The organism is Photobacterium iliopiscarium, from assembly GCF_003026395.1.
Classification (GTDB): Bacteria; Pseudomonadota; Gammaproteobacteria; order Enterobacterales; family Vibrionaceae; genus Photobacterium; species Photobacterium iliopiscarium.
On record NZ_PYOO01000014.1, the window covers coordinates 1 to 85,876 of the forward strand.

The 85,876-nt window shown below is 40.8% G+C and carries 81 protein-coding genes, 15 tRNA genes and 1 other RNA gene; 41 read left to right on the forward strand and 56 right to left on the reverse strand.

The features are described 5' to 3' along the window. Nucleotides 1–47: 47 nt before the first annotated feature. From C9J51_RS16030 to pncC, 12 genes are all read right to left on the reverse strand, one after another. Nucleotides 48–124: transfer RNA gene (locus C9J51_RS16030), tRNA-Arg, on the reverse strand. A 112-nt stretch (nt 125–236) separates the two neighbouring features. Beyond that, nucleotides 237–328 (reverse strand) — tRNA-Ser (locus tag C9J51_RS16035). 57 nt (nt 329–385) lie between these two features. Continuing rightward, nucleotides 386–462, reverse strand: a tRNA-Arg gene (locus C9J51_RS16040). 64 nt (nt 463–526) lie between these two features. Beyond that, a tRNA-Ser gene (locus tag C9J51_RS16045) sits at nt 527–618 on the reverse strand. Nucleotides 619–686: 68 nt separating this feature from the next. Beyond that, nucleotides 687–763: transfer RNA gene (locus tag C9J51_RS16050), tRNA-Arg, on the reverse strand. Nucleotides 764–847: 84 nt separating this feature from the next. After that, a tRNA-Ser gene (locus tag C9J51_RS16055) sits at nt 848–939 on the reverse strand. A 270-nt stretch (nt 940–1,209) separates the two neighbouring features. After that, nucleotides 1,210–1,407 carry a carbon storage regulator CsrA gene (csrA, locus tag C9J51_RS16060; protein WP_036793345.1) on the reverse strand — a complete coding sequence of 66 codons (198 nt, stop codon included), beginning with the start codon at nt 1,405–1,407 and terminating at the stop codon, nt 1,210–1,212. A gap of 85 nt (nt 1,408–1,492) precedes the next feature. Further along, nucleotides 1,493–2,677, reverse strand: a complete 1,185-nt coding sequence (locus tag C9J51_RS16065) for an aspartate kinase (protein WP_045040217.1) — start codon at nt 2,675–2,677, stop codon at nt 1,493–1,495. Nucleotides 2,678–2,693: 16 nt separating this feature from the next. After that, on the reverse strand, nt 2,694–5,315 hold the full coding sequence (alaS, locus tag C9J51_RS16070; protein WP_045040218.1) for an alanine--tRNA ligase: 2,622 nt from the start codon (nt 5,313–5,315) through the stop codon (nt 2,694–2,696). Between the two features lie 355 nt (nt 5,316–5,670). Further along, complete coding sequence (gene kch, locus C9J51_RS16075) at nt 5,671–6,900, reverse strand: voltage-gated potassium channel protein (protein ID WP_045040219.1); 1,230 nt, start codon at nt 6,898–6,900, stop codon at nt 5,671–5,673. A 224-nt stretch (nt 6,901–7,124) separates the two neighbouring features. After that, a complete protein-coding gene (gene recA / locus C9J51_RS16080) occupies nt 7,125–8,177 on the reverse strand; it encodes a recombinase RecA (RefSeq protein WP_045038706.1) in 1,053 nt (350 codons plus the stop codon). A gap of 126 nt (nt 8,178–8,303) precedes the next feature. After that, nucleotides 8,304–8,801 (reverse strand): nicotinamide-nucleotide amidase, encoded by a 498-nt coding sequence (gene pncC / locus C9J51_RS16085; protein ID WP_045038707.1) that lies wholly within the window; start codon nt 8,799–8,801, stop codon nt 8,304–8,306. 213 nt (nt 8,802–9,014) lie between these two features. Between pncC and mutS the strand changes: the two genes are divergently transcribed. After that, nucleotides 9,015–11,597, forward strand: a complete 2,583-nt coding sequence (gene mutS, locus C9J51_RS16090) for a DNA mismatch repair protein MutS (RefSeq protein WP_045038716.1) — start codon at nt 9,015–9,017, stop codon at nt 11,595–11,597. A gap of 190 nt (nt 11,598–11,787) precedes the next feature. On the opposite strand, the gene rpoS is transcribed toward mutS, so the two are convergent. The 13 genes from rpoS to rlmD form a co-directional block, all read right to left on the reverse strand. Then, nucleotides 11,788–12,780, reverse strand: coding sequence for an RNA polymerase sigma factor RpoS (rpoS, locus tag C9J51_RS16095; protein WP_045040220.1), 993 nt, complete (start codon nt 12,778–12,780; stop codon nt 11,788–11,790). Between the two features lie 89 nt (nt 12,781–12,869). Further along, nucleotides 12,870–13,805 carry a peptidoglycan DD-metalloendopeptidase family protein gene (locus C9J51_RS16100; RefSeq protein ID WP_082064273.1) on the reverse strand — a complete coding sequence of 312 codons (936 nt, stop codon included), beginning with the start codon at nt 13,803–13,805 and terminating at the stop codon, nt 12,870–12,872. A gap of 3 nt (nt 13,806–13,808) precedes the next feature. Next, complete coding sequence (locus C9J51_RS16105) at nt 13,809–14,438, reverse strand: protein-L-isoaspartate(D-aspartate) O-methyltransferase (protein WP_045040221.1); 630 nt, start codon at nt 14,436–14,438, stop codon at nt 13,809–13,811. A gap of 2 nt (nt 14,439–14,440) precedes the next feature. Beyond that, the gene (surE, locus tag C9J51_RS16110; RefSeq protein ID WP_045040222.1) at nt 14,441–15,193 is read right to left on the reverse strand and encodes a 5'/3'-nucleotidase SurE; all 753 of its coding nucleotides are present in this window, start codon (nt 15,191–15,193) and stop codon (nt 14,441–14,443) included. Beyond that, nucleotides 15,171–16,226 carry a tRNA pseudouridine(13) synthase TruD gene (gene truD / locus C9J51_RS16115; RefSeq protein ID WP_045040242.1) on the reverse strand — a complete coding sequence of 352 codons (1,056 nt, stop codon included), beginning with the start codon at nt 16,224–16,226 and terminating at the stop codon, nt 15,171–15,173. Before truD ends, surE begins: the two co-directional genes overlap by 23 nt. Nucleotides 16,227–16,263: 37 nt before the next feature. Beyond that, nucleotides 16,264–16,737, reverse strand: coding sequence for a 2-C-methyl-D-erythritol 2,4-cyclodiphosphate synthase (gene ispF, locus C9J51_RS16120; protein WP_045040223.1), 474 nt, complete (start codon nt 16,735–16,737; stop codon nt 16,264–16,266). Then, nucleotides 16,737–17,447, reverse strand: a complete 711-nt coding sequence (gene ispD / locus C9J51_RS16125; RefSeq protein WP_181314835.1) for a 2-C-methyl-D-erythritol 4-phosphate cytidylyltransferase — start codon at nt 17,445–17,447, stop codon at nt 16,737–16,739. The genes ispF and ispD overlap by 1 nt, the downstream gene beginning before the upstream one ends. Nucleotides 17,448–17,476: 29 nt before the next feature. Next, on the reverse strand, nt 17,477–17,755 hold the full coding sequence (ftsB, locus tag C9J51_RS16130) for a cell division protein FtsB (RefSeq protein WP_045038713.1): 279 nt from the start codon (nt 17,753–17,755) through the stop codon (nt 17,477–17,479). Between the two features lie 308 nt (nt 17,756–18,063). Continuing rightward, on the reverse strand, nt 18,064–19,368 hold the full coding sequence (gene eno, locus C9J51_RS16135) for a phosphopyruvate hydratase (RefSeq protein WP_107237690.1): 1,305 nt from the start codon (nt 19,366–19,368) through the stop codon (nt 18,064–18,066). A gap of 80 nt (nt 19,369–19,448) precedes the next feature. Next, complete coding sequence (locus C9J51_RS16140; RefSeq protein ID WP_045038715.1) at nt 19,449–21,089, reverse strand: CTP synthase; 1,641 nt, start codon at nt 21,087–21,089, stop codon at nt 19,449–19,451. A gap of 223 nt (nt 21,090–21,312) precedes the next feature. Beyond that, on the reverse strand, nt 21,313–22,122 hold the full coding sequence (gene mazG / locus C9J51_RS16145; RefSeq protein ID WP_107275243.1) for a nucleoside triphosphate pyrophosphohydrolase: 810 nt from the start codon (nt 22,120–22,122) through the stop codon (nt 21,313–21,315). A 71-nt stretch (nt 22,123–22,193) separates the two neighbouring features. After that, nucleotides 22,194–24,431, reverse strand: a complete 2,238-nt coding sequence (gene relA, locus C9J51_RS16150; protein ID WP_045040224.1) for a GTP diphosphokinase — start codon at nt 24,429–24,431, stop codon at nt 22,194–22,196. 48 nt (nt 24,432–24,479) lie between these two features. Next, complete coding sequence (gene rlmD / locus C9J51_RS16155) at nt 24,480–25,820, reverse strand: 23S rRNA (uracil(1939)-C(5))-methyltransferase RlmD (protein WP_107275244.1); 1,341 nt, start codon at nt 25,818–25,820, stop codon at nt 24,480–24,482. Between the two features lie 120 nt (nt 25,821–25,940). Between rlmD and barA the strand changes: the two genes are divergently transcribed. Then, on the forward strand, nt 25,941–28,727 hold the full coding sequence (gene barA, locus C9J51_RS16160; RefSeq protein WP_045037841.1) for a two-component sensor histidine kinase BarA: 2,787 nt from the start codon (nt 25,941–25,943) through the stop codon (nt 28,725–28,727). Between the two features lie 119 nt (nt 28,728–28,846). Here the strand turns inward: barA and acpS are convergent, their stop codons facing one another. The 11 genes from acpS to rpoE all read right to left on the reverse strand — a co-directional run bounded on the left by acpS (nt 28,847) and on the right by rpoE (nt 37,937). Beyond that, on the reverse strand, nt 28,847–29,227 hold the full coding sequence (gene acpS, locus C9J51_RS16165) for a holo-ACP synthase (protein ID WP_045040225.1): 381 nt from the start codon (nt 29,225–29,227) through the stop codon (nt 28,847–28,849). Then, the gene (gene pdxJ / locus C9J51_RS16170) at nt 29,227–29,958 is read right to left on the reverse strand and encodes a pyridoxine 5'-phosphate synthase (RefSeq protein ID WP_045040226.1); all 732 of its coding nucleotides are present in this window, start codon (nt 29,956–29,958) and stop codon (nt 29,227–29,229) included. Before pdxJ ends, acpS begins: the two co-directional genes overlap by 1 nt. Beyond that, on the reverse strand, nt 29,955–30,668 hold the full coding sequence (recO, locus tag C9J51_RS16175) for a DNA repair protein RecO (protein WP_181314836.1): 714 nt from the start codon (nt 30,666–30,668) through the stop codon (nt 29,955–29,957). The genes pdxJ and recO overlap by 4 nt, the downstream gene beginning before the upstream one ends. Before the next feature lie 5 nt (nt 30,669–30,673). Then, on the reverse strand, nt 30,674–31,579 hold the full coding sequence (era, locus tag C9J51_RS16180; protein WP_045037838.1) for a GTPase Era: 906 nt from the start codon (nt 31,577–31,579) through the stop codon (nt 30,674–30,676). Next, the gene (rnc, locus tag C9J51_RS16185; protein ID WP_045037837.1) at nt 31,576–32,250 is read right to left on the reverse strand and encodes a ribonuclease III; all 675 of its coding nucleotides are present in this window, start codon (nt 32,248–32,250) and stop codon (nt 31,576–31,578) included. The genes era and rnc overlap by 4 nt, the downstream gene beginning before the upstream one ends. A gap of 15 nt (nt 32,251–32,265) precedes the next feature. Beyond that, nucleotides 32,266–33,165, reverse strand: a complete 900-nt coding sequence (lepB, locus tag C9J51_RS16190; RefSeq protein ID WP_107275245.1) for a signal peptidase I — start codon at nt 33,163–33,165, stop codon at nt 32,266–32,268. Between the two features lie 161 nt (nt 33,166–33,326). Next, on the reverse strand, nt 33,327–35,123 hold the full coding sequence (lepA, locus tag C9J51_RS16195) for a translation elongation factor 4 (protein WP_045037835.1): 1,797 nt from the start codon (nt 35,121–35,123) through the stop codon (nt 33,327–33,329). Between the two features lie 75 nt (nt 35,124–35,198). After that, nucleotides 35,199–35,696 carry a SoxR reducing system RseC family protein gene (locus C9J51_RS16200; protein WP_045037834.1) on the reverse strand — a complete coding sequence of 166 codons (498 nt, stop codon included), beginning with the start codon at nt 35,694–35,696 and terminating at the stop codon, nt 35,199–35,201. 2 nt (nt 35,697–35,698) lie between these two features. Next, the gene (gene rseB / locus C9J51_RS16205) at nt 35,699–36,685 is read right to left on the reverse strand and encodes a sigma-E factor regulatory protein RseB (protein WP_045040227.1); all 987 of its coding nucleotides are present in this window, start codon (nt 36,683–36,685) and stop codon (nt 35,699–35,701) included. After that, nucleotides 36,685–37,332: an RseA family anti-sigma factor gene (locus C9J51_RS16210; RefSeq protein WP_045040228.1), complete on the reverse strand. Its 648-nt coding sequence runs from the start codon at nt 37,330–37,332 to the stop codon at nt 36,685–36,687. The genes rseB and C9J51_RS16210 overlap by 1 nt, the downstream gene beginning before the upstream one ends. Before the next feature lie 26 nt (nt 37,333–37,358). Further along, on the reverse strand, nt 37,359–37,937 hold the full coding sequence (gene rpoE / locus C9J51_RS16215; RefSeq protein ID WP_045037831.1) for an RNA polymerase sigma factor RpoE: 579 nt from the start codon (nt 37,935–37,937) through the stop codon (nt 37,359–37,361). A 520-nt stretch (nt 37,938–38,457) separates the two neighbouring features. Between rpoE and nadB the strand changes: the two genes are divergently transcribed. Further along, nucleotides 38,458–40,074: an L-aspartate oxidase gene (gene nadB / locus C9J51_RS16220; RefSeq protein ID WP_045040229.1), complete on the forward strand. Its 1,617-nt coding sequence runs from the start codon at nt 38,458–38,460 to the stop codon at nt 40,072–40,074. Nucleotides 40,075–40,132: 58 nt separating this feature from the next. Here nadB and C9J51_RS16225 read toward each other — a convergent pair whose 3' ends face one another. Together C9J51_RS16225 and C9J51_RS16230 are read right to left on the reverse strand one after the other, a co-directional pair. Further along, complete coding sequence (locus C9J51_RS16225) at nt 40,133–40,567, reverse strand: protein YgfX (protein WP_164838169.1); 435 nt, start codon at nt 40,565–40,567, stop codon at nt 40,133–40,135. Beyond that, entirely contained in the window at nt 40,536–40,796 is a 261-nt protein-coding gene (locus tag C9J51_RS16230; protein ID WP_045040230.1) for an FAD assembly factor SdhE, read from the reverse strand. The genes C9J51_RS16225 and C9J51_RS16230 overlap by 32 nt, the downstream gene beginning before the upstream one ends. Nucleotides 40,797–41,047: 251 nt before the next feature. On the opposite strand from C9J51_RS16230, the gene ygfZ reads away from it, so the two are divergent. After that, nucleotides 41,048–42,028, forward strand: a complete 981-nt coding sequence (gene ygfZ, locus C9J51_RS16235) for a tRNA-modifying protein YgfZ (protein WP_045037827.1) — start codon at nt 41,048–41,050, stop codon at nt 42,026–42,028. Between the two features lie 78 nt (nt 42,029–42,106). After that, nucleotides 42,107–43,069: a LysR family transcriptional regulator gene (locus tag C9J51_RS16240; protein ID WP_045040231.1), complete on the forward strand. Its 963-nt coding sequence runs from the start codon at nt 42,107–42,109 to the stop codon at nt 43,067–43,069. Between the two features lie 63 nt (nt 43,070–43,132). Here the strand turns inward: C9J51_RS16240 and nqrM are convergent, their stop codons facing one another. From nqrM to C9J51_RS16255, 3 genes are read right to left on the reverse strand one after another with little or no spacing between them, the layout of a single operon-like run. Then, entirely contained in the window at nt 43,133–43,336 is a 204-nt protein-coding gene (nqrM, locus tag C9J51_RS16245) for a (Na+)-NQR maturation NqrM (RefSeq protein ID WP_045037826.1), read from the reverse strand. Further along, nucleotides 43,333–43,803: a NifB/NifX family molybdenum-iron cluster-binding protein gene (locus tag C9J51_RS16250; protein ID WP_045040232.1), complete on the reverse strand. Its 471-nt coding sequence runs from the start codon at nt 43,801–43,803 to the stop codon at nt 43,333–43,335. The genes nqrM and C9J51_RS16250 overlap by 4 nt, the downstream gene beginning before the upstream one ends. A gap of 3 nt (nt 43,804–43,806) precedes the next feature. Then, nucleotides 43,807–44,106 carry a DUF134 domain-containing protein gene (locus C9J51_RS16255; protein WP_045037824.1) on the reverse strand — a complete coding sequence of 100 codons (300 nt, stop codon included), beginning with the start codon at nt 44,104–44,106 and terminating at the stop codon, nt 43,807–43,809. A 489-nt stretch (nt 44,107–44,595) separates the two neighbouring features. On the opposite strand from C9J51_RS16255, the gene C9J51_RS16260 reads away from it, so the two are divergent. Continuing rightward, complete coding sequence (locus C9J51_RS16260) at nt 44,596–44,799, forward strand: DUF1107 domain-containing protein (protein WP_045040233.1); 204 nt, start codon at nt 44,596–44,598, stop codon at nt 44,797–44,799. A 71-nt stretch (nt 44,800–44,870) separates the two neighbouring features. Here C9J51_RS16260 and gcvH read toward each other — a convergent pair whose 3' ends face one another. From gcvH to C9J51_RS16280, 4 genes are all read right to left on the reverse strand, one after another. After that, the gene (gene gcvH, locus C9J51_RS16265; RefSeq protein ID WP_045037822.1) at nt 44,871–45,263 is read right to left on the reverse strand and encodes a glycine cleavage system protein GcvH; all 393 of its coding nucleotides are present in this window, start codon (nt 45,261–45,263) and stop codon (nt 44,871–44,873) included. Between the two features lie 159 nt (nt 45,264–45,422). After that, entirely contained in the window at nt 45,423–46,634 is a 1,212-nt protein-coding gene (locus tag C9J51_RS16270) for an FAD-dependent 2-octaprenylphenol hydroxylase (RefSeq protein WP_045040234.1), read from the reverse strand. 2 nt (nt 46,635–46,636) lie between these two features. Next, entirely contained in the window at nt 46,637–47,824 is a 1,188-nt protein-coding gene (gene ubiH, locus C9J51_RS16275; RefSeq protein WP_082301497.1) for a 2-octaprenyl-6-methoxyphenyl hydroxylase, read from the reverse strand. 27 nt (nt 47,825–47,851) lie between these two features. Then, complete coding sequence (locus C9J51_RS16280) at nt 47,852–48,433, reverse strand: YecA/YgfB family protein (RefSeq protein ID WP_107180494.1); 582 nt, start codon at nt 48,431–48,433, stop codon at nt 47,852–47,854. A 390-nt stretch (nt 48,434–48,823) separates the two neighbouring features. Between C9J51_RS16280 and C9J51_RS16285 the strand changes: the two genes are divergently transcribed. The 5 genes from C9J51_RS16285 to serA all read left to right on the forward strand — a co-directional run bounded on the left by C9J51_RS16285 (nt 48,824) and on the right by serA (nt 52,321). Next, on the forward strand, nt 48,824–49,123 hold the full coding sequence (locus C9J51_RS16285) for a cell division protein ZapA (RefSeq protein WP_045037820.1): 300 nt from the start codon (nt 48,824–48,826) through the stop codon (nt 49,121–49,123). Between the two features lie 7 nt (nt 49,124–49,130). Then, a non-coding RNA gene (ssrS, locus tag C9J51_RS16290) (6S RNA) lies at nt 49,131–49,314 on the forward strand. Between the two features lie 84 nt (nt 49,315–49,398). Beyond that, nucleotides 49,399–50,007 (forward strand): 5-formyltetrahydrofolate cyclo-ligase, encoded by a 609-nt coding sequence (locus tag C9J51_RS16295; RefSeq protein ID WP_045040245.1) that lies wholly within the window; start codon nt 49,399–49,401, stop codon nt 50,005–50,007. 183 nt (nt 50,008–50,190) lie between these two features. Continuing rightward, entirely contained in the window at nt 50,191–50,850 is a 660-nt protein-coding gene (rpiA, locus tag C9J51_RS16300) for a ribose-5-phosphate isomerase RpiA (RefSeq protein WP_045037819.1), read from the forward strand. Between the two features lie 238 nt (nt 50,851–51,088). After that, entirely contained in the window at nt 51,089–52,321 is a 1,233-nt protein-coding gene (serA, locus tag C9J51_RS16305) for a phosphoglycerate dehydrogenase (protein WP_045040235.1), read from the forward strand. Between the two features lie 92 nt (nt 52,322–52,413). Here serA and C9J51_RS16310 read toward each other — a convergent pair whose 3' ends face one another. The 5 genes from C9J51_RS16310 to epd all read right to left on the reverse strand — a co-directional run bounded on the left by C9J51_RS16310 (nt 52,414) and on the right by epd (nt 58,177). Next, nucleotides 52,414–53,136, reverse strand: coding sequence for an oxidative stress defense protein (locus C9J51_RS16310; protein WP_045037817.1), 723 nt, complete (start codon nt 53,134–53,136; stop codon nt 52,414–52,416). 277 nt (nt 53,137–53,413) lie between these two features. After that, nucleotides 53,414–54,298, reverse strand: coding sequence for a small-conductance mechanosensitive channel MscS (gene mscS / locus C9J51_RS16315; protein WP_045040236.1), 885 nt, complete (start codon nt 54,296–54,298; stop codon nt 53,414–53,416). Between the two features lie 340 nt (nt 54,299–54,638). Then, a complete protein-coding gene (gene fbaA / locus C9J51_RS16320) occupies nt 54,639–55,715 on the reverse strand; it encodes a class II fructose-bisphosphate aldolase (protein WP_045037815.1) in 1,077 nt (358 codons plus the stop codon). A gap of 160 nt (nt 55,716–55,875) precedes the next feature. Continuing rightward, nucleotides 55,876–57,039 carry a phosphoglycerate kinase gene (locus C9J51_RS16325; protein ID WP_045040237.1) on the reverse strand — a complete coding sequence of 388 codons (1,164 nt, stop codon included), beginning with the start codon at nt 57,037–57,039 and terminating at the stop codon, nt 55,876–55,878. Nucleotides 57,040–57,124: 85 nt separating this feature from the next. Continuing rightward, nucleotides 57,125–58,177, reverse strand: a complete 1,053-nt coding sequence (gene epd, locus C9J51_RS16330) for an erythrose-4-phosphate dehydrogenase (RefSeq protein ID WP_045037813.1) — start codon at nt 58,175–58,177, stop codon at nt 57,125–57,127. A gap of 715 nt (nt 58,178–58,892) precedes the next feature. Between epd and C9J51_RS16335 the strand changes: the two genes are divergently transcribed. The 7 genes from C9J51_RS16335 (at nt 58,893) to C9J51_RS16365 (ending at nt 66,871) form a co-directional block, all read left to right on the forward strand. Beyond that, entirely contained in the window at nt 58,893–59,105 is a 213-nt protein-coding gene (locus C9J51_RS16335; RefSeq protein ID WP_045037812.1) for a cold-shock protein, read from the forward strand. Nucleotides 59,106–59,435: 330 nt separating this feature from the next. Next, nucleotides 59,436–61,325, forward strand: coding sequence for an acyltransferase family protein (locus C9J51_RS16340; protein ID WP_107275246.1), 1,890 nt, complete (start codon nt 59,436–59,438; stop codon nt 61,323–61,325). A 198-nt stretch (nt 61,326–61,523) separates the two neighbouring features. Next, entirely contained in the window at nt 61,524–61,937 is a 414-nt protein-coding gene (locus C9J51_RS16345; RefSeq protein ID WP_107180493.1) for a NirD/YgiW/YdeI family stress tolerance protein, read from the forward strand. A gap of 275 nt (nt 61,938–62,212) precedes the next feature. After that, entirely contained in the window at nt 62,213–62,908 is a 696-nt protein-coding gene (locus C9J51_RS16350) for a response regulator transcription factor (RefSeq protein WP_045040239.1), read from the forward strand. Next, on the forward strand, nt 62,908–64,080 hold the full coding sequence (locus C9J51_RS16355) for a sensor histidine kinase (RefSeq protein ID WP_045037809.1): 1,173 nt from the start codon (nt 62,908–62,910) through the stop codon (nt 64,078–64,080). Before C9J51_RS16350 ends, C9J51_RS16355 begins: the two co-directional genes overlap by 1 nt. A gap of 160 nt (nt 64,081–64,240) precedes the next feature. Beyond that, complete coding sequence (locus C9J51_RS16360) at nt 64,241–65,158, forward strand: acyltransferase family protein (RefSeq protein WP_170073321.1); 918 nt, start codon at nt 64,241–64,243, stop codon at nt 65,156–65,158. Between the two features lie 360 nt (nt 65,159–65,518). Further along, nucleotides 65,519–66,871, forward strand: a complete 1,353-nt coding sequence (locus tag C9J51_RS16365; RefSeq protein WP_107275249.1) for an ISNCY family transposase — start codon at nt 65,519–65,521, stop codon at nt 66,869–66,871. A 369-nt stretch (nt 66,872–67,240) separates the two neighbouring features. Here C9J51_RS16365 and C9J51_RS16370 read toward each other — a convergent pair whose 3' ends face one another. Then, nucleotides 67,241–67,585 carry a hypothetical protein gene (locus C9J51_RS16370; RefSeq protein ID WP_045040873.1) on the reverse strand — a complete coding sequence of 115 codons (345 nt, stop codon included), beginning with the start codon at nt 67,583–67,585 and terminating at the stop codon, nt 67,241–67,243. A gap of 976 nt (nt 67,586–68,561) precedes the next feature. Between C9J51_RS16370 and metK the strand changes: the two genes are divergently transcribed. From metK to ruvX, 6 genes are all read left to right on the forward strand, one after another. Beyond that, on the forward strand, nt 68,562–69,716 hold the full coding sequence (metK, locus tag C9J51_RS16375; protein WP_045037806.1) for a methionine adenosyltransferase: 1,155 nt from the start codon (nt 68,562–68,564) through the stop codon (nt 69,714–69,716). 152 nt (nt 69,717–69,868) lie between these two features. Beyond that, a complete protein-coding gene (locus C9J51_RS16380) occupies nt 69,869–70,354 on the forward strand; it encodes a SprT family zinc-dependent metalloprotease (RefSeq protein ID WP_045040874.1) in 486 nt (161 codons plus the stop codon). 132 nt (nt 70,355–70,486) lie between these two features. Next, nucleotides 70,487–71,218, forward strand: a complete 732-nt coding sequence (gene rsmE, locus C9J51_RS16385) for a 16S rRNA (uracil(1498)-N(3))-methyltransferase (RefSeq protein WP_045037804.1) — start codon at nt 70,487–70,489, stop codon at nt 71,216–71,218. Nucleotides 71,219–71,235: 17 nt separating this feature from the next. Further along, complete coding sequence (gene gshB / locus C9J51_RS16390; RefSeq protein ID WP_107275248.1) at nt 71,236–72,186, forward strand: glutathione synthase; 951 nt, start codon at nt 71,236–71,238, stop codon at nt 72,184–72,186. Between the two features lie 120 nt (nt 72,187–72,306). Then, on the forward strand, nt 72,307–72,870 hold the full coding sequence (locus C9J51_RS16395) for a YqgE/AlgH family protein (protein ID WP_107237672.1): 564 nt from the start codon (nt 72,307–72,309) through the stop codon (nt 72,868–72,870). After that, complete coding sequence (gene ruvX / locus C9J51_RS16400) at nt 72,867–73,298, forward strand: Holliday junction resolvase RuvX (RefSeq protein WP_045040875.1); 432 nt, start codon at nt 72,867–72,869, stop codon at nt 73,296–73,298. The genes C9J51_RS16395 and ruvX overlap by 4 nt, the downstream gene beginning before the upstream one ends. A gap of 358 nt (nt 73,299–73,656) precedes the next feature. Here the strand turns inward: ruvX and C9J51_RS16405 are convergent, their stop codons facing one another. Then, nucleotides 73,657–74,760 carry a PilT/PilU family type 4a pilus ATPase gene (locus C9J51_RS16405; protein WP_045037800.1) on the reverse strand — a complete coding sequence of 368 codons (1,104 nt, stop codon included), beginning with the start codon at nt 74,758–74,760 and terminating at the stop codon, nt 73,657–73,659. A 21-nt stretch (nt 74,761–74,781) separates the two neighbouring features. Further along, nucleotides 74,782–75,819, reverse strand: coding sequence for a type IV pilus twitching motility protein PilT (locus C9J51_RS16410; RefSeq protein WP_045037799.1), 1,038 nt, complete (start codon nt 75,817–75,819; stop codon nt 74,782–74,784). A 25-nt stretch (nt 75,820–75,844) separates the two neighbouring features. On the opposite strand from C9J51_RS16410, the gene C9J51_RS16415 reads away from it, so the two are divergent. The 6 genes from C9J51_RS16415 to hemW all read left to right on the forward strand — a co-directional run bounded on the left by C9J51_RS16415 (nt 75,845) and on the right by hemW (nt 80,295). Further along, a complete protein-coding gene (locus C9J51_RS16415; RefSeq protein WP_045037798.1) occupies nt 75,845–76,555 on the forward strand; it encodes a YggS family pyridoxal phosphate-dependent enzyme in 711 nt (236 codons plus the stop codon). Nucleotides 76,556–76,648: 93 nt separating this feature from the next. Next, complete coding sequence (proC, locus tag C9J51_RS16420; RefSeq protein WP_045040876.1) at nt 76,649–77,467, forward strand: pyrroline-5-carboxylate reductase; 819 nt, start codon at nt 76,649–76,651, stop codon at nt 77,465–77,467. A gap of 9 nt (nt 77,468–77,476) precedes the next feature. Then, the gene (locus tag C9J51_RS16425; protein ID WP_045037796.1) at nt 77,477–78,034 is read left to right on the forward strand and encodes a YggT family protein; all 558 of its coding nucleotides are present in this window, start codon (nt 77,477–77,479) and stop codon (nt 78,032–78,034) included. After that, on the forward strand, nt 78,031–78,327 hold the full coding sequence (yggU, locus tag C9J51_RS16430; protein WP_045040877.1) for a DUF167 family protein YggU: 297 nt from the start codon (nt 78,031–78,033) through the stop codon (nt 78,325–78,327). The genes C9J51_RS16425 and yggU overlap by 4 nt, the downstream gene beginning before the upstream one ends. 214 nt (nt 78,328–78,541) lie before the next feature. Beyond that, nucleotides 78,542–79,135, forward strand: coding sequence for an XTP/dITP diphosphatase (locus C9J51_RS16435; protein ID WP_045040878.1), 594 nt, complete (start codon nt 78,542–78,544; stop codon nt 79,133–79,135). Beyond that, entirely contained in the window at nt 79,135–80,295 is a 1,161-nt protein-coding gene (hemW, locus tag C9J51_RS16440; RefSeq protein ID WP_045040879.1) for a radical SAM family heme chaperone HemW, read from the forward strand. Before C9J51_RS16435 ends, hemW begins: the two co-directional genes overlap by 1 nt. A 121-nt stretch (nt 80,296–80,416) precedes the next feature. On the opposite strand, the gene C9J51_RS16445 is transcribed toward hemW, so the two are convergent. From C9J51_RS16445 to trmB, 3 genes are all read right to left on the reverse strand, one after another. Further along, a complete protein-coding gene (locus C9J51_RS16445; protein ID WP_045037792.1) occupies nt 80,417–80,815 on the reverse strand; it encodes a YggN family protein in 399 nt (132 codons plus the stop codon). Between the two features lie 59 nt (nt 80,816–80,874). Next, complete coding sequence (gene glsB, locus C9J51_RS16450; protein ID WP_107250745.1) at nt 80,875–81,795, reverse strand: glutaminase B; 921 nt, start codon at nt 81,793–81,795, stop codon at nt 80,875–80,877. Nucleotides 81,796–81,899: 104 nt separating this feature from the next. Continuing rightward, the gene (gene trmB / locus C9J51_RS16455) at nt 81,900–82,637 is read right to left on the reverse strand and encodes a tRNA (guanosine(46)-N7)-methyltransferase TrmB (RefSeq protein ID WP_045037790.1); all 738 of its coding nucleotides are present in this window, start codon (nt 82,635–82,637) and stop codon (nt 81,900–81,902) included. Between the two features lie 249 nt (nt 82,638–82,886). Between trmB and mutY the strand changes: the two genes are divergently transcribed. The 11 genes from mutY (at nt 82,887) to C9J51_RS19535 (ending at nt 85,636) form a co-directional block, all read left to right on the forward strand. After that, on the forward strand, nt 82,887–83,939 hold the full coding sequence (mutY, locus tag C9J51_RS16460; RefSeq protein WP_045040880.1) for an A/G-specific adenine glycosylase: 1,053 nt from the start codon (nt 82,887–82,889) through the stop codon (nt 83,937–83,939). 119 nt (nt 83,940–84,058) lie between these two features. Continuing rightward, nucleotides 84,059–84,331, forward strand: coding sequence for an oxidative damage protection protein (locus C9J51_RS16465; protein ID WP_045040881.1), 273 nt, complete (start codon nt 84,059–84,061; stop codon nt 84,329–84,331). Nucleotides 84,332–84,499: 168 nt separating this feature from the next. Then, nucleotides 84,500–84,575 (forward strand) — tRNA-Phe (locus tag C9J51_RS16470). 45 nt (nt 84,576–84,620) lie between these two features. Further along, nucleotides 84,621–84,696 (forward strand) — tRNA-Asn (locus tag C9J51_RS16475). A 48-nt stretch (nt 84,697–84,744) separates the two neighbouring features. Continuing rightward, nucleotides 84,745–84,820 (forward strand) — tRNA-Thr (locus C9J51_RS16480). A gap of 57 nt (nt 84,821–84,877) precedes the next feature. Further along, a tRNA-Phe gene (locus tag C9J51_RS16485) sits at nt 84,878–84,953 on the forward strand. 46 nt (nt 84,954–84,999) lie between these two features. Beyond that, a tRNA-Asn gene (locus C9J51_RS16490) sits at nt 85,000–85,075 on the forward strand. A gap of 49 nt (nt 85,076–85,124) precedes the next feature. After that, nucleotides 85,125–85,200 (forward strand) — tRNA-Thr (locus C9J51_RS16495). A gap of 55 nt (nt 85,201–85,255) precedes the next feature. Further along, a tRNA-Phe gene (locus tag C9J51_RS16500) sits at nt 85,256–85,331 on the forward strand. 46 nt (nt 85,332–85,377) lie between these two features. Then, nucleotides 85,378–85,453: transfer RNA gene (locus tag C9J51_RS16505), tRNA-Asn, on the forward strand. A gap of 97 nt (nt 85,454–85,550) precedes the next feature. Then, nucleotides 85,551–85,636, forward strand: a tRNA-Ser gene (locus C9J51_RS19535). Nucleotides 85,637–85,876 lie beyond the last annotated feature (240 nt).

An 85,876-nucleotide genomic window follows, 5' to 3' on the forward strand; every position in this document is an offset into this window, starting at 1 on the left:
TAATTCTGTTGCAACAACAGACATTGAGGTCTGCTGCTTTTAAATGATGGTGCGCGCGGGAGGATTCGAACCTCCGACCGCCTGGTTCGTAGCCAAGTACTCTATCCAGCTGAGCTACGCGCGCACTGGGTTTCTTTTTTGGAAAATCATTTCCAGAAACCATTCCTTTTAGCTATAAAAGGAATTATGCAATCGCCAAATCTTACCTCGCGGTAATCTTTAACAAAAGCAAAGAATGGCGGTGAAGGAGGGATTCGAACCCTCGATACGGGATAAACCATATACTCCCTTAGCAGGGGAGCGCCTTCAGCCTCTCGGCCACCTCACCACACAAATTGGTATAAGTAACACGTTAATTTATATAATTAACCTATTGCTTAAATAATGGTGCGCGCGGGAGGATTCGAACCTCCGACCGCCTGGTTCGTAGCCAAGTACTCTATCCAGCTGAGCTACGCGCGCACTGGGTGTTTCTTGCTAAAGAAAACACCATATTGATATCAACATCGTTGCCATCAATAAAGAATGGCGGTGAAGGAGGGATTCGAACCCTCGATACGGGTTAAACCGTATACTCCCTTAGCAGGGGAGCGCCTTCAGCCTCTCGGCCACCTCACCACACAATTCGGTGCAAGTAACAAGTGATATTAACTGCTAAAGGTTAACATGACTCATTGCTTAAATAATGGTGCGCGCGGGAGGATTCGAACCTCCGACCGCCTGGTTCGTAGCCAAGTACTCTATCCAGCTGAGCTACGCGCGCACTGTGCTTTATTACCGTTGCATTATCCCAAATTAAGACAATTAAATCAATAAGAAAGCGTTCACAATATCCATTAAAAAATAATGGCGGTGAAGGAGGGATTCGAACCCTCGATACGGGTTAAACCGTATACTCCCTTAGCAGGGGAGCGCCTTCAGCCTCTCGGCCACCTCACCGTGTTGTGGAGGCACATATTACTGTTAGCCCAAAATAAGTCAAACACTTTATTGCTAAAAACCAATACTCGCCGCACGAATGAACACTTAGTAAGCAATGAGACAATTAATGCAACGTAACCACTGAAATATTCACTTTGGAAAAGTGATAACGCTTTTAAAAACTAACAAAGAATACGGCGGTTTAAGACCATTTAACCGCAACTTACAAGGTGTTACTTTTCTACAGGCACAAAAAAGGCCAGGATAATAATCCTAGCCCTCTTCGAATTAGTAGTTACCAGTACTCGGAGTACCAGCTTCTTTTTCTGCTTGAATTCGCATATATATTTCTTCACGGTGAACAGATACTTCTTTAGGTGCGTTAACACCAATACGTACCTGATTTCCTTTAACGCCAAGAACAGTAACAGTTACTTCGTCACCGATCATTAGAGTTTCACCTACACGACGTGTTAAAATTAGCATTCGAGTGCTCCTTGAGTAATCTCAGTCTTATAAGAATTTAACTTTTTTATCCAATAAAATTCACAATTTCGTAAATAGCCGTGGCTCAAGAAACAGCAAGATGCGGTAGATTACCTAGACACTGGCCATCAACCACAAATTTTTCATGGATTAAATCAACAGCTGCAAGATGATCATCTTCATTAATCAATAAAGACAAACATTTCTTATCGCCCTGATATGTATACACTGTAATGCCAGCCTCTTGCAGTACCATTTGAATCGACTCCAAATGTTGCTGGATATCCTTTCCAATCAAGGAAAGTATAGAGACCATACCAATATGGCGCATTTTGCTATCAAACACTAGCCTTAAACGTGCTAAATCATCATTAGAAATAACGATTTGTGATATCTCATCACTAGAATCAGTAGATAAATTCCAAGCAGTCAAACCATAGAGGTCCAACTGTTCATTAATAACAGTTGCTGGTAGCGTAATATTAACTAAAACCTGCTGTCTTTGGAGCGCAACGCCAATGATGTTTTGATTACTCATCACATCAAAATTCACTAACGTTCCCTGCCCTTCTTCAAATGAAGAAAGAACGCGTAATGGAACGCGATGTTGGCATGCATACTCTACAGACTGTAATTGTAGCACTTTTGCCCCTAAGCGCGCCATGCAAGTCATGTAATCAAAGTGAATAACATCCAAACGAGCCGCACTTGGTACAATTCTTGGGTCGGTAGAATACACCCCGTCAACATCAGTAAAAATCTGACATTCATCTGCATTAAGCGCACTAGCAATAGCAACCGCAGTGGTATCTGACCCGCCACGTCCCAAGGTTGTGATATTGCCATCAATATCACGTCCTTGGAAACCGGCCACGACGACGATATCGCCTTGGCCTAGTAATGTGGTCATATTCTGGGTTTCAACCTCATGGATTGTGGCATTATTAAAATTATTATCCGTATGAATAACAACTTGATCAGCCGTCAATGAGATCGCACTATAGCCTCGTTTATTTAACGCCATAGCCAATAATGCAATTGATACTTGCTCACCCGCTGCGAGTAATACATCGAGCTCTCGCGGTGTTGGAATAGTATCAATCTGCTTAGCTAAGCCCAATAACCGATTAGTTTCACCGGCCATTGCAGACAATACAACAACCACTTGGTGGCCACACTGGCGAGCTTTTATCACTCGTTCAGCAACGGCTTCTATTCGTTCAATACTACCAACTGATGTACCACCAAATTTCTGCACTAATAGTGCCACATTACCTCTCCAGTGATTACAGTTTGTCAGCTAGCCATGGTGCTACAGTTTCTAATGCCGCAGGCAATGCAGCTGCGTCAGTACCGCCAGCTTGTGCCATATCAGGACGACCGCCGCCCTTACCACCGACTTGCAATGCCACTAAATTAACTAGCTCACCCGCTTTGACTTTGCCAATTAAATCTTTAGTCACACCAGCAATTAAACCGACTTTACCTTCACTAACGTTACCTAATAACACCACACCACTGCCTAGTTGATTTTTTAATTCATCAACCATGCCACGTAGCGCTTTGTTATCTGCACCGTCAAGCTGAGCGATTAATACTTTAATGCCGTTAATTTCTTGTGCTTTATTGATCAAGCCTGCACCTTCTTGCGCGGCTAGCTTGTCTTTTAACTGTTGAATTTCTTTTTCTAGTTGTTTGCTGTGTGACACTAATGCATCGACTTTGCTAACAACAGAAGCCACGTCAGATTTCACTAAACGCGCTGTTTTCGCTAACATCATATCTTCAGTGTGCATCGCCGCAATTGCGCCAGCGCCAGTCACCGCTTCAATACGACGAATACCCGCTGCGATACCACTTTCAGATAAAATCTTAAACAGACCGATATCACCGGTACGTGTTGCGTGAACACCACCACAAAGCTCAGTTGAGAAGTCACCCATGCTCAGTACACGTACTTCATCATCGTACTTCTCACCAAACAATGCCATTGCGCCGTTTGCTTTCGCCGTATCGATATCCATGATGTTAGTATCAATACTATGGTTAGCACGAATTTGTTCATTAACCATGTTCTCAACAGCACGTAACTGTTCAGGCTTAACGGCTTCTAGGTTTGAGAAGTCAAAACGAAGGCTATCCGCTTTTACTAATGAACCTTTCTGACCAACGTGATCACCTAAAATACTACGCAGTGCAGCGTGCATTAAGTGCGTTGCTGAGTGGTTTAAGCTGATCGCTTGACGACGATCAGAATCAACCGCAGCAGTCAATTGTTGTCCAACCGTTAGTGTGCCTTCAACTAATTGACCTTTATGACCAGATGCTGCGCCAAACTTTTGCGTATCAGCAACGTTAAACACCACGCCTTCAGCTGTTAGTAAGCCGCTATCACCACATTGACCGCCTGATTCTGCATAGAAAGGTGTATTTGATAATACAACCAATGCATCTTCACCTGCATTAATGCTATCAACAGCATTACCGTCACGGTATAGCGCAACAATCACACCTTCGCCATCTGTCGTGCTGTAACCACAGAACGTCGTTTCAGCGTCAACTTTGATTGCGTCATTGTAGTCAACACCAAAGTTACCCGCATCACGTGCACGTTGACGTTGTGCCGCCATTGCTGTTTCAAAACCGTCTTCATCGATTGAGAAACCACGTTCACGAGCAACGTCGTTAGTTAAATCAGCAGGGAAACCATAGGTATCGTAAAGTTTAAATACAGTTTCACCGTCAAGCACATTACCGTCGATGTTATCTAATGCTTCATTAAGAATGGTTAGACCACGATCAAGGGTACGACTGAAGTTATCTTCTTCAATCTTTAGTACTTTCTCTACTAGTTCTTGTTGTGCTTTTAACTCAAGACCGGCAGAACCCATGATTTCAGCTAATGGACCAACAAGTTTGTAGAAGAACACACCTTGTGCACCTAGCTTGTTACCGTGACGTACTGCACGACGAATAATACGACGTAATACATAACCACGGCCTTCATTTGATGGCATTACACCGTCAGCAATTAAGAACGCACAAGAACGAATATGGTCAGCAACAACGCGTAGTGATTGATTAGACAAATCGTCATAACCAATAACAGCAGCGGCTTCTTTAATTAATGTTTGGAAAATATCGATTTCGTAGTTTGAGTGTACACCCTGCATGATTGCAGCAATACGCTCAATACCCATACCTGTATCAACAGAAGGCTTAGGTAGCGGTTCCATTGTACCGTCAGCTTGACGGTTGAACTGCATAAATACGTTATTCCAGATCTCGATGAAACGGTCACCATCTTCTTCTGGTGTACCCGGACGGCCACCCCAGATGTGATCACCGTGATCATAAAAGATTTCAGTACATGGACCACAAGGACCAGTGTCACCCATTTGCCAGAAGTTATCTGAAGCAAAAGGTGCGCCTTTATTGTCACCAATACGAACGATACGATCAGCTGGAATACCAATTTCTTTATTCCAGATTTCAAACGCTTCATCGTCACTTTCATAGATCGTAACCACAAGGCGATCTTCAGCAAGCTTAAGTTCTTTAGTTAGAAACTCCCATGCATAACCAATAGCATCATGCTTGAAGTAATCACCAAAACTAAAGTTACCTAACATTTCAAAGAAAGTATGGTGACGGGCTGTAAAGCCTACATTTTCAAGGTCGTTGTGTTTACCACCCGCACGAACACAACGCTGAGCGCTTGTCGCACGCGTATAGTTACGCTTTTCAAGACCTAGAAATGTATCTTTAAACTGGTTCATACCTGCATTAGTGAATAACAACGTTGGGTCATTCGCAGGTACAAGAGATGAGCTTTCCACGATCTGGTGGCCTTTGCTCTCGAAAAATGCAAGATACGCGCGGCGAATCTCATCAGTGCTCATGTACATTGGCAAATCCTGAATTAATGCTTGGAATAGAAAGACAGAAAAGCGCCTCGTGGCGGTTTTCTTCGATAATCGTTCAGCCCTTAAATCATAAGGTACAATGAACAACCATCATCTAATAATAAAACTAAGATAAATTTTTTGGGGGCTATTGTAAAACAACGGTAGCTATTACGGGAAATGATATGTGGTAAAATGTATCAAATAATCGCCATTAGTACGCCGTATTGACACTAAGCCTGATCGTAAGCCATCCATATAACCTATGAATTCACACCAATAATAACGATAATCTAAATATTATCGCCGTCGCAGTTCTGCGTCACAATGGTGTTTTTAAAAAGTGCAGACCTCAATATTATTTCTTGATTTCTTTTTCTGATAGCCCTTGTACTGAATGCAATAGCGATGCCACGATAGAATCACTATCGATACTTTCGCCATTTAATAACCGAGCCAGAATATCACTCGCAAACTGTTGCGGTGAAATCACAATGTCAGGATTAACGCTTTTCACTTTATTAATATTCTTACTTTCATTGACCAGCGCTACTGTACGTGCCGAACTCGCCAATTCAATCGCTGATAACACAATAAACGCATTGTCAGCATCATCATCACTAAGCGCTAGTACCGCTTTAGCATTCATTACACCCGCTTGAGTTAAGATACAGCCATCACTGTAGTCACCCACAACCACATCTAACCCTTCTAGCTGATCTTTAGCGACTTGCTGTATTCGTGGTGAAACAATAACTGTAATCGGCTGCTTACGCTCCGTTAACTGTTTAATAGTATTAACAGCCAAGCTTGATAAGCCACAAATTATAAAGTGATTAGTACGATCCATTTTTTTACTATTACCTTTAACAAGTCGTTCAAAACCACTATGAACAACAGGACCTAACACTGACGTTGCCGACGTGGCAAAGACGGTAATACCAGACACAATAACTGAAATAGTGAATAATCGTGCTGGTTCAGAAACAGGAACTATATCGCCATAGCCCACCGTAGACATGGTTTCTATCGCATAATAAAACGCGGTCAATAAACTGGTAATTTTAGGATTAAAACCATCACCAAAATACAACGCGCCATAGGTTGACGTTAGCAACAGAGTAATCACACTGATTAACGCAAAAATACTACCAGCAGCAACACTACTTTTAGAGAAGTATTTGCGCACCATAAATAATAGAACTAATGATGCTATACCATAGTGAATATTATGGGTTTGCTGAGGATGAATATGATCAGTGTAAAAAATATTGATCAGCATTAATGTAAAACTGATCATCCATGATATTCGCGCTCGAAAAAAGAGACCAATCGAACTCATAACAATAAACACACCCAACATAAAGTAAGGTGCATTAATCAAAAAGTTGGCATTAATTTGTTCATAATCTCGAACATTAAATAGCGTCAACAAATCAATCGGGAGCCCATAAATCGTATGAAAAATAAGCCCACTGTTACCTAAAACAAACAAAGCCACAAAAATATGACGAAGAGTGTAAAGCCACTCGGTAAACCGTCGAATAGTTTTTCCTATCCAACGTATTAACGACACGTGTTCATTCATTACCAATGCGCCTACCTAATAAACTCAATGACTCAATACAATTTCTAATAAATATAAAGCTAAAAGCTTAATTTGACATATTAAAGCAGAAAACACGCTAAGTTTGTCAATTAAATGAGTCTTGAGCAATACAATTATCACTCAAAATAAAGTCATAAAAAAACCCAGCGCAATGGCTGGGTTAGTATCGAAATATGCTATAAATACGCTACATAATCATTTAATTAAAAAGCGTCGCCATCTTCGGCATCAATTGCTGCAACATCTTTAGCGTCAGTTTCAGCAACAACAGGCGTTAACAGTAAGTCACGTAATTTCTTTTCAATCTCAGCGGCAATAGCTGGATTCTCAACAAGATATTTGCAAGAGTTCGCTTTACCTTGACCAATTTTATTGCCTTGGTAGCTATACCAAGCACCCGCTTTTTCAACTAATTTGTTTTTTACACCAAGGTCAATTAATTCACCGTTACGGTTAAAACCTTGGCCATATAAAATCTGTGTTTCAGCTTGCTTAAACGGTGCTGCAATTTTGTTCTTAACAACTTTAATGCGCGTTTCGTTACCCACAACTTCATCACCATCTTTAATTGCGCCAGTACGACGAATATCAAGACGAACAGAAGCGTAGAACTTCAATGCATTACCACCGGTAGTGGTTTCAGGGTTACCAAACATTACACCAATTTTCATACGAATTTGGTTAATGAAGATACACATACAGTTAGACTGTTTAAGGTTACCGGTTAATTTACGCATTGCTTGCGATAGCATACGTGCTTGCAGACCCATATGAGAGTCACCCATTTCACCTTCAATTTCAGCTTTTGGTGTTAGGGCTGCAACGGAGTCAACAACAATGACATCCACCGCACCTGAACGTGCAAGTGCGTCAACAATTTCTAAAGCCTGCTCGCCAGTATCTGGCTGAGAAACAAGTAACTCATTAATATCAACGCCTAATTTTTGAGCATAAATTGGATCAAGTGCGTGCTCGGCATCAATAAATGCACAGGTTTTGCCTTGCTTTTGAGCGGCAGAGATAACTTCAAGTGTCAGTGTTGTTTTACCTGATGATTCTGGACCGTAGATTTCTACGATACGTCCCATTGGTAAACCACCAGCACCAAGTGCGATATCAAGAGACAATGAACCTGTCGAAATAGTTTCGATATCCATTGTTTTATTATCGCCCAATTTCATAATTGAACCTTTACCGAACTGCTTCTCAATCTGGCCTAACGCTGCGGCAAGAGCCTTCTGCTTGTTGTCGTCCATTTGACTCTCCAACGGATGCTAAAATAAAGTTACTGATCTGGATATGAGACTTAGTATACTGTCTATTCATACAGTGTCTAGTTCTGGTTTGCTTTTTTTTGTTAAATACAATTTCTATCAATAAGATCACTCATTGATAACGGTGTTTACACGAGAAATTAAACCCGATAATGCTTTGGCTATTGCTTGTTGTCTAACTTGTTGGCGTGAACCATTAAATAAACAACATTGTGTCTGCTGCCACCCTGTCGCATCAGCCCAAGCAAACCATACCGTGCCTACTGGTTTATCTTCAGTGCCACCATCAGGACCTGCAATACCACTGATAGCAACACTAATATCTGCTCGCGATGCGGCTAAAGCGCCACAAGCCATTTCAAAAACAACCGCCTCACTCACCGCACCAAATTCGGTCAAAGCTTGATCGCTGACACTGAGCATTTGCTTCTTGGCTTCATTGCTATAAGTAATAAAAGCACGATTAAACCATGCTGAACTTCCCGGAATATCAGTAATAGCAAATGAAACCCCGCCACCAGTACAAGACTCGGCAGTGGTGGCGACCCACTGTTTAGCTGTTAATACTTCACCAAGTTCATAAGCCAATTGTTCAATATTTACCATTAGTGCCTCCAAGCTGATTTCTATTTATTGTCTTTAATAGATTGATGTATATCCGCTAACTTTACGCCTGTTCAATACCATTGCAAAGATGATAAAAAAAGTTCAATGGCTACTTTGACCGATCCGCTGATTCACGTATCCTTAGACTCTATTATTTTATTGGTCGAGCTATTCCAAGTAGCCGACGTTGAACCAGCAAGAGTAGGCAATATCGTGACGATAAAAGGCTTAGAAAAACATACTCCTATGATGCAGCAGTTCCTTCGGATCAAAGCTGAAAACCCTGATATTTTATTGTTCTACCGCATGGGCGACTTCTATGAGATGTTTTTTGATGATGCCAAGCGAGCTTCACAATTACTTGATATCTCACTGACAAAACGTGGCGCGACCAATGGTGAACCAATACCAATGGCGGGAGTGCCTTACCATGCAGTTGAAGGCTACTTGGCTAAATTGGTTCAACAAGGGGTTTCCGTTGCTATCTGTGAGCAGATTGGCGATCCCGCCACCAGCAAAGGTCCTGTAGAGCGTAAAGTTGTACGTATCGTCACCCCAGGCACTGTCAGTGATGAAGCATTACTGAATGAACGTCGTGATAACCTTATTGCTGCTATTTATACTGCCAATAATAAATTTGGTTACGCAACGCTTGATATTACCTCAGGCCGTTTCATGCTAACCGAGCCAACAACTGAAGAAGAAATGCAAGCCGAGCTTCAACGTACGAGTCCCGCTGAACTGCTTTATCCTGAAGATTTTACCTATTTACATTTAGTTGAGCCCTTTAAAGGTAAACGCCGTCGTCCGATTTGGGAATTTGAATTAGAAACAGCTCGTCAACAACTAACTTTGCAATTTGGAACACGTGATTTAGTAGGCTTTGGCGTCGAAAAAGCCAATCTTGGTTTATGTGCTGCGGGTTGTTTGATGCAATATGTCAAAGACACGCAACGTACCGCCCTGCCGCACATTCGTGCGATCATCCTTGATACTCAAGATCATGCGGTTATTTTAGATGCTGCAACTCGCCGTAATTTAGAATTAACCCAAAACTTAGCTGGCGGTTTTGATAATACTCTGGCTGAAGTATTAGATCATACCGCAACCCCTATGGGCAGCCGCTTACTAAAGCGCTGGTTACATCAACCGATTCGTGATCAACACCAATTAAATGGCCGCTTAAATGCCATTGAAGCATTCAAAGACAGCGGCATGTTTGTCGATGTCGCAAGTGTCTTACGTCATATGGGTGATTTAGAACGGATTGTGGCGCGATTAGCTTTACGATCTGCTCGACCACGTGATTTAGCTCGCATGCGTACTGCAATGCAGTATTTGCCAGAATTAGCGCAATTATTAGCTGACATTCCACAGCCTCGCATTGGTGAATTAGCACAATACAGTGCGCCAATGGATGATCTATGCCAACTACTTGAGCATGCGATCATTGAAAACCCACCGGTTATTATTCGTGACGGCGGAGTATTAGCCCCAGGTTATAATGCTGAATTAGATGAATGGCGTGATTTAGCCGATGGTGCTAAACAATATTTAACCGACCTTGAAACCCGTGAACGTGAGCGTCACGATATTGATAGTTTAAAAGTGGGCTTTAATCAGGTTCATGGTTTCTTTATTCAGGTCAGCCGAGGTCAAAGTCACTTAGTACCTGATCACTATATTCGCCGCCAAACCCTAAAAAATGCTGAACGCTATATTATTCCTGAATTAAAAGAGCACGAAGATAAGGTGCTAAATTCAAAATCAAAAGCATTAGCGCTTGAGAAAAAGCTGTGGGAAGAATTATTTGATCAATTGTTACCGCATTTAGAACGGTTACAGTTAGCAGCAAGTGCCTTATCTGAATTAGATGTACTAGCAAACTTGGCAGAACGTGCAGACAGCTTAAATTACTGCCGCCCACAATTGACGACGACGACAGGGATTAATATTACTGCGGGTCGTCACCCTGTGGTTGAGCAAGTCTTAAGTGAACCGTTTATCGCTAACCCAATTGCGTTACATCAAGATCGTCGTATGTTGATTATTACCGGTCCTAACATGGGCGGTAAATCAACTTACATGCGCCAAACTGCGTTGATTGCCTTACTGGCACATGTCGGATCTTTTGTGCCAGCAGAAGCGGTAACTATCGGTCCACTGGATCGTATTTTCACCCGTATTGGCGCGTCAGATGATCTTGCGTCTGGTCGTTCAACCTTTATGGTCGAAATGACAGAAACCGCGAATATTCTCCATAATGCAACCAAACACAGTTTAGTATTAATGGATGAAATTGGCCGAGGCACCAGTACCTATGATGGCTTATCTCTCGCGTGGGCAAGTGCGGAATGGTTAGCGGATAAAATTGCGGCAATGACATTATTTGCCACTCACTATTTTGAGCTAACCGAATTACCTTCACTACTTTCAGGTTTAGCCAATGTCCACCTTGATGCGATTGAGCATGGCGACAATATTGCCTTTATGCATAGCGTTCAAGATGGTGCAGCCAGTAAATCATATGGTTTAGCGGTAGCGAGTCTTGCGGGTGTACCAAAAGCTGTAATTAAACGTGCCAAAATAAAACTCAAGCAATTAGAAGCACTAGGGCATCAAAAAGCCCAACCGTCAGCGGCAATTGCGGGCCAACCACCACGTGAAGAACACCAATTGAGTTTAATTCCAGAGCCAAGCGAAGTCGAAGAAGCGTTAACCAACGTTAATCCTGACGAACTAACCCCTCGCCAAGCATTGGATGAGCTGTATCGTTTAAAGGCATTATTACGCTAATAATAAACAATAATCTATTGATAACATAACATCAAAAAAGGACGCAAAAGCGTCCTTTTTTATAATTCTAATAAGTATTTATTCGCGTAAAAATGTGTATAAAAAGACCGCCAATACGAATACCCATTACTGTATTACACTGTATCTAATGATTAGCATAATCATTAGATACCTTAATGAAACATCTTGGTTAGCCTTCCTGATTGAAAAGAGACTCAATACTTAACCCTTGGTGGGTTAACATATCACGTAAACGGCGTAAACCTTCAACCTGAATCTGACGAACTCGCTCACGGGTTAGACCAATTTCACGACCAACATCTTCTAATGTTGATGCTTCATAGCCTAATAAGCCAAATCGACGCGCCAATACTTCTCGCTGCTTAGGATTCAGATCTTTCAACCAATGAACAATTGAATTTTTAATGTCGTCATCTTGAGTGGAGGTTTCAGGACTTCCGCCTTTTTCATCGGGGATTATATCTAATAATGCTTTATCAGAATCACCACCAATAGGATTATCCACCGAACTCACTCGCTCATTAAGACGCAGCATACGGTTAACATCATCGACAGATTTTTCAAGTTGCTGTGCAATATCTTCAGCCGTTGGCTCATGATCAAGCTTTTGTGCTAATTCACGTGCAGTACGCAAATAAACATTAAGCTCTTTCACAACATGGATGGGTAAGCGAATAGTACGGGTTTGATTCATGATCGCCCGTTCAATGGTTTGACGGATCCACCATGTAGCATAAGTTGAAAAACGGAAACCTCGTTCAGGGTCAAATTTTTCAACCGCACGAATAAGCCCTAAATTTCCCTCTTCAACTAAATCAAGTAAGGCTAAACCACGGTTGCTATAACGACGTGATATTTTCACCACTAAACGAAGATTACTTTCAATCATTCGTTTACGAGAGACTTCATCACCACGTAATGCACGGCGGGCATACAACACTTCTTCTTCTGCGGTAAGCAAAGGAGAATACCCAATTTCACCTAGATAAAGTTGAGTTGCATCAAGTGCTTTAGCGCTTGTCTCATATTTGGAGATATCAGCATCTTCTGTCGATGCTGACGTATCAGAACTATTATCAGTTGGCACCACTAAACTATTAAGCTCAATGCTGTCATCTAATGTTAATGATTCAAGTTTTTTGGCTGTGCTGCTTCTACTCATAGCGCCTCCCAGATGGCGAGTTAAAGACATTACAACGTCATGATGTCATTTCTAATTTATACGTTTCTCTCTATTTTTATTATGGCGAACTATTTAGGAAGAAAGCGCATTGGATCGACAGACTTACCTTTATAGCGAATTTCAAAATGCAATCTAACACTTGATGCACCTGAACTTCCCATCGTCGCAATTTCTTGGCCAGCTTTAACTGACTGTTGCTCTTTAACTAAGATTTTATCGTTATGCGCATAAGCACTGAGGTAATCTTCACTGTGCTTAATAATAACTAAGTTACCATACCCACGTAATGCATCACCTGCATAAACAACTTTACCCGCAGCAGTTGCTCGAATTGGCGTACCACGAGCGGCAGTAATATCGATACCTTTATTGCCATTATCTGCATTTGAGAAACCAGCGATAACTTTGCCTTTCACTGGCCAAGCCCAACCAGACTTTGAAACATGCACTGTTGGTTTAGTAACAGGCTTACTCACTGCCGGCTTAATTGTTACGGGCTTGTTAACTTTTGTTTTTTCAGAGTACACTGTTGCTTTTGGCTTAGCAACTGGTTTGTTGGTTGTTTTTTGCACAACTGGTTTTGGGGTTACTGTTTTAGGAACGGTCTGGGTTACCGTTTTGGTTGCTGATGGTGTAACCAATGGTGTCACCACGACATTTTCTGTTGGCAACTTGCGTACTGGGGCCGTGCTGTAGTGACTATCTGATGTTGGAATAGCTAATTTTTGACCTGGATAAATCGTATAGGGATAAGGTAATCGATTTAATTTGACGATATCTTTAACATCACGTCCCGCCATATAAGAGATAAAATATAGCGTATCTCCTCGTTGGACGGTGTAATAGCGACCATGAAAACTACCACGTTGTAATTGTGAGTAATCTTTACCAAGATTTGAAACAGGCGCAGGCGTATGACTACTACATGCAGATAACAGCACCACACAGGTCACTGCTAGCAAAGAAGGTTGAATTACTTTTTTAATCATACGCTCAATACTCATTGTTTACGCCAAATCTCCAGCCACTAACGGCACAAATTTAACAGGTTCGATATCCGTTTCAATAAACTGATCGCCATTGCGAACAATCAATCTTAACACTTGTTCAGAATAACCTACGGGTAATATTAATCGACCGCCATCAGCAAGCTGGGTTAATAGGCTTTGGGGAACCTCACTTGGCGCAGCGGTGACAATAATAGCATCAAATGGACCTTTACTTTCCCAGCCCTGCCATCCATCACCATGTTTGGTCGATATATTATACAATTCTAATCGTTTAAAACGTCGTTTTGCTTGCCATTGCAAACCTTTAATTCGCTCAACAGAGAAAACATGGTCAGCTAATTGTGCTAACACTGACGCTTGATAGCCTGATCCAGTACCAATTTCTAACACTGAAGACTGAGGCGTCAACGCTAATAAAGACGTCATTTTTGCAACAATATAAGGCTGTGAAATTGTCTGGCCACTGCCTATTGGTAATGCATTATTCTCATACGCTTGATAAGAAAAGGCTTCATCAACAAAAAATTCTCTTGGTATTGCCGCAATAGCACCTAATACCCATTGATCAGTAATGCCTCGAGCCACTAATAATGCAATTAAGTTATCAACTTGCCTCTGATAACGCATAGTTATCGGATCTCCACCGCATGCATCCAGCTTTCTAGCCCTGCTATTGCATCATGCGCAGTCAGGTCGACCTGTAACGGAGTAATAGAGACTTCCCCGTGTTCAATCGCAAAAAAATCAGTTCCTTCTGCGGCATCTTGTGTTTCACCAGGAGGACCTAACCAATATAAAGGATTACCTCGAGGATCGGTTTCTTTTATCATGCTCACTGCACGATGACGAGCCCCTAAACGCGTTATTTTCCACCCTTTTAATTGCTCAAAAGCAACATCAGGGACGTTAACATTGATAATTTTATGTGTGCTAACCAATGGTTGTATAACCATTTTTTCAATCAATATTTTAACGACTTGAGCCGCAGTTTCAAAATGGGTTGCTCCCACTAATGATACCGCAATGGCTGGTATACCTAAAAAATAGCCGTCAGTTGCAGCGGCAACGGTACCAGAATAGAGCACATCATCACCTAAATTTGCACCATGATTGATGCCAGTGACAACGATATCAGGCTGAACATCTAACCATTCAGTAAGTGCAAAATGGACACAATCTACTGGCGTACCTTGAACCGCAACTTTATTGTCACTTTGCTGACGAATACGTAATGGGTAATCAATTGTTAATGAATTGGATGCCCCCGATCGATTACGATCAGGAGCAACTACCGTTACTTCACCAAGCTCACTTAAGACCTTGGCTAACGTATTTATACCTTCAGCAAAAATACCATCATCATTGCTGATCAGTATTCTCATCACTCAGACCTTCTGATTCTAGTGGCATGATCAACTCACGTACCACTGAAGTCGCAAAGCTACCAGCAGGTAAAGCAAAAGAAAGGATCACACCATTATCATCAAACTGCCATTGCATATCTTGTGGCAATAATAATAGTGGGCGACGATCATGGCGCATACGGTTATCACAAACCAATGCGACTAACGCAGGCTCTTGCTCAACAATCGCTAATTCAAATGCTTGTGCATCTGCTGTTGTCGGTAACGCATTATCACCCAATAGTGGGCCAGTAATAGCGACCTCACCATTAATGACTTGTTGCTGTAATTCAGGGGTAATGGTTTCAGCAATAAACGTGCGATCATCACCAGCAGCTTGTAGGCAATCACCTAGCATAATTTCACGGGTAAGATTTTGCTCAATACGCGCCGACAATACTTGGTTAAACATCCATGAACGAGCAGCAGATAGATAAAAACTACGCTTGCTCTTATCACGTACGCGGAATTCATTATTACCCCAAGCGCGTGCTTTAATGACGTTATTGCCACCATAGCCAAAACGTTGTTGGCCAAAATAGTTTGCTACGCCTTGCTGTTTAACCAACTCTAAACGTTCAGCCAATACTTGCGGTTGATCTAGATCGGTTAAGCGTAATTGAAACCAGTTACCTTGCAGATCACCTGGGCGTAATTTTTTATCATGACGCGTCGTTTCAAGTACTTCAATGCCTGGGTGTTCAGCTTCAAACTGGGTTAAATCAGGATCAGCTTTACCTGGCAAATGAACACTTATCCATTGCTCTGTGACAGCGTGGCGATCTTTAAGACCCGCCCAGCTAACATCTCGCGATTTAACACCACAAGTTTTAGCTAATTCATTTACTACATATTTAGTATTTTCGCCCGTTTTACGAATTTTAACCATTAAGTGTTCGCCAGTACCACTGAAGGTAAAACCTAACTGTTCATTAACGATAAAATCTTGGGGATTTGCCTTAATACTTCCTTGGCAAGTTGGCTGTTCATGAAGCCACTTAAAACAATCCATTACGTTTGCTGAGGTGTTATTTGTCGACATGGTGTGATTATACCTTTTTAATTAAAACAACAGCTTCACAAGCAATACCTTCTTTACGTCCAGTAAAACCTAAACGCTCAGAAGTGGTTGCTTTAACATTAACATTTGTAAGATCAGTTTCGAGATCTTCAGCAATAGCTTGGCACATCGCGGTAATATGCGGTGCCATTTTAGGTGCTTGGGCAATAATAGTGACATCCAGATTACCAAGACAATAGCCAGCAGCTTTGACTTTGCTATAGACATCACGCAGTAAAAATCGGCTATCAGCGCCAGCCCACTCAGCATCAGTATCAGGGAAGTGACGGCCAATATCGCCAGCACCAATGGCCCCTAACAACGCATCACAAACAGCATGCAAAGCAACATCACCATCAGAGTGAGCAATTAAACCTTGTTCATAAGGAACCGCAACGCCACCAATAATAACTGGGCCTGCGCCACCAAATTTATGCACATCAAACCCATGACCAATACGCATTAATGTTGTTCCTTTAATAGAAGTTGTAGATAAAATTCAGCTAATGCTAAATCTTCCGGCTGTGTCACCTTAAGGTTATCACTCCGTCCAGCAACCAGTAGTGGTGTATAACCACAAAACTCTAATGCGGATGCTTCATCGGTAATTGTCGCGCCTTGCTCTAAAGCGGTGGTTAACGATTGTCGTAACTGTTCGACGCGAAACATTTGTGGTGTTAGCGCATGCCATAAATTTTCACGATCAACCGTATGAGAGATCTGAGACTGCATTGACTGACTATGTCCACGCTTCATGGTGTCACGTACAGGAGCCGCTAAAATTGCACCACAATCGCTATTAACAGCGGCAGTAATTAATGCATGTAAATCAGTAAGGCGAACACATGGTCGTGCTGCATCATGTACCAATACCCACGCGTTATTATTGTCAATCGCCGCTAAACCAGCAAACACTGAATCTGCTCGTTCCGCCCCCCCGTTGACCACAGTGATCCGTGAATCAGTTGCTAATGGTAACTGTGGAAAATAAGGATCATCGACACTAACGGCAATAATTACCCGTGTAATCTCAGGTAAACTCAGTAAACGATCAACGGTATGCTCTAAAATCGTTTTACCTGCAATATGAAGATATTGCTTCGGACGATCAGCAGCCATTCGACTACCGACTCCAGCCGCAGGTACTACGGCAATAAATTCTTCAGTTATCATCAACGTTACTCACAACAAAAAACGCGTCTTTAGTTATTATCGCCAAGTACTCGAATAAAGGTTTCACCCGGTTTAATTAAGCCTAAGTCATTCCGCGCACGTTCTTCCACTGCTTCTTTACCGCCGTGAAGATCTTTAATTTCTGCGTACATTTGTTGGTTTCGTTGTTGTAATTCAGTATTTGCAGCCTGCTGTAAAGCAACGCTTTCTTTTACTGCGGTATATTCGTTCATACCGTTTTTACCATCCCAAAAATCGTACTGCAGCCAAGCTAAAACCACTAGCAGGATAATAATAAACAGACGCATGGTTCCCCTTCAAAATTAGCGTAGATGTTAATGCCAACAATATACATTCCAATCAGCCGCTTATTACGAGTCATTGGAATGTATGCTGCGCAAGAGTAATAATCCCATAATCAGCTTATTGTGACTACTATTATGGCTATAGAGTTGATGCAGTGCTAATTGAGTGTCAATTTTGCTGTTAAATCAAACAAAAAACCTTTATTGAATGATATTTGTAGCACACTCACTTTTTCAGCAAAAAAAACCGCCTCCTAAGAGACGGTTCGATTTAGGCTAATTGAGCAAGCTCAATTATAGGCTTAAAAGAATTAAGCTTGACCTTTAACTTCTTTAAGACCGTTGAAAGCAGCACGTTCACCTAGTGCTTCTTCGATACGGATAAGTTGGTTGTACTTAGCAACACGGTCAGAACGGCTCATAGAACCAGTTTTGATTTGACCTGCAGCTGTACCTACCGCTAGATCAGCGATAGTTGCGTCTTCTGTCTCGCCTGAACGGTGAGAGATAACAGCAGTGTAACCAGCATCTTTAGCCATTTTAATACAAGCTAGAGTTTCAGTTAGAGAACCGATTTGGTTAAGCTTGATTAGGATTGAGTTAGTAATACCTTTCTCAATACCTTCAGCGAAGATCTTAGTGTTTGTAACGAATAGATCGTCACCTACTAGTTGAATCTTGTCACCTAGTAGTTCAGTTTGGTGCTTGAAGCCAGCCCAATCTGATTCGTCTAGACCATCTTCGATAGAAACGATAGCTGGGAACTTGTCTACTAGATCTTTAAGGAAGAAGTTAAATTCTTCTGAAGTGAATTTCTTACCTTCACCTTTAAGGTCGTAGATGCCTTGTTCTTTGTTGTAGAACTCAGAAGCAGCACAGTCCATCGCTAGAGTAATATCTGTACCTAGTTCGTAACCTGCAGCTTCAACAGCTTCTTGAATTGCTTTAAGAGCAGCTTCGTTTGACTCAAGGTTTGGTGCGAAACCACCTTCGTCACCTACTGCTGTGCTCATGCCCTTAGACTTAAGAACTTTAGCTAGGCTGTGGAATACTTCAGAACCCATACGTACAGCTTCACGAAGTGACTTAGCACCTACTGGCTGAATCATGAACTCTTGAATATCAACAGTGTTATCTGCGTGCTCGCCACCATTGATGATGTTCATCATAGGTAGAGGCATAGAGAACTGACCAGCAGTACCGTTTAGCTCAGCAATGTGCTCGTATAAAGGCATGCCTTTAGATGCAGCAGCTGCTTTTGCGTTCGCAAGAGAAACAGCTAGGATTGCGTTAGCGCCAAAATTAGATTTGTTTTCAGTACCGTCAAGGTCGATCATAAGTTGGTCGATTGCAGCTTGATCAGTCGCGTCTTTACCCATTAGTACTTCAGCGATTGGACCGTTAGCAGCAGCAACTGCCTTAAGAACACCTTTACCAAGGAAACGAGATTTATCGCCATCACGAAGCTCAAGAGCTTCACGAGAACCCGTAGAAGCACCAGACGGTGCAGCAGCCATACCAACGAAACCACCTTCTAGGTGAACTTCAGCTTCAATTGTTGGGTTGCCACGTGAGTCAATGATTTCACGAGCTAGAACTTTAACGATCTTAGACATTGTGTTTCCTCTGCTTTATCTTCAAATTAAAAGCTAAATAAAATAGCTGCAGCGATAACTGCTACAGCTATCAGTAATCCTTACTTATCAGATTCACCGCGGTGATATATACCCGCAGCTTTAACAAAACCTTCAAATAATGGGTGACCATCACGAGGTGTTGAAGTGAATTCTGGGTGGAACTGTGCAGCAACGAACCAAGGATGATTCGGAATTTCAATAATCTCAACTAGCTTCTTATCAGCTGATAAACCAGACACTTTTAGGCCTGCTTTTACTAGCTTCGGTAGCAAGTTGTTATTAACTTCGTAACGATGGCGATGACGCTCATGGATTGACGCTTGAGCGTACAATTCACGTGCTTTTGAGCCTTCTTGAAGATGACATAACTGAGAACCAAGACGCATTGTGCCGCCTAGATCAGATTTTTCAGTACGCTCTTCTACGTTACCTTCGCTATCAACCCACTCAGTGATCAAGCCAACCACTGGGTGCTTAGTATCAGCGTTAAATTCAGTTGAGTGTGCATCCGCCATGTTTGCTACATTACGAGCAAAATCAATTAATGCGACTTGCATACCTAAACAAATACCTAAATAAGGGATTTTGTTTTCACGTGCATATTGCGCCGTTAGAATTTTACCTTCAATACCACGATGACCAAAGCCACCCGGTACTAAGATTGCATCAAGGTTAGCAAGCACTTCGGTGCCTTTAGACTCAACATCTTGAGAATCAATATATTTAATTTGTACTGAAATGCGATTTTTCAGACCTGCGTGTTTAAGCGCTTCGTTAACTGATTTATATGCATCAGGCAATTCAGTGTATTTACCAACCAAACCGATAGTCACTTCTGCTGTCGGGTTAGCTTCTTCATAAATAACTTGTTCCCACTCAGATAAATCAGCTTCTGGTGCAGTAATACCAAAACGCTTACATACCAAGTCATCAAGGCCTTGAGCTTTAATAAGTTGTGGGATTTTGTAGATTGAATCTACATCTTTCATTGAAATAACCGCTTTTTCCTGCACATTACAGAACAGCGCAATTTTTGCACGTTCGTTTGCAGGAATAATACGATCACTACGGCAAATCAAAATATCTGGTTGAATACCGATAGAAAGTAATTCTTTTACTGAGTGTTGAGTTGGCTTAGTTTTCACTTCACCAGCAGCAGCAAGGTAAGGAACTAACGTTAAGTGCATAAACAAAGTGTTTTCACGACCTTGTTGAATTGCAAGTTGACGAATAGCTTCCATGAACGGTAGTGATTCAATATCACCAACTGTGCCACCGACTTCAACAATCGCTATATCATGACCCGCAGAACCAGCAATAACACGCTCTTTAATTTCGTTCGTGATATGTGGAATAACCTGAATCGTTGCACCTAGGTAATCACCACGACGCTCTTTGCGTAATACGTCTGCGTACACACGACCAGCAGTAAAGTTATTACGCTTTGTCATTTTGGTACGAATAAAACGCTCGTAGTGACCTAAGTCAAGATCAGTCTCTGCACCGTCTTCCGTAACGAATACTTCACCGTGCTGAGTAGGGCTCATTGTGCCTGGATCAACGTTAATGTAAGGGTCTAATTTCATCATGGTCACATTAAGACCACGTGCTTCTAGAATGGCTGCTAATGATGCTGCAGCAATGCCTTTACCTAGAGAGGATACTACTCCGCCCGTAACAAAAATATAATTCGTTGTCATGTTAAACCTGGAAGATTGGTGTAGAGGATAAAGTGTATCTGGACGGGAAATTAGTATACCAGACACCATTTATCGCCACAACGTGAAAAACTATCACACACCCCTAAGATTTTTTTTGTCTCAAATCAAGGAAGTGATATGCGCTCTATTTTCACCCCATTTCGATACTTTTAGCCACTAAGTCACTATACCGTTATAGCATATACATTCCAAATGGGAATAGTTATTTATTGCATTCGTGTTGTTTTACTTTATCCCACTCAAAATCTAGCTCAGTTAATGAGCATTGATTTAAAGACTTACCTTGTTCTAACACATTTTTTTCAACTTGGCGAAAACGTCGTTCAAATTTTTTATTGGCTTGCTGGAGCGCATGTTCGGGTTTTACATCAAGATGACGACTTAAATTGACCACAGAAAAGAGCAGATCACCCATCTCTTCAGCTATTTTATGTTGATCTTGTGGCGTTTGAATGACCTCTGCCATCACTTCATCGAGTTCTTCGGTAACCTTATCAACCACGGGGCCTAACGTATCCCAATCAAAACCTTGACTGGCACAACGTTGTTGAATTTTATCAGCACGCGTCAATGCCGGTAATGCCAGCGGGATATTAGCGAGCAAACTGTCATCTTGTGATTTTTGTGCTCGTTCTTTGGCTTTTTCAGCTTCCCAATTTTGTTTAACCGCCGCTTCATTATCAAATTGCGTATCACTAAAGACATGCGGATGGCGACGGGTTAACTTGTCACTGATCCCCGTAACCACATCATCAAAATCAAACAGACCTTGTTCTGTAGCTAATTGACTATAAAACACCACTTGAAATAATAGATCGCCAAGTTCTTCTTTAACATCAACCCAATTTTTTTGTTCAATCGCGTCTGCAACTTCATACGCTTCTTCAATGGTATGAGGCACAATTGAATCAAAATCTTGTTTTAAATCCCACGGACACCCAGTGTGAGGGTCGCGTAACTGCGTCATAATGGTTAAAAGGTGGTTGATATCAACAGTATTCTTGTTGTTCATTATTATCTCCTTAAATAAAAAAATAGGTAGCCGAGGCTACCTATTGCTGTATTCGATATTATCTATCATGATTAACCATATAAACGCTTAGCTTGTGCAACATCTTTTACTTGTTCAATCCGATTTAACACCCGTCCTAAAACGTCTAAATCTGTTAACTCAAGTTCAAAATCCATGATCGACATTTGTTTTTTATAATCAACCCGACTCTTCATGCCTGCAACTTTAACTTTTTCGTTCATCAAGGTGTTGGTCAATTCTTTAAGTAAACCATTACGCTCTGACGCTGTTACACGAACAGTAATAGTATAATTACCAATAAAACCACCCCCCCAAACCGTATCAATGATCCGTTCAGGCGCATGATGACGCAGTTCTTCCAACTGTTCACAATCATGACGGTGAACAGAAATACCCCGACCTTGAGTAACAAAGCCTTGAATATCATCGCCAGGAATAGGCTGACAACAACGCGCTAAGTGAGTCATTAAATTATCAACCCCCTCAACCACCACTGAATCTCGACGCGGCTTCTTGGTTGTATGGGATGCTTTTTCACTTGCTTCAGATAGCTTATCAAGCAATTGCTGATCTTCTTCTTCCGCTGTTGGTTTATTAATCAACGCATTAATATGATTAATAATTTGGTTTATCCGCAGATCACCACTACCAATTCCGGCATACAACTCTTCTGGCGAATTAACATTAAAGCGTTTACTGGCGTAAGAGTGCGCATCTTTTAGCGTTGCGTGGATCTTACTCAGTTCAGCTTCAAGAATTTCTTTACCTGCAATTATATTTTTATCACGATCTTGCTTACGGAACCAAGCATGTACCTTGGCACGAGCACGACTTGAAGTGACAAAACCTTGATTTGGATTTAACCAATCACGGGAAGGGTTAGGTTCTTTTTGCGTGATAATTTCAACCTGATCCCCCATCTGTAAATGGTAAGTAAAAGGTACAATTCTACCTTCGACTTTAGCGCCAATACAACGATGCCCCACTTCTGAGTGAATATGATAAGCAAAGTCTAATGGCGTTGCATTTGATGGCAAATCAACCACGTCACCTTTTGGGGTAAACGCATAAACACGATCATCAAATACTTGGCTACGTAACTCATCGAGCATTTCACCAGAATCTGACATCTCTTCTTGCCACACCAGTAGCTTGCGTAACCAGTTTATTTTCTCATCATAAGCAGATTGAGCAACGCCAGAAGCCGCCGGACCCTCTTTGTATTTCCAGTGCGCGGCAACGCCTAATTCAGACTCTTCATGCATTTGCTTGGTACGAATCTGAATTTCAATCGTTTTGCCTTCAGGACCCAACACTACTGTATGAATCGATTGATAACCATTCGGTTTAGGATTAGCGACATAATCGTCAAACTCTTTGGGTAAATGACGATATTTAGTGTGCACTACCCCTAATGCGGCATAACAATCTTGCAATTCTTCAGCGACAATACGTACTGCACGTACATCAAACAGTTCATCAAATTCTAAGCTCTTCTTCTGCATTTTGCGCCAAATGCTGTAAATATGCTTAGGTCGACCTTGTACTTCTGCACGAATATTTGAAACCCGCATTGCGTCAGATAAATCATCGACAAAGTGGGTAATATAACCTTCACGATCAATACGGCGTTCTGAAAGCTGTTTGGCTATTTGCTTATACACTTCGGGATGCTGATAACGGAAAGCGTAATCTTCAATTTCCCATTTTAATTGCCCAATACCTAATCTATTGGCTAACGGTGCATAAATATTGGCACATTCTTGTGCTGCTATACGACGCACCGCATCAGGTTCATTTTTCACTTCACGGAGATTACAAATACGCTCAGCTAACTTGATAACAACACAACGGAAATCATCAACCATCGACAACAGCATTCGACGAATACTATCAACTTGTGCTGATTGAGCCGCTTCTTCTGCCGTCGATTTAAGTTGGCTAATAGCGCACATTTGTTCAACACCTTCTACCAAATGTAGAATAGTGCCGTTGTAATCTTCTTTTACTTGCTCATGGCTATAACAACCCGCTTCAACTAATGGATATAGCATTGCCGATATTAATGTATCGGCATCCATGCTTAACATCACCAGAATCTCAACCATTTCGCGGCCGCGCCATAACAGCAACGGACCATTATCGTGATCGATAACCAGTTCCTGACAACGTAGATAAGTTCCTTCTAAACGTCCAAACGTTTTTGCATCCAAACGTAAACTTTCGACCCATGAGGCTAGCTCAAATATCGTGTCTTGTTTTAGATGTGCTCCACGTACTGCGACCATGTCTCTGTCCTGTTTTCTATTTAATGGCAATAGCAGTCATTGCTATAACTATTTTTTCTGCTTTTTTTGAGCCTTTACAAATAATGCCATAGATTCTAAATGCCCCGTATTTGGGAACATATCTAACATACCAAGGCGTTCTAACTGATAGCCTTTTTGTAATAACACTTGGCTATCACGCGCCAATGTTGCGGGATTACATGATACATAAACCACTTTATTCGGTGCTAGCTTAACCACATGACCCATCACTCCAGCAGCACCAGTACGTGCTGGATCTAATAAAATTTTATCAAATTGCTCTTGCGCCCACACTAATTTAGTTACGTCTTGCTCTAAATTGGCTTGATAGAAAGTAGCATTATATTGTGCGTTTGCTTTAGCATTGTCTGTCGCGCGTAAAACCATATCATCAATGCCTTCAACACCAACCACCGCTTTAGCATATTTGGCTAATGGCAGGCTAAAGTTACCTAAACCACAGAAGAGATCTAACACTCGATCTTGAGGTTGAACGTCTAACCATTCGATAGCTTGTGCAACCATCTTAATGTTGACGTCACGATTAACCTGAATAAAGTCTTTCGGTGAAAACGTCAGTTTAAGACCGTCAATATCATAATAAGGTTGGTCACCAGAGCACTGAATAAGTTCATCGGTTTCTGGCGCTAAAAACAACATCACATTATGTTTAGCAGCAAATGCTTGAATAAGTGCACTGTCGTCAGCATTAAAAGGCGCTAAATGACGAATCAAAACTACACAGCCGTTATCTGCATAGGTCAATTCAAGATGCCCAATAAAACGACGTCCTTTTAAACTGTTTAATAACTCGCGTAATGGCGCTAATAAATCATTTAATGGTTGGGCTAATACTGGGCACTCGTTAACATTAACGATGTCATTACTTTGTTTTTTACGGAAACCAAATTGTAACTGACCGTTATTTTCAACACGCACTGCAAAGCGAGCACAACGACGGTAATGCAATGATTCACTGATGATCGGCGGTTGTTGAATACAATCGGCTTGATCAACAACAGCAAATTTTTCCATCAATTCACCCAGTGCTTGTTGTTTAGATGCCACTTGAGCTTGATGCGATAAATGCTGTAAATTACAACCACCACACTGGTCATAGATCGCACAATGAGGTTTAATACGGGCACTGCTGTCTGAAAGGCGTTTAATCACTTTTGCACGAGCATAATTTTTTTTATCTTCCGTTAACTGCACAACCGCAGTTTCAGTAGGAAGTAAGCCATCAACAAAGACAGATTTACCCTGTAGATGACCAATACCAGCACCGAGGTGATCTAAGCGGCTAATCGTAATTTCTTTATGTTTGGTGTCAGTTGTACGTTTTTGAGGCTTAAAAAAGCGTGCCATAGTGTTTTGCTCACTGTTCAGACATTGAGTATTTGTTGCATAACCCTAGTTTATTTAAACTAGGAATATAGATGGGTGCTAATTCTCCCACAGAATCGCTTGCTTGTAATTAAGAGAACCATGACCAAATATGGACTTCGTGCCAGGGTCTTTACCCTGACATTAGCACCAACACTGATAATCGGCCTGTTATTGAGCGCTTTTTTTACAATGAGTCGCTATCAAGATCTCGAACATCAATTAATTTCGACAGGCACCAGCATCATTGAGCCGTTAGCGATTTCGGCTGAATACGGTATGACCGAAAAAAATCGGGAGGCTATTCGACGCCTGATCGGTTACACCCACCGTAAACATTCCGATATTATTCGAAGCATTGCTGTTTTTACGGATCACAATAAAATTTTTGCGACCTCTAACTTTCACCGTAATTTTGCTTCTTTTATGTATCCAGACGACAAGCCCATTCCACGCTTACTTGATACTCAGCTCAATGATAATACCCTTATTTTACGCACCCCTATTTTAACTGAAGGCCAATTTGGTTCGAACACCAGTGCCAGCTCATTAGGAAAACCATTGGGGTATATTGCAATAGAACTCGATCTTAGTTCATTACGATTACAACAATACCAAGAAGTGTTTACCGCTCTAATGGTATTACTGCTTGGCCTTAGCCTATCGTCATTGTTTGCTTATCGATTAATGCAAGATGTCACTCGGCCTATTTCACATATGATCAGTGTTGTTGATAGAATTCGACGAGGTCATCTGGATGTTCGAATCGAAGGCCAATTATTAGGCGAACTTGATACCCTTAAAAACGGTATTAATGCGATGGCGATTTCACTGTCTGAATATCATATTGAAATGCAGCAAAGTATTGATCAGGCCACTTCTGATTTACGTGAAACATTAGAACAACTTGAAATTCAAAACGTTGAGTTAGACATAGCCAAAAAACGGGCTCAAGAGGCCGCGCGAGTTAAATCTGAATTCTTAGCCAACATGTCACACGAATTACGTACCCCACTCAATGGTGTGATTGGCTTTACTCGTCAAATGCTCAAAACCAAGCTCAATACCAACCAGCAAGATTATCTACTGACAATTGAAAATTCAGCCAATAACCTACTGACGATCATCAACGACATTTTGGACTTCTCAAAACTAGAAGCAGGTAAATTATTACTGGAAAATATTCCGTTTGATTTCACCGATGCCCTTGATGATGTGATGCGGCTACTTGCCCCAAGTGCGCATGAAAAAGGTTTAGAATTAACCCTCAAAATTGATACCCGTATACCGCCAGGCTTAATTGGTGATCCACTGCGTATACAACAAGTGGTGACTAACTTAATCGGTAATGCGGTTAAGTTTACCGAAACTGGCAATATTGATGTCTCTATAGAACTCAAATCTGAGCATGACAATAATATTGAATTGCAATTTATGGTGCGCGATACCGGTATCGGTATTTCAGAGCGTCAACAAGCACAATTATTCCAAGCCTTTAGCCAAGCCGATGCCAGTATCTCACGTCGTTATGGTGGTACCGGACTAGGACTTGTGATCACTCAGAAACTGGTCAGCCAAATGGGAGGACAGGTCAGTCTAAGCAGTCGCCTCCATCAAGGTTCAACCTTCTGGTTCAGTATTCGCATGCATAAAACGGATCTACCTGTATCACAACTGATAGATACCTCATCATTAATGGGCAAGAAATTACTGTTAATTGAACCTAATATGCAAGCCGCTTCGGTGGTGCAGCAACGGTTAATTAATGCGGGGGTACATGTCACTTACCGCTCAACGATGCCTGATGATATCGAACACCATGATTTTGCTTTACTGTGTTTATCGCCGTGTGAACAACCACCGACAGCAGTACTGTTTAACCATGTCTTTAAAGCGGAACAAATTGCCGATAAAGTTCTGGTTTGCTTACCAACAACTGAACTAGCATTGTCTGAAAAACTGACCAATACCGGGGTTGAAATCTGTCTTGGTAAGCCGATTGCATCACGTAAATTATTTGAAGCGTTGTGTGATAATAATGATGACAATAATGAACCAGAGCTGCCTGCATTAACGGCACCAGCAGAACCCGTTCAAGCGCTAACAGTAATGGCTGTTGATGATAATCCGGCCAACTTAAAGTTAATTTCCGCCCTATTAGGCGAGCGCGTTGAAACAGTGATCACCGCCACTGGTGGTAAAAAAGCCGTCGAATATGCCCACCAAAAAGCCTTTGATCTGATCTTTATGGACATTCAAATGCCAGAAATGGATGGGGTTACTGCCTGCCAAGAAATACACAAAACGAATCTTAATCATAATACGCCAATTATTGCCGTTACCGCCCATGCAATGGCTGGCGAACGCGAGCGATTAATCAATGCAGGAATGGATGATTACCTCACCAAACCCATTGAAGAGCATATTCTGCAACAAATATTAGCAAAGTGGATCACGCCAACTGATCATCATGGTGGCGGATATATTCCAGCACAATACACAACAATCAACATTGTTGAACCACAGCAAGATCCATCAACAACCATTGATAATAGTATTAATTTTGATTGGTCATTAGCACTTAAACAAGCGGCAGGTAAAGAAGATTTAGCCCGTGATATGCTACAAATGTTATTAGATTACATGCCTGAAGTAGAACTGCTAGTCAATGAAGCGCTGGATGGAAAACAAGTCGAGTTGTGGCCGTCAATTCACAAACTTCATGGTAGCTGTGCTTATAGCGGTGTTCCACGTCTAAAATACCTTTGCCATACCATTGAAACCGAATTAAAAGCCGATGCGGTAATGGCCGATATTGAACCAGAGTTATTAGAACTTATCGATGAAATGGATCATGTTGTTAAAGCCTCAAAACAATATCGACGTTAATGCTAAGTGTATTTAATCGTATGATATTGCCATAAAACAATGGTCACAAAAAAGCGCCAGCTGATAAGGCTCGCGCTTTTTTATCATCCCATCATCACGATAAGATTAATGTTTAATATTTAATGTTCAATGATCACAGTTGCGACTGCATAACGACGTTCATCGGCAATAGTCAGGTGCACGTGTTGGCCGCCCATTGCGGTCAATAATACCAATGCTTGCCCAGTAAAAGTCAGTAACGGCTTACCACGCTCATCATTGGTAACGCTAAAATCTTGAAAAGACACCCCGCAAGCAATCCCTGTTCCTAACGCTTTTGAGGCGGCTTCTTTAACCGCAAACCGTTTGGCAACAAACCGAGCGCGTAACTTTAGCCGATAGTATTGTTCAAGTTCAGAGGCTGATAACACTCGCTCGGCAAAGCCATCTCCCGTTCGAGTGAGTACCTTTTCAATCCGCTCAATTTCAACGATATCAGTCCCTAAACCTAAAATAGCCATTAGCGACGCGCTTCCTGCATCAATAAACGCATATCAGTGACTGCTTTTTCAAGGCCATCAAACATCGCCCGTCCCATAATGGAATGGCCGATATTAAGCTCATATAGCTCAGGTAATGCGGCAATAGCTTTAACGTTATGGTAGGTTAAACCGTGTCCAGCATTAACGTTAATCCCCAGACTTGCAGCATAGGTTGCTGCCACTGCTATTTTTTCAAGTTCTGCTGCTTGGATTTCTTCCGTTGCCGCATCAGCATAATGACCCGTATGCAATTCAATAAATGGTGCACCCGTTGCAAGTGCGGCATCAATCTGGCGCTTATCGGCATCAATAAACAGTGACACTTTAATTCCAGCCGCCGCTAATTTCGTCGTAGCAGCAGTGATTTTCTCACATTGCCCTGCCACATCTAAGCCGCCTTCAGTGGTTAACTCTTCACGCTTTTCAGGCACTAAGCACACATATTCTGGTTGTGTCTCTAACGCAATCGCCACCATTTCATCAGTGACTGCCATTTCTAAGTTCATCCGTGTTTGCAATGTTTCTCGTAAAATTCGAACATCACGATCTTTAATATGGCGACGATCTTCACGCAAATGTACGGTAATACCATCAGCACCAGCACGCTCTGCCACTTCTGCGGCATGCACTGGATCGGGGTAACGCGTACCACGGGCATTACGTAACGTTGCAATATGATCGATATTAATACCCAGTAGAATGTTGTTCATTTTCTGATACTCCTTGTTCGAGGGAGAAACAATTCCCGACTTTTTAATGGCTTTGAGCCAAGATACGGCTTTAAGGCCATCCTTGTAAAGCGTTTCGCCGCACGAAGTTGTTCAGGAGTTTCAAAGCATCTCGCTGCAATCGCTTTTAATTCATCACCTCGAAAAGTCAGTTGGGTTATTTTCATTGAGGCAATAAAACCACGCTGTTCGCGATAGTTATAGGTCATGCGATCATCCACCGCTAATCCACTGCCTGCGCAATGCAAAAAATCGATACCGTAACCAAGATGATGTAATAAGGCGAGTTCAAAACGACGCAATGCTGGCTCTGGATTATCCGCTTGTGCAAGCTCTCGTAACACATTCAAATAATCAAGAAACAACACCGGATAAGGGGTGTGATTTTCTAATACTCGCGCAAGGACTTCATTAACGTACATCGCGGAATATAAAATATAACTGCGCAGTGGCAAGCCGATACTGATAGGTTCAGCATGGGTGAGAACAGGCATACTCCCTTTACCACTCCACTTCATAAACAATGGCGTGAAAGGTTGTAATGTGCCTTTAAGATTAGAACGCTTACGACGCGCCCCTTTTGCTAATAGGGTAAGACGGCCATAATCCTCGCTAAACACATCGAGGATCAGGCTCGTCTCACTATAATGACGATAATGAAGGACAAAACAACGCTGTAAGCCCTCCATTATTTTCCTTATAGATCGTCAATGTAACCTAAGCTGCGCAATGCACGTTCGTCATCTGCCCAACCTGATTTCACTTTAACCCAAAGTTCTAGATACACTTTACGTTCAAATAATTTTTCCATATCTAAACGGGCTTCACGGCCAATCACTTTGATCTTATCGCCGCCTTTACCGATCACCATTTTCTTCTGGCCATTACGCTCAACCAGAATCAAACCATTGATATCAAAACCATTAGTTTGAGGATTGAAATCAAAACGCTCAATTTCAACCGTAACAGAATAAGGTAATTCTTCACCCGTAAAGCGCATTAGTTTTTCACGAATAATTTCTGACGCCATAAAGCGTTGAGAACGATCCGTTACATACTCTTCAGGGAAATAGTAAACACTTTCAGGTAAATGTTGACGTACAATTTTTTCAACCGTGTCTATATTGGTCCCTTTCTTTGCCGAAATAGGCACAACATCAACAAACGGCATTTTTTCAGCTAATGCCTCAAGATGAGGAAATAGCTCGTGTTTTTCTTTAATATTGTCGACTTTGTTGATCAATAGTACTGTCGGTAGCCCATTTTTTATAAGCTTATTCAGTACCATCTCATCATCGGCAGTCCACATCGTGCCATCAACAAGAAATAACACCAATTCAACATCGGTTAATGAACTGCTAGCAGCACGGTTCATTAAGCGGTTAATTACGCGCTTTTCTTCAATGTGCAAACCTGGAGTATCAATATAAACAGCTTGATATCCATCACGAGTGTCAACACCCATGATACGGTGACGTGTCGTTTGCGGTTTACGTGAAGTGATAGACAGTTTTTGTCCCACTAAACGGTTAAGCAAGGTTGATTTTCCGACGTTCGGTCGACCAACGATGGCAATAAAGCCACAATGTTGTTTATCTGTCATGATTCCAACTGATTAAGTGCAATTTCTGCTGCTGCCTGCTCTGCCTTGCGCCGGCTGCCGCCTTTACCGATTACAGGTTCATCCAAACCTGTGACATCACACTGTACAGTGAACTCTTGGTTATGAGCTTCACCTTGTACCTTAGTTACAGTATATGCAGGTAATGGTAAACGGCGACCCTGAAGGCATTCTTGCAGGCGTGTTTTTGGATCTTTTTGGTTGATGCCAGGTTCAATTGTATCAAGACGTGATTTATACCAAGCCAATACGACTTGACGCACTGTCTCAACATCACTATCTAGATAAACCGCGCCAATGATTGCTTCAACACAGTCAGCCAGAATAGAATCACGACGGAAACCGCCACTTTTCAATTCACCTGGACCTAATAGTAAGTAGTCGCCTAGTTCGAACTCACGTCCTAACTCTGCCAATGTCTTACCACGGACTAGTGTTGCACGCATTCGGCTCATATCACCTTCATCCACAAAAGGAAAACGGTGATATAAGTCATCAGCAACAACAAAACTTAAAATAGAATCGCCTAAAAATTCTAGGCGCTCATTGTGGGTGCCATTAGCACTGCGGTGTGTCAGTGCTAATGTCATCAACTCAGAGCTATTAAATTGGTAGCCTAGCTTACGCTGCAGCCTATTCGCTGGAGTTGTCATTTTCTCTCGATTATTTTATTTAATGCTACCGATACGATTAAAACGTACGCCGGTAGGGATCCAAGATGGAAGAAAACTATCAGGCTTGCGATCAAAATCAAAGCTCATCCAAATAGCAACTGCCTTGCCGACTAAATTCGCTTCTGGTACAAAACCCCAGTAACGACTGTCAGCACTATTGTCACGGTTGTCACCCATAACAAAATATTCACCTTTTGGTACAATCCACTCACCGATCCCTGGACGCGGTACATAAGCCATGCGGTTATCTCGTCGCGATGGATTGATCAGAATATGATGATTTATATCACCAAGGTGTTCGTTATACTCAATGAGATGCGTCATACCTTGAGTAAAATCACTTTCTTGCATGTCTGTTAATTTAACAGGTTTACAGACAGAAGTGCCTTGTGGCTGAATACATAATTTTTTATCAACGCTATAACGGATCAAATCACCTGGCAAACCAACAACACGTTTAATGTAATCAATTGTAGGGTTTGGTGGATAACGGAAGACAATCACATCACCACGTTTAGGCTCACCAGTATTTAAAAATTTATGGTCAAAAACAGGATCTCGAAGACCGTAAGCAAATTTTTGAACAAGAATAAAATCGCCAACATACAAGGTTGGTAGCATTGATTTAGATGGAATTTGAAACGGCTCATAAATAAATGAACGGAAGATCATGATCAATGCAATCACAGGGAACATTGAGCTTGCTGACTCAACCCAACTTGGCTGAGGCGCAACACGTGCAATTATTTCAGCATCAACTTGACTACCGGCTTTTTCAGCGGCGGCTGCAATTTTAAATTGTCGCTTTGGTGCCCATAGAAATTTATCTAGCGCCCAAATAATACCAGTAAAGATCGTCGCTAAGACCAGTATTATTGAAAATGTATTTGCCATGTTATCCCTTAGGTTTAACGCAACTAACGCCAACGGTTAGTTTATTAGGTCTACTTTAAAACGTCTAAGTATCTAAGTATCTAAGTAAAAGAAAGTGCTATTTAACGAATTAAATAAGCACTTTCTAATGATATATCTAGACAATTATAAACAAAGAAAGATTACTTATCTTTGCCTACATGAAGAATCGCTAAGAAAGCTTCTTGTGGTAATTCAACATTACCAATTTGCTTCATGCGTTTCTTACCGTCTTTCTGTTTTTGTAATAGCTTTTTCTTACGGCTAATATCGCCACCATAACATTTTGCGATTACGTTTTTACGCAATTGCTTCACGGTTGAACGTGCAATGATATGAGCGCCAATCGCCGCTTGAATAGCAATATCAAACATTTGACGAGGAATAAATTCTTTCATTTTCTCAACAACATCACGACCACGAGTCTGTGAGTTTTCTTTGTGAGTAATGATTGCTAAGGCGTCAACACGCTCACCATTTAGCAGAATATCAACCCGTACCATGTCTGATTCTTGGTAACGTTGGAAATTATAATCTAGCGATGCATAACCGCGCGACGTTGATTTCAAACGGTCAAAGAAATCCAGTACCACTTCTGACATTGGAATGTCATACGTTAATGCGACTTGATTGCCGTGATAAACCATATCAACCTGCATACCACGCTTTTCAATACATAATGTAATAACATTACCTAGATATTCACTTGGCACTAGAATATTACAGCGAGCAATAGGCTCACCCATAATTTCAATATCATTTACCGCAGGTAATTTTGATGGGCTATCAACATACAACATAGTGCCATCAGTTTTCTTTACTTCATACACTACTGTAGGCGCTGTAGTGATCAAGTTAAGATCGTATTCACGCTCTAGACGCTCTTGAATAATCTCCATGTGGAGCATACCCAAGAAACCACAACGGAAGCCGAAACCTAATGCAGTCGAACTTTCTGGCTCATAAAACAATGACGCATCGTTAAGACTTAATTTACCTAACGCATCACGGAAGTTCTCGTAATCATCAGATGATACTGGGAACAAACCTGCATATACCTGTGGTTTTACTTTTTCAAAGCCAGGTAATGCCGTCTCACAACCGCCTTTAGCTAGCGTTAATGTATCACCAACAGGTGCACCAAGAATGTCTTTAATACCACAAACAACCCAGCCAACTTCACCCGTATTTAATTCAGTGGTATCAACTTGTTTTGGTGTAAAGATACCAAGACGATCAACACCCCAAATTTGACCTGTGGTCATCACTTTAATTTTGTCGTTTTTCTTTATTTTGCCGTTTTTAACACGAACTAAAGAAACAACACCTAAGTAATTATCAAACCATGAGTCAATAATCAGTGCTTGTAGTGGCGCATCAGGATCACCAATAGGTGCTGGAATTGCTTCTACAATTTTTTCTAAAACCTCGTCAACACCAACGCCTGTTTTTGCTGAACAACGCACAGCATCTAAAGCATCAATACCAACGATGTCTTCAATTTCTTCAGCTACACGCTCAGGATCAGCGGCAGGAAGGTCGATTTTATTTAAAATCGGCACCACTTCCAAATCCATTTCCATGGCAGTATAACAGTTAGCGAGAGTCTGAGCTTCTACGCCCTGACCCGCATCGACCACCAGCAATGCACCTTCACAGGCTGCAAGTGAACGCGATACTTCATACGAGAAGTCAACGTGTCCAGGGGTGTCGATAAAGTTTAATTGATAAGTTTCACCATCTTTAGCCGTGTAATCGAGCGTCACGCTCTGGGCTTTGATGGTGATACCGCGTTCGCGTTCAAGATCCATTGAATCTAAAACCTGTGCAGCCATTTCTCGATCAGAAAGGCCGCCACAGACTTGAATTAGACGGTCGGATAAGGTCGACTTGCCATGGTCGATATGTGCGATAATCGAAAAGTTACGAATGTGCTTCATGAATGGCGTGACTGCTCGTGATTAAAATGAATGGGATCTTAAGATCAAGTTGACGGATTCTACCGAATTTAAACGCTAGTCGCTATCTTTCGATGCGGCATTTATTAGCTTATCTGCTGAAATAGGGACCCCTAGTACTCGAATGAGGCTAGGTTTGTAGGCTGAGTCCCCATCAAACCTCTTGGCATAATGCCGTGCAATCATTAATCCTACCGTTGTCGCAACAGCAGCTGACACAATAACACCTAGCTGATTACTGCCGGCTAAATCAATAAAAACATACTGCCCAATTAAACTACCGCCCACTAAAAATAGTAACGGCAACATATAAACTAATAATGCTGAACTGAGCATACTACGCTCAGACAAGCCAATTTCAACCACTTGTCCAAGGGTTATTTTTTTATCTGTTACGATATTTATCTGATGAGAACGTCCTGGCATCGCTTTCGTCACAATACCAGTGCCACAACTATCACTCGAAGCACAATGACCGCAACTGGTTTGTTGCTGACAACTCACGGTTATGTGGCCCGTATCAACAGCGACAACTGTCGCTAATGTTCTCATCATGATTATTTACTCGTTGGGGCAACCTCTGCTTTAGTTTTATCAAAGGTTACATTTTCTGCAATTCGTCGAGCGGTTTCTGGTGGAATATCACCGACAACAGTAATTTCTTTATTACCATTAACTCTGGTAGTCAAAGTACGACGTCCTTGGCGAACTAATTGCCCTCGTCCAACGAAATCATCCACATCAGAAACATAAACAGAAAAACTAAACAAACCGTCACTGTACATTCGGCTTTCAACCGCACGTTCAGTTAATAATAAACGATGGCGATTACCTGCAATTAATGTAAAGCCATTCGGTAACCACTTCACGGTCCACTCAAGTTTTTTCTGTGGCTGTTGTGGCAATTGTACCACAGCTGGCAATTTAACTTGATCTAGCTTACTGAGCATTTCAGCAACTTTAGGATTCACTACAAATGACACCACTCTAAATTGCTCAAGTAGGTCACCGTCACGATCCAATAAATCAGCTCGCATCACTAAATGGGTTGTTTGATCAATCCATAATAAATAAGAATAGCGATTACCATCTTTAGGGGCAATACGAACGACATCACAAGCGACACCCGCTTCACGAGCACGCCCCATTGCAATAAAGTCATAAAAATCAGCAAGTTTATCAATGTTAGCTTTCATTAGAGGTAACACTGGCGCGACCATTTTATTACTTTTAATCGTAAAAGGATCGAGCCCAGGTTCAAAGTAACTAACCTCATCACCCCGTTGAATAACCTCTTGTGGTGGGCCACTGAGGAACAACAAGTGAGCATAACTTTGACCATTCTCTAATGCATGTCGATAACGCAAGGTATCAATGCTATTTTTCTTTACCCAAATGTAAGACATCTCATAACTAAGGTCTCGACTGGCTTTGCCCATTTGATGCAACAAAGCCTCTGTTGAAGGTTTAACCGCTTCAGCAGAGGCTTGTAGTGGCAATAATAGGCTGACCAATGCAAGTGCACCGACCAGTATTTTCTTCATTAATCCGCCACAGAATTATTAGAATGTAATCGTGAATTATCAAGACTGCCATCTTCAGCATTAAAACGAAGTTGCAGCTCATAATCTTGTAACATCGAATTGATTCGACGTCGTTGTTCCATTAACTGTGATTCAGACGGCGTTTGATTATTATCAACCATACTGGTATTTAAACTCACAGGTTCAGCTTTACCTGTAAATGGAATCGTTTGTAGCACCGGGACATCATTGCTGGTTGTCGCCGTTAGATTGCTACCATTGCCATCATATTGTTGAACACCAACAATCACCGCTAATGAAACACATGCCGCCACTGCAACCTGACCAAACTGGGATAGCCAAACGGGTAAGGTCCGTTTCGCTTTAAATGGGGTCGGTTGTTCTTCAGTAATCATTGGCTGAACAACAGCCTCAATATGTGTGATCACAGCACCAGTATGTGCCGGTTCAGCCTCTAACGCTAACGCGACATTACCTGCAATATTCCATTCTTTGCATTGCGGCGCATCACCACGCATAACATCACCAATTAAGTTGAAGTCGTGCCAGCTTTGCTCGCTATTTTTGTCAACAGTCAGCGCATTGATAATGCTCTGATCCAAATCTTCGCCATCAAGCAATGCCGAAATTTTTTCTTTATCAGCCATTTTTTCCACCGTTTGGTGCAACATTATTATTGTTGCATAAGGGGACGAATACGTTTTTCGACCATCTCTCGAGCACGGAATATACGTGAGCGAACTGTACCTACTGGACATCCCATTATTTCAGCGATTTCTTCATAGCTTAGACCATCCAGTTCACGCAATGAGATCGCTGTTTTAAGATCGTCGGGTAATGCTTCAATCGTACTAAAAACAACCCGCCTTAATTCTTCAGACAACATTTGGTTCTCAGGGTTCGAAATTTCTTTAAGTGCACTTCCACTTTCATAATATTCCGCATCTTCGGCATCAACATCAAATGCTGGCGGACGACGTCCCTGAGCGACTAAATAATTTTTTGCAGTATTAACAGCGATACGATAAAGCCATGTATAAAAGGCACTTTCACCACGAAACGTAGGTAAGGCTCGATATGCTTTAATGAACGCTTCTTGAGCAACATCTGGTACATCACCAGAATTGTTTACATAACGAGAAACAAGATTACAAACTTTATTCTGGTACTTAATAACCAGAAGGTTGAACGCTTGCTTATCTCCCCGCTGTACTCGCTCAATTAATACCTGATCAGTTTGCTGCTCGCTCATTCGAGCGTGTACTCCCATGTCTACTGTTCGTAATATTGCATTCATCTCACGATAACTTATACCAACAAAGGGTTAAGTACGTTATTGATGCACAATGGTTTATTTAGATTGTCCTGCCACTATAAGCGTTAGTCTCACCGTAAATAAAACACTGACTTATGAAATATTTATGAACATGAGCACTACGTAAGACCGATGGATAATGGCAAAGTTCCACCGTTAATAAAATAATTTTATATTTTGGTTACGATTACGTTATTACTTGTAACAAAGGCTGACAAAAATAAGATCGTAATAATACCGATCATTTTACCTGAAATAATAACACTGACGAGGATCTGAGGCTGAAAAAATAAAAAATCACACCCCCCTGATATAAGCGATTCTTATCTTTTAACAAAAATACATCCAAATTAGCGTATATCAATCATATTTACGCTACCAAAACGCAAACAAAAATGCGTTTTAATAACAAATTTGATAGCATGAAATGAGATTATCACATGGACATGTAATCACTATGAACCAGCCCCATCAACACGATAGCGACATTTTAGTTATAGGTAGTGGCGCCGCAGGATTATCATTAGCACTTCACTTAGCCCACCTTGGTAAAGTCACCATTTTATGCAAAGGTCCACTCAGTGAAGGCGCAACCTATTACGCTCAAGGAGGTATCGCTGCCGTTTTTGATGAATCCGACAGCATTGCATCTCACGTTGAAGACACCTTAATTGCCGGTGGTCATTTATGTGATCAAGACGTTGTACAATTTATTGCTGAAAACGCCAAGCAATGTGTGCAATGGCTAATTGATGGCGGCGTACCCTTTGATCGTGAAGACTCAGATTCAGATGAACATCCCCGTTATCACCTCACACTTGAAGGTGGTCATAGCCATCGTCGAATTCTTCATGCTGCGGACGCCACCGGAATGGCGATGCAAACCTCGCTTCAAGAACAAGCCAGCAATCACCCTAACATTACTATCCTTGAACGTCATAATGCACTTGATATCATTACTGAGAAAAAGATTAATCCGCAATCAGAAACTAACCGAGCGCTAGGTGCCTATGTGTGGAACCGAGATAAAGAATGTGTTGAAACCTTAGCGGCTAAGTTTGTGGTTTTAGCCACTGGCGGCGCATCAAAAGTGTATCAATACACCTCAAACCCGGATGTATCATCGGGCGATGGTATTGCAATGGCATGGCGCGCAGGCTGCCGCGTTGCTAACCTTGAATTTAATCAATTTCACCCTACGTGTTTATTTCACCCTAAAGCACAAACCTTCTTATTAAGTGAAGCCTTACGCGGTGAAGGTGCTTATTTACGACGTCCTGATGGCAGTCGTTTTATGCTCGATTTTGATGAACGCGCAGAACTCGCGCCACGAGATGTCGTCGCACGCGCTATCGATTATGAAATGAAACGCCTCGGTGCAGATTGCATGTATCTCGATATTAGCCACAAGCCCGCCGATTTTGTTAAAAGTCACTTTCCAATGATCGCTGAAAAACTGCATCACTATGGCATTGATATCACCACCGATATGATCCCAATCGTGCCCGCTGCGCATTATACCTGTGGTGGTGTGATGGTTGATAAATCAGGTAAAACAGACATTGAGGGTTTATATGCTATTGGCGAGGTGAGTTATACCGGCTTACATGGTGCTAACCGCATGGCGTCGAACTCCCTACTTGAATGCGTGGTTTATGCGTGGTCGGCTTCACAGCATATAGAACAACAATTTAATACCATCTTACAACCGCAACAATTACCTTATTGGGATGACAGCCAAGTCACCAACTCTGATGAAGAAGTAGTGATCCAACATAATTGGCATGAATTGCGGTTATTTATGTGGGATTACGTGGGAATAGTTCGCTCGACCAAACGGCTAGAACGCGCGATGCATCGAATTGAATTACTGAAACATGAAATTGATGAGTATTACTGCCATTTCCGTGTTTCAAATAATTTATTGGAATTGCGTAATTTATTGCAAGTTGCAGAGTTAATTGTCCGTTGTGCGATGGCACGTAAAGAGAGCCGTGGACTACATTACACGCTTGATTATCCAGAACTTGATGAACAAGCAACACCAACGATTTTAATGCCAAATAATTATTAACTACTACCGAACAACTGTTTTTAACATCAATACTATGGTGCTAATTTCAATATTAGCATCATGGTTTATCAGCGGAAGGATTCGGTTTTAATAACCCTAAATGGATCATCATTTTTAAGTGTCGATACTGAGTCGCATCACAACCGTCATAGCAAATAATTAACCATTGATTTCTATCATGCGCAACCGACAACACCACCAGCCATCGCGTTACCAGTTTAACAGCGACCATTTCTCCCGCTTGATCATGCCAACGAATATTACCGTCGCTATAGAGCCGTAAAGGACCTTGTTGACCTAAATAATAGTGATAGCTTCGTTGCCATTCAAACAGCAACGCTTCAGCAAAAAAATAACTTAGCGGTAAAAACACAGGCGGGACCATCAATAAGAATAGCACTGCACCAAGGTAAGATAGACTCAGTGCAGTGTTCAGTCGCGGGGATAAGTTAAGCTTTAAATCAACGTAGCTTGCTGTTGTTATGGGCAACAATTTTATCAACCATCATCGCATAAGCCGCATTATCACTGCGACCATGCTGCATCATCCATTTAAATAAATCAGGATCATCACACGTTAGTAGAGAAATAAAATCACGTTGCTGCTGTTCTGATAAATCATCAAAACACTCTTCAAAAAATGGCATCACCAACACGTCTAATTCAAGCATACCACGACGACATGCCCATTTAACGCGGGATTTCTCTTCTGCACCTAACATACATAACCTCTGTTGCGCGCCTAATGGCTCACTGATAATCGAATACTAAGCGTATTTCCGTTACAAATAGAGTAACAGTCAAGCCCCATAACGACCATGCGCTAGCACAAATAATCCCTCAAGATGAGACCTAGCCCACCATAATTACGTCGAACAAAAACATCCAATTAACCCATCGTGTAACCATAGTTAATTATTTTGTTCAGTTGGTATAACATAGCGCAATCATTACAGCATTTGTGGATACCATTATGAACACTTGGTCAACTCAACACACCTTTACCCCGTTCGCGTTAAGCACAACTGATTCGCTACCCGAGTTAGCGATGATCAACCTCAGTGATTGGGGAATGGTGACACTCGTTGGCCCTGACAGTAAGTCTTACTTACAAGGTCAATTAACGTGTGATGTAGTGTCATTAAGCGCCGATAAATCAACCTTTGCCGGTCACTGTGATGCCAAAGGAAAATTACGCACCATTATGCGCGTTTTCCATTATCAAAATGGTTATGGTTTAGTACAACGTCAAAGCGTAATGGCAACCCAATTACCTGAACTTAAAAAATATGCGGTATTTTCTAAAACAGAAATAACCCAAACAACAGCCGTTATTTTAGGTTTAACCGGAACCCAAGCTCAAGCGACCATTGATCATCATTTTGATGGCGATACTAATGTGCGTCATAACGACACGGCCACCGTAGTCAAAGTAGACAACGAACGTTGGTTAGTGATTACAACCGCAGAACATGCCGATACCGTTATTACCACATTGGCAACGAATGCTATCTATACCACCACTGACTTGTGGAATCTCTACGATATTAAAGCCGCTATGCCACGGATTGATAGCATCACTGAACTTGAATTCATTCCTCAAGCAGTAAACTTACAAGCGGTTGATGGTATTAGCTTTAAAAAAGGCTGCTATACCGGCCAAGAAACCGTCGCACGAGCTAAATACCGTGGTATCAATAAACGCGCCATGTATATCGTAACAGGCGCTGCGACATTATGCCCACAAGCGGGTGATGCATTAGAACGCAGTGTTGGTGAAAATTGGCGTAAAGGCGGTACGGTTATTTGTGGCTATCACTACGCAGATGATCACGCTATTGCACTAGTGGTGTTACCTAACGATCTCGACGATGACAGTCAGTTCCGCTTTGCTACTACCCCTGACGCACTTTGGCACAAACTCGATTTACCGTATGATCTTAATGCCGAATAATTTAGGGCATACTGCAACAAAAACCTACGGCATTAATTAAAATGCCGTTCGTTTAATAAAACTGTAAAGGAACAAGCTATGGCTAACCATCACCACTACGATATCAATTGGCGCGGTGTCGATCTTAATTTATTAATTGCCTTTGCTGCACTCATGGAGACTCGAAGTGTCACTAAGGCCGCTAATAAATTAGCCATTGGTCAGTCAGCCATGAGCCATAATCTATCGCGGTTACGCAATCTATTAAACGATCCTCTGTTTGAACGTCATGGTCATCAGATGTTGCCGACTCAAGCCGCGTTAGAACACGCTACCACTGTCGATACAATTTTGTCATTAGTGACCAATGAACTGCTACGACCAAGTACTTTTATTCCCGCTGATTTTTGTGGCACCTTTAAACTAGGTCTAACTGATTATGCTGAGTTGTTATTTGCCCCCGCACTGTATGATGCAATTCATCATCAAGCGCCACAATGCCAACTGAGCTTTTTTAATGTTGATCGCCACAGTTATTACACCGACTTTAATCAACATCGAATAGACGTCGTAATTGGTTCAATGACCGATATGGGTAAAGATATTGAACATCAATATTTATATACCGAAGATCATGTGTGCCTTTATGATCAACGAGCAACGGGGCTTAATGATAACGTCACGCTAGATCAATACAGTCACCATCCACATGCGCTTGTCAGTCCTGATGGTAAACTCACTACCCAAGTTGATACCCAATTACAACGACAAGGATTTGAGCGTCAAGTTGCGGTGGGATCGCATAACTTTCTCACTATTCGACACTTATTAAGCGGCCGCGATTTAATTTGTGTGGTATCACGATTAATGGCACAACTGGATATTTTCAACGATCAATTAACCCAGTGTCCCCCGCCCGTTACCATTGCTGATTTTGATATTCGATTATTATGGCTACATCGCAACAGCAACCACCCTCGCAATCAATGGTTACGCCAAATCGTTGCAAAAACAGTAATAACTCAAGTAGAACAACTTCGAACGGGTCAATTAAGCCAATAAATAAAACAGAGCGCGGCAGAGCGGTTTACTCTGCCAATGACTGTTGTTGCTATACCAATGCAATTACTGCGCGCGGCTATTTGGCTCTTGAATCTGATAAAGTTTATGTTCATCGCAAGGTTCATCACAATTACACTCTTTATCCACGCCAACATTGGCCAACCCGCCACAGCTACCACTGATTGTTTGACGTTTTACAAACCATCCAATCGCCATCGCTAAAATCACGATTAAAAAAATACCTAACGTTAATAAAAATGTGGTCATAATTTTAAGCCGCCAATCTTACCAAGACCATTAATCATCGGAGCTAACATACCCACTTTTACAGCAGTTGGTGTTGATTTCTTAGTTCCACAGCCACAACCACATGCCCCTTTTTCACGCTTACATGCTCGACCTTGCTCGGCTGTCACTAACGCTTCTTTATTAATACCACCCGCTAAAAAAGCCACCAATGATGTTCTTGGCGGTACACGACTCACCTTAAACCCAGCTTGTAATAAACGCGCTAATGAACGTGTTCCTATATTACCAACTACAATTTCATTAACGTTCAGTGCCGCAAGTTGACGTTGTAATATTTTCTTATGTTTACATCCCAACTCGCGACTACCACTATTTTCAAGACAATCCACTCGCTGACCCTGTTGATCATAAATAGCAAATGTTGCCGCTTTACCAAAATGGCCTGCAATCTGATCTCTTGGCGTTAACGCTATCGCTATTAACATACATTATTCCTCTGTGTTTTTAAGTGTCTCGGTTGCCAATTCTAATGCCATTCCCATTACTAACGCTTGCGCAACTTTGTGGCGTCCTCGTGCCACAATATTGCCTAATGTTTGTCGAGAAACACCTAACTGCTGTGCGGCTTCAAGCTGTTGTAAACCCAACATGTCGACTAATCTTAGCGCCTCTAATTCATCACTCGCTAACACAAGTCGAGGTAATTGCTTCATCGGCACCCCATTAGGTTTAAAGCAACTATAAGCAGGGCGGCAACTGATCTTTCTTACAATTTTAGGTCTTGCCATAATGATAATAACCTTATTTAACAGCGCTCATTATTGGCATATGCCAAAAACTCAGTATTGATCTAGGATCATAAATAATGATCTAAGTGGATATTTTAATAAAAAGCATTAAACAGTTATCGACCTAACATTTAAAAAATCAGCATAAAATATCGAAACAAGCATTAACTTATTATTAACTTGATTGCTTATAAATTACCCATAACGTTCGAACGACACTCCTCACGCATCCATTTAACGCTAACATCGTTAAACAGGTAGCGATCATCATGTATCAACCGCTTTTAGAGAGAAAACAACAATAATAACAAACACTAAAAAACCACCATTAACAGGATATTATTCTAGATATATCATTTAAACTTATTTAATTCGCCAATAAATGAAACTTATAGTTAAATTTATGCTAATAATGTCACAGAAGTGTCACTAGAATTAGCGTATACTTAGCGCCGTTAATCGCCAGGATGGTCGGAGTTAAACTGTATTATGCGGATGTTCAAACGCTACTTGCCTAAACTAATCGCCAAGCATGTTAGTCGTATATTTAAAGGAAGAATTTATATTGATGGCCGTGGCGGCTATCATTTTGAGAAAGGGATATTATTGGTGCCATTAAAAGCCCAACAGCATCATTATGATACGGTTAACGAAGTTAACTTAGAAATTAAACGTCTTCGCGAAGTTTACTAAGTCAATATTCTGTATTAAGTAAGTAGTAATAATAAAGCCCACTTCGCTCTGTGGGCTTTAATGTCATAAGACTATTCATCATCAGCAATTGTCGCTAAATAATCCTCAGCATCAAGTAATTCATCTACATCAGCCTCTGTATCAATTCGAATTTGAAATAACCACCCATCACCATAAGGATCGTTATTGACTAATTCAGGCGCAGCATCGAGATCCTCATTAATGGTTATAATCGTCCCCGTACACGGCGCATAAATATCTGATGCTGCTTTTACTGATTCAATAATGGCACATTCTTCCCCGCCATCAATGGCCACCCCACTATCAGGTAAATCAATAAACACCATATCACCCAACAATGCTTGAGCATGATCGCTAATACCTACGGTATAGATTCCATCACCTTCATCACGCAGCCATTCATGGGTATGGGTAAATTTTAATTCTGAGGGCACATAGCTCATTCTCACATCCTTTTTAAGCTCACAATTAATGAGTTGTTATTACTCTATTTACTGTAGGTGAAAAAATATCTTTTGCTCAATGTGAAAATAAAAAAAACCGTAATAAATAAATTATTACGGTTTAATAAATAATCACTCCGCTTTGAGGCTAATTACAGCTTATTTGTGGCGGGCTAATTCAGGTAACTCACCCGTTAATCCTAATGCTCGACGCATAAATTCATCTTTAACGCCTGGGGCATTATTAGCAAATAACATACCTAAATCACGCACCAGTTTTTTGGCTGGATGAGCACCATCAAACAAGGATTTAAAACCTTGCATCGCGGTGATCATTTTGGCCGCTTCTGCTTTACGCCAGCGTTCGTAATGACGCAAATTAACTTGTTTTCCAATGTCTTTTTCTGCTCGCCACAAACCAATAATGTCTTGTGCTAAAGCTGCGGCATCTAATAAACCTAAGTTAACCCCTTGCCCAGCTAGAGGATGAATGGTGTGAGCCGCATCCCCCACTAAAGCCACCCGTTCACGGACAAAATCTTGGGCATAACGCATTTTTAACGAAAAGGTTTGGCGCTCACCTTCAACACGGCACAAGCCTAAACGATGATCAAACGCGGTAGTTAGATGTTGATTAAAGACTTCATCACTGACATCACAAAGCTGCAAGGCTTGTTCCGGCGGTAATGACCACACAATCGAACATAAATCTTTTTCCGCTAATGGCAAAAAGGCCAACGGGCCATCAGGACGAAAAATTTGACGTGCAGTTTGCAAGTGAGGTTCATCACAACGGATATTAGCAACAAGTGCACTATGGCCGTAATCCCAATGCGTCAGTGGAATATCTACGTGCTGACGTAACCATGAATTAGCACCATCAGCACCGACGACCAATTTAGCGGTTAAGTTTTTACCCGATCCCAATGTGATCCATGCTTCAGTTTCACCAAAAGCAATATTTTGACACCGATCTGGCGCCATTAAGATCACGTTTTGCTGCTTACTTACCTGATCAAGTAATGCTAATTGGATCACGCGATTTTCAACGATATGACCTAAGTTCGGTTGTGCTAACCGCTCGGCATCAAAATCAATATGGGCGAAACTGTCTTGTTCCCATACTTCCATTTTGCTGTAAGGGCTCATCCGACGATCGCAGATACCATTCCAAGCCCCGACATTACGTAAGATACGTTCACTAGCTCGACTCAATGCCGATACTCGAATATCGGGCAAGTCTGTTAGTTCAGGATCAGGTAATTGGCCTTCAATAACTGCCACGCGTAATTCAGTATCGGCTAACGCTGCTGCCAGTGTTAAACCAACCATTCCACCACCGATAATGGCGACATCAACATTTTGCATCATAGCTATCGTTTTACCTGTCCCATCGCACGGCGTAACAGCGGTGCTTGAAGTGTGTTAGAAAGGCTCATTGTCATCAAGCCCAGATTACGCCCAACAGCCAGTGCTGGATTATCATTAGCGAATAAACTGACTAAGCTTGTTGTCATAGCAATTGTTGCTTGTCGATCAGGTAAACGGCGTTCACGATAGCGACCTAATACGGCGGGTAAACCAATATCGGCACCACGTTTAACCCCCGCGGCTATTTCTTCTGCCAGTGTCATAACATCACGTAAGCCAAGGTTAAATCCTTGTCCAGCAATAGGATGAAGCGTTTGGGCTGCATTACCAATCACCGCAGTACGGTGTGACACTAACCGCTGTGATTGACGCAAAATCAATGGGTAACAATGACGCTCACCAACAACCGTCAGAGCCCCTAAACGCCAACCAAATACCGCCTGCAATTCCGTTAAAAATTGCGCATCAGATAATGCCATTATGCGCGCTTGCTGCTGAGGCTCAATGCACCATACCAATGAACTCCGTCCTTGAGCCATCGGCAATAATGCCACTGGACCATGTTCAGTAAAGCGTTCAAAAGCTTGGCCTTGATGTGGCTCAGCCGTCGTGATATTGGCAATAACAGCAACTTGCTCAAAATCATATTCATCACGACCGATATGCAATAACTCGCAACAATGTGAGGTCGCACCATCAGCAGCAACCACTAATTTAGTACGTAGTCGTTTACCCGTATTTAAACGTACCAAAGCCTCAGCTTGAGTACGCTCAATATGTTCAACTTTAGCGGGACAAAAGAGATCAATGTTGGATCGAGTCGCTAACTGGTGATGAAAAATCTTACCCGCTTCAGCTAATTCAATCACATAACCTAACGCATCAACCGCCAGTTGTTGGGCAGACAACTCAACCATGCCAGCATGACCTCGATCAGAAACATGAATATGTTTTATTGCTGTCGCAACGTTAGCCAATGCCGGCCAAAGTTGGATCGTATCTAACAATCGACTAGACCCGTGAGATAACGCAATACTGCGGGCATCATAGCCAGGATGCCCATGCTGATCAGCCGCTACCGCTTCAACAACGGCGATATGTAATTGATGCTGAGTTAATTCATCAAGTGCAATAGCTAAACATGCACCCACCATTGCGCCACCCGCAATAACCACATCATATTGCTTCACATTTTGTCCCTTTCGCAATCAAAATTCTTAGTGAACTGTTGGCTGCTCATCAGTCTCGTCATCATTAACAAGGCGTTGACCTAATTCAGAATGACAGCTCAATACACACATACGTACATGTTCAACAACTTGTTCAAATAATGCCGCTTGCTCTTCAAGATCTTCATCTTCATCAATGCCAAGCTGTGAGATCTCTTGTAAATCAGCGAGGGCCTCAGTTATTTCTTCAGACAATTGATTTTTTTGTAAATCCATCAGTCCTAAACCTGAAATAAAACTGTTTACCCACTCGGTTAATGCTTCAGCGCGATCGGATAATGATTCATCATCATCTGGCATCAATAGTGAAAATTCAAACCCACCACCAATTAATTCATCAGCAGTCGTCGAAAATAATGTGCGCACTATCATTTTGGCACCGTCTGTCATCGGTTCGCCTTCATTGGCGTAATCGCAGACTGGGCCGGCCCAACTTTCATCATCAACAGCTAAACCACCACAAATCATTCCACTGAGTAAACCATGTAATTCAGCAGGCATAGCAGCTAAGCCTTGTTCTTTTAATTCAGCTTCAACAGCTTGGTATGTTGGCAGGGTTATTTCACTCATGGCTTATCACCTTTTTAATTGGCGCGATTTAAAATAAATAGTTTTGTGTCCATTACTTAACAATGCTGTCAGTAATTAACCTTACATTCTTTGAAATTGTACCAAACAATAATCACACTTATGGCTTAGTTAGTATAATAAATAGCAATGAGCGAATGCTGGCACTGTGTTATGCTAACACTTAAGCCTAGATCGGCAAATGATAACACTGGCGATAACGGTCAATCCTTAATCAACTCTATAGTGAGTATGATTAATATCTGTTTAGTCAGATGCTATTGAACCGAAACCGAGACATAGCTGCTTGCATCTTAGAGAGGGTTTTTCTATATTGACTCTAGTCGCAAGCAGAATGAATACCCATTCTGGCACGGAGCAAATCGAAGGTTTATGAGTACTCAGGCTGTAGAAATTCAAGTATTGGGCCGAAAATTAAAAGTTAATTGCCCAACAGGTCAAGAAGACGCATTACGTGCCGCGGCGGCAGATTTTGACCAACGCTTGAAAGATATGTCTGCGCGTAGTAACGTATCTGTAGAACAATTATTGATCTTTACTGCTCTCAACATCAGTAACGAGTTGCATTTAGAGCGACAAGAACATAATCGCAATGCTGAATTAATATCCAATAAAATCAATTCACTAGAAGAAAACTTGGATAAAGTATTGCAAAATCAGCCAAAGCGTTGATAATGAATTGACCCTGGGGTGTACGTCAGTGAATGAATGTCCCCGAGCCGATAAGCAAATACCCAGGATTGGCTTTTTTATTAGCTATTGTGCATGCTCAGCTTGACTGAGAAGCCTGCGGCTAATGTTGCCAATCCACCTTGAACATCTGGTTCAAGGGCCTTATTTCGCAACGGCACCTTGGGGCATCCCTTTCGTGTATTTCACTTTATTTGTGAGGATTCTCACTCTACAATCTTTAGACACTCATCGTTCATGGATTGGATACTCAAGTGATAACGACCCCTGTTTCTAGCTCACAACTTTTACGCCAGCAATTACGACAACAAGTTCGTTGTGCTAGACGCCAGTTATCCCCACAGCAACAACAACGTGCCGCCCAACAATTATCCCTACGTTTACAAGCCTTACCCCAAATACAACATAGTCAGCATATTGCTCTTTATATCGCCACTGATGGTGAAATAGATCCACAGCCGTTTATTGATTGGTTATGGCAACAAGAAAAATCCGTTTATCTGCCAGTACTGCATCCGTTTAGTAAAGGGCATTTACTGTTTTTGCATTACGACGCAACCACCCCAATGACCACTAATCGTTACCATATTCATGAACCTCAATTAGATCTGCGTCGAGTAAAGCCTATCGCCGAACTTGATGTTATTTGCACCCCATTGGTTGCCTTTGATCGTACAGGCCAACGGCTTGGTATGGGGGGAGGATATTATGATCGAACCCTGAGCCAATGGCATCAACACCGCCAAGGACCTTATCCCATTGGGATCGGCCATGATTGCCAATATATTTCACAACTACCCAATGAAAAATGGGATGTACCCTTGCCCCTTATTATCACGCCTAACCATCAATTTATCGAAACATAGCTCCTTTTACGCAAACGTTTGGCTTTGTGTTTAAAAAAAACCGAATGTAATTGTATGTTATTCAAAAAATTATATTTTTAGTTTTAAATTTGCACACTTTAACCATAGAATCCAACTGACGAAATCACTTCGGTTCGTTATAATCACCTTTCGCATAATTGAGGTCATTACGAGGATAGCAGCATGACACAAGATGAAATGAAAAAAGCAGCGGGATGGGCAGCACTTGAGTACGTAACGAAAGACAGTATTGTTGGTGTAGGTACTGGTTCAACCGTTAATCACTTCATCGATGCCTTGGCAACCCGTAAAGAAGAGATCAAAGGCGCAGTTTCAAGTTCTATCGCTTCAACTGAACGTCTAGAGCAAATTGGCATTACCGTCTTTGATGCTAACGAGGTGGCTAGCCTTGATATTTATGTTGATGGTGCAGACGAAGTTAATGCTCAGTTTGATATGATCAAAGGCGGCGGTGCGGCATTAACTCGTGAAAAAATTGTCGCGGCAATTGCAGAAAAATTCATTTGTATTGTTGATAATACCAAGCAAGTTGACGTATTAGGTCAATTCCCATTACCGGTAGAAGTCATTCCAATGGCGCGCTCTTTTATTGGGCGTGAACTTGTAAAACTTGGTGGTGACCCAGTCTACCGTGAAGGTGTTATTACGGATAACGGTAATATCATTCTGGATGTTTACAACATGGCGATCACGGATCCTAAAGCAATGGAAGACAGCATTAACGCCCTACCTGGCGTAGTGACTGTGGGCCTATTTGCTCATCGTGGCGCTGATGTATTACTTGTTGGTTCGCCAGAAGGTACTAAAATCATCGAAAAATAATGATCACTTCGTTATTTGATTACAAAACGGCAGCTATTGATCGTCCGCGAATCATTGGTTGCCGTTTTTTATTGGCTTTTTTGTAATATTCTTACCCATAACGGTTAAATTTTGATACTTTATTAAACAGCACGTAGCAAACATTTAACCATTTAGCTACTGAGATGTAATATTTGCTTTGATCTAACTAGCTAAATATTATCATTATCAGTCGCCACGTTTTTAAGGATAAGAACTTATGGCAACAGTGTCACTCAATAAAGAAAAGATAAAAATCCTCCTCCTTGAAGGTCTCCATCCCTCAACAGTAGAAGTCTTACAACAAGCAGGTTATAGCAATATTGACTATCACAAAGGCTCTCTCGATGGTGAACAACTATTAGAAGCCATCAAAGATGTCCATTTCATTGGTATTCGATCTCGTACTCAATTAACACCAGAAGTCTTTGCTGCCGCTAAAAAACTGACCGCTGTCGGTTGTTTCTGTATTGGTACCAATCAAGTTGATCTAAACGCAGCCATGATACGTGGTATCCCTGTTTTTAATGCCCCTTTTTCAAACACCCGTAGTGTTGCAGAACTGGTTATCGGTGAAATCTTATTATTATTACGTGGTATTCCCGAGAAAAACGCAAAAGCACACCGTGGCGAATGGTTCAAATCAGCGGATAATTCATTTGAAGCACGAGGCAAAACCCTTGGCATTATTGGGTATGGTCACATTGGTACTCAGTTAGGTATTTTAGCTGAAAATTTAGGCATGCGAGTGTGCTTCTATGACATTGAAAACAAGTTATCGCTCGGCAATGCGACTCAAGTTGGTTCATTATCGGAACTACTCAATAAGTCCGATGTGGTGAGCTTACATGTACCAGAAACACAAGGTACCGCTAATCTCATGGGAGTCGAAGAATTCGCACGCATGAAACCGGGTTCTATTTTTATTAATGCAGCACGTGGCACCGTGGTTGATATTGATGCTCTCTGTAGCGCTTTAGAAAGCAAACACATTGCAGGCGCTGCCATTGATGTGTTCCCTGTTGAGCCACAAACCAATAATAACCCATTTCACTCACCTCTAATGCAATTTGATAACGTGCTATTAACCCCACATATTGGTGGTTCTACTCACGAAGCCCAAGAAAATATTGGCATTGAAGTGGCGGGGAAATTAGTAAAATACTCAGACAATGGCTCGACATTATCAGCGGTAGGTTTTCCTGAAGTATCACTACCAGAACATCATAGTAGTTGTTCTCGATTACTTCATATTCACCACAACCGCCCTGGCGTGTTAAATCAAATTACCACCATTTTTGCTTCAGAAGGCATTAACATCGCCGCCCAATTCTTACAAACAGGTGCCGAAGTCGGTTATGTGGTTATTGATGTTGAAACTGAGCGTTCAAAAGAAGCACTACAACAACTGAAATCCATTGAAGGTACGATTCGTGCCCGTATCCTACATTAATAGATTAACGGTTTAATAACGAAAAAGGAGAGCATAATGCTCTCCTTTTTTATGGCTATCTAATCTAGATTGGTTTTATTTTTATACTTAGATTATTTTTCAGCTAATTTAAAAATCACATTTACACTGTCTTTAATCACAATATTATTATCGGTATAGCTTTGATCAACTGATCCTTTACTCATACTGCTATACATCACCGCATCGTTACTACGACGATATGGCATTGGTTGGCTATTGGTATTGTAATCAATCTGCCATACGCCATCGATCTTATTACCAAAACCTTGCGCTAAAGATGCCGCAACTTGCTGAGCATTCTCAATCGCTTTTTGACGTGCCTGACGCTGATATTTCTCAGTATCTGCCACTTTTAAATCAATATTATTTATTTGATTAATACCATCACCTAACGCGTCATCTAAATACGTATTTAGCTTAGTTAGTTGATGCACCGTCACCTCAATATTACGGCTGGCTTTAAAACCTGCTAGTTCCGGTTTATGGTCTTTTGGATAAGTATATCGCGCTGATAATGAAATATTAGCGCTATTAATATCTTTTTTATCTACGCCTGCTGTTTGTAAACGTTCAATAAACTTCGTTACCGCTTGATCGACAGCTAACTTAGCGTCAACCGCTGTTTTCTTAGTTTCAACCACATTGACAGAAAAAACCGCCATATCCGGTTTAACCGTCACTTCACCACGGCCAGTTGTTTCTAAATGAGGAAATGGAATATCTGCCGCCATTGCAGCAGTTGAAACAAACGCACTAGCGCCAAGTACCATCATCGCTAAACATTGTTTTTTCATTATTCATCCTTTTTATTGAACGCACAACAGGGGTAGTTATTTATATAAACATCAATAACTATATCAATAAATACATTGTTGCTTATCTGTAAATGAGAAGGCTATGCTAACAAAGCCTTAATATAATGAACACTGTTTTTTAGTTACAGTTCAGAAATCATTCAGTAATAATATCGTGTTATAAACATCATTAATGCGACAATTAGCTTTTATCTAGATAAAAAAAAGAAGCCCGCAGGCTTCTTTTTTAGTGTCATATAATTAAAACTTGGGCAAATTAAGCGCCAACTTTATTTACATGAACATCCATCTGTGGGAATGGGATTTCGATACCTTCTTTATCAAGCTCTTCTTTAATCGCTTGGTTTAGATCGAAATATACAGCCCAGTAATCTGGCGTATTAACCCATGGACGTACCACAAAGTTAACAGAAGAATCAGCAAGAGCAACCACACCAATAGTTGGTTCTGGATCTTGAAGTACACGTGTATCCGCTGTTACTACACGGCGAAGTACTTCTTTGGTCTTCTGTAAATCAGCATTGTAAGAAACACCAATCACTAAATCGATACGACGGGTATCATTACGAGAGAAGTTAGTAATTGGGTTACCAATAATATGAGCATTTGGCACGATAACTGTTTTGTTATCAGGCGTACGTAATTCAGTAGAGAAAATCTGAATAGATTCTACAGAACCCGCAACACCAGCAACTTCAACATAGTCGCCAGATTTGAATGGGCGGAAACCAACAATCAACACACCGGCTGCAAAGTTTGATAATGACCCTTGAAGTGCAAGACCAATAGCAAGACCTGCGGCACCAATAACAGCAACCACTGACGCTGTTTGAACACCAATACGACTTAATGCTGCAATTAAAACAATAACGAATAACACATAACGCACTAGACCATGAATAAACTCAACAACCGCGTTGTCCATGTCTTTTTTGCGTAAAACTTTAGCAATTGAACCAGCAATTAGTTTAACAATGATATTACCAATAAATAAAATCAGTAATGCTGAAACAATATTAACTGCATATTGAACTAATAGATCTTGGTTTTTAGAAATCCAATTACCCGCGTGTAATACACCATTAGTCAGTGAATTATCGGATATATTCTCAACAACCTTGTCAGTAACGCTTTGTGTCATGAAGGTATCTCTCTCAAAGTATAACAATAGTAAAATGTTGTAATGTGTAAATCATACCGTAACCAGTAAAAAAATAACACCTTTGCAACAAATGTGATGTTAGACAATAATCGCTAACAATGCTGCGATTAGTATAATTATCTGCATTGAGTGTTCTAACATCAAAGAAACGGTGCATTATTAATCCTTTATTAACCAAATGGCTAGTAAAAAAAATCGAACAATTATAAAAAAATATAAATTATCAACGGATGCCTAATAATGCTAACTACTTCTTACATACAAAAAAAAGCCCACCGAAGTGGGCTTTTTCACATTTTATCTAGTGACGAAATCGAAATTATAGAACGTCGATTGCGTTTAGGTCAGAGAATGCTTTCTCTAGACGCTCAACCATAGATACTTGACCTGCACGTAACCATACGCGTGGATCGTAGTATTTTTTGTTTGGCGCTGACTCACCTGTTGGGTTGCCGATTTGACCTTGTAGGTAATCGTGGTTAGCAGCTTCGTAACGACGGATACCATCCCATGCAGCCCACTGTGTATCAGTATCGATGTTCATTTTAACAACACCGTAACCGATTGACTCTTGGATTTCAGCTTCAGAAGAACCTGAACCACCGTGGAATACGAAGTTTAGAGTGTTAGTCGGTAGACCAAACTTCTCTGAAACGTATGTTTGAGAATCACGAAGGATAGTTGGAGTAAGTACAACGTTACCTGCTTGGTAAACACCGTGTACGTTACCGAAAGAAGCAGCGATAGTGAAACGTGGGCTAACTGCGTTTAGTTTCTCGTATGCGTATGCAACATCTTCAGGTGAAGTGTATAGGTCAGATGCGTCCATGTGAGAGTTATCAACGCCGTCTTCTTCGCCACCAGTACAACCTAATTCGATTTCTAGTGTCATGTTCATCTTAGCCATACGCGCAAGGTATTTAGCTGAGATTTCGATGTTTTCTTCTAGAGACTCTTCAGAAAGGTCTAGCATGTGAGAAGAGAATAGAGGCTTACCAGTTTGAGCGAAGAACTCTTCACCAGCATCTAGTAGACCGTCGATCCAAGGAAGAAGTTTCTTAGCAGCGTGGTCAGTGTGAAGAATTACAGGGACGCCGTAAGACTCAGCAACCGCGTGAACGTATTTAGCACCAGCAACAGCACCAAGAATTTGAGGGCCTTGACCTTCAAGTTTAAGGCCTTTACCGCCAAAGAATTGTGCGCCACCGTTAGAGAACTGAACGATAACTGGTGCTTTAACTTTAGCAGCAGCTTCAAGAACAGCGTTTACTGAATCAGTACCGATACAGTTAACAGCAGGTAGAGCAAATTTGTTTTCTTTTGCTACAGCGAATACTTTCTGTACGTCGTCGCCAGAAATAACACCAGGTTTTACAAAATCGAAGATCTTAGACATAACAATAGTCCTATATTTACTTTGTTGTCTGTGGAAAAATTCTTGTGCAAACGTTTGCGATAAGCTTCTATTTTACTGAAACATAACGTCTATCACAAACATTTAAACGCGAAAACTATCACTATTATGATAAATACATCCAGTTTTCGCGCCAAATAAATTATGCTTTAGCGCGAGCTTCTAGCATTTCAACTGCTGGTAATTTTTTACCTTCAACGAACTCAAGGAAAGCACCGCCACCAGTAGAGATGTAAGATACTTTGTCTTTGATGCCGTATTTGTCGATAGCTGCTAGTGTGTCACCGCCGCCTGCAACAGAGAAACCAGCAGATGCTGCGATTGCGTTAGCAACAACTTCAGTACCTTTACCGAATTGCTCAATCTCAAATACGCCAACTGGACCATTCCAAAGAATAGTTTTTGCGTTCATGATGATGTCAGCAAGTGCTTGAGCTGAATCAGGACCAAGGTCAAGAACCATGTCGTCAGCAGCAATTTCAGTTGATGGTTTGATAGTTGCAACAGCTGAGTCAGAGAACTCTTTAGCACAAACAACATCAGTTGCTACTGGAATAGCAGTGTTTGCCATTAGTGCTTGTGCTGTTGGAATAAGGTCAGCTTCGTAAAGTGACTTACCTACATCGTTGCCTTCAGCCGCGATGAATGTGTTAGCAATACCACCACCAACAACGATTTGGTCAGCAATTTTAGCTAGTGACTCAAGAACGGTTAGTTTAGTTGATACTTTAGAACCACCAACAATAGCAACCATTGGACGTGCTGGGTTATCCATTGCTTTACCTAGCGCTTCTAGTTCGCCAGCAAGTAGTGGACCTGCACATGCTACAGGTGCAAACATACCTACACCGTAAGTAGATGCTTGTGCACGGTGAGCCGTACCAAATGCATCCATTACGAATACGTCACAAAGTGCAGCGTATTTTTTAGATAGTTCGTCTTCGTTCTTCTTCTCGCCCTTGTTAAAACGTACGTTTTCAAGAACAACAAGCTCACCTGCATTTAGCTCAAGACCATCAAGGTAATCTTTCGCTAATTTAACGTCACAATCTAGTGCGTCGTTTAAGTAGTTAACTACAGGTTGTAGAGAGAATTCTTCTGCGTATTCGCCTTCCGTTGGACGACCTAGGTGAGAAGTAACCATTACTTTAGCGCCCGCTTCTAAGCAGCGCTGAATAGTAGGTAGAGATGCAAGGATACGTGCATCTGAAGTTACTTTACCGTCTTTTACTGGCACGTTTAGGTCAGCACGAATAAATACACGCTTACCAGCTAGATCCAGATCAGTCATCTTGATTACAGACATGTTTTGCCCTCTCAACATTATTTAAAATAAAAGTTCATAAATTTCATGGCCCGGCGTCACTGCCAAACCCTATAATTCTTACTACTTATTTTGACGACGTTACAACAGTACTATCTGTTGCCGCCATTGCTAACGCAGTATCTAACATGCGATTTGCAAATCCCCATTCATTATCACACCACACCAACATTTTAATTAAATGCTGACCACTAACGCGGGTTTGAGTGCCGTCAACAATCGCGCTATGAGGATCGTGATTGAAGTCAATCGACACTAGTGGTGCTTCGGTATAAGTCACTATACCCTGTAATGTACAACGAGACGCATTCAATAATGCTTGATTTACGTCATTAACTTTCACGTTTGTTGTAACAGTAACCGTTAAATCCATGGCGGTGACATTTATTGTGGGCACCCTCACAGAAATAGCTTCAAATTTGTCAGAAAACTTCGGAAAAATACGACCGATACCTAAATGTAATTTGGTATCTACTGGGATAATGGATTGGCTAGCAGCACGCGTTCGGCGTAAATCAGGATGATAAGCATCAATAACTTGCTGATCATTCATTGCAGAGTGAATTGAGGTTATAGCGCCCGTTTCAATACCGAAACAATCATCCAATACTTGAATGATGGGCACGATGCAATTCGTCGTACAAGAGCCATTAGAAACAATCGTGTGTTGCGGGGTTAACTGTTGATGGTTAACGCCATATACCACAGTAAAATCAATATCTTTGGCAGCAGGATGGGAAAATAACACTTTATTAGCACCAGCATCGATGTGGGCTAAGCCATCAGCACGAGAACCAAACTTACCGGTACAATCAAGGACAATATCGACGTCCAAATCATGCCAAGGTAACCGTTTAAGATCCGGTTGATGAAGCAGGCGAATTTGATCGCGGTGACCATTTTCATGGGCAATAAATAGATGCTCCTGATCATAACTGACAGGCTTACCGAACCGCCCATGGCTTGAATCATACTGAAGCAGATGAGCCATTGCTTCCGGCTCCGCTAACTCATTGATCGCCACGACGATAATCTGGTGATGTTTACCGCTTTCGTACAATGCGCGTAGCACACTGCGACCGATGCGACCGAATCCATTTATTGCGACTTTTAGTGTCATATCCGTGCTACAAAAAAACCAAGCGGCGTTAGTGTATACCAACCAAGTTTGAGAATCACCATAATTGTGACAACTCTCACTGCGTTTAATTAAATATGTTCATAATCAAACATATAATCACATAAATTACTCTAATAAAAACCTAAAACATGAATAACAAACCACTTTAATCGCTTGTTAATGCTATTTTTTTGTTATCCAAACTGGCTTTTTTTAGGTTATTTCAAGCAAATCACGACAACCATTAGAAATAAAGTAACTACAGATTTATTGGCGAAATAATCCTATTACATAATAGAAAGACTTATATGTGACATTCATCACTTTTATTCTTATCACTGCCGCCAATCACTTTAAAAACAACATTGATTTGCATGATGATTGATCTCTCTATTTAACGGTAATTAAAGACACAGTTACTGCCAATATCACCGCAAAGAAAAACATCACAACGACCACAACTGAATCGTTGATCATACTAACCATCAAACCTCTGCACATATACTCCTTTACAACCCTGCATTTTAAATAAATAATCGTCGCGCGCTGTTGCTCTGCGTTATAAATGAAACATCAAGTAAAAGTAAAACCCTTAGAATATCTTCGTTAATGTTGTAATCCTCAGTGTTTCCCTTAGCTTCATCGTCGCATTTAACAATTTACGCTTATCAGCACTCACATTTTTTCATTTTTCCATTTAAAAAAAGGGTTACACATGTCGCATAAAGCAACGGGTTTAGTGAAGTGGTTTAGCGAAGAAAAAGGCTTTGGCTTTCTAACTCAAGACACAGGCAATGCTGACGTATTCGTTCACAGCAGTGGTATTACAGATAAAACATTAACCAAGCTACCAGAAGGCAAAAAAGTGTCTTTTGATGTAGAACAAGGCCAAAAAGGTCTGCAAGCGATCAACGTTGTGATTCTATAGTGACTAAAAAATGCTGCTGATACATCAGTGGCATTTTATTTTTATCGCCCCCTTATTTTCAAGATTATAAATAATTAAAACCCTAATTAATTTAATATGGAAAATTCAATATTAATTAATCCGCATTATAAATTAAATATAAAAACCACTCACCATTTACTATTCAACAATATTACATATAATCTAATACCTCGTCATATTTTTATTTAATCATATACTTTAAACTAATGTCATATTTTTGTTAGTATTATTATTGTGATTATTTGTAACATATTAATTTCACTTCAATGACAATATAATATCTTAAAATTATATTAATATGAGGTTCCAATGAAATTTAGGGAAGATATAAACGGTTTAAGAGCAATAGCAGTTATTGCTGTTGTACTATTTCATTTTAATACCCCATTCATTCCGGGTGGTTTTGCTGGAGTAGATGTCTTTTTCGTTATATCTGGTTTTTTAATGACTAGCATTATATTTAGAGGACTAGAAAATAATAATTTTTCAGTTCTTTCTTTTTATAAAGCTAGAGCAGTAAGGATCATCCCTGCTTTATTAGTTGTGAGTACTACTGTACTTATATTCTGTTGGTTCTTTCTAATGCCACTGAAGCTTGAAGCTTTAGGTCGGCATGTCATTGGTAGCATTAGCTTTTTATCTAATATATTTTATTGGCAAGAATCAGGCTACTTTGACACAAAGTCACAAACTAAATGGCTATTACATACATGGTCATTATCTGTCGAATGGCAGTTTTATATTATCTACCCAATTGCTTTAATTATTTTAAAAAAAATAATCTCTATTAATAACATTAAAAAAATCCTGATTGTAACGACTGTTATTGGTTTAGGTATAAGTATTTACGCATCATATTACTGGCCGTCTCCTGCTTATTTCTTATTTCCTACACGAGCATGGGAAATGTTAGCGGGTGGTCTAGTATTTTTATACCCTGTAGCATTAAACCAACCAACAAAAAAATATATCGAATGGGTTGGATTACTTTTAATTTTACTCTCTTATGTATTTATCTCTAAGTCAGATATGTGGCCAGGATACTTAGCTCTAATTCCTGTCGTTGGCGCCGCATTAGTTATCCTTGCAAATAATAGCAACAGCCCTATTACCAGTAATAAAATAATGAAGAATATTGGCTTATGGTCTTATTCGATTTATTTATGGCATTGGCCAGTTGTCGTTATAGGTCATTATTTTGATATAAATCATTGGGCGATTATCGGTATTCCATTATCGATATTATTAGGATTTATTAGCTATACTGTTATAGAAAAAAACAAAGTAAGCCTAAAAGCAATTATCCTACCCTTTATTTTAATTCTAGGGTTAGCATATACCGTCTCATCAAATATTGGTTTGTTTTACAATATTCCGACAATAAACTTAAAAGCAATTACGACTAACACAAAAACAGATCACAATGGAGCCTACACATGGGCCAATATAAGACGTTTAGATAAACAAATTTTCACTGAAGAACATAAAGAAAAAGTCTTAATCATTGGTGACTCACAAGCCGGTGATTTTACTAATAATCTTTATGATGCAGGTTTAAATAAGAATGTTGAGATAGTTTCACGAGTTGTTGAAGCTGATTGTGGCTTTTTCTACTTACCACCAGCGGAACAAAATATTGCCTTTAGTCAATCACCAACGATTAAAGGTAATCAAATGTGGCAGAATAAATGTAGTACCTTTATTAAAAATGTAGATAAAGGCGATGTTGTTGAACAAGCTAACGTTATTATTCTATCTATGTATTGGCGCGATATTAATATGAATTGGATTTTTAAATCTATTCAAAATATTCGCGCTAAAAATCAGCATGCAAAAATCTATGTTATTGGCGGTAAATCATTTAACATTCCAGTATCAGCACTGGCTTATGAAGCTTATAAACAAAAAATAGATCTTGGCCATTATGCAAAAATGAACATTGCCAACAATGATCTGGAAAATCGAGCCGTGCAAAATAAACAATTTGAAGCAAATGCTAGATTGCCTGAATACAACTACACTTTCATCAATATGACTCATGTTATGTGTCATAGTGATCGTTGTGATGTTATAGATAAAGAGGGTAATAGTTTTTACTCTGATAAGCGCCATACAACACGCGCAGGTACAAAATATATAGCAGAGCAATTACATAAGCAGCAGTTATTCAATGAAATATTAGCACCTGAAAATCAATAATTATTTCAGTTCGCTTGATATACCAAACTACTCTGTAATTTTTATATAAAACGTTGCAAGGCCGCTAATACATTAGCGGCCTTTTTGTATCCAAAACATCAATCAGAGAAAGCTTACAAAAATGTAAACTACAGGCAAGGTCGGTGTATAGATCGTGAGTTATTATTCTCACATCAAAACACAACAGAGAATTTTACAATGTCTAATAAACGCTTTGCTATGCTACTTGTTCCTGCGCTACTGTTATCAACATCAGCATTTGCGGCAACAACACCAGCATCTTCAACAGTGCAACCCATCAATGCGGTAACAACTCAACAACAAGGTTTTAGTGGCCCAAGTGTCGGTCTAAAAACAGTCAAAGCCGTTCTTGATGCTGGCATGTTCAGTGATGACACCCCAGTTACATTAACCGGACACATTACAAAATCATTAGGCGATGAGCATTATCAATTTACCGATAGTACAGGCTCGATTACGGTAGATATTGATCATAATAAATGGTTTGGTGCACAGGTTACCCCACAAACCAAGATCACGATCCAAGGCGAAATTGATAAAGAACTTAATAGCACTTCGATTGATGTTAATTATGTTCGCGTTATGGGTTAACCCCTTTCTCACCATCACAAAGCTGCGAGTGCATAAACCACTCGCCGCCTTGTCATCCATAGCGTATTAATCTTGCCGACATAACGATAAACTTGTTTACTCGCGCCTAATTCAATGCCGGTTTATCTTGGATCGCATTAAAAATAGCGTTATATACACCAATAATGTAGAAAACTGTTAGATGTTAAAAGCGCAGACCTTTACGCCTTTTTAGCACATCAACGAGTTATTCAAATTTTCATCAATAGATTTTATCTGATTGTAAGGCTGCCATTATGCAAATACTGCTTGTTGAAGACGACGCTAGCTTAAGTCGTTATATTGAAAAAGGACTCACAGAAGCAGGTCATCATGTGCAGTGCATTGATAACGGAAAATATGCCCTTGCGATATGCATGTCTGAACACTTTGACATCGCCATTGTCGATCGCATGTTACCGGGGTTAGATGGGTTATCGTTTGTAAAAGCACTTCGCGCATCCAAAATCTCAATGCCAATTATCTTTCTCACTTCATTAGGTGGCATTGATGATCGCGTAGATGGCTTAGAAGCGGGCGGGGATGATTATTTAACTAAACCTTTTGCTTTTTCAGAATTATTAGCGCGAATATCGGCGTTATTTCGTCGCTCATCGACACTATCAGAAGCAAAACCCAGTGAGCTAATTTATGGCGATCTCCGTCTTAATTTATTTGATCATACCGCGATCCGCCAAGGACAAGTCTTAGCCCTGCAACCAAAAGAGTTTCGTATTCTTGAACTCTTTCTGCGCCATCCAGGGCGTATTATCACGCGAACCATGTTATTAGAACATGTGTGGGATATCTATTTTGATCCCCAAACCAGTGTGGTGGAAACCCACATTAGCCGTTTACGTAATAAGCTTGAAAAACCGTTTGGTGATCAGCTTATTCATACCGTTCGAGGTGCTGGCTACAAGTTAGAACACAAACGCGGGAAAAACAGCTAATGCATCCTTTCATTGCACAAATTCAGCAACGATTACCATCACCAAATTGGTTGCGCAGTTCTGCTATGCAGCAAGGACTGATGTTTATTATAGTGTCGGTGATCAGTTTAATTTTGATGTCAAGCCTCACTATTGCGTATGTTGATTATCATCTTGATAAAGTAAACAACAACATTGAACATAATGTTGAAGCCTTTATGCTTGGCAATACCACCAAGATCAACAAAGAGCCTATCGATGAAGATGATGTTATCGACGTCTTAGCAACAGGCTTTATTTTATCGGGTATTTTAGTTGTACTGTTCAGCTCTGCTATCGTTATTTCTATGACCCGACGCAATCAGTCGAAAATTGACCGTATTGAAAAAGTATTACATGCCGCTGCTAATGGTGAGTTATCAGCCAGAACCATGATGTCGAGTCAAAGTAATGATCTCACTCGAATTGGCTCAACCGTCGATGAAATGCTGTCACGGCTACAAAGTGTAGTCGCTGCAATGAGTGATATTTCGACTAATATTGCGCATGAATTAAAAACGCCGATTACGCGCTTACAATATAACTTACAGACTCTTAATGAGATGGCTGACGCACACAGTGATAATCTGGATGATGATTTTTCTGAACAGCTAGAACTGTCACTCAAAGAATCCAACCGCTTAGCCAATATCTTTGATGCTTTACTGCGTATATCTCAAATTGAATCAGGTAATAGACGCCAACGATTTGAAACCATAAATGTAGTTGACCTCGTCCACACTATTGCTGAAATTTATACCGAGGTTGCTGAAGATGCAGGTATGACCTTGACTCTTAATTCTCAAAAAGAGCCTATTTTCATTCAAGGCGATCGAGAATTATTGATCCAACAGGTTGCTAATCTAGTGGAAAATTCACTGCGCTATTGCCCTCAAGCAAGTCAGCTAACACTCTCGTGCCACACAGAGCAAGATAATGTGGTGATCACCATGGCCGATAATGGTCCGGGGATTGATGACCAAGAAAAAAATCGCGTCTTTGAGCGTCTTTATCGAATTAATAAATCACGTAATGATGGCGGTTTAGGCATTGGACTAACATTAGTTAAAGCGGTGACAGATTTACACCAAGGCGAAATCAAACTTTATGATTGTCACCCCGGACTTGGGGTCGAGATCCGCTATCACTGTTAGTCACTATCACATAGAAATAGCTACCAAATAGCACCAGACTGATAAAAATACCGTCACGATGGACAGTATTTAACAGTTAATCTATTTATGCGCACTAAAAAATAATCAATATTTCACTTTTAAATAAATGAAGTATAAAATAAAGAATTTAGAGTGTTATATGATAATTTCAAGAAATAAGTCAACAATCCTTAAAGGATTAGCCATTTTATCTGTCTTTATTTCTCATTACGGGATACTTTCACAAGTAGCAGCTACTGGTGTTGCTGTTTTTTTATTCTTATCTGGTTATGGTTTAGAAAAATCAACATCAAAAAATGGATTAGATTCATTTTGGAAAAAAAGGATCAGATCCGTATATATACCATATTGGATAGTGACAATTACATTTACAATACTACTCGCATTGACTTCAAATTTTAGTTTATATGATTATATAAAATATATTTCAATAATTAATTTTGACTCAAAGATAGATCCAACAATGTGGTATGTAACATATTTAACATTGTGTTACTTTATTTTCTATATAATTAATAAACATATAAAAAATAATATTCCCTTTGCCTACTTGATTTCTCCTTTTATTTTATTATTAGTAACACAACCATCATTTGGCTCTTCATATGGAGTAATTCTTTATTTCCCTTATTTCTTTTTTGGAGCTTTATTTGCAAGATACAGTGCACTAATAAAAAAAGATATTCCATCAAAAGCAGTATTTACATTAGTGATATTAACAATTTTAACTATGTACTTTAGTATTACACATGTCTATACGCCTACATATTTTATGTCAATATTATTATCAACAATAACATTAATATTACTTCCAGATAAATTATTCAACAAAGGATTTATATCATCAAAGATGCTTAAAATAGGTAATATTTCATATGAACTTTATCTTATTGAAGGTGTAATGATAATGACTATTAATGGTAGTTTAATGAAATATATACATGAAGGTTATATTCGCATTCCTATCATTTTTATTTCAACGATAATACTATCATTAATACTAAAAAAAATAATAGACTCATCAATAATAAATAAAATAAAGCTAAATATCAATTAATTAAGTGTTGATAACTTTCCAGTTTGGTACTTTCCACAAGGAAAAGGGAGATTAACCTCTCCCTTTACAATATTAAATATCAATACCCGATAACATCCATATACAACAAAAACTACGATAAGCGACCTTATTCAAGTACAACATAGATTTATTCTCCCATAAATCTAAAATACCCGTCATTCGACACCTAGTATGACTTTGAGTTGGAAATTCCTGTATTTAACATATGGCATCTAACATGTACTACGTGTGTAGGTCCCATTTAGAAATGTCCGGTTTGAACCCGTTAGAAATGTCATGTTGAACTATCTTCAGATCATAGGTTTTGCTATGAACTGGAATCAATAAATGTTGCTCACTATGACTGAAAATGAATTAAGCCGAATCAAAGTTATTCAAGATGTTTGTGATAAACAAATTACTGGTGTTGAAGCTGCCCGTCGACTTAACTTGAGTTGTCGTCAAGTATCACGATTAGTAAAACGCTTTACTCAGTTCGGTGCTGGCGGATTACTTTCACAGCAACGCGGCGTGCCAAGTAATCATCGTTATGATGATAATCATAGGCTGCGTATTTTAAATCTCATCCACGAATATTACGCAGACTTCGGACCCACATTGGCACGTGAAAAACTGATTGAACGCCACAGCCTTAAAATTGGGTTAGAAACGTTACGTCAATGGATGATCGCTGATGGCCTTTGGGTTCCGCATTTCAAACGTAAGCCTTGCATTTATCAACCTCGCTATCGTCGCGATTGTTATGGTGAGTTAATTCAAATAGATGGTTCACATCATGATTGGTTTGAAGGTCGCAGCGACAAATGTTGTTTGTTGGTTTTCATTGATGATGCTACCGGCAAACTGATGAACTTGCGGTTTAGCGAAACAGAATCTGCGTTTGATTACATGGTGACAACGCGCGAATATATTGAGCAACATGGCAAGCCCACTGCTTTTTACAGCGATCGACATGCGGTGTTCCATGTCAATAAACGGGATGCAAAAACAAACCGCATCACTCAGTTTGGTCGTGTATTGCATGAGTTAAACATTGAATTGATTTGCGCAAATAGCTCTCAAGCCAAAGGCCGTGTTGAACGTGCCAATAAAACATTACAAGATCGCTTAGTCAAAGAAATGCGATTGCAACACATTGATAATATTGAACAAGCTAATGTATGGCTCCCCAACTTTATTGCTGATTTTAACCATCGTTTTGCTAAAGCTGCTCAATATCCTAAAGACATGCATCGACCATTACGAGAATCAGTAGATGAATTACATGATATTTTCTCATGGCAAGAACCAAGAAAAGTCTCAAAGTCACTGACATTTCAATACGACAAAGTTATCTATTTGATTGATCCAACCGAAGAAAATCAACGACTTGTGCATCAAGTCGTTAAGGTTCTTGATCGCCCAGATGGCACCATCGCGATCCAATATGGTCACCGAAAATTGGGTTTTAAAGTGTTTGATAAACTCGAAGACGTTGACCAAGGTCAGATAGTTGATAACAAACGTTTGGGTGCAGTATTAAAATTTGCCCAAGCAAAACAGCAACAATATGACCAACAACAAAAGCGTAGTCGCAGTAAAAGCGCCCCTAAACGTACAGCCCAACAACGGGCAATCCGTCAACTTGAAGAAATGAATCCAGTGCTAGTTCACCCAGAACAATTTAGACCGAGCACCAGAAAAAAGCCCTGACATCCCTACTCTATAATCCATTTTTACCACAATGAACTATCTTAAAAGGAGACATTTTAAACTGGGAAAGACAACGTGATCGTCACTCATACAAAAACACTCCCAAAGTCAGCGTTTTAAACGGTTTTGTTAAGCTAAATGAGGCTAAAACTAACGTTATTATATTGTTATTAGTGTTACTTAATTCCAAAATTTTCATTTGAACGCTATTGGGTAGCCACTTATGAAAAAGTCAGCTTTTCTACTCGGCTAACATCATAACGACAACCTGCATTTGAATATCTTCGTAATGCGACCAACTCAATAATATTCAGATGCAAAAAAGGCCGCCTGAGCGACCTTTCTACAATTCATATCATCAAAGATGACTTACCACGCTAAACCACATGCGCTCGCTTTTGCTTTAGCTAAGCTGTAGTACTTACGCTTAACAAGGTAATTACCGTCGTTCTTAAGCCCTTCAACACGTAGCCACTTATTTTTACCAAACCGTGCTTTAACGGGAACACCAACGGCAAAGCGTTTACCTGATTGGTATTTAGCAACGTAAAAACTATCTCGAACTTTAAAGATATAACCATTCTTGCCACAAATTCGAGCACTCTCAACACGACCTTTTTTAGTATCGCCCCAAGAACCCCAATTATTTGCTTGCGCAGGAATCGAAGCAAATACCATTGCACCTAACAATAATCCTAAAATAGCTTTTTTCATCACAACACTCAAAAAGTAAACTTATGAGTTTATTTTAGTCATAATAAAAATAAAGAAAAGATAAATAATGTAACAAAACTAAAAATTGACAAACGTCAGCGAAATACATCGTTAACGGAATGTCTAAATATAAAAATATAACCACAAAGTATGGTTTTGAGGGTTATTCGTTGTTTTGAGGAAAATGTACTTTAGCCCTAAACGTAAAAAAGGCTTTGAGCAATCAGCTCAAAGCCTTCTTAAAGAAGATGTTTAATGGTTAAGGTAAACCTTAACACTACCTTTACTTAGTCATGTTGCCGCTTTTGTACATAGGTGCGAACACAGGAGTGTAAAGTGCAATAATTTTATTAACGATACCAGTCATATCTTTTTCCTCAAAAAACTAAGCTTTTTTAATAGTACAACCATAGCCTAACCATTGATTCTATAAGGCTTGTGGTCGTGTTTTGATGTGGCCATTATAGATATTTAACCACGCTTTAAAAGCGATAAAAACAGCAACTTCAGATTAGTTTTAATAATGAATTCTATTGGCTAAATCTTTACGATATACCGCATTGCGAGAAGACAGATCTGCGCCAAATAGTCATAAAATAATAATTCACGAATAAATGATGTTGCTATTTATCAGCAATCACCTCATTTCATTGAAATATTGCCTTAAATAGATACCGTCAAATATAATCGTTTTATTTTTTGAGAAAATTATAAAAACTCAATTTATTCAACAATATATAACAAATTTTACGTCATTTTTTTATATTAAAAACAAGAACAAGAGTCAGCATAATTTTTAATTAACGAAAAATTTGACTAAATCCTTACAGATTACATTGTTGATTTTATAACTGGTCAGGGTATTATAGACGTCTAGACGGAGGTAGCTCCATACATATAAACGTATGGAATGCAGTGCAGTATCAGTATTACCGCTACCGTTCTACCAAATTTATGAATATAAGTGAGACCATCAATGGCTAAACATCTGTTTACTTCTGAGTCGGTATCAGAAGGTCATCCAGATAAAATTGCAGACCAAATTTCAGACGCAGTCTTGGATGCAATTTTAGAGCAAGATCCAAAAGCACGTGTTGCTTGTGAAACTTACGTAAAAACTGGCATGGTAATGGTCGGTGGCGAAGTAACAACATCAGCTTGGGTTGATATCGAAGAAATCACTCGTGAAACAGTGCGCGAAATCGGTTATGTTCACTCTGACATGGGCTTTGATGCTAATTCTTGTGCAGTATTAAATACCATTGGTAAGCAATCACCAGACATCAACCAAGGCGTTGATAAAGCAGACCCTAAAGAGCAGGGCGCTGGTGACCAAGGTATTATGTTTGGTTATGCAACCAACGAAACTAAAGAATTCATGCCAGCACCGATTACTTACGCTCACCGCTTAGTTCAACGTCAAGCGCACGTACGTAAGAACGGCAGCCTACCTTGGTTACGTCCTGATGCAAAATCTCAGGTAACGTTTGAATACGATCAAGGTAAAATTGTAGGTATTGATGCAGTTGTTCTTTCAACACAGCACAGTGATTCAATTTCAACAGCCGATCTTCGTGAAGCGGTAATGGAAGAAATCATCAAGCCAGTTTTACCCGCAGAATGGTTACGTAAAGATACTAAATTCTTTATCAACCCAACCGGTCGTTTTGTTATCGGTGGCCCAATGGGTGACTGTGGCTTAACCGGTCGTAAAATTATCGTTGATACCTACGGCGGCGCAGCGCGTCACGGTGGTGGTGCATTCTCTGGTAAAGATCCATCAAAAGTTGACCGTTCAGCAGCATACGCAGCACGTTATGTAGCGAAAAATATCGTTGCCGCAGGTATGGCTGATCGTTGTGAAATTCAACTTTCATATGCTATCGGTGTTGCTGATCCAACGTCTATCATGATTGAAACGTTTGGTACTGAGAAAGTACATCAAGATATTATTATTGAAGCTGTTCGTCAGCACTTCGACCTACGCCCATATGGCTTACAAGAAATGCTAAACCTACTTCAGCCTATCTACAAAAAGACGGCTGCATACGGTCACTTTGGTCGTGAAGAATTCCCTTGGGAAAAAACAGACAAAGTAGACGCACTACGCGACTTCGCTAAACTTAAATAATAATAAATTTAAGTTTATCAAACACTAAGGGGCGATTATTCGTCCCTTTTTTATGTCTAAAACAAAATAACCGCTACTTTTTATATTGCAGTGTATAGTCAGCTATGGTTATTTTGCATCAATAGAGATAATAACTGAGGATATTTTGGGCTATGACTCCGTTACAAAAGCAAGTGCTTACTCACGTAGAGTGCTGTATCAAACAGGCGAACCAACGGCTTAATAAACGCCTAACGATACCTACAGTTAATTTTAATCAACGCGGAAAAATAGCAGGTACCGCCCATCTACAAAAATGGGAACTGCGCTTTAATCCTATCTTATTAACTGAAAACCCTGATGCTTTTCTTAATGAAGTGGTTGCTCATGAAGTTGCCCATTTAGTGGTATTTAAACACTTTGGTCGCGTTCGTCCGCATGGTCGTGAATGGCAAATAATTATGACCGAAGTATTTCATGTTACGCCGAGAACGACCCATAATTTTAATGTTAATTCAGTCGCTGGTGCTACATTTATCTATCACTGCCCTTGTAGTGAATACCCACTAACTATTCGACGCCACAATAAGGTTCTACGCGGTCAAGCCAGCTACCATTGCCGTAAATGTCGCCAACCGCTACAGCTCAAAGCATCGTAATTTGAATCGTATTTAAACGACCTCGATAATTTTTATTATTCGTTCATCACCACACTGATTTTTGCCCTCTCTTCTGTCGTTAACCATGGTAATATCTTTTATTACTCAACAATTACTACAGATGACCGCATCATGAGAATTCCACGAATTTACCATCCACAACCTTTACCAAGCCAAGGTACGGTTATGCTTAGCGACGATGCGGCTAACCATGTTGGCCGTGTTATGCGGATGCAAGTTGGGCAACAAGTATTATTGTTTGATGGCAGTAATGCAGAATTTCCCGCTGTTATCAGTAACGCCAGCAAAAAAAGTGTTGAAGTTGAAATTCAAGAGCGAGTTGAACATAGCATTGAATCACCATTAGATATTCACTTAGGCCAAGTGATTTCACGTGGTGATAAAATGGAATTCACCATTCAAAAATCAGTTGAACTGGGTGTTAATACTATTACACCGCTTATTTCAGAGCGTTGTGGCGTTAAACTTAATGCTGAACGATTTGAAAAGAAACTTGAGCAGTGGCAGAAAATTGCAATTGCCGCCTGCGAACAATGTGGTCGTAATGTTGTACCTACCATTCGCCCAGTAATGAAACTAGAGCAATGGTGCGCTGAAGAATATGATGGTTTAAAACTGAATTTACACCCTCGAGCGCATTATTCAATTAACACCCTCCCTACCCCAGTAACCAAAGTACGGTTATTGATCGGTCCAGAAGGTGGCTTGTCTGCTGAAGAGATCAGCATGACAGAACAATATAAATTTGATGAAATTCTATTAGGCCCACGTGTATTACGCACTGAGACTACCGCAATGACAGCCATTACCGCACTGCAAGTTCGCTTTGGTGATCTAGGCTAAGTAATCAGGAGAAAACAATGATCAAGCTAGGTATCGTGATGGACCCTATCCAGTCTATCAATATCAAAAAAGATTCGACCTTTGCCATGATGATGGAAGCACAACGTCGTGGTTGGGAATTACACTACATGGAAATGAGTGATCTTTCTTTAGAGCAAGGTGTCGCCATTGCACGCACTCGCACAGTCACTGTAAAAAAAGATCCAAACGACTGGTTTGAATTCCATAATGAGCAAGAAATCCCACTCGCGGATCTTGATGCTGTATTAATGCGTAAAGATCCTCCGTTTGATACTGAATACATTTATGCGACTTACATTCTTGAGCGTGCAGAAGATAACGGTGCTTTAATCGTTAATAAACCGCAAAGCCTACGTGATTGTAATGAAAAATTATTTACCGCATGGTTCCCAGAACTAACGCCAACCACGATTGTTACCCGTCGTGCAGATAAACTAAAAGCATTCCATAAAGAGCACGGTGATGTGATCCTAAAACCACTTGATGGCATGGGTGGTTCGTCTATCTTCCGCGTAATGAAAAATGATCCTAATGTATCGGTGATCATTGAAACATTAACTGCAATGGGTGAAAACTACTGCATGGCACAAACTTTCGTGCCTGATATCAGTAATGGTGATAAGCGTATTTTAGTGGTTGATGGCGAACCAATGCCATACTGCCTAGCGCGTATTCCAGCTAAAGGCGAAACTCGCGGTAATCTTGCTGCTGGCGGTCGTGGTGAAGCGCGTCCAATTAGCAACACCGATCGTAAAATTGCAGAAACAGTAGCGCCAATTTTAAAAGAAAAAGGCCTGATCTTTGTTGGCCTTGATGTCATTGGTGACAAGCTAACTGAAATTAACGTAACCAGCCCAACCTGTATTTGTGAAATTGAAGCTGCATTTGATATTTCAATCACAGGTAAATTAATGGATGCGATTGAACGCCGTATTAACGCTAACTAAAATCACCTAAGCGCTAAACATCAGCCATAATCAAACCAAGAACGCAGCGATTATTTTTTATCGCTGCTTTTTATTATCAACACCATCATCGGTGCTGACGTGTATTTAATGGTGTTGTAAATGAACCTGACCAATTATTTTCTAGTGGCAATGCCCACTATGGAAGATCCAAACTTTAAGCATAGTGTCATTTATGTTTGTGAACATAACGATGAAGGTGCAATGGGCATCATCATCAATCAACCGATTGAGATTTCAATTGTTGATATGCTTGATCAAATTGATATTGAACGTACACAACCATTAATTAACCCGATAAGTATTGAAGCCCCCGTTCTCAATGGCGGACCCGTTGCCGAAGATCGCGGCTTTGTCTTACACACAATCCAAGCTGATTATAGCTCCAGTACGACTATCACACCCCAACTGGCGGTGACCACATCCTTAGATATTTTAGCGCAATTAGGCACTCAACAAGCACCCCAACAATTTATTGTCGCATTGGGTTATGCTGGTTGGGATGTCGGTCAACTAGAGCAAGAGTTAGCGAATAATAATTGGCTAACCATTGAAGCTGATAGTGATATTATTTTTTCCACTCCGATAGATCAGCGCTGGCAACAAGCCCTTGCAAAATTGGGTATTACCCCCGCGAATCTGTCATCAGATATAGGCCATGCATGAGTAAATCTCGCAGCGTATTAAGCTTTGATTACGGCACCAAAAGTATTGGTGTTGCTATCGGTCAAGAACTAACAGGTACTGCCAGTCCACTCTCCGCTTTAAAAGCTAAAGATGGTATTCCTAACTGGGATGAAATAGAAAAGATCCTTAAAGAATGGCAACCGGATTTAATCGTCGTTGGTCTGCCGTTAGATCTCGCAGGTAAAGAACTTGAAACCATCGCGCCACGGGCAAAGAAATTTGCCAACCGGATTCATGGTCGATTTGGTTATGCGGTTGAATTACACGATGAACGTTTAAGTACTGTTGAAGCCAAAGCTGAACTCTTTGAACGTGGCGGCTACCGTTCATTAAGTAAAGGTAATATTGATTCACAGTCTGCGGTCGTGATTTTAGAAAGTTGGTTTGAACGTCAATACGGCGCTTAATTTTACCTTCTTTACCATTTCAATAACGCCCTTCAAAATTAATAAAAAAGACAAATCATGATTAATGGTTTGTCTTTTTTATGCGGTACAGCTTTATTTCATAAGATCATCACAAAGCTGACACCGACTTCTTAACGCATTTTCATTCATGGCTCAAGCCGCATCATTACTCACTTGATCAGCTTGTACAGCTTTTAGATCATTTAAACCCAAAAGCTATTTCAGTAAAAACCACTTATCAATATCAAAAATTAATAACATTAAAATCAATGTGTTAATAAAAAAGTGTCTCACTATCTATTATGACGACTAATTTCACCATGATGATCCTTTTATAAAAGGATCATCATAGGCTTTATTAATTTTCTAATGCAACGCCCGATAAGCTATTCAATGAATTAGCATTAGGATCACCAATTTTGATCATTAGTCGTAAATCATTTGCAGAGTCAGCATGATGAAGTGCATCTTGCTCACTGATCTTCCCGTCACGAAATAATGCATACAGTGATTGATCAAAAGTAATCATTCCCGCTTCGGTTGATTTAGCCATCACATCTTTTATTTCATACAGATCACCACGGCGAATCAAATCAGCGACACGAGGGGTATTGAGCAATAATTCATACACACCATGACGCCCCACCCCATTCGCATCTGCCACTAACTGCTGCGCCAAAATACATTTTAGGTTGAGTGATAAATCAAATAAAAATTGTTCACGTCGCTCTTTAGGCACTAAATGTAAAATACGTTCTAATGCTTGATTAGCATTATTGGCATGCAAAGTTGCCATACATAAATGGCCAGTCTCCGCAAAATTCATCGCGTATTCCATGGTTTCACGAGTACGAATTTCACCGATTAGAATCATGTCTGGCGCTTGGCGTAATGAATTTTTTAGCGCCACTTCATAACTAGCAGTGTCCAACCCAACTTCACGCTGAGTCACAATGCATTTATTATGTTTGTGGACAAATTCAATCGGATCTTCGACCGTTAAAATGTGCCCACTTCGATGTTGATTTCGATAACCCGTCATTGCCGCCATCGAGGTTGATTTACCCGATCCTGTTGCCCCAACAATTAACACTAAACCACGTTTTGATAACGCTAATCGTTCCATATCAATCGGTAATTTTAAATCATCCATTTGTGGGATTTGAGTTTCAATACGGCGGATCACCATACCGGGTAACTCTCGCTGCCAAAAGGCACTAACACGAAATCGGAAATCATTACGAACTAACGCAAAGTTAGCTTCTTTAGTCTTGATAAACTCTTGTCTAAGGTTAGTCTCCATAGCTTGATCAAACAGGCTATCAACACCACTACGATTTAACACCTCCCCCAGATCATGCAAATTACCATCAATTTTTAATAAGCAAGCTGAAGCAACAGTGATGTATAAATCAGAGGCTTTTTTAGCCACCATTTGCTCAAGGATGTCATCTAACGTCATGTGGTTATTCCTTTAACTTACTTAAAAATTGCTTTTACTACGATCCAGAACACGACGCCCTTCTTCAGCTTCTACCATGCCTTGTGCCACCAGCATTTTTACACTTTGTTCCATGGTCTGCATGCCAAGGGATGAACCGGTTTGAATCATCGAATACATCTGAGCAATTTTATCTTCACGAATTAAATTTCGAATCGCTGGGGTTGCCATCATCACTTCATGACAAGCTACTCGCCCACCTGAAGTGCACTTCAATAAGTTTTGAGCGACAACGGCACGTAATGATTCCGACAACATTGAACGCACCATCGATTTATCACTGCCAGGGAAAACATCAATAATACGATCGACAGTTTTTGCTGCGGAACTGGTATGCAAGGTCCCTAACACTAAGTGCCCCGTTTCAGCTGCGGTTAACGCTAAACTAATGGTTTCTTGATCGCGCAACTCACCCACCACAATCACATCAGGATCTTCACGTAACGATGACCGCAAGGCATTTTGAAAACTCAAGGTGTCACGATGCACTTCACGCTGGTTGATCAAACAACTTTTACTGGTATGAACAAATTCAATCGGATCTTCAATCGTCAAAATATGGCGTTGATAGTTGCTATTGATGTAATCTATTAAGGCAGCAATAGTAGTTGATTTACCTGAACCTGTTGCGCCCGTCACTAACACTAAGCCACGATTAAGCTGCGCAATATCATAAAAAACCTCAGGCACATTCAATGATGCTAAAGTAGGGATATAAATAGGGATGGTACGTAGCACAGCAGAACAGCCGCGCGACTGATGAAAAGCATTAACCCGGAAGCGACCGATGTCGGGTAATTCAAAAGAAAAATCGACTTCTAATTTTTCTTCATACTCTCGACGCTGGGCATCGTTCATAATATCAAAAATTAATCGATGCACTTCGCTATGGTTTAAAGCAGGTAAACTGAGCTTTCTCACATCACCATCAACTCTTATTATTGGTGGAACACCCGCAGAAAGGTGCAGATCTGATGCGTTATGCTTTACACTAAAATCAAGTAATTCGGTGATATCCATAAACAACTTTCCTCAAGAATCAATTATGAACAGTATTAAGCAAAATATTACACAGGTCATCAATGAGATGGCACTCGCAGCTAAAAAATGCGGCAGAAACGTCGATTCAGTGCAACTATTAGCGGTAAGTAAAACCAAGCCCGTTGCAGCGATCGAACAAGCGATTGATGCCGGCCTTGTGGCTTTTGGTGAGAATTACGTTCAAGAAGGGGTCGATAAAGTTAATTATTTTGCAAATCACCCCGCAGCAGATCAATTAGTGTGGCATTTCATTGGACCAATTCAATCCAATAAAACCCGTCCTATTGCAGAGCATTTTGATTGGGTACATTCAATTGACCGCCTTAAAACAGCGACGCGCTTAAATGAACAACGACCAGCCACCATGGCACCGTTAAATGTGCTGTTGCAAGTTAATACCAGTGGCGAAGCGAGTAAATCTGGCATTAACGAAAATGAAGTGATTGCGTTAGCGGCAGAGATAGCCACCATGCCGCAATTAGTTTTACGCGGATTAATGTCGATTCCACAACCAGAAACCGATTATGATAGTCAATTCGCCGCGTTTAAAAAACTGGCCGATTTATTAGAACAACTGAAACCACACCATCCACAACTTGATACGCTATCAATGGGCATGAGTGGTGATATGGAAGCTGCGATTGCCGCAGGCAGCACCATGGTTCGTATTGGTACCGCTCTGTTTGGTGCGCGTGATTACGGCAGCCAAGCCTAACAATCGTTTTTAGATCCTAACGATAGTTTTTCAATAACGGTCAACGACTCAGCCTACTTGTTTGCGCGTCGTACCAACAGCAAAGGATATTACATGGAACAGCGTTCTATCGCTTTTATCGGTGCCGGTAACATGGCCCGTTCAATCATCGCAGGATTAATTGCCAGTGGTTATGACGCGAGTAAAATTACCGCGACAGCGCCAAGAAAAACCCGTCTCGCACCGTTAAGCGCTGATTTTGGTATTCATACCGATAGTGATAACCTACGTGCAGCGCAACAAGCTGATGTCATCGTACTGGCAGTGAAACCACAATTAATGGCTGAAGTATGTTTGCCATTACAAGCGGTAGATTTCAGTAACAAATTAGTGATCTCTATTGCTGCTGGTATCAATAGTGCTCGACTCGCAACCATGCTTGATAGCCAACTGCATTTAGTGCGCGTAATGCCAAACACACCAGCATTAATTGGTAAAGGCATGAGCGGTTTATATGCAGATGCAACATTAGCGCCGCAAGATCATCAGTTTGCCAGCCAGTTATTACAAGCCGTCGGGGAAATTTGCTGGGTTAAACAAGAAGCAGATATCAATGGTATTATTGCCGCAGCAGGCAGTGCGCCCGCTTACTTCTTCTTGTTTATGGAAGCAATCCAACAACAAGCGATAGCACAAGGTTTTGATGAGCAAACAGCACGATTGTTAGTTCAACAAACTGCATTAGGCGCGGCAGAAATGGTACAAGCTAATCCAGAAACGGATCTTGCCACACTACGTCAGCAAGTGACGTCTAAAGGTGGCACGACAGCAGAAGCGATTAATACGTTCAATCAACATCATTTAACAGACATCGTGGCTAAAGCAATGCAAGCTGCGGTTGCTCGTGCTCAAGAAATGGAACAATTGTTTTAAGGTTTAATTATGAATTCACTCGCTTTTTTAATTACCACAGTCTTCGATCTTTATATCATGATTGTGTTGCTACGTGTTTGGCTACAATGGTCACGTGCAGATTTTTATAATCCATTCTCACAATTTATTGTTAAAGCAACCCAACCAGTTGTGGCACCATTACGTCGTGTGATCCCATCAATTGGCTCTATTGATATGGCAACCATTTTGTTTGGTTACGTATTATGTGTTGCTAAATTTATTCTGTTGCAACTGGCCTTAACGGGTGGTGCTTCAGCCTTTAGTCCAATGTTCTTATTCTTTGGTCTATTAGCACTGATTAAAGCTGCTGGCGGATTATTATTCTGGGTATTATTAATTCGTGCCATTTTAAGTTGGGTCAGCCAAGGCCGCAGCCCAATGGAATATGTGATGCATCAGCTAACTGAACCCCTAATGGCACCAATTCGTCGGGTTCTGCCTGCGATGGGTGGTCTTGATTTAAGCATTCTAGTGATCTTCTTAGGATTACAGTTTGCTAACTATCTAATGGGTGATTTGATTGGTCCAATTTGGTTCCAATTATGAGTGATAACGCTGTATTTCGCCAAGGTGATGATGTCGTTATTCGACTTTACATTCAACCTAAAGCCAGTCGTGATCAAATCGTTGGTCTGCATGGTGGTGAAGTGAAAATTGCCATTACAGCGCCACCTGTTGATGGTAAAGCGAATGCGCATTTAGCCAAATACTTAGCCAAACAATTTAAAGTAGCAAAAGGATTAGTGCACGTGGAAAAAGGCTTTCAAGGTCGCCACAAGCAAATCCGTATCGAAGATCCGAAACAGATCCCAGAAACAATTGCCAATCTAATGCGATAGTTTTGCTGCCAGTTGTTACTTTAAAAAAGCGAATATCACATTGGTATTCGCTTTTTTTATGTCGACACATTGGTATATAAACAACACCAAGATATAAACAGCAAAAGTATATAAACCGTAAATAATCATCTCGTACAATGCGCGACTTTGTTATTACCCACACAACGGCTATCATAGTCACCATTAACAAATTAACGTTTTAAAAGGCATCAATATGAGCAAACTGGTACTAGCAACAGGCAATCAAGGCAAAGTCAAAGAAATGGCTTCTCTACTTGCTGACTTTGGTTTTGATGTTGTCGCTCAAAGCGATTTTAATGTTTCAGAAGTGGCAGAAACAGGCACCACTTTTATTGAAAATGCGATCATCAAAGCACGTCATGCTGCCAAAGAAACCGGTTGTGCTGCGATTGCTGATGATTCAGGGCTTGAGGTTGATTTTCTTCAAGGTGCGCCGGGTATTTATTCGGCTCGCTTTGCAGGAGAAGGTGCAACGGATGCCGAAAATATTGATAAATTACTTGCGGCAATGGACGGAGTACCTGAAGCACAACGCAGTGCACGTTTCCATTGTGTATTAGTGATGATGCGCCATGAAAATGATCCTACACCGCTAGTGTGTCATGGCTCGTGGGAAGGCAGTATTTTAACACAACGTCATGGCGATAATGGTTTTGGTTACGATCCAATTTTCTGGGTACCTGAAGATCAATGTGCTTCTGCGCAATTAGATCCAAGTCGTAAAAAACAACTATCACACCGTGGTAAAGCGCTTCAACAACTTTTCAGTGCACTAAAGGCTAACTAATGCTTGTTCCTCCACCACTCAGCTTATATGTTCACATTCCTTGGTGTGTCCAAAAGTGCCCCTATTGCGACTTTAATTCGCATGCGCTAAAAACTGAATTGCCAGAACTGGATTACATTGATGCGCTCATTGACGATCTCGAAACAGATCTGATGGCGTACCAATTAGTGAATGGTCAGCGACCACTGCATTCAATTTTTATTGGTGGTGGTACACCAAGTTTAATCTCTCCCGCTGAAATTGGTCGCTTACTAACAGCCATTGAAGCCCGTATTCCATTTAGTGACACTATTGAAATCACCATGGAAGCCAATCCGGGTACTATTGAAGCGGGACGTTTTGAAGGTTATCGCCAAGCAGGAGTAAACCGAATTTCAATTGGCATTCAAAGTTTCCAAGACGATAAATTACAACGTTTAGGCCGTATTCATGGCAGCCAAGAAGCGATTAAAGCGATTGAACTGGCAAAATCTGCCGGATTAAACAGTTTTAATACTGATCTGATGCATGGTTTACCCGATCAATCTATTGCTGATGCGATCAGCGATCTTAAACAAGCGATCGCACTTGATCCACCGCATTTATCTTGGTATCAGCTGACAATAGAGCCGAATACACTCTATTACTCAAAACCACCAACATTGCCTGATGACGATGATTTATGGGATATTTTTGAGCAAGGCCATGCGTTGTTAACGGAAGCGGGTTATCAGCAATATGAAATTTCTGGTTACAGTAAGCCCGGTAAGCAATGCCAACATAATCTTAATTATTGGCGTTTTGGTGATTATTTAGGTATTGGCTGTGGTGCGCATGGCAAGATCAGTTTCGCTGATGGACGTATTGTTCGCACCGTAAAAGTAAAACATCCACGTGGATATTTACAAGCAGACAAGCCCTATTTAAGTGAACAAATATCAGTAGTGGATAGCGAACGTCCCTTTGAGTTTTTCATGAACAGATTTCGATTATTGGAAGCCTGTCCAAAGCAAGACTTCATTGATCGTACCGGTTTACCGTTAACCACTATTGAAGCTAATATTGATTGGGCGATTGAACAACATTATTTACAAGATAGCGGCGATCAATGGCAGATCACCGAGCATGGTAAATTGTTCTTAAATGATTTATTAGCCGCTTTTGTTGAAGATGATGAGTAGTTAACTCACCGAATTATTGTTCAACACAACCTCAAAAAATAATCATAAAAAAAGCGATATCACCCAGTGAATCGCTTTTTTTAGTTGTCTGTAATCAAAGCTAAAACCAACAATAAAAATCTTATTCTAAACTGACACTTCGCCAATTTTTCAATGCTGGGATCTGTTGTCGAATTTGATTTTCTTTATCAACACGCACTGCCGCAAAATTACATAGCGTCGTATCAACATGTTGACCATGCGATAAAACATACGGCAAATCAGTCGTTATCGTTTGATAATATTGTGCCAATAACTCAGTCTGTTGTGGGCCTAAATTTACTTTATGAATATCAAAATAAAGCTGACCATTATCTTTAATCGTAAAGGTCTGCGTTTCGTGCTCTAAAATTAATTTTTCATCAGTAAAACTGAGATTATTTTGCCACAACGGCTGACATTCAGCAGCCATAACCGATGAACTGATGCCCAATCCAATGAATAACCAACAGCCATTTTTTATATAAGATTTAATATTCATAGACAATACTCGCTTCCCTGAAAAAGTGGGTGACGACATATCCTCTTGATATATACCCACTAAAAAATAGAACGTCCAATCCGAGCTGATAACTTCTCTAATGCCGCTGTACCCACTAAAGAATTACCAGATTGATCTAACTCTGGCGACCATACTGCAATGGTCATTTCTCCCGGTACAATTGCGACAATACCGCCACCAACACCTGATTTTCCCGGCATACCAACACGGTAAGCAAACTCTCCTGCGCCATCATATAACCCACATGTCGCAAGCAATGCATTTATATGCTTACTTTGAGTTTGGCTAATAATTGGCGTTTTTGCACCTAAAGGCTGACCTTTATTTGCTAAATAAGAAAATGTTCGCGCTAAATCAACACAACTCATCTTTAAAGCACAGTAACTAAAATAATTATTTAGCACTGGCATTACTTCATTATTAAAGTTACCAAATGACCGCATTAAATAGGCAATCGAAGCATTACGATCGCTGTGTTGCATCTCGGAGTTAGCCACAATTTTGTCGTAAACAATCTGTGGATTACAGGATAATTCACGCACTAATTCAAGCATACGATATTGCGGCGCACACAAGCGGCTATACAGCATGTCAGAAATAACAATCGCTCCGGGATTAATAAACGGATTACGCGGAATACCATTTTCTAATTCCAACTGAATCATTGAATTAAATGCCTGACCTGATGGTTCTTTACCGACTCGCGACCATAATTCATCGGGTTCATACAATGCCATGGCTAAGGTCAGTGATAAAACTTTGGAGATTGATTGAATAGAAAAGCTTTCTTGGCTATCGCCAGCTTGAATAATCTCACCATCGTTATAACACACAGCGATGCCTAATTTATTCGCAGGAACCTCAGCTAAAGCCGGAATATAGTTAGCGACTTTCCCTTGACCAATCAATGGTCTAACTTCATCTAAAATGCCATTAAGCAAGGTCTCTGTCGGCTTCATTTACTTCATCTCCAATAACAAAAAAGCCAACAAAAGTTGGCTTTCTAAATAAATAACGCAATTACTGCTGCCACCCTAATCGATAGTCACAGCAATGTCTGCAATTATTCAGTACGCATATATTTCATGTCCCATACGCCATGACCTAGGCGATGACCACGTGCTTCAAACTTCGTTAAAGGACGATCTTCTGGGCGTTCAATGTAAGCACCATCAGTGGCTGTGTTTTTATAGCCCGGTGCTGCATCCATCACTTCAACCATGTGCTCTGCGTAGTTTTCCCAGTCAGTTGCCATATGGAAAATACCACCAATTTTAAGCTTTTTACGTAGCATCTCAGCAAATTCAGGCTGAACAATACGGCGCTTATGGTGACGCGCTTTATGCCATGGGTCAGGGAAGAACAACTGCACCATATCGAGGCTACCATCAGGGATCATGTGTTCAAACACTTCAACACCGTCATGACACATTACGCGTAGGTTAGTTAAATTAGCCGCATCTGCGCCCATTAAACAATGACCGACACCTGGACTATGTACTTCAATACCCACATAGTTTTTCTCTGGCGCAGTTTGTGCCATTTCAACTAATGATGCACCCATGCCAAAGCCAATTTCTAGCACAACTGGCGCTTCACGGTTAAAGACTTGTGTCCAGTCCAGCATTTCAGTGGCGAAATCAATACCCATGGCTGGCCAGTTTTTTTCCATCGCATGTTCTTGACCCTTGGTTAAACGGCCTTCACGACGAACAAAACTACGGATCTTACGAACCATTTTGCCTTCATCGGTAAATTCAGTCAGAGTTACGTCACCTGACTTTTTTGAAACTTCGCTCATGCTAACTATCCAAACAAAAAAAGAAACGGAACGGCATTATCCAAACTTATAGACTCAATTCAAGTCTATCAAGTGTGACAATCGCCAGTTTATGATGCAATCTTAGTCAATAACGTCATTATAGACGCCATTACATCGATGACTTGCAGTATAAGGGATCGTCTCCACGGACTCCAACTTTCCGCAAACTCATTCAATAATAAAGCGCAACCTGACATTTTTTAAGTCTATAAGTAAAGTGAGCCCAACGTGAGTACAGCATTTTCCGACGCTATTTTAGCGTGGTATGACAAATTCGGCCGTAAAACCCTACCATGGCAACATCAAAAGACGCCTTATAAAGTCTGGTTATCTGAAATCATGTTGCAGCAAACCCAAGTTGCTACCGTGATCCCTTATTTTGAACGCTTTATGGCTCGCTTCCCTACCGTCGCCGATCTTGCGGCGGCCGAGCAAGATGAAGTGCTCCATTTATGGACGGGCTTAGGCTATTACGCCCGTGCGCGTAATCTTCACAAAGCAGCCCAATTAATTGTTACTGAGCATAATGGCGAGTTTCCAACAACGATTGAAGACGTTGAAGCCCTGCCCGGTATCGGACGCTCAACGGCTGGCGCGGTATTGTCACTATCATTAAACCAACACCACCCTATTTTAGATGGCAATGTTAAGCGTACTCTTGCTCGTTGCTATGCGATTGAAGGCTGGCCGGGAAAGAAACCCGTTGAAAATGCGTTATGGGACATCGCGACTGAAAATACACCTGCGATAGGTGTAGAACGTTACAACCAAGCGATGATGGATATGGGGGCAATGATTTGTACTCGCAGCAAACCTAAATGCGATTTATGCCCCATTGAAGCCCAATGTATTGCTAAAGCCCAACAGCGCCAAACTGAATTTCCAGGCAAAAAACCTAAAAAAGTGATGCCAGAAAAACAAACTTGGTTCGCAATTTTACGTTATGGCGACAAAGTGTGGCTGGAACAACGACCACAAGTGGGTATTTGGGGAGGCTTATGGTGTTTTCCGCAACATGATAGTGACGATCTCGATGATCTGTTATTGCAGCAATTAGGTCAGCCGCAAACACTGATCGCCAGCCAACAACAGCTAATCGCATTCAGACACACCTTTAGTCATTATCACCTCGATATTGTGCCCGTTTTATTTACCTTAAACACACTCCCCGATGTGATTCATGAGCGCCAAGGGCAATGGTATGATCTGCATGATCCCGCTAAAATTGGTCTAGCCGCACCAGTACAAAAGATCCTTGAAGGATTGTTATACCCGCAGTAATTACACGGTTGTTATTCCCGCCTCGACCCTAGCCGCTACAGGCCGAGTCTGGTATAACTATTGCTATAAATACAGCTCTTCTCGCTGTGATTTCAAAATAAACGCATAAGGAATATTCCATGAGCCGTACTGTTTTTTGTGTCCATCTACAGCAAGAAGCTGAAGGTCTAGATTTTCAATTGTACCCAGGTGAGCTTGGCCAACGCATTTTTGATAGCGTATCAAAGCAAGCATGGGCACAGTGGCAAGCAAAACAAACTATGCTGATCAATGAAAAAAAATTGAACATGATGAATGCTGAACATCGCCAACTACTTGAGACAGAAATGGTCAATTTTTTGTTTGAAGGAAAAGATGTTGTGATTGATGGTTACACACCACCAGCAAAATAATATTGAGATCAAAGAGATATTCCGCCGTGACTCAAACGGCGGAATACATTAAAAAAGTAAAAAATCACGCCATAACGAACAAAAAGCCGACACTCAAACATAATAATCATTTATTATTAAAAAAAGGGTTGACGAAAAGGCTCAAAACCCTTTTAATAGCGCCCCGTTGCCTTGATAGCTCAGTCGGTAGAGCAGAGGATTGAAAATCCTCGTGTCGGTGGTTCGATTCCGCCTCGAGGCACCATTTCTTCTCTTTTGAAGTTTGGTGTTAAGCAACGATATAATCTGTTCCCTCTTAGTTCAGTTGGTAGAACGCCGGACTGTTAATCCGTATGTCACTGGTTCAAGTCCAGTAGAGGGAGCCACTATTTATTTCTTGGCTCAATAGAGCGGAGAGATTACAGAATTAATGTGCCGACTTAGCTCAGTAGGTAGAGCAACTGACTTGTAATCAGTAGGTCACCAGTTCGACTCCGGTAGTCGGCACCATTTATTCTCTTACTTCGGTAAGAAATGCAACAATAAGCAATTTAATTGCTTGTGTTTGCCTTGATAGCTCAGTCGGTAGAGCAGAGGATTGAAAATCCTCGTGTCGGTGGTTCGATTCCGCCTCGAGGCACCATATTAAAATTTGATACGAGTTATCGTGTTAAATAGTAAAAGTTAATTCCCTCTTAGTTCAGTTGGTAGAACGCCGGACTGTTAATCCGTATGTCACTGGTTCAAGTCCAGTAGAGGGAGCCAAATTTATTTCTTCACTCAATAGAGTAAAGGAATATCAAAGAATTAATGTGCCGACTTAGCTCAGTAGGTAGAGCAACTGACTTGTAATCAGTAGGTCACCAGTTCGACTCCGGTAGTCGGCACCATTTATTCTCTTACTTCGGTAAGAAATGCAACAATAGCAATTTAATTGCTGTGTTTGCCTTGATAGCTCAGTCGGTAGAGCAGAGGATTGAAAATCCTCGTGTCGGTGGTTCGATTCCGCCTCGAGGCACCATATTAAAATTTGATACGATTCGTCGTGTTGAATAGTAAAAGTTAATTCCCTCTTAGTTCAGTTGGTAGAACGCCGGACTGTTAATCCGTATGTCACTGGTTCAAGTCCAGTAGAGGGAGCCAAACAAGAAAACCTTGTCGAAAGACAAGGTTTTTTTTCGTCTGTACTTTAGTGAAACAAACTTTATTGATCAAATCTTTGACTCCCTACTCGATAATACCCTCTTAGTTCAGTTGGCGGCACTTTATGAGAAGCTTGGCGGACTACTAATCCGTATGTCACTGGTTCAAGTCCAGTAGAGTGAAGCCAAACAAGAATAACACTGCCTATCATTCACATCTCGAAAGCTGAGGTGCGAGGGCTATCCGTGATCTATTCACAACGTGATTGAGCCTAAAAGATGCCAGCCAAAACAATTAATCCACAACGCGTGAACAGTAGATTCCCTATCTCGTTCGTAACCTCACTGTAGGGAATGACGGGATTAAACTTATATGCCACCTCAAAAATGTCACAGCTTATTATCCGCGATCTATTCACAACGT

Coding starts and splice junctions, on each gene's coding strand:
- csrA (WP_036793345.1), bottom strand. CDS start 1,407: ATGCTAATTTTAACACGTCGTGTAGGTGAAACTCTAATGATCGGTGAC.
- alaS (WP_045040218.1), bottom strand. CDS start 5,315: ATGTACATGAGCACTGATGAGATTCGCCGCGCGTATCTTGCATTTTTC.
- kch (WP_045040219.1), bottom strand. CDS start 6,900: ATGAATGAACACGTGTCGTTAATACGTTGGATAGGAAAAACTATTCGA.
- recA (WP_045038706.1), bottom strand. CDS start 8,177: ATGGACGACAACAAGCAGAAGGCTCTTGCCGCAGCGTTAGGCCAGATT.
- pncC (WP_045038707.1), bottom strand. CDS start 8,801: ATGGTAAATATTGAACAATTGGCTTATGAACTTGGTGAAGTATTAACA.
- rpoS (WP_045040220.1), bottom strand. CDS start 12,780: ATGAGTAGAAGCAGCACAGCCAAAAAACTTGAATCATTAACATTAGAT.
- C9J51_RS16100 (WP_082064273.1), bottom strand. CDS start 13,805: ATGAGTATTGAGCGTATGATTAAAAAAGTAATTCAACCTTCTTTGCTA.
- C9J51_RS16105 (WP_045040221.1), bottom strand. CDS start 14,438: ATGCGTTATCAGAGGCAAGTTGATAACTTAATTGCATTATTAGTGGCT.
- surE (WP_045040222.1), bottom strand. CDS start 15,193: ATGAGAATACTGATCAGCAATGATGATGGTATTTTTGCTGAAGGTATA.
- truD (WP_045040242.1), bottom strand. CDS start 16,226: ATGGATTGTTTTAAGTGGCTTCATGAACAGCCAACTTGCCAAGGAAGT.
- ispF (WP_045040223.1), bottom strand. CDS start 16,737: ATGCGTATTGGTCATGGGTTTGATGTGCATAAATTTGGTGGCGCAGGC.
- ispD (WP_181314835.1), bottom strand. CDS start 17,447: ATGATAACTGAAGAATTTATTGCCGTAGTACCTGCGGCTGGAGTCGGT.
- ftsB (WP_045038713.1), bottom strand. CDS start 17,755: ATGCGTCTGTTTATTATTATCCTGCTAGTGGTTTTAGCTTGGCTGCAG.
- eno (WP_107237690.1), bottom strand. CDS start 19,368: ATGTCTAAGATCGTTAAAGTTCTAGCTCGTGAAATCATTGACTCACGT.
- C9J51_RS16140 (WP_045038715.1), bottom strand. CDS start 21,089: ATGACAACGAATTATATTTTTGTTACGGGCGGAGTAGTATCCTCTCTA.
- mazG (WP_107275243.1), bottom strand. CDS start 22,122: ATGAACAACAAGAATACTGTTGATATCAACCACCTTTTAACCATTATG.
- relA (WP_045040224.1), bottom strand. CDS start 24,431: ATGGTCGCAGTACGTGGAGCACATCTAAAACAAGACACGATATTTGAG.
- rlmD (WP_107275244.1), bottom strand. CDS start 25,820: ATGGCACGCTTTTTTAAGCCTCAAAAACGTACAACTGACACCAAACAT.
- barA (WP_045037841.1), top strand. CDS start 25,941: ATGACCAAATATGGACTTCGTGCCAGGGTCTTTACCCTGACATTAGCA.
- acpS (WP_045040225.1), bottom strand. CDS start 29,227: ATGGCTATTTTAGGTTTAGGGACTGATATCGTTGAAATTGAGCGGATT.
- pdxJ (WP_045040226.1), bottom strand. CDS start 29,958: ATGAACAACATTCTACTGGGTATTAATATCGATCATATTGCAACGTTA.
- era (WP_045037838.1), bottom strand. CDS start 31,579: ATGACAGATAAACAACATTGTGGCTTTATTGCCATCGTTGGTCGACCG.
- rnc (WP_045037837.1), bottom strand. CDS start 32,250: ATGACAACTCCAGCGAATAGGCTGCAGCGTAAGCTAGGCTACCAATTT.
- lepB (WP_107275245.1), bottom strand. CDS start 33,165: ATGGCAAATACATTTTCAATAATACTGGTCTTAGCGACGATCTTTACT.
- lepA (WP_045037835.1), bottom strand. CDS start 35,123: ATGAAGCACATTCGTAACTTTTCGATTATCGCACATATCGACCATGGC.
- C9J51_RS16200 (WP_045037834.1), bottom strand. CDS start 35,696: ATGATGAGAACATTAGCGACAGTTGTCGCTGTTGATACGGGCCACATA.
- rseB (WP_045040227.1), bottom strand. CDS start 36,685: ATGAAGAAAATACTGGTCGGTGCACTTGCATTGGTCAGCCTATTATTG.
- C9J51_RS16210 (WP_045040228.1), bottom strand. CDS start 37,332: ATGGCTGATAAAGAAAAAATTTCGGCATTGCTTGATGGCGAAGATTTG.
- rpoE (WP_045037831.1), bottom strand. CDS start 37,937: ATGAGCGAGCAGCAAACTGATCAGGTATTAATTGAGCGAGTACAGCGG.
- nadB (WP_045040229.1), top strand. CDS start 38,458: ATGAACCAGCCCCATCAACACGATAGCGACATTTTAGTTATAGGTAGT.
- C9J51_RS16230 (WP_045040230.1), bottom strand. CDS start 40,796: ATGTTAGGTGCAGAAGAGAAATCCCGCGTTAAATGGGCATGTCGTCGT.
- ygfZ (WP_045037827.1), top strand. CDS start 41,048: ATGAACACTTGGTCAACTCAACACACCTTTACCCCGTTCGCGTTAAGC.
- C9J51_RS16240 (WP_045040231.1), top strand. CDS start 42,107: ATGGCTAACCATCACCACTACGATATCAATTGGCGCGGTGTCGATCTT.
- nqrM (WP_045037826.1), bottom strand. CDS start 43,336: ATGACCACATTTTTATTAACGTTAGGTATTTTTTTAATCGTGATTTTA.
- C9J51_RS16250 (WP_045040232.1), bottom strand. CDS start 43,803: ATGTTAATAGCGATAGCGTTAACGCCAAGAGATCAGATTGCAGGCCAT.
- C9J51_RS16255 (WP_045037824.1), bottom strand. CDS start 44,106: ATGGCAAGACCTAAAATTGTAAGAAAGATCAGTTGCCGCCCTGCTTAT.
- C9J51_RS16260 (WP_045040233.1), top strand. CDS start 44,596: ATGCGGATGTTCAAACGCTACTTGCCTAAACTAATCGCCAAGCATGTT.
- gcvH (WP_045037822.1), bottom strand. CDS start 45,263: ATGAGCTATGTGCCCTCAGAATTAAAATTTACCCATACCCATGAATGG.
- C9J51_RS16270 (WP_045040234.1), bottom strand. CDS start 46,634: ATGATGCAAAATGTTGATGTCGCCATTATCGGTGGTGGAATGGTTGGT.
- C9J51_RS16280 (WP_107180494.1), bottom strand. CDS start 48,433: ATGAGTGAAATAACCCTGCCAACATACCAAGCTGTTGAAGCTGAATTA.
- C9J51_RS16285 (WP_045037820.1), top strand. CDS start 48,824: ATGAGTACTCAGGCTGTAGAAATTCAAGTATTGGGCCGAAAATTAAAA.
- rpiA (WP_045037819.1), top strand. CDS start 50,191: ATGACACAAGATGAAATGAAAAAAGCAGCGGGATGGGCAGCACTTGAG.
- serA (WP_045040235.1), top strand. CDS start 51,089: ATGGCAACAGTGTCACTCAATAAAGAAAAGATAAAAATCCTCCTCCTT.
- C9J51_RS16310 (WP_045037817.1), bottom strand. CDS start 53,136: ATGAAAAAACAATGTTTAGCGATGATGGTACTTGGCGCTAGTGCGTTT.
- mscS (WP_045040236.1), bottom strand. CDS start 54,298: ATGACACAAAGCGTTACTGACAAGGTTGTTGAGAATATATCCGATAAT.
- fbaA (WP_045037815.1), bottom strand. CDS start 55,715: ATGTCTAAGATCTTCGATTTTGTAAAACCTGGTGTTATTTCTGGCGAC.
- C9J51_RS16325 (WP_045040237.1), bottom strand. CDS start 57,039: ATGTCTGTAATCAAGATGACTGATCTGGATCTAGCTGGTAAGCGTGTA.
- epd (WP_045037813.1), bottom strand. CDS start 58,177: ATGACACTAAAAGTCGCAATAAATGGATTCGGTCGCATCGGTCGCAGT.
- C9J51_RS16335 (WP_045037812.1), top strand. CDS start 58,893: ATGTCGCATAAAGCAACGGGTTTAGTGAAGTGGTTTAGCGAAGAAAAA.
- C9J51_RS16340 (WP_107275246.1), top strand. CDS start 59,436: ATGAAATTTAGGGAAGATATAAACGGTTTAAGAGCAATAGCAGTTATT.
- C9J51_RS16345 (WP_107180493.1), top strand. CDS start 61,524: ATGTCTAATAAACGCTTTGCTATGCTACTTGTTCCTGCGCTACTGTTA.
- C9J51_RS16350 (WP_045040239.1), top strand. CDS start 62,213: ATGCAAATACTGCTTGTTGAAGACGACGCTAGCTTAAGTCGTTATATT.
- C9J51_RS16355 (WP_045037809.1), top strand. CDS start 62,908: ATGCATCCTTTCATTGCACAAATTCAGCAACGATTACCATCACCAAAT.
- C9J51_RS16360 (WP_170073321.1), top strand. CDS start 64,241: ATGATAATTTCAAGAAATAAGTCAACAATCCTTAAAGGATTAGCCATT.
- C9J51_RS16365 (WP_107275249.1), top strand. CDS start 65,519: ATGACTGAAAATGAATTAAGCCGAATCAAAGTTATTCAAGATGTTTGT.
- C9J51_RS16370 (WP_045040873.1), bottom strand. CDS start 67,585: ATGAAAAAAGCTATTTTAGGATTATTGTTAGGTGCAATGGTATTTGCT.
- metK (WP_045037806.1), top strand. CDS start 68,562: ATGGCTAAACATCTGTTTACTTCTGAGTCGGTATCAGAAGGTCATCCA.
- C9J51_RS16380 (WP_045040874.1), top strand. CDS start 69,869: ATGACTCCGTTACAAAAGCAAGTGCTTACTCACGTAGAGTGCTGTATC.
- rsmE (WP_045037804.1), top strand. CDS start 70,487: ATGAGAATTCCACGAATTTACCATCCACAACCTTTACCAAGCCAAGGT.
- gshB (WP_107275248.1), top strand. CDS start 71,236: ATGATCAAGCTAGGTATCGTGATGGACCCTATCCAGTCTATCAATATC.
- C9J51_RS16395 (WP_107237672.1), top strand. CDS start 72,307: ATGAACCTGACCAATTATTTTCTAGTGGCAATGCCCACTATGGAAGAT.
- ruvX (WP_045040875.1), top strand. CDS start 72,867: ATGAGTAAATCTCGCAGCGTATTAAGCTTTGATTACGGCACCAAAAGT.
- C9J51_RS16405 (WP_045037800.1), bottom strand. CDS start 74,760: ATGACGTTAGATGACATCCTTGAGCAAATGGTGGCTAAAAAAGCCTCT.
- C9J51_RS16410 (WP_045037799.1), bottom strand. CDS start 75,819: ATGGATATCACCGAATTACTTGATTTTAGTGTAAAGCATAACGCATCA.
- C9J51_RS16415 (WP_045037798.1), top strand. CDS start 75,845: ATGAACAGTATTAAGCAAAATATTACACAGGTCATCAATGAGATGGCA.
- proC (WP_045040876.1), top strand. CDS start 76,649: ATGGAACAGCGTTCTATCGCTTTTATCGGTGCCGGTAACATGGCCCGT.
- C9J51_RS16425 (WP_045037796.1), top strand. CDS start 77,477: ATGAATTCACTCGCTTTTTTAATTACCACAGTCTTCGATCTTTATATC.
- yggU (WP_045040877.1), top strand. CDS start 78,031: ATGAGTGATAACGCTGTATTTCGCCAAGGTGATGATGTCGTTATTCGA.
- C9J51_RS16435 (WP_045040878.1), top strand. CDS start 78,542: ATGAGCAAACTGGTACTAGCAACAGGCAATCAAGGCAAAGTCAAAGAA.
- hemW (WP_045040879.1), top strand. CDS start 79,135: ATGCTTGTTCCTCCACCACTCAGCTTATATGTTCACATTCCTTGGTGT.
- C9J51_RS16445 (WP_045037792.1), bottom strand. CDS start 80,815: ATGAATATTAAATCTTATATAAAAAATGGCTGTTGGTTATTCATTGGA.
- glsB (WP_107250745.1), bottom strand. CDS start 81,795: ATGAAGCCGACAGAGACCTTGCTTAATGGCATTTTAGATGAAGTTAGA.
- trmB (WP_045037790.1), bottom strand. CDS start 82,637: ATGAGCGAAGTTTCAAAAAAGTCAGGTGACGTAACTCTGACTGAATTT.
- C9J51_RS16465 (WP_045040881.1), top strand. CDS start 84,059: ATGAGCCGTACTGTTTTTTGTGTCCATCTACAGCAAGAAGCTGAAGGT.